Annotated in this window: 98 protein-coding genes, 1 tRNA gene and 6 pseudogenes; 19 read left to right on the forward strand and 86 right to left on the reverse strand. The window is 47.1% G+C overall.

Annotated features, from left to right (window positions below; translation table 11 throughout):
- Positions 1–171 precede the first annotated feature (171 nt).
- The 5 genes and pseudogenes from H8S54_RS10940 to H8S54_RS10960 form a co-directional block, all read right to left on the reverse strand.
- Entirely contained in the window at positions 172–339 is a 168-nt protein-coding gene (locus H8S54_RS10940) for a hypothetical protein (RefSeq protein WP_015524526.1), read from the reverse strand.
- Entirely contained in the window at positions 336–713 is a 378-nt protein-coding gene (locus H8S54_RS10945; protein ID WP_118688422.1) for a hypothetical protein, read from the reverse strand. The genes H8S54_RS10940 and H8S54_RS10945 overlap by 4 nt, the downstream gene beginning before the upstream one ends.
- Positions 714–726: 13 nt before the next feature.
- A pseudogene (locus H8S54_RS10950) lies at positions 727–1,284 on the reverse strand (major tail protein); the annotation flags it as partial.
- Between the two features lie 22 nt (positions 1,285–1,306).
- Positions 1,307–2,194: pseudogene (locus H8S54_RS10955) on the reverse strand (terminase large subunit domain-containing protein); the annotation flags it as partial.
- A gap of 34 nt (positions 2,195–2,228) precedes the next feature.
- Positions 2,229–2,708 (reverse strand): phage terminase small subunit P27 family, encoded by a 480-nt coding sequence (locus H8S54_RS10960; protein ID WP_186901489.1) that lies wholly within the window; start codon positions 2,706–2,708, stop codon positions 2,229–2,231.
- 352 nt (positions 2,709–3,060) lie between these two features.
- Here H8S54_RS10960 and H8S54_RS10965 point away from each other — a divergent pair, with 352 nt between their 5' ends.
- Positions 3,061–3,543 carry a PBECR4 domain-containing protein gene (locus tag H8S54_RS10965; RefSeq protein ID WP_186901490.1) on the forward strand — a complete coding sequence of 161 codons (483 nt, stop codon included), beginning with the start codon at positions 3,061–3,063 and terminating at the stop codon, positions 3,541–3,543.
- A 473-nt stretch (positions 3,544–4,016) separates the two neighbouring features.
- On the opposite strand, the gene H8S54_RS10970 is transcribed toward H8S54_RS10965, so the two are convergent.
- The 8 genes from H8S54_RS10970 to purF form a co-directional block, all read right to left on the reverse strand.
- Positions 4,017–4,166 (reverse strand): hypothetical protein, encoded by a 150-nt coding sequence (locus H8S54_RS10970; RefSeq protein WP_173766262.1) that lies wholly within the window; start codon positions 4,164–4,166, stop codon positions 4,017–4,019.
- 115 nt (positions 4,167–4,281) lie between these two features.
- Complete coding sequence (locus H8S54_RS10975; protein ID WP_186901491.1) at positions 4,282–4,464, reverse strand: hypothetical protein; 183 nt, start codon at positions 4,462–4,464, stop codon at positions 4,282–4,284.
- A gap of 48 nt (positions 4,465–4,512) precedes the next feature.
- Complete coding sequence (locus tag H8S54_RS10980) at positions 4,513–5,997, reverse strand: glutamate synthase subunit beta (RefSeq protein WP_117853856.1); 1,485 nt, start codon at positions 5,995–5,997, stop codon at positions 4,513–4,515.
- A gap of 14 nt (positions 5,998–6,011) precedes the next feature.
- Positions 6,012–10,568: a glutamate synthase large subunit gene (gene gltB, locus H8S54_RS10985; RefSeq protein ID WP_186901492.1), complete on the reverse strand. Its 4,557-nt coding sequence runs from the start codon at positions 10,566–10,568 to the stop codon at positions 6,012–6,014.
- Positions 10,569–10,573: 5 nt separating this feature from the next.
- Entirely contained in the window at positions 10,574–12,205 is a 1,632-nt protein-coding gene (locus H8S54_RS10990) for a CTP synthase (RefSeq protein WP_186901493.1), read from the reverse strand.
- A 181-nt stretch (positions 12,206–12,386) separates the two neighbouring features.
- Positions 12,387–13,697: a Na+/H+ antiporter NhaC family protein gene (locus H8S54_RS10995; RefSeq protein WP_186901494.1), complete on the reverse strand. Its 1,311-nt coding sequence runs from the start codon at positions 13,695–13,697 to the stop codon at positions 12,387–12,389.
- A 262-nt stretch (positions 13,698–13,959) separates the two neighbouring features.
- Positions 13,960–14,187: an HPr family phosphocarrier protein gene (locus H8S54_RS11000; RefSeq protein ID WP_186901519.1), complete on the reverse strand. Its 228-nt coding sequence runs from the start codon at positions 14,185–14,187 to the stop codon at positions 13,960–13,962.
- 225 nt (positions 14,188–14,412) lie between these two features.
- Entirely contained in the window at positions 14,413–15,837 is a 1,425-nt protein-coding gene (gene purF / locus H8S54_RS11005) for an amidophosphoribosyltransferase (protein WP_117853863.1), read from the reverse strand.
- A gap of 476 nt (positions 15,838–16,313) precedes the next feature.
- Here purF and H8S54_RS11010 point away from each other — a divergent pair, with 476 nt between their 5' ends.
- Together H8S54_RS11010 and H8S54_RS11015 are read left to right on the forward strand one after the other, a co-directional pair.
- On the forward strand, positions 16,314–18,413 hold the full coding sequence (locus H8S54_RS11010; RefSeq protein ID WP_186901495.1) for a glutamine synthetase III family protein: 2,100 nt from the start codon (positions 16,314–16,316) through the stop codon (positions 18,411–18,413).
- A 432-nt stretch (positions 18,414–18,845) separates the two neighbouring features.
- The gene (locus tag H8S54_RS11015) at positions 18,846–20,576 is read left to right on the forward strand and encodes an ammonium transporter (RefSeq protein WP_186901496.1); all 1,731 of its coding nucleotides are present in this window, start codon (positions 18,846–18,848) and stop codon (positions 20,574–20,576) included.
- Between the two features lie 80 nt (positions 20,577–20,656).
- Here the strand turns inward: H8S54_RS11015 and H8S54_RS11020 are convergent, their stop codons facing one another.
- From H8S54_RS11020 to H8S54_RS11045, 6 genes are all read right to left on the reverse strand, one after another.
- The gene (locus H8S54_RS11020) at positions 20,657–22,411 is read right to left on the reverse strand and encodes an ABC-F family ATP-binding cassette domain-containing protein (protein WP_186901497.1); all 1,755 of its coding nucleotides are present in this window, start codon (positions 22,409–22,411) and stop codon (positions 20,657–20,659) included.
- Positions 22,412–22,438: 27 nt separating this feature from the next.
- On the reverse strand, positions 22,439–23,077 hold the full coding sequence (locus tag H8S54_RS11025; RefSeq protein WP_021925844.1) for a trimeric intracellular cation channel family protein: 639 nt from the start codon (positions 23,075–23,077) through the stop codon (positions 22,439–22,441).
- A gap of 254 nt (positions 23,078–23,331) precedes the next feature.
- Positions 23,332–24,198, reverse strand: a complete 867-nt coding sequence (locus H8S54_RS11030) for a carbohydrate ABC transporter permease (protein WP_186901498.1) — start codon at positions 24,196–24,198, stop codon at positions 23,332–23,334.
- On the reverse strand, positions 24,195–25,175 hold the full coding sequence (locus tag H8S54_RS11035; RefSeq protein WP_117853873.1) for a carbohydrate ABC transporter permease: 981 nt from the start codon (positions 25,173–25,175) through the stop codon (positions 24,195–24,197). The genes H8S54_RS11030 and H8S54_RS11035 overlap by 4 nt, the downstream gene beginning before the upstream one ends.
- Positions 25,176–25,401: 226 nt before the next feature.
- Positions 25,402–26,751 (reverse strand): hypothetical protein, encoded by a 1,350-nt coding sequence (locus H8S54_RS11040; protein ID WP_186901499.1) that lies wholly within the window; start codon positions 26,749–26,751, stop codon positions 25,402–25,404.
- Positions 26,752–26,794: 43 nt separating this feature from the next.
- A complete protein-coding gene (locus H8S54_RS11045) occupies positions 26,795–27,823 on the reverse strand; it encodes a LacI family DNA-binding transcriptional regulator (RefSeq protein ID WP_173766281.1) in 1,029 nt (342 codons plus the stop codon).
- A gap of 496 nt (positions 27,824–28,319) precedes the next feature.
- On the opposite strand from H8S54_RS11045, the gene H8S54_RS11050 reads away from it, so the two are divergent.
- Positions 28,320–30,755: a GH36-type glycosyl hydrolase domain-containing protein gene (locus tag H8S54_RS11050; RefSeq protein WP_117853877.1), complete on the forward strand. Its 2,436-nt coding sequence runs from the start codon at positions 28,320–28,322 to the stop codon at positions 30,753–30,755.
- 96 nt (positions 30,756–30,851) lie between these two features.
- Here the strand turns inward: H8S54_RS11050 and H8S54_RS11055 are convergent, their stop codons facing one another.
- Both H8S54_RS11055 and H8S54_RS19005 read right to left on the reverse strand, forming a co-directional pair.
- Entirely contained in the window at positions 30,852–32,198 is a 1,347-nt protein-coding gene (locus tag H8S54_RS11055; RefSeq protein WP_021926709.1) for an MATE family efflux transporter, read from the reverse strand.
- Between the two features lie 49 nt (positions 32,199–32,247).
- A complete protein-coding gene (locus H8S54_RS19005) occupies positions 32,248–32,388 on the reverse strand; it encodes a DUF6783 domain-containing protein (RefSeq protein ID WP_317259470.1) in 141 nt (46 codons plus the stop codon).
- Here H8S54_RS19005 and H8S54_RS19010 point away from each other — a divergent pair.
- A pseudogene (locus H8S54_RS19010) lies at positions 32,347–32,457 on the forward strand (DUF6783 domain-containing protein); the annotation flags it as partial. The gene H8S54_RS19005 and the pseudogene H8S54_RS19010 overlap by 42 nt on opposite strands.
- A gap of 146 nt (positions 32,458–32,603) precedes the next feature.
- On the forward strand, positions 32,604–33,251 hold the full coding sequence (locus H8S54_RS11060) for an L-rhamnose mutarotase (protein WP_186901500.1): 648 nt from the start codon (positions 32,604–32,606) through the stop codon (positions 33,249–33,251).
- Positions 33,252–33,496: 245 nt separating this feature from the next.
- On the opposite strand, the gene selA is transcribed toward H8S54_RS11060, so the two are convergent.
- From selA to H8S54_RS11075, 3 genes are all read right to left on the reverse strand, one after another.
- Positions 33,497–35,176, reverse strand: a complete 1,680-nt coding sequence (selA, locus tag H8S54_RS11065; protein ID WP_173766285.1) for an L-seryl-tRNA(Sec) selenium transferase — start codon at positions 35,174–35,176, stop codon at positions 33,497–33,499.
- On the reverse strand, positions 35,169–37,019 hold the full coding sequence (locus H8S54_RS11070; RefSeq protein ID WP_021926705.1) for an ABC-F family ATP-binding cassette domain-containing protein: 1,851 nt from the start codon (positions 37,017–37,019) through the stop codon (positions 35,169–35,171). The genes selA and H8S54_RS11070 overlap by 8 nt, the downstream gene beginning before the upstream one ends.
- Before the next feature lie 87 nt (positions 37,020–37,106).
- Positions 37,107–38,468 carry an MATE family efflux transporter gene (locus H8S54_RS11075; RefSeq protein WP_021926704.1) on the reverse strand — a complete coding sequence of 454 codons (1,362 nt, stop codon included), beginning with the start codon at positions 38,466–38,468 and terminating at the stop codon, positions 37,107–37,109.
- Between the two features lie 130 nt (positions 38,469–38,598).
- On the opposite strand from H8S54_RS11075, the gene H8S54_RS11080 reads away from it, so the two are divergent.
- Complete coding sequence (locus H8S54_RS11080; RefSeq protein ID WP_021926703.1) at positions 38,599–40,527, forward strand: glycoside hydrolase family 2 protein; 1,929 nt, start codon at positions 38,599–38,601, stop codon at positions 40,525–40,527.
- On the opposite strand, the pseudogene H8S54_RS19015 reads toward H8S54_RS11080, so the two are convergent.
- Positions 40,449–40,673, reverse strand: a pseudogene (locus H8S54_RS19015) (DUF6783 domain-containing protein); the annotation flags it as partial. The gene H8S54_RS11080 and the pseudogene H8S54_RS19015 overlap by 79 nt on opposite strands.
- On the opposite strand from H8S54_RS19015, the gene H8S54_RS19020 reads away from it, so the two are divergent.
- The gene (locus H8S54_RS19020; RefSeq protein ID WP_317259468.1) at positions 40,611–40,754 is read left to right on the forward strand and encodes a DUF6783 domain-containing protein; all 144 of its coding nucleotides are present in this window, start codon (positions 40,611–40,613) and stop codon (positions 40,752–40,754) included. The pseudogene H8S54_RS19015 and the gene H8S54_RS19020 sit on opposite strands and share 63 nt — an antisense overlap.
- Positions 40,755–41,033: 279 nt before the next feature.
- Here the strand turns inward: H8S54_RS19020 and H8S54_RS11085 are convergent, their stop codons facing one another.
- Positions 41,034–41,675 carry a hypothetical protein gene (locus tag H8S54_RS11085; RefSeq protein ID WP_021926702.1) on the reverse strand — a complete coding sequence of 214 codons (642 nt, stop codon included), beginning with the start codon at positions 41,673–41,675 and terminating at the stop codon, positions 41,034–41,036.
- Between the two features lie 181 nt (positions 41,676–41,856).
- Here H8S54_RS11085 and H8S54_RS11090 point away from each other — a divergent pair, with 181 nt between their 5' ends.
- On the forward strand, positions 41,857–42,561 hold the full coding sequence (locus H8S54_RS11090) for a LytR/AlgR family response regulator transcription factor (protein ID WP_021926701.1): 705 nt from the start codon (positions 41,857–41,859) through the stop codon (positions 42,559–42,561).
- On the opposite strand, the gene H8S54_RS18615 is transcribed toward H8S54_RS11090, so the two are convergent.
- The 7 genes from H8S54_RS18615 to pta form a co-directional block, all read right to left on the reverse strand.
- The gene (locus tag H8S54_RS18615) at positions 42,556–44,484 is read right to left on the reverse strand and encodes a sensor histidine kinase (RefSeq protein ID WP_173766287.1); all 1,929 of its coding nucleotides are present in this window, start codon (positions 44,482–44,484) and stop codon (positions 42,556–42,558) included. The two genes, H8S54_RS11090 and H8S54_RS18615, sit on opposite strands and share 6 nt — an antisense overlap.
- A complete protein-coding gene (locus H8S54_RS11100; RefSeq protein ID WP_186901501.1) occupies positions 44,462–46,549 on the reverse strand; it encodes an Ig-like domain-containing protein in 2,088 nt (695 codons plus the stop codon). Before H8S54_RS11100 ends, H8S54_RS18615 begins: the two co-directional genes overlap by 23 nt.
- Before the next feature lie 105 nt (positions 46,550–46,654).
- Positions 46,655–47,542 (reverse strand): alpha/beta hydrolase, encoded by an 888-nt coding sequence (locus H8S54_RS11105; protein ID WP_021926697.1) that lies wholly within the window; start codon positions 47,540–47,542, stop codon positions 46,655–46,657.
- 342 nt (positions 47,543–47,884) lie between these two features.
- Positions 47,885–48,067 (reverse strand): 50S ribosomal protein L32, encoded by a 183-nt coding sequence (gene rpmF / locus H8S54_RS11110; RefSeq protein WP_077610953.1) that lies wholly within the window; start codon positions 48,065–48,067, stop codon positions 47,885–47,887.
- A 5-nt stretch (positions 48,068–48,072) separates the two neighbouring features.
- Positions 48,073–48,600, reverse strand: a complete 528-nt coding sequence (locus H8S54_RS11115; protein ID WP_117853894.1) for a YceD family protein — start codon at positions 48,598–48,600, stop codon at positions 48,073–48,075.
- A 286-nt stretch (positions 48,601–48,886) separates the two neighbouring features.
- Positions 48,887–50,077: an acetate/propionate family kinase gene (locus tag H8S54_RS11120; RefSeq protein WP_117853896.1), complete on the reverse strand. Its 1,191-nt coding sequence runs from the start codon at positions 50,075–50,077 to the stop codon at positions 48,887–48,889.
- A gap of 85 nt (positions 50,078–50,162) precedes the next feature.
- Positions 50,163–51,167, reverse strand: coding sequence for a phosphate acetyltransferase (gene pta, locus H8S54_RS11125; protein WP_117853900.1), 1,005 nt, complete (start codon positions 51,165–51,167; stop codon positions 50,163–50,165).
- A gap of 176 nt (positions 51,168–51,343) precedes the next feature.
- On the opposite strand from pta, the gene H8S54_RS11130 reads away from it, so the two are divergent.
- Positions 51,344–52,648 (forward strand): tRNA(Met) cytidine acetate ligase, encoded by a 1,305-nt coding sequence (locus tag H8S54_RS11130; protein WP_021924267.1) that lies wholly within the window; start codon positions 51,344–51,346, stop codon positions 52,646–52,648.
- A 75-nt stretch (positions 52,649–52,723) separates the two neighbouring features.
- On the opposite strand, the gene H8S54_RS11135 is transcribed toward H8S54_RS11130, so the two are convergent.
- The 10 genes from H8S54_RS11135 to H8S54_RS11175 all read right to left on the reverse strand — a co-directional run bounded on the left by H8S54_RS11135 (position 52,724) and on the right by H8S54_RS11175 (position 61,111).
- Positions 52,724–53,518: an ABC transporter ATP-binding protein gene (locus H8S54_RS11135; protein ID WP_021924266.1), complete on the reverse strand. Its 795-nt coding sequence runs from the start codon at positions 53,516–53,518 to the stop codon at positions 52,724–52,726.
- Between the two features lie 3 nt (positions 53,519–53,521).
- Positions 53,522–54,448 carry an ABC transporter permease gene (locus H8S54_RS11140; RefSeq protein ID WP_117853908.1) on the reverse strand — a complete coding sequence of 309 codons (927 nt, stop codon included), beginning with the start codon at positions 54,446–54,448 and terminating at the stop codon, positions 53,522–53,524.
- A gap of 15 nt (positions 54,449–54,463) precedes the next feature.
- Positions 54,464–55,489, reverse strand: a complete 1,026-nt coding sequence (locus H8S54_RS11145; RefSeq protein WP_117853910.1) for an ABC transporter substrate-binding protein — start codon at positions 55,487–55,489, stop codon at positions 54,464–54,466.
- 611 nt (positions 55,490–56,100) lie between these two features.
- A complete protein-coding gene (locus tag H8S54_RS11150; RefSeq protein ID WP_021925035.1) occupies positions 56,101–56,847 on the reverse strand; it encodes an amino acid ABC transporter ATP-binding protein in 747 nt (248 codons plus the stop codon).
- Between the two features lie 6 nt (positions 56,848–56,853).
- On the reverse strand, positions 56,854–57,351 hold the full coding sequence (locus tag H8S54_RS11155; RefSeq protein ID WP_021925036.1) for a carboxymuconolactone decarboxylase family protein: 498 nt from the start codon (positions 57,349–57,351) through the stop codon (positions 56,854–56,856).
- Between the two features lie 4 nt (positions 57,352–57,355).
- A complete protein-coding gene (locus tag H8S54_RS11160; RefSeq protein WP_021925037.1) occupies positions 57,356–58,036 on the reverse strand; it encodes an amino acid ABC transporter permease in 681 nt (226 codons plus the stop codon).
- Positions 58,033–58,839: a transporter substrate-binding domain-containing protein gene (locus H8S54_RS11165; RefSeq protein WP_117853912.1), complete on the reverse strand. Its 807-nt coding sequence runs from the start codon at positions 58,837–58,839 to the stop codon at positions 58,033–58,035. Before H8S54_RS11165 ends, H8S54_RS11160 begins: the two co-directional genes overlap by 4 nt.
- A 310-nt stretch (positions 58,840–59,149) precedes the next feature.
- Positions 59,150–59,269: a DUF6783 domain-containing protein gene (locus H8S54_RS19375; RefSeq protein WP_408610275.1), complete on the reverse strand. Its 120-nt coding sequence runs from the start codon at positions 59,267–59,269 to the stop codon at positions 59,150–59,152.
- 119 nt (positions 59,270–59,388) lie between these two features.
- Positions 59,389–60,753 carry a PFL family protein gene (locus tag H8S54_RS11170; RefSeq protein WP_021925039.1) on the reverse strand — a complete coding sequence of 455 codons (1,365 nt, stop codon included), beginning with the start codon at positions 60,751–60,753 and terminating at the stop codon, positions 59,389–59,391.
- Between the two features lie 85 nt (positions 60,754–60,838).
- Positions 60,839–61,111 carry an ACT domain-containing protein gene (locus tag H8S54_RS11175; protein ID WP_021925040.1) on the reverse strand — a complete coding sequence of 91 codons (273 nt, stop codon included), beginning with the start codon at positions 61,109–61,111 and terminating at the stop codon, positions 60,839–60,841.
- Positions 61,112–61,253: 142 nt separating this feature from the next.
- On the opposite strand from H8S54_RS11175, the gene H8S54_RS19380 reads away from it, so the two are divergent.
- Positions 61,254–61,376, forward strand: coding sequence for a DUF6783 domain-containing protein (locus H8S54_RS19380; protein ID WP_408610278.1), 123 nt, complete (start codon positions 61,254–61,256; stop codon positions 61,374–61,376).
- On the opposite strand, the gene H8S54_RS11180 is transcribed toward H8S54_RS19380, so the two are convergent.
- The 5 genes from H8S54_RS11180 to ftsH all read right to left on the reverse strand — a co-directional run bounded on the left by H8S54_RS11180 (position 61,366) and on the right by ftsH (position 67,926).
- Positions 61,366–62,163 carry an MBL fold metallo-hydrolase gene (locus H8S54_RS11180; RefSeq protein WP_021925041.1) on the reverse strand — a complete coding sequence of 266 codons (798 nt, stop codon included), beginning with the start codon at positions 62,161–62,163 and terminating at the stop codon, positions 61,366–61,368. The two genes, H8S54_RS19380 and H8S54_RS11180, sit on opposite strands and share 11 nt — an antisense overlap.
- Positions 62,150–62,749 carry a dephospho-CoA kinase gene (gene coaE / locus H8S54_RS11185; protein WP_021925042.1) on the reverse strand — a complete coding sequence of 200 codons (600 nt, stop codon included), beginning with the start codon at positions 62,747–62,749 and terminating at the stop codon, positions 62,150–62,152. Before coaE ends, H8S54_RS11180 begins: the two co-directional genes overlap by 14 nt.
- Before the next feature lie 24 nt (positions 62,750–62,773).
- Positions 62,774–65,413: a DNA polymerase I gene (gene polA / locus H8S54_RS11190; RefSeq protein ID WP_021925043.1), complete on the reverse strand. Its 2,640-nt coding sequence runs from the start codon at positions 65,411–65,413 to the stop codon at positions 62,774–62,776.
- Positions 65,414–65,548: 135 nt separating this feature from the next.
- Complete coding sequence (locus H8S54_RS11195) at positions 65,549–65,968, reverse strand: anti-sigma factor family protein (RefSeq protein ID WP_243000290.1); 420 nt, start codon at positions 65,966–65,968, stop codon at positions 65,549–65,551.
- Positions 65,969–66,069: 101 nt separating this feature from the next.
- On the reverse strand, positions 66,070–67,926 hold the full coding sequence (gene ftsH / locus H8S54_RS11200; RefSeq protein ID WP_021925045.1) for an ATP-dependent zinc metalloprotease FtsH: 1,857 nt from the start codon (positions 67,924–67,926) through the stop codon (positions 66,070–66,072).
- A gap of 215 nt (positions 67,927–68,141) precedes the next feature.
- On the opposite strand from ftsH, the gene H8S54_RS11205 reads away from it, so the two are divergent.
- Positions 68,142–68,224 (forward strand) — tRNA-Leu (locus tag H8S54_RS11205).
- A gap of 213 nt (positions 68,225–68,437) precedes the next feature.
- Here H8S54_RS11205 and H8S54_RS11210 read toward each other — a convergent pair.
- The 4 genes from H8S54_RS11210 to H8S54_RS11225 form a co-directional block, all read right to left on the reverse strand.
- On the reverse strand, positions 68,438–69,724 hold the full coding sequence (locus tag H8S54_RS11210; RefSeq protein WP_021925046.1) for a diaminopimelate decarboxylase: 1,287 nt from the start codon (positions 69,722–69,724) through the stop codon (positions 68,438–68,440).
- 38 nt (positions 69,725–69,762) lie between these two features.
- Entirely contained in the window at positions 69,763–71,196 is a 1,434-nt protein-coding gene (gene pyk, locus H8S54_RS11215) for a pyruvate kinase (protein WP_117853915.1), read from the reverse strand.
- 138 nt (positions 71,197–71,334) lie between these two features.
- Positions 71,335–72,192, reverse strand: coding sequence for a hypothetical protein (locus H8S54_RS11220; RefSeq protein ID WP_117853917.1), 858 nt, complete (start codon positions 72,190–72,192; stop codon positions 71,335–71,337).
- Positions 72,193–72,214: 22 nt separating this feature from the next.
- Positions 72,215–73,156, reverse strand: coding sequence for a magnesium transporter CorA family protein (locus H8S54_RS11225; RefSeq protein ID WP_117853992.1), 942 nt, complete (start codon positions 73,154–73,156; stop codon positions 72,215–72,217).
- Between the two features lie 173 nt (positions 73,157–73,329).
- Here H8S54_RS11225 and aroC point away from each other — a divergent pair, with 173 nt between their 5' ends.
- Together aroC and H8S54_RS19025 are read left to right on the forward strand one after the other, a co-directional pair.
- Positions 73,330–74,421 carry a chorismate synthase gene (gene aroC / locus H8S54_RS11230; RefSeq protein WP_117853919.1) on the forward strand — a complete coding sequence of 364 codons (1,092 nt, stop codon included), beginning with the start codon at positions 73,330–73,332 and terminating at the stop codon, positions 74,419–74,421.
- 45 nt (positions 74,422–74,466) lie between these two features.
- Positions 74,467–74,724 (forward strand): annotated as a pseudogene (locus H8S54_RS19025) (DUF6783 domain-containing protein).
- A gap of 19 nt (positions 74,725–74,743) precedes the next feature.
- Here the strand turns inward: H8S54_RS19025 and H8S54_RS11235 are convergent.
- The 13 genes and pseudogenes from H8S54_RS11235 to H8S54_RS11285 all read right to left on the reverse strand — a co-directional run bounded on the left by H8S54_RS11235 (position 74,744) and on the right by H8S54_RS11285 (position 87,087).
- On the reverse strand, positions 74,744–75,829 hold the full coding sequence (locus H8S54_RS11235) for a lactonase family protein (RefSeq protein WP_021926041.1): 1,086 nt from the start codon (positions 75,827–75,829) through the stop codon (positions 74,744–74,746).
- A 157-nt stretch (positions 75,830–75,986) separates the two neighbouring features.
- Complete coding sequence (hemL, locus tag H8S54_RS11240; RefSeq protein ID WP_186901502.1) at positions 75,987–77,258, reverse strand: glutamate-1-semialdehyde 2,1-aminomutase; 1,272 nt, start codon at positions 77,256–77,258, stop codon at positions 75,987–75,989.
- Positions 77,258–78,241 carry a porphobilinogen synthase gene (hemB, locus tag H8S54_RS11245; protein ID WP_021926039.1) on the reverse strand — a complete coding sequence of 328 codons (984 nt, stop codon included), beginning with the start codon at positions 78,239–78,241 and terminating at the stop codon, positions 77,258–77,260. The genes hemL and hemB overlap by 1 nt, the downstream gene beginning before the upstream one ends.
- Positions 78,232–79,743 (reverse strand): uroporphyrinogen-III C-methyltransferase, encoded by a 1,512-nt coding sequence (cobA, locus tag H8S54_RS19030; protein ID WP_243176796.1) that lies wholly within the window; start codon positions 79,741–79,743, stop codon positions 78,232–78,234. Before cobA ends, hemB begins: the two co-directional genes overlap by 10 nt.
- A gap of 57 nt (positions 79,744–79,800) precedes the next feature.
- Positions 79,801–80,664: pseudogene (gene hemC, locus H8S54_RS19035) on the reverse strand (hydroxymethylbilane synthase); the annotation flags it as partial.
- A complete protein-coding gene (locus H8S54_RS11255) occupies positions 80,657–81,142 on the reverse strand; it encodes a precorrin-2 dehydrogenase/sirohydrochlorin ferrochelatase family protein (protein ID WP_021926037.1) in 486 nt (161 codons plus the stop codon). The gene H8S54_RS11255 and the pseudogene hemC, both read right to left, overlap by 8 nt.
- Positions 81,132–82,361 carry a glutamyl-tRNA reductase gene (gene hemA / locus H8S54_RS11260; RefSeq protein ID WP_186901504.1) on the reverse strand — a complete coding sequence of 410 codons (1,230 nt, stop codon included), beginning with the start codon at positions 82,359–82,361 and terminating at the stop codon, positions 81,132–81,134. The genes H8S54_RS11255 and hemA overlap by 11 nt, the downstream gene beginning before the upstream one ends.
- A 340-nt stretch (positions 82,362–82,701) precedes the next feature.
- Complete coding sequence (locus H8S54_RS18625; protein ID WP_330600172.1) at positions 82,702–82,896, reverse strand: hypothetical protein; 195 nt, start codon at positions 82,894–82,896, stop codon at positions 82,702–82,704.
- A gap of 12 nt (positions 82,897–82,908) precedes the next feature.
- On the reverse strand, positions 82,909–83,088 hold the full coding sequence (locus tag H8S54_RS19040; protein ID WP_334298059.1) for a DUF1016 N-terminal domain-containing protein: 180 nt from the start codon (positions 83,086–83,088) through the stop codon (positions 82,909–82,911).
- Between the two features lie 98 nt (positions 83,089–83,186).
- On the reverse strand, positions 83,187–84,182 hold the full coding sequence (locus H8S54_RS11270; RefSeq protein WP_186901505.1) for a Fic family protein: 996 nt from the start codon (positions 84,180–84,182) through the stop codon (positions 83,187–83,189).
- Between the two features lie 327 nt (positions 84,183–84,509).
- Positions 84,510–84,752, reverse strand: coding sequence for a hypothetical protein (locus tag H8S54_RS18280; RefSeq protein ID WP_021926033.1), 243 nt, complete (start codon positions 84,750–84,752; stop codon positions 84,510–84,512).
- Between the two features lie 142 nt (positions 84,753–84,894).
- Positions 84,895–85,854: a hypothetical protein gene (locus H8S54_RS11280; protein ID WP_186901506.1), complete on the reverse strand. Its 960-nt coding sequence runs from the start codon at positions 85,852–85,854 to the stop codon at positions 84,895–84,897.
- A gap of 444 nt (positions 85,855–86,298) precedes the next feature.
- Positions 86,299–87,087 (reverse strand): sirohydrochlorin cobaltochelatase, encoded by a 789-nt coding sequence (locus H8S54_RS11285; RefSeq protein ID WP_186901520.1) that lies wholly within the window; start codon positions 87,085–87,087, stop codon positions 86,299–86,301.
- A gap of 216 nt (positions 87,088–87,303) precedes the next feature.
- Here H8S54_RS11285 and H8S54_RS11290 point away from each other — a divergent pair, with 216 nt between their 5' ends.
- Positions 87,304–88,095: an inositol monophosphatase family protein gene (locus H8S54_RS11290; RefSeq protein WP_330600175.1), complete on the forward strand. Its 792-nt coding sequence runs from the start codon at positions 87,304–87,306 to the stop codon at positions 88,093–88,095.
- 253 nt (positions 88,096–88,348) lie between these two features.
- On the opposite strand, the gene H8S54_RS11295 is transcribed toward H8S54_RS11290, so the two are convergent.
- Positions 88,349–88,990: a TIGR04100 family radical SAM protein gene (locus tag H8S54_RS11295; RefSeq protein ID WP_021926028.1), complete on the reverse strand. Its 642-nt coding sequence runs from the start codon at positions 88,988–88,990 to the stop codon at positions 88,349–88,351.
- 15 nt (positions 88,991–89,005) lie between these two features.
- The gene (locus tag H8S54_RS11300) at positions 89,006–89,905 is read right to left on the reverse strand and encodes a pyridoxamine kinase (protein WP_243176790.1); all 900 of its coding nucleotides are present in this window, start codon (positions 89,903–89,905) and stop codon (positions 89,006–89,008) included.
- Between the two features lie 153 nt (positions 89,906–90,058).
- Here H8S54_RS11300 and pdxR point away from each other — a divergent pair, with 153 nt between their 5' ends.
- Positions 90,059–91,387, forward strand: a complete 1,329-nt coding sequence (gene pdxR, locus H8S54_RS11305; protein ID WP_021926026.1) for a MocR-like pyridoxine biosynthesis transcription factor PdxR — start codon at positions 90,059–90,061, stop codon at positions 91,385–91,387.
- 68 nt (positions 91,388–91,455) lie between these two features.
- Here the strand turns inward: pdxR and H8S54_RS11310 are convergent, their stop codons facing one another.
- The 12 genes from H8S54_RS11310 to H8S54_RS11365 form a co-directional block, all read right to left on the reverse strand.
- Entirely contained in the window at positions 91,456–92,097 is a 642-nt protein-coding gene (locus H8S54_RS11310) for a precorrin-8X methylmutase (RefSeq protein ID WP_021926025.1), read from the reverse strand.
- 2 nt (positions 92,098–92,099) lie between these two features.
- Positions 92,100–93,608: a cobyric acid synthase gene (locus tag H8S54_RS11315; RefSeq protein ID WP_186901509.1), complete on the reverse strand. Its 1,509-nt coding sequence runs from the start codon at positions 93,606–93,608 to the stop codon at positions 92,100–92,102.
- Between the two features lie 57 nt (positions 93,609–93,665).
- Positions 93,666–94,706, reverse strand: coding sequence for a pyridoxal phosphate-dependent aminotransferase (locus tag H8S54_RS11320; RefSeq protein WP_021926023.1), 1,041 nt, complete (start codon positions 94,704–94,706; stop codon positions 93,666–93,668).
- Between the two features lie 66 nt (positions 94,707–94,772).
- Positions 94,773–95,744 (reverse strand): adenosylcobinamide-phosphate synthase CbiB, encoded by a 972-nt coding sequence (cbiB, locus tag H8S54_RS11325; protein WP_186901510.1) that lies wholly within the window; start codon positions 95,742–95,744, stop codon positions 94,773–94,775.
- Positions 95,745–95,858: 114 nt separating this feature from the next.
- Positions 95,859–97,484 (reverse strand): cobyrinate a,c-diamide synthase, encoded by a 1,626-nt coding sequence (locus H8S54_RS11330; protein WP_408610277.1) that lies wholly within the window; start codon positions 97,482–97,484, stop codon positions 95,859–95,861.
- Between the two features lie 8 nt (positions 97,485–97,492).
- Positions 97,493–99,475 carry a precorrin-6A reductase gene (gene cobK, locus H8S54_RS11335; protein WP_186901511.1) on the reverse strand — a complete coding sequence of 661 codons (1,983 nt, stop codon included), beginning with the start codon at positions 99,473–99,475 and terminating at the stop codon, positions 97,493–97,495.
- Positions 99,468–100,208, reverse strand: a complete 741-nt coding sequence (gene cobJ, locus H8S54_RS11340; RefSeq protein WP_021926019.1) for a precorrin-3B C(17)-methyltransferase — start codon at positions 100,206–100,208, stop codon at positions 99,468–99,470. The genes cobK and cobJ overlap by 8 nt, the downstream gene beginning before the upstream one ends.
- Positions 100,201–101,391, reverse strand: coding sequence for a cobalt-precorrin 5A hydrolase (locus H8S54_RS11345; protein ID WP_186901512.1), 1,191 nt, complete (start codon positions 101,389–101,391; stop codon positions 100,201–100,203). Before H8S54_RS11345 ends, cobJ begins: the two co-directional genes overlap by 8 nt.
- A 10-nt stretch (positions 101,392–101,401) precedes the next feature.
- A complete protein-coding gene (cobM, locus tag H8S54_RS11350; protein WP_021926017.1) occupies positions 101,402–102,160 on the reverse strand; it encodes a precorrin-4 C(11)-methyltransferase in 759 nt (252 codons plus the stop codon).
- On the reverse strand, positions 102,157–102,849 hold the full coding sequence (gene cobI, locus H8S54_RS11355) for a precorrin-2 C(20)-methyltransferase (protein WP_021926016.1): 693 nt from the start codon (positions 102,847–102,849) through the stop codon (positions 102,157–102,159). The genes cobM and cobI overlap by 4 nt, the downstream gene beginning before the upstream one ends.
- A 71-nt stretch (positions 102,850–102,920) precedes the next feature.
- Positions 102,921–104,093, reverse strand: coding sequence for a cobalt-precorrin-5B (C(1))-methyltransferase CbiD (gene cbiD, locus H8S54_RS11360; RefSeq protein WP_186901513.1), 1,173 nt, complete (start codon positions 104,091–104,093; stop codon positions 102,921–102,923).
- Between the two features lie 340 nt (positions 104,094–104,433).
- Complete coding sequence (locus H8S54_RS11365; protein WP_186901514.1) at positions 104,434–105,777, reverse strand: MATE family efflux transporter; 1,344 nt, start codon at positions 105,775–105,777, stop codon at positions 104,434–104,436.
- Positions 105,778–106,103: 326 nt separating this feature from the next.
- On the opposite strand from H8S54_RS11365, the gene H8S54_RS11370 reads away from it, so the two are divergent.
- Positions 106,104–107,045 (forward strand): RluA family pseudouridine synthase, encoded by a 942-nt coding sequence (locus H8S54_RS11370; RefSeq protein WP_243176793.1) that lies wholly within the window; start codon positions 106,104–106,106, stop codon positions 107,043–107,045.
- 153 nt (positions 107,046–107,198) lie between these two features.
- On the opposite strand, the gene H8S54_RS11375 is transcribed toward H8S54_RS11370, so the two are convergent.
- From H8S54_RS11375 to coaBC, 3 genes are all read right to left on the reverse strand, one after another.
- Positions 107,199–107,963 (reverse strand): type III pantothenate kinase, encoded by a 765-nt coding sequence (locus tag H8S54_RS11375; protein WP_021926012.1) that lies wholly within the window; start codon positions 107,961–107,963, stop codon positions 107,199–107,201.
- 89 nt (positions 107,964–108,052) lie between these two features.
- On the reverse strand, positions 108,053–108,703 hold the full coding sequence (locus H8S54_RS11380) for an ECF transporter S component (protein WP_021926011.1): 651 nt from the start codon (positions 108,701–108,703) through the stop codon (positions 108,053–108,055).
- Between the two features lie 70 nt (positions 108,704–108,773).
- Complete coding sequence (coaBC, locus tag H8S54_RS11385; protein WP_186901515.1) at positions 108,774–109,976, reverse strand: bifunctional phosphopantothenoylcysteine decarboxylase/phosphopantothenate--cysteine ligase CoaBC; 1,203 nt, start codon at positions 109,974–109,976, stop codon at positions 108,774–108,776.
- 255 nt (positions 109,977–110,231) lie between these two features.
- On the opposite strand from coaBC, the gene H8S54_RS11390 reads away from it, so the two are divergent.
- Positions 110,232–110,795: a class I SAM-dependent methyltransferase gene (locus H8S54_RS11390; protein ID WP_173766353.1), complete on the forward strand. Its 564-nt coding sequence runs from the start codon at positions 110,232–110,234 to the stop codon at positions 110,793–110,795.
- A 120-nt stretch (positions 110,796–110,915) separates the two neighbouring features.
- Here the strand turns inward: H8S54_RS11390 and H8S54_RS11395 are convergent, their stop codons facing one another.
- The 4 genes from H8S54_RS11395 to H8S54_RS11410 form a co-directional block, all read right to left on the reverse strand.
- Positions 110,916–111,668 carry a peptidylprolyl isomerase gene (locus H8S54_RS11395; protein ID WP_173766335.1) on the reverse strand — a complete coding sequence of 251 codons (753 nt, stop codon included), beginning with the start codon at positions 111,666–111,668 and terminating at the stop codon, positions 110,916–110,918.
- Positions 111,669–111,784: 116 nt separating this feature from the next.
- Positions 111,785–112,126, reverse strand: a complete 342-nt coding sequence (locus H8S54_RS11400) for a nitrous oxide-stimulated promoter family protein (protein WP_021926007.1) — start codon at positions 112,124–112,126, stop codon at positions 111,785–111,787.
- Positions 112,116–113,378 carry a cytosine permease gene (gene codB / locus H8S54_RS11405; RefSeq protein ID WP_021926006.1) on the reverse strand — a complete coding sequence of 421 codons (1,263 nt, stop codon included), beginning with the start codon at positions 113,376–113,378 and terminating at the stop codon, positions 112,116–112,118. Before codB ends, H8S54_RS11400 begins: the two co-directional genes overlap by 11 nt.
- Positions 113,379–113,402: 24 nt before the next feature.
- Positions 113,403–114,491 (reverse strand): hypothetical protein, encoded by a 1,089-nt coding sequence (locus H8S54_RS11410; RefSeq protein WP_186901516.1) that lies wholly within the window; start codon positions 114,489–114,491, stop codon positions 113,403–113,405.
- A gap of 244 nt (positions 114,492–114,735) precedes the next feature.
- On the opposite strand from H8S54_RS11410, the gene H8S54_RS11415 reads away from it, so the two are divergent.
- The gene (locus tag H8S54_RS11415; RefSeq protein ID WP_021926004.1) at positions 114,736–115,215 is read left to right on the forward strand and encodes an S-ribosylhomocysteine lyase; all 480 of its coding nucleotides are present in this window, start codon (positions 114,736–114,738) and stop codon (positions 115,213–115,215) included.
- Positions 115,216–115,343 lie beyond the last annotated feature (128 nt).

Below are 115,343 nucleotides of genomic sequence, written 5' to 3' on the forward strand. Positions count from 1 at the left end.
TTGACGCGCTTTGTTCAACCAGAAAAAATCGAAATTGATGCAAACGAAAGGGCAGTTAATGAAAAGTCTCCATACTGCTTTTTCGTTTGCACCACCTTCGATTCTTTCCTTAACGATTTAATGAAACCATTATACCCTTTCTGAATCATCCTGTCACCACATTTCATCAGATCAGAACCTGTCGAAATCCTCCTGTGTGGCAACCTGTCTCCATCCCTTATACTCATCGTTCCGACTCTCCACAAACATATCATTCACCATCCCGATAGTCAGCAGATCCAGATCCCGGATGGAAATCCCCAGCTGCACACACCGGAGAAGAAACAGGGGAGTTGTCATTTCACGGTCTGTTGCATGAAGTTTTTTTTAGCCTCCACATCCGTCCTGATGTTCATTCCCCACAGCTCGATCAGCTTCGGCAAAACCTGGTAAATACTGAATGTATTAAACTCATCCAGCCATTCCTCCGGATTATCCGGAATCGACGGATTCGCATGCTTCGCCATCACATACGCAATGTTCTCGAACATCTCAAGGGAAAACAGATCCAGGGAAGACTTTTCCGGATCCCCATCCCCGATACTCTTTTCCAGCACAGATAAATCCTTGTAGATATCCCTCTGAAATTTAATCCTGTAAATACGCGGAATGGCGGCAGATGCCTTAAAAGCAACCGCCTTCCCGTCAATCTCAATCTTCTTCATCATACTCATATCTGAATCCCCCTCAGCTCAGTGCTTTTCCATTTCCAGCAGCATCCACAACAGACTTCCCACTATCAGATGCCTGCAAAGAAGCCGGATCCGCAGCCGGCAGATACACCGACTTGTACCAGTCTGCATAAACAGTTGCATCCGTAGTATTCCCAGTCTTCGCCTTCACCTTTCCATCCGACAATGGTGTAGCCTTGATAGTCAGTGTTTCTGTCTGCACTTCCTTTTTCTCCTCGTTGGTCTTGCCCTCGATCTTCGGACGGGAAGCTGAACAGTTATACATCACGTGGCGGATATGGCGCACATCCCCGTCGAACTCAAAAAGCAGGGCAAACAGTGCCAGTTCTGCATCCGAGTTTTCAATCAGAACGCCCTTGGCATCCAGCTTTTCTCTCAGCACATCCGTCCTGAAACTCTCCGGAATCAGTGCAAGCTCCAGATCCCCGTCATAGCCCATATTGTTGTTGATCACATAATACGCAATACCATCCGCATAAAAATTCTCCGGCTCCCCGTTGGCATCCAGGGACAGTGATACGGATCCAGGAAGCGGCACCGGTGCTGCATAGGTTCATACGAAGCCACTTAAAAGTAATCTCATCAGCCGGATTTTGTTTTGCTTCCCGATAAGCATCACGAAGTCTCTCAATATCCACCGTATATCCCAGGGAAGGATTTACCCTGTACCAGTTTGCTTCATCTTCCCAGTCCTCATCATCCTTTAATCCATAAACTACAGGATAAAAGGTCGGATCCACACGCCGTCCCTCCAGAATATCTACTGCTTTGGTATGCAGTTCAAAAGCAAGCGAATGCCTGTCATTCCCAGCAGTCGTAATAATAAAGTGCAGTGGATTCTGCCGAGCATCTGAACTGTATTTTGTGAGTACGTCATATAGCTGTCGATTCGGCTGTGTATGAATCTCATCGAACACAAGTCCCGAAATCGAAAAACCATGCTTGCTTCCAACCTCTGCGGATAACACCTGGTAGAATCCAGCATTTCCGTAATTGACAATTCGCTTGGTAGCTGACATCAGCTTACTTCTCTTCATCAGTGCTGGTGACATCTCAACCATCTGTCTTGCAACATCAAAAACAATGGATGCCTGCTGCCGGTCCGCCGCCGCACCATAAACCTCCGCAGATGGTTCATTATCTGCATAAAGTAAATAAAGAGCGATGGCTGCTGCCAATTCACTCTTTCCAACCTTTTTACAGATTTCTACAAAAGCTGTACGGAATTGTCTGTTCCCATCAGGCTTGACAATCCCGAATATATCTCTTATTAACTGCTCCTGCCAGGGTAACAGCCAGAATCTCTTGCCCGCCCACTTACCTTTGGTATGACATAAATTCTCAATAAAAGCAACTGCCCTGTCTGCCTTTGTCTTATCGTAATGAGAAGTAGGAAGCATAAACCTTGTCGGCTGATAATTTTTCAGCTTTGGATAGTCTTTTGGTCTTGTTTCACGCGCCATCGCCCATCACACCTCCTTGATTTTTGCCGACTGTTTATCCAAACACACCACTATCCCCAAGTAATGCCTCCATCTCATCCTCTGTTTCTTTCGCTTTACCATTACCGGCAACAATCCTGCTCCGCGAAGATGGCGTAAGCCCAAACTCTGATGCCGCCTGCAGCATCAACTTCTGATTCGTATTTGCAATTCCAACCCAAGGTGTCTGCTGCTGATATCCTTTATCCGTTTCAAATGTCGAGCCGCCAGAAGTAATATGCTCCTGAGCTTCCCTCCATCTTGCATATGACTGACAATATGCAGCAAACGCCGCCATATCAACTTCAGTAAGAACACCCATCTGATTCATCAACTTCGCCAAGCGTTCCCATTTCTTCTTTGCTTCCGGCATTAACCAATCAGGACAAGCAGGCATTCCTTTTGCTGGGACTAGCTCTTTCGTATTCAATTTTCTCTTACCTGGATTACCTTCCAGCTTCTTCACAGCTGTAGGCTTTGGCTTTCTTCCCGCCATCGGAATTCCTCCTTTCTCAAGTTCCAATATTTTTTATTGTCAAAACCATTATTTCTACATATAATAATTAAGAACACGAAGCAAATATGAAGCAAATAGTGTTCCTCAAAAACTCGTTTTCTGTTGACTACGAGTATTTTTGTGATATAATGAAGTTAGAGGATAGCGGCGTTGACCAGCTATCGTGGTGTTGAAGCAATTGACTGTGTCGGCATGCAGCCGGTTGTAGAGCCTGACCTTGGGTTATGCGATAACCTCAAACCGAATAGGTTCTTCGGAACTGAATGAAAACGCTTTTTAAGGGCCTTGCATTGGCAGGGTCCTTTATTTTTTGCAAAGGACAAGGTATAATATGGATCTATTACAACAGTCTGCACAAGCCTGGAAAGAAATAACTGAATATAGATATTTGTTTACATATGGCTATAAGAAACAGCTGTATCCAATTAATCTTACCTTTTCTCTGGAAGATTATCCGCATTTAGCTGGCTTCCAGTATATGAAAGATATCTCACTTCCAAATTATTCTTCTGCCAAAATTGCTGATAGAATTCTTGAGGGTAAAATACTATTTGAAAAAGTTCAAAAAGCAGCCCAGTACGAGGAGATGATAAAACCTCGACTTGAAGCTTTAGTTCACTTGAAAGAATCCCTTGATAACAAATTTAATTTATATTCATACATGCCACGCATGTATCCTTTCATCACAGGCATTAAAGCAGATTATTTAATATCCAGCCATTTTAGTGTTGATAATTTCATCTTTATCATCAAGGCAAATGCGCAAGGTGAATTAAAATGTGATTTTCTTTGTTGCTCCATTTTTGAAATATGAAACGGGATCTTTCCGAGTAGCGACATATAGCGGTGTATTCGCATTTCGCTTCCAGAAAACAGAAAAATCCGGTGACGTATGGATACAATTCCACACATCACCGGACGATTTTTATCCTCATAAATTTTCTCATGAGCAATCTCCAATGTGTACTTTTCTACATAAATAATATCATGTACAAGGCTTCCCATTTGATAATTTTTGTCTCATTTTTTACACATTTCAAATGGTCTAAACCTGGTCTAAACTCAACTTTTCCCCTTTATCAAACAGCCGAAAAATCCAGTAAAATCAAGCGTTTCAAGCACTTCATCAAATCATTGCCAGTATATTGCCGTGTAGGTATATCTCCTTTAGGTGGATTGGTTGATAGTTTCTCGACAACTCTATTTTACCATAAACCTTGAGGAGATATTTTATTTTTAACAAGAAAAAATGCCGTATTTATGCGGCTTTTGGCGTTTCGCAAACGCCTACCCTGCATAGACTGCAAGGAGCTCAGCTGCATCCTGTACCTCTTCCTGGGAAAGACCTTCCAGATCTACCCCGCAGTCTGCAAAGGCCTCTGTATAATAGAGTTCCCCGTCTTCCACTTCTGCTACCTGATACAGGGTCATTTCCACATCTGGTTCCGAAAGCTACAGGAAAACTTTTTCTTTTTCCTTTTTCTGATTCCTGCTGCCAGAAGACCAATCACCAGGATAAGCACAAGGACTGCTGCCCCTGCATATGAAAGGGTCAGGTCTTTTGCCTCTTCTTTTCCCGTGTTTTTACGGAAATGGTTTCCGGGTTCTCCGGCTCATAAGCAGTTCTTTCACCCCGCACCAGAAGCCTGTGGGAATCCCGGTGTGCCTGGACAACACGCAGTGGGTGGATCTGCCGCCTGGGGATTTCCTGCTTCGATTTGTGTTTTTGAGACAAAAAAATCTCCAGATATGCGCATCTGGAGATTTTTGGTATCTATGTTTTTTACAGATAAGAGTAACCCATTAAGGATTCGTCCACTGCCTTAGCAGCTTCTCTTCCTTCGCGGATGGCCCATACGACAAGAGACTGGCCTCTGTGCATGTCGCCGGCTGTGAAAACTCTCGGAACGCTGGTTTCGTAAGCTTCCAGCTTTGTCTCCACGTTGGTGCGAGGGGTTGTGGCTACCTTGAAGGCATCGGTGACGTATTTCTGACTTCCAAGGAATCCGGCTGCGATCAGTACCAGGTCAGCCGGGATCACTTCTTCAGTGCCCTCTACGGGAACCATCATCATACGACCGGATTTCGGATCCTTCTCGCCTTTTAACTTCACGATCTTGGCCTGGCACACGTTTCCGTTTTTATCCTTGATAAACTCGGTGACTGTGGTCTGGTAAACGCGGGGATCGTGTCCGAATACGGCGATAGCCTCCTCCTGGCCGTAATCGGTTTTCAGAACCTTCGGCCACTCCGGCCACGGGTTGGAGGCTGCACGCTCTACTGGAGGCATTGGCATCATTTCCAGCTGGGTTACAGATTTGGCACCCAGACGGACGGAGGTTCCCACACAGTCGTTTCCGGTATCACCGCCGCCGATCACCAGCACATGCTTGCCCTTTGCATCCTCGTAAGGTGCTTTGGTAAAGTCGCTGTCCAGTAAGGTTTTGGTTACTTTTTTCAGGAAGTCTACTGCGAAATAGATTCCCTTGGCATCTCTTCCCGGTACCTTGATGTCACGGGGATTGGAGGCTCCGCAGCAAAGAATCACGCGGTCAAATTTTTTCAGAAGCTCTTCTGCCGTGATGTCAACGCCTACATTTGTATTGGTCACAAATTTCACGCCCTCTTCTTCCATCAGCTTCAGTCTTCTGTCGATGACAGATTTCTCCAGCTTCATGTTGGGGATGCCGTAGCGAAGCAGGCCGCCGATGCGGTCGCTTCTCTCAAATACGGTGACGCTGTGGCCTCTTCGGTTCAGCTGCTGTGCGGCTGCAAGTCCGGATGGGCCGCTTCCTACTACTGCAATGGTCTTGCCTGTGCGGACAGCCGGAGGCTGTGGTTTTACCCATCCTTCTGCATAGGCAGTCTCAATGATGGCTCGCTCGTTTTCCTTGGTGGAAACCGGGTCTCCGTTTAAGTTGCAGGTACATGCTGCCTCGCAAAGGGCAGGGCAGACACGGGAGGTAAATTCCGGGAAGCTGTGTGTTTTGTTCAGGCGAAGGAATGCCTGCTTCCAGTTTCCGGTAAATACTAGGTCGTTTGTCTCCGGTACCAGGTTGTGAAGAGGACAGCCGGAAGCCATGCCTCCGATCATCATTCCTGCCTGGCAGAAGGGAACGCCGCATGCCATGCAGCGTGCTCCCTGAAGCTTCTGTTTTTCTTTATTTAAAGGGGTACGGAACTCCTTGAAATTGGCAATTCGCACCTTAGGCGGCAGAACCTTTGCCACCTCTCTGTTATATTCTAAAAATCCAGTCGGTTTTCCCACGATCCTTCGCCTCCTTAATGCTTAACTCCTATGCTTTCGTAGAATGCTTCCATCTGTGCCTGTTCACTGTTCAGACCCTTTTCCTCAAGCTTTGCGCTTAAGGTGATCATCTTCTTGTACTCATTTGGAATGAGCTTTTTGAAGTGAGGCAGGTACTCGTCGAACTGATCCAGAACTTTCTTTCCAAGGGCTGAGCCTGTTGCGGCTACATGAGCTTCAATCAGATCCCGAAGCTCTTTTTCGTCATATTTATTATCCACCTTTTCAATAGAAATCATGGATTTATTCAGATTTCTGTAAAGAACATTCTCCACATCCAGAACGTAAGCAATACCGCCGCTCATACCTGCTGCAAAGTTTTTGCCCGTTCTTCCAAGAACAACCACACGGCCGCCTGTCATATACTCACAGCCATGCTCGCCGACACCTTCTACAACTGCATTTGCACCGGAGTTACGTACTGCAAAGCGCTCGCCTGCCATACCATTGATAAAGGCAGTTCCGCTGGTGGCTCCATAAAGGGCAACATTTCCTACAATAATGTTATCTTCTGCTTTGTAGCCTGCATTTTCCGGAGTTTTCAGAATCAGCTTACCGCCGGAAAGACCTTTTCCAAAATAATCATTGCAGTCACCGGTAAGCTTCAGGGTAAGTCCCTTGGGGATAAATGCACCAAAGCTCTGTCCGCCTGCTCCTGTGCAGTGGATTTCTACAGTGTCTTCCGGAAGTCCCTTTTTGTGGTTTCTGGTGATCTCGGCACCAAGGATGGTTCCAAATGCACGGTCTGTATTCTTAACAGCCACAGAAAACTGTGTTTTCTCACCGTTCTGGATGGCGCGGCTGCATTTCTTGATCAGGATCTTCTCATCTAATGTTTTTTCCAGCTCGAAGTTGTACTGTGCTTCCGGGTCAAAGGTTACCTTGCTGCCTTCTCCTGCATATGGATTGTTCAGGATGGCGCTCAGGTCAACTTTTCCCTTGTGAGGCTCGTCTACCGCATCAGTTGCAACAAGAAGATCGGTACGTCCTACCATTTCCTTCAGGCTGCGAACCCCAAGCTTTGACATGTACTCGCGGAGCTCCTGTGCAATAAAGCGCATGAAGTTTTCTACGTATTCCGGTTTGCCCTTGAAGCGTTTTCTAAGCTCCGGGTTCTGGGTGGCAACACCAACCGGGCAGGTATCCAGGTTGCACACTCTCATCATCACGCAGCCCATAGTTACAAGGGGAGCGGTTGCAAAGCCAAATTCCTCTGCACCAAGAAGTGCGGCAATGGCAACATCACGGCCGCTCATCAGCTTGCCGTCTGTCTCAATGCGGACACGGTTTCGAAGTCCGTTCATAAGAAGGGTCTGATGTGTTTCCGCAAGTCCAAGCTCCCAGGGAAGTCCTGCATTGTGGATGGAGCTTCTTGGAGCAGCTCCTGTACCTCCGTCATAGCCGGAAATCAGGATAACCTGTGCGCCGGCCTTTGCAACACCTGCTGCTACAGTGCCCACACCAGCCTCAGAAACCAGTTTTACGGAAATATCTGCATATTTGTTTGCATTTTTCAGGTCATAGATCAGCTCTGCCAGATCCTCAATGGAATAAATGTCATGATGTGGCGGCGGGGAGATCAGGCTGACACCAGGAGTTGAATGACGGGTTTTTGCAACCCACGGGTAAACCTTCTTTGCCGGAAGGTGTCCGCCTTCACCTGGCTTTGCTCCCTGTGCCATTTTGATCTGGATTTCTTTTGCAGATACCAGATAGCGGCTGGTAACGCCAAAACGTCCGCTGGCTACCTGCTTGATGGCTGAGCATCTGTCATCCGTGCTTCCTGCTGAATCCAGTCTTTCCTCACTTTCACCGCCTTCTCCTGTGTTTGATTTTCCGTGAAGATGATTCATGGCAATGGCAAGAGTTTCATGAGCCTCCTGGGAAATAGAGCCATAGGACATAGCACCGGTCTTAAAGTGCTTTACAATCTCATCTACACTTTCCACTTCTTCGATTGGCACCGGATTCTTTGCATATTTAAAGTCCATCAGAGCACGAAGGTTGCCGTGATTTTCCTTATCGACAAGATCGGTGTACTGCTTGAACATCTCATAGCTTCCGGTTCTTGTGGACTGCTGAAGAAGATGGATGGTCGCCGGGTTGTAACGGTGCTCCTCACCCTGGCTTCTCATTTTGTGAGCCCCTACGCTGTCTAAGGTCAAGTCTGTGGTAAGTCCAAGAGGATCAAATGCCTCAGAATGAAGCTTTTCTACATTATCCTCAATATCCTCCAGTGTAATACCGCCTACGCGGCTTACCGTTCCGGTGAAGTATTTGTCAATTACGTCTTGGGATACACCGATTGCCTCAAAAATCTGGGAGCCCTGGTAAGACTGAATCGTGGAAATACCCATCTTGGAGGCAATTTTTACAATACCGCTGATCACAGCGTGATTGTAGTCTTCCACTGCAGCATAGTAATCCTTGTCCAGCATATGTGTGTCAATAAGCTCATGGATAGTCTCAAGTGCCAGATAAGGGTTCACTGCACTTGCGCCATAGCCAAGAAGTGTTGCGAAGTGATGAACCTCTCTTGGCTCACCGGATTCCAGAATAATAGCAAGGGAAGTACTCTTTTTGTTTTTTACAAGGTGCTGATGTACTGCGGAAACAGCAAGGAGTGACGGGATTGGCATGTGGTTTTCGTCCACTCCTCTGTCAGAAAGCACCAGAATGTTAGCACCGTCTCTGTAGGCTTTATCAACCTCCACAAACAGGCGGTCAATGGCACGCTCCAGCTTTGTGCTCTTATAATATAAGGTAGAAACTACTGCAACCTTAAAGCCCTCGTGATCCATTTCCTTAATCTTGAGCATATCCGTATTGGTAAGAATCGGGTTATTGATCTTCAGTACCTTGCAGTTCTCCGGAATCTGCTCCAGAAGGTTTCCGTCTTTTCCAACGTAAACGCTGGTGCTGGTTACGATTTCCTCACGGATGGCATCGATTGGCGGGTTGGTTACCTGTGCAAAAAGCTGTTTAAAGTAGTCAAAAAGTGGTCTGTTCTGTTTGGAAAATACAGCCAATGGAGTATCCACGCCCATTGCACCAATGCTTTCTGCTCCGTTTAATGCCATATTGCGGATGGAGGTGCGGTACTGCTCGTAGGTATAGCCGAAGGCTTTCTGCAGGCGGGAGCGCTGCTCCTCGGTGTACTCTTCCATTCTTTCGTTTGGAATTTTGATATCCTTTAAATGTACCAGATTGCTGTCCAGCCATTCGCCGTATGGCTGTTTCTTTGCGTACATTTCCTTTAATTCGTTGTCGTCAATAATTTTTCCCTGAAGGGTATCTACCAGAAGCATTTTGCCTGGGTGAAGACGCTCTTTGAGAATGATTTTCTCTTCCGGTACCGGCAGAACGCCTACCTCAGAGGAAAGGATCATGCAGCCATCTGAGGTTACATAGTATCTGGATGGACGAAGACCGTTTCGGTCAAGAACTGCACCCATCACATCTCCATCTGAAAAGAGAATAGATGCCGGTCCGTCCCATGGCTCCATCATGGTTGCATAGTACTGATAGAAGTCACGCTTTTCCTGGGAAATAGTATCGTTATTTGCCCATGGCTCCGGGATGGTGATCATCACTGCAAGGGGAAGCTCCATGCCGCTCATGGTAAGGAATTCCAGGGTGTTGTCAAGCATTGCAGAGTCGGAACCGTTTCGGTTAACAACCGGAAGGATCTTCTGCATTTCGCCCTCCAGGTACGGGGACTCCATATTTTCCTCTCTTGCCAGCATTTTGTCTGCGTTTCCGCGGATGGTGTTGATCTCACCGTTGTGAACAATGAGACGGTTAGGATGTGCTCTCTCCCAGCTTGGGTTTGTGTTGGTGCTGAAACGGGAATGCACAAGGGCAATGGCGGATTCATAATCCGGGCTCTGAAGATCAGAGAAAAATGTGCGAAGCTGGCCTACCAGGAACATTCCTTTGTAGACGATGGTTCGGCTGCTCATGGAACATACGTAGGTATTGTCGTTGCTCTGCTCGAACTCCCGGCGGGCAATGTACAGCTTGCGGTCAAATGCAAGACCTTTTTCCAGATCATCTGGCTTTTTGATAAATGCCTGCATGATGCATGGCATGCACTCTCTTGCCTTATGTCCAAGAACCTCCGGGACTACCGGGACTTCTCTCCAGCCAAGGAATTCCAGACCTTCCTTTTCCACGATGATCTCGAACATTTTTTTCGCCTGGGCACGTTTGATCTCGTGCTGCGGGAAAAAGAACTGGCCAATACCGTATTCCCTTTCCTGACCGATCTCAATTCCTTCTTTTTTGCAGGCTTTTTTGAAAAATCTGTGTGAGATCTGAAGAAGGATACCTACACCGTCACCGGTTTTGCCTTCGGCATCCTTTCCGGCACGGTGCTCCAGATTCTCTACAATACGAAGAGCATTTGCCACTGTATCATGAGATTTTTTACCTTTGATGTTTACAACTGCACCGATACCGCAGTTGTCATGCTCAAATTCCTGGCGGTAAAGTCCCTGCCTTTCCTTTATCACTTCTCTCATTTTCCTCATCCTTTCTATTGTTGATTCAGAGTTTCCTCTTTTTGCTGTTTTTTATCTGCTGCCGCTTTGATGAAGCCGCGGAACAGCGGGTGTGCATGGTTTGGTCTTGACTTGAATTCCGGATGGCCCTGGGTTCCTACAAAGAACGGGTTGGCCGGGATCTCGATCATTTCCACAATGTGGCCATCCGGAGAGGTTCCGGCAATGGTCATGCCTTTGGCTGCAAGCTCCTCGCGGTATGCGTTGTTGACTTCGTACCGGTGTCTGTGGCGCTCCTGGATTTCTTTCTTTCCAAAGAGTTCTAATGATAAAGAGCCGTCCTGAAGGACACATGGGTAACTGCCAAGACGGAGGGTTCCGCCAAGGTCTTCTACTTTCTCCTGGTCTGGCATCAGGGCGATGACCGGATGTGTAGTTTCCGGGGCAAGCTCGATGCTGTTTGCATCTTCATAGCCAAGGACGTGGCGGGCAAATTCTACGATTGCCATCTGCATTCCCAGGCAGATTCCAAGGTATGGGATCTTGTGGACACGGGCGTACTGTGCGGCCAGGATCATGCCTTCGGTTCCTCTTCCGCCGAAGCCGCCTGGTACCAGGATTCCGTCTACGCTGTAAAGTCTCTGGTCCAGGTTTTTCTCATTGAGTTCTTCGGAATCAATCCAGGTGATCTCTACTTTTGCCTTGCATGCGATTCCGCCGTGCTTCAGGGCTTCTACGACGCTTAAGTAGGCATCGTGGAGCTGAGTGTATTTTCCTACCATTGCAATGTTTACGGTTTTGTCCGGGTGGCGGAGATTTTCTACCATTTCTTCCCAGTCGGTAAGGTCTGGTTTGCGCTTCTCAAGTCCAAGGGACTGCATGACCACGTCTGCCAGTTTTTCACGTTCCATGGCAAGTGGTGCTTCATATAAATATTCTACGTCCAGGTTCTGGAGTACGTGGGATACGGGTACGTTGCAGAACAGGGCGATTTTGGCACGAAGGTCGTCGGTGAGGGGATATTCGCTTCTGCATACCAGCACATCCGGCTGGATTCCCATTCCCTGAAGCTCTTTTACACTGGCCTGGGTGGGCTTGGTTTTCATTTCACCGGAAGCCTTCAGGTATGGAATCAGGGTTACATGAATAAGGATGGCATTTTCGTGTCCTACGTCATGCTGGAACTGTCTGATGGATTCCAGGAACGGCTGGCTTTCAATGTCTCCTACTGTTCCGCCTACCTCAATGATGGCAATTCGGTCTTCATCCGGGGATTTGGCACGGTAGAAACGGCCTTTGATCTCATTTGTGATGTGGGGAATGACCTGTACGGTTCCTCCCCCGAAGTCTCCGTGGCGTTCCTTCTGAAGAACGGACCAGTAAATTTTTCCGGTGGTCACGTTGGAATTTTTATCCAGGCTTTCATCAATAAAGCGCTCATAGTGACCAAGATCCAGGTCGGTCTCGGTTCCGTCGTCGGTTACGAAGACTTCGCCGTGCTGGATGGGGTTCATGGTTCCGGGGTCGATGTTGATGTAGGGGTCAAATTTCTGCATGGTTACCTGGAAGCCTCTGGCTTTTAGAAGCCTTCCTAATGATGCTGCTGTGATTCCTTTTCCCAGTCCTGACACAACACCGCCAGTGACAAATACGTATTTTACTGCCATCTTTCGATTTCCTCCTCCTGATTTCCGGGCTTCCTTATGGATGGCCCGAATACACAAAAAGGCACCAAAGAGGGATTTCAGGGGGCACTTGACCTGTTTATCCTCTTTGACGCCTTTGTCAAAACAAATTCTTATTCAAAAATATGCTATATAATATATCATATTTGGGGATTTGTCAATGTTATTTTTCACAATCTGAGCTTCTCATAATTGTGATCAGTGAACTAAGCAGAAGCAGCATGGGGTAAAACAGCTTCGGCATAATCTGAAATGCAGAAATCTCACCGCCCAGTTCATTTACTGCCGAGACTGCAACCAGCATCTGTGCACCATAGGGAATCACTCCCTGGAAAACACAGGAAAAGGTATCCAGAATGGAAGCTGTCTTTTTCGGCGTAATTCCGTATTCCTCTGCCATCTCCTTTGCAATAGGATTTGCCATCACGATTGCCACGGTATTATTGGCAGTTGCAATATCCATAGTTCCCACCAGAAGTCCGATTCCAAGCTGACCGCCTTTTTTCTCACGGAAAATTTTATGTATCCAGCTAAGAAGTGCATCAAATCCGCCATATTCACGAATCAATGCGCACATGGCAGCCACCAGGATCGCTACCATACAGGTCTCGAACATTCCCGAGACACCGGAGCCCATGTTTTTCAGAATCTCTACAGGTGTGGTATTTCCTCCGATCAGCATGATAACTGCACCGGATGCAATTCCTGTCAGCAATACTACAAACACATTGATTCCAACAATTCCTCCGATCAGAACCAGTAGATAAGGTATTATCTGCATCAAATGATAGGGCTGGCTCACATGTCCCTGAATTTTTGTCTGGAATGACAAAAACAGGATCAGGACCAATGTAGCTATTGCTGCCGGAAAAGCAATCCAGAAATTCTCCCGGAATTTATCCTTCATCTCGCAGCCTTGTCCGTTACAGGCAGCAATGGTGGTGTCTGAAATAAAAGAAAGATTATCTCCAAACATAGCTCCGCCCATAACAGATGCCACGCAAAATGCCAGATTAAATCCGGATGCATTGGAAACCGCTGCTGCGATTGGAATCAGAAGGGTAATCGTTCCTACGGAAGTCCCCATTGCCACAGATACAAAGCAGGCAACGACAAACAAAACAGCCACAGAAAACCTGGCCGGTATGAGACTTAGCATACAATATGCAACACTCTCTGCGCTGCTTCTTCCCACAACTCCTACAAAGGAGCCGGCTGCAAGAAAGATCAGAAGCATGGTGATAATATTTTTGTCTCCCACGCCCTGTGCCATGATCTCCAGTTTCCTGTCGAAATTCAATGCCCTGTTTTGCAGACAGGCGACCAAGATCGCTGCAAGAAATGCGATTACAATGGGTACATTATAAAATCCCATGGGGATTTCCATCACATACTCAAACAAGATGCCAAGTCCAAGGTATAATACGAGAAATACACCGATTGGAAGCAAGGCAATTCCTTTTTCTTTTCTCATCTTTTCCTCTTTCCACCATACCAGAGCGTGTGTGAAAAAGGCTCTGATCTGGTTATATAATCACCTTGTTATTCTATCATACACTTGGTTTCTCTACCATAGATAATTCAGCATTTCCTGTGAAAAATAAAAAAAACAGACACCGCCGATTCCATGCTGTCTCGTATTTCAAGTCAATTCGGCAATATCTGTTTTTTGCAATTTTAGTGGGGCACCAAACAGGTGCCGGTCTGACGGCTGCTGTAAAGCCAAGAAAACAGGCTCAGGCAACTGCAAACTTCTGTAATATACGGTTAAATTCCTTGCTCTCTCCGTGGCACTGCACAGTAAGCACCCGTGTCAGGTCCATACTCAGAACTCCCAGAATGGATTTTGCATCAATGATAATTCTGTTATAGAATACATCTATGTCAAAATCGCATTTCCCTGCTGCCTTGACGAACTCCCGAACCTCTTCCGTCGCATTCAGCTTAATTTGCTTCTGACACATCATTATTCACCCTTTCTGTTTTACAGGAATGTTTTTTCCTTGATTGAGCCAGATTATGCACCTATTTTCGATTTTTGTCAAGTTCTTTCTCGTGCATTGTTTTTTCCACATCTCGGAGATATTTTATTTATATTTCACAATTTTATGTGCAGTTTTTTGGCTATTATGCACTATTTCATTGTTGTACTCATTCTATAGCCAATACTGCAAAAGCTATTTTTCATCTTAAATTTTATGAATTTCAAAATCATTTTGTAAATTATTCTCATTGGGAATTTCCATGGGATAATTGCCATCAAAGCATGCCTTGCAAATAGGAAGTCCTCCTGCCATGCCCTCCAGATACTCTATTTCCATATAGCCAAGAGAGTCTGCGCCGATCATTTTGCAGATTTCCTCTGTGGAGTGTTGTGCCGCAATCAGCTGGTCATTGCTTGGCACATCTGTTCCGAAATAGCAGGGGTGCAAAAATGGCGGAGAACTGATTCTTACATGAACTTCAAGGGCGCCTGCCTCTTTAAGCATACGGATCAGGTTGGCAATGGTGGTTCCCCGGACAATAGAATCATCTACAAGGACAATTCGTTTGCCTTTTACTGCTGCTTCCAGAACACTTAGCTTCAGATGAACGCTGGATTCTCTTTCTTTTTGGGTAGGCTTGATAAAGGTTCTTCCAATATAGGAATTCTTATAGAATGCAAATCCGAAAGGTATTCCGGATTCCTCTGAAAATCCCTTTGCGGCAGGAATTCCGGATTCCGGTACTCCGGTGACAAGATCTGCCTCTACAGGGTAAGATTTGGCAAGGGATTTTCCTCCTCGGATACGGGCATCATAAACGCTGACCTTATCAAGAGTACTATCCAGTCTTGCAAAATAGATATATTCAAATACGCAGTGGGCGCGGGTTTTCACCAAATTGGCCAGTGTCAGATCAGACTTGATCCCCTCATGGCTGATGGTAATCATTTCCCCCGGCAAAATGTCGCGGATAAACTCAGCACCAACGGAAGTCAGGGCACAGCTTTCAGATGCCAGGACATAAGCATTATCTCTTTTTCCAAGGCAAAGAGGTTTCAGGCCATAGGGGTCACGGACGCCGATCAGCTTGCGGGGACTCATGATCACCAGACCGTATGCACCCTGAAGCTTTTTGGCTGTATTTAGTACAGCATCCTCTACGCAGCTGGTATGCACACGTTCCCTTGCAACATGGAATGCGATGACCTCTGAATCTGTTGTTGTATGAAAAACTGCTCCGCTCTGAATCAGTTCCCATTTCAGAGCCTTGGTGTTCACAAGATTGCCATTATGCGCAAGTGCCAGACTGCCTTTTACATAAGACAAAACAAGAGGCTGGGCATTTTCAGCAACAGACGCTCCGGTTGTAGAATAGCGCACATGTCCGATTCCAATGTCCCCACTCATTTTATGAAGAGTTTCCTCGCGAAGTACTTCACTGACCAGACCCAGATCCTTGTGAAATTTTACATTTCCAATAGGACCTTTGGTATCGGATACTGCAAGTCCGCAGGCCTCCTGTCCACGATGCTGCAAAGATGTAAGACCATAATAAATAGATGCTGTCACATCATTTCCATCCAGATCGTAGATTCCAAAGACGCCGCATTCTTCTTTAATTTCTGCCATTTGTCTTCCTCCTTGGTGCTGATTTATGTTATAGAAACAAAAAAAATTATAATTAAAGAAGCTCATTTGTCAAGTGCGCTTTTTTCATTTTTATCAAGAATTTTTTTCAGGCTTTTGCAAAAATATTTTGGAATTTTTTTCAAAAAATATATTGACAAGTCCGTTTTTTTGAGTATACTACATGACATAAAGCAAAGGCGCTTTGGATTTTACAGAAATGTAAATCTAAGGCGCCTTTTTTGTTATAAAAGTCCCGGACAGCGGCTATGCCGAAATGCAAGCTGGCTTGGATTTCGGCATAGACATTGGACGGGCTAACCCACATGAGCATGCAGACCGGCAGGTCGGAATGCGAATGCGGGTGGGAATTGCGAGAGCGCCAGGGCGCGGAGCAATTCACTTTTATAATAATGTCTGCATCAGCAGACATTTCCTTATGAAGAAAGAAAATGAAGAGTGAAAGGAGCGTATCTGTTATGACACAGAATATTCCCGAAATTTATGGAAGTCTTGTTTTCAACGACAGGATCATGCGCAGTAAATTACCAAAGGACATGTACAAGGCACTGAAAAAAACCATTGAAAATGGTACTCACTTAGAGCTTGATGTTGCAAACTCTGTAGCAGTTGCCATGAAAGAATGGGCCATCGAAAACGGTGCTACTCATTATACACATTGGTTCCAGCCTATGACAAACGTGACTGCTGAGAAACATGACAGCTTCATTTCCCCAACAGGTGATGGACTGGTCATCATGGATTTCTCCGGTAAAGAGCTTGTAAAGGGTGAGCCGGATGCTTCCAGCTTCCCGTCCGGTGGTCTTCGTGCTACCTTCGAGGCAAGAGGCTATACAGCATGGGATCCTACTTCCCCGGCATTTATTAAGGATGGAACTCTTTACATTCCAACAGCGTTCTGCTCTTACAGCGGTGAGGCACTTGACAAAAAGACTCCTCTCCTTCGCTCTATGGATACCTTAAATAAAGCAGCTGTGAATATGCTTCACATCCTCGGAAATAAAGGAATCAAGCATGTTTCCACAACTGTAGGACCTGAGCAGGAATACTTCCTGGTTCCAAAGGAGCTTTATAAAGAAAGAAAAGACCTGGTGTTCTGCGGACGTACCTTACTTGGTGCTCCGGCTCCGAAAGGACAGGAAATGGAGGATCATTACTTCGGAACCCTGAAGCCGAAGGTTGCAGCTTATATGCATGATCTTGATGTTGAGCTGTGGAAGCTTGGTATTCCGGCAAAAACAAAACACAACGAGGTTGCTCCTGCACAGCATGAGCTTGCTCCTGTATTCGATACCACAAATGTTGCAGTTGACCACAATCAGCTAACCATGGAGGTTATGAAAAAGGTTGCTGACAAGCATGATCTTGTTTGCCTCCTTCATGAGAAGCCATTTGAGGGAATCAACGGAAGCGGTAAGCACAACAACTGGTCCATGATCACAGATGACGGCGTAAACCTTCTGGATCCGGGAAAAACTCCTGCAGAGAATATCCAGTTCCTTGTTTTCCTGATGGCGGTTATCAAAGCGGTTGATGAATATGCGGATCTGCTTCGTATTTCCGTTGCAAGCGCAGGAAACGACCACAGACTTGGAGCAAACGAGGCTCCGCCTGCAGTTGTATCTATTTTCCTTGGAGATGAGCTGACAGAGGTTCTCAAATCCATTGAAAACGATACCTACTTTACTTCCCACGGTGCTGTTCAGATGGATATCGGTGCAACGGTTCTGCCTCATTTCGTAAAAGACAACACAGACCGTAACCGTACTTCACCATTTGCATTTACCGGAAACAAATTCGAATTCCGTATGCTGGGTTCCGCAGCTTCTGTTGCAAACCCGAATATCGTATTAAATACTGCAGTTGCAGAGGCACTGGATCAGTTTGCAAAGGAGCTTGCAGATGTAGCTCCGGAGGATATGGAGCATGCAGTTCATGAGCTGATCAAGAGAGCCATCAAAAAGCATAAACGTGTCATCTTCAACGGCAACGGCTATACAGATGAGTGGATTGAAGAGGCAGCAAAACGTGGCCTTTACAACCTGAAATCAACTCCGGATGCTATGCCTATGTGGATTGCCGATAAAAACATCGAACTGTTTACCAAGCACAGCATTTTCACAAGCGAGGAGATTCATTCCCGTTATGATATCTGGCTTGAGAACTATTCCAAGACCATCAACATTGAGTCCAACACAATGGTTGAGATGGTGCAGAAGGATCTCCTTCCGTCTGTTCTGTCTTATGTGGAGGAAATTGCAAGCACAGCAAGCCTGAAGGCTTCTGTTGTTCCTGGTATTTCCTGCAAAAGCGAGACAACTCTTATTACCAAGCTGTCCCAGCTTTCCGATGCTATGACAAAGGGACTTGAAAAACTGAAAGCAGATACTGCCAGGGCAAAAGCTGCTGAGGATGTGCTCGAGAATGCCAAGCTGTATCAGACTGAGGTTCTTGAGGATATGGAGGAGCTTAGAAGGTCTGCCGATGAGGCTGAGACTCTTATTCCGGATGATCTGCTTCCATATCCTACTTATGGAAAACTGTTATTCTATATCTAATGGAAATGTCGCTTTACAGCGACATCTTCATGAACGAAAGTCAGCTGTTCCGCGCTTACAGCGCTCCCACAGCTGTCGAAGGTATTCGTAATCCGGGCTATCGCCCTTCTTACTCATACCTTCTTGCCCGTCTAATATCTGTGAACTCGCTCATGCAAGCATGGCTCATTCACAGCTGCTATCCGGGACTTTCTAGGGTAGAACCAGGGGATATCTATTATGAAACTCTACTTCATAATTCATTATCGATTTCCTCATCCATTAATCACACGATACAGATATCCCCTGTTTTACATACATACAAAAAAATATAAAAGGATCGTAAAGGCGCGAAAGTAAAACAAATGTTTTCTCTTTTGCGCCTTTTTGATATTAAATATGTATCTGCTCCTGCTTATCCGGTGCAGGTACAAGATGAGGGAGGAAATTATTATGGATTATTCAGCAGTAAACACAATCTGGGTGCTTGTTGGCGCCGCGCTTGTCTTCTTCATGCAGGCAGGCTTCGCAATGGTGGAAACCGGTTTCACCAGAGCAAAAAACGCAGGTAACATTATCATGAAAAACCTGATGGACTTCTGTATCGGTACTCCGGCATTCTGGCTGGTTGGTTTCGGTATTATGTTTGGAGCAGGAAACGGCTTCTTCGGAAGAATCGGCGGAATTGCCACCGAGGCAAATTACGGAAGCACAATGCTTCCTGACGGTGTTCCGTTCTGGGCATTTTTGATTTTCCAGACTGTCTTCTGTGCAACCTCTGCTACTATCGTTTCCGGTGCCATGGCTGAGCGTACAAAATTCTCTTCTTACTGTGTATACAGTCTTATGATCAGCCTTGTGGTTTACCCGATCTCCGGTCACTGGATCTGGGGCGGCGGCTTCATCAGCCAGATGGGCTTCCACGATTTCGCCGGTTCCTGTGCAGTTCATATGGTAGGCGGTGTTGCCGCATTTATCGGTGCAGTTATCCTTGGACCTCGTATCGGTAAATATTCAAAGGATGGAAAATCAAAAGCTATTCCGGGCCATAACCTGACAGTTGGTGCACTTGGCGTATTTATCCTCTGGTTCTGCTGGTTCGGCTTTAACGGTGCCTCCACAGTTTCCATGGAGGGAGATGCAATTGTCAGTGCAGGTAAAATCTTTGTAACTACGAACCTTGCTGCTGCAGTTGCCACTGTAACCGTTATGCTAATCACATGGATCCGCTACAAAAAGCCAGATGTTTCCATGTCCCTGAACGGTTCTCTTGCAGGTCTTGTTGCAATCACCGCAGGCTGCGACACCGTATCTCCTACATCTGCAGCAATCATCGGTATTGCAGCTGGTTTCGTTGTTGTATTTGGTATTGAATTTATTGACAAGGTTCTCAAGGTTGATGATCCTGTTGGTGCAGTTGGCGTTCATGGTTTAAACGGTGCTTTTGGTACACTTGCAGTTGGTCTTTTCTCAGACGGAGCCGGTACAGAATGGAAAGGTCTTTTGGTTGGCGGCGGTTTCCACGGCTTTGGCGTACAGCTTGCAGGCATGCTGATCACAATCGCATGGGTTGCAGTAACTATGACCATTATTTTCCAGGTAATCAAGCATACTATGGGACTTCGTGTATCTGCTGAAGAAGAGATTCAGGGTCTTGATGTAAAAGAGCATGGTCTTGCAAGTGCTTACGATGGATTCGCAATCCGGGATGCAGTTGGTTCCGTTCCGACTCCTATGGGAACTTCCAGAGAATTTACTACGGTTGCCAGACCTTCTGCTCCTGCTGAGTTCGTTCCGGAGCTTCCAAAGGACGGTGTTCACAAACTGACAAAGGTTGTGATCATTACCCGTCAGAACAAGCTTGAGGAGTTTATGCAGGCCATGAATGAAATCGGTGTTACCGGTATTACCATCACAAACGTTCTCGGATGCGGCGTACAGAAAGGTGCTCCTGCTTTCTACCGTGGCGTTGAGATGGATATGAACCTTCTTCCAAAGGTTAAGATTGAAATCGTAGTCAGCCTTGTTCCGGTACAGAAAGTCATCGAGACAGCCAAGAGAGTTCTTCATACCGGTCAGATCGGTGATGGAAAAGTCTTCGTCTATGACATTGAAAACGTTGTCAAGATCAGAACCGGCGAGGAAGGATACCTGGCACTGCAGGATACTGACGCAGAAGCCTGAGCCATCAAAAAAAGAACTTTCGGAAATCAAAATCCGAAGGTTCTTTTTTATTGACTTATTGCGTTTGACAAAAGCCTGCTTTATTTATTTTTTCCACCGTTGTCCAAAAGAAGCTGCTCCAGATTATCGCAAAGCTTCTTGGCATCCTCGTACTTGCCGGCCTGGAGGGCAAAGGCAATGCGGTTTTCCAGGTCTTTTTTCTTCTGCTCGTATTCCAGGTAATCCTTGTCGAAGTGGTCGGCATAGATCATCTTGCGGAATTTGCGCATGCTAACCTTGCGAAGGCCTTTGTCTTCTGTGAGAAGAACGTAATCCATGCAGTTGGCTACGGTGTAGAAATCGTGGGAAACCATGAGGACGGTTCCATTGTATTTCTCTATGGCATCCTCAAGGGCAAGCTGGGAATAGGTGTCCAGATGGCTGGTTGGCTCATCCAGAAGGAGAAGGTTGGCATCTGTTCTGGAAATCTTCGCAAGCTGGAGGAGATTTTTCTCGCCGCCGGACAGGTTTCCTACCGGGCTGTAGATCAGTTCTTCCTCAAAGCCGTAGGTTTTCAGGTAGCCGATGACCTGGGCGTCAGTGTCAAAGCCTGCATCCTCGAAGTTCTTTAGGACGGTGGCTTTCTCATCGAAAACTTCGCCGTGCATCTGGGAAAGATAGGCTGTTTTTACATTCTCGCCTAAATGGATGGCAGGATTTTCCCCGCGGATGATATCACGAAGAAGGGTGGTTTTTCCGGTGCCGTTGGGGCCTACAATAGCTACCTTCTCTCCTGCCTGAATGGAGAAGGATACATGCTCCATAATCTGGCGGTCAAAGGCTACGCTGTAGTCTTCTGCATGCAGCACGGTCTGGTCTTCCAGCGGACCTTCGGTGTGAAGCTGGATGTCCGGCTGTTTGATGTCCACAAAGGGGGACTTGGTTTTGCGCGCTTCCAAACGCTCCAGAAGGGAAACCCTGGCGTGAAGGCTTCTTCCGCGGGTGGCGCTGTCAATGGCTGTGGCGCTGTTTCTGAGGCGTTCCACGATCCTGCGGTTTCGCTCGATTTCTTCTAAGTCGGAGGCGGCAAGTTCCTGCTGCTCGATCTTCATCTGGAGAAGGGCAAAATTGTAATCCACGTAATTGCCGTCAAATTCCTGGATCTCCGTGTTTTCCAGATGGAGGATCTTGTTGAAGCAGTGGTTGAGCAGGTAGCGGTTGTGAGTGATCACAAGGAGGGTGCCCTTGTGGGAATTGATCAGGTTCCGAAGGGCGTTCAGGTGCTGGAAATCCAGGAACACGTCGGGTTCGTCCATGATGATGAATTTAGGGCTGATCATCATTTCGCGGATGGCCTGCACCAGCTTGAATTCACCGCCGGAAAGACTGGAGAGAAGCTGGTCCTCATAGCCTGCAAGCCCGGCAACCTTCAGCTGCTTGCGGATGTTGCTTTCATAGAAATCGCCGTCGATGGCGTTAAATTCATCCAGGGTGGTCTGATACTCTTCCATTAGCTCTTCTAAGCGGTCTGTAGTGCCCATGTCCTCACAGATCTGGTTGATCTTATTTTGCAGGCGGACAAACTCTTCACTGAGGTAGTCGAATACGGTTACTTCTTTTTCTTCGTCTATGGCGTAGAACTGGCTCACATACCCGATCCGCCCCGGAACATCGATGATCAGCTTGCCATCATATAAGTAATCTTCCGGGTGAAGGATCATATTCACCAGCGTACTTTTCCCAGTCCCGTTGGTCCCAATAAACGCACAATGCACATCATCCTCCAGGGTGAAGGATATCTTGTTATATAACTCTTTATGCGGAAAAGAGTAGGATAAATTCTCTGCTCGTATCATAAAAACTCCTTTTTGTTCAGTTGACAGTTATTTCAGCTTCGGTAAATTCCATCTGTAGTGGGCGGCCAGGTAGCGCATGAGGATTACGGCGGCGGAGCCAAAGATCAGGGAGGCGACTACGCCGAAAAGGCGGTAGGTGTAGACGCACACGATGGCTCCCACGATGGAGGCGCAGGCATAAATATGCTTCACGAAAATGTAGGGCGGGACTTCTGCCATCATGTCGCGGAGCAGGCCGCCGCCTACGCCGGTGATGGTTCCCACAAACACCAGAAGGAAGGTGTTGTCTGCAAAGCCCTGACGGATTCCGGTGTTGACGCCCACTACGGTAAAAATACCAAGTCCCACAGAGTCCATCACCAGCATCACCTTGTCATAGGTTACATTCCCCTCCAGCAGCTCCCTCTTGAAATAAAGAAGGAAAAACACCAGCACAGATGTGAGCACTGCCACAGCCGCATAGACCGGCTTCTGGAACACACCTGGCGGGATGATTCCAAGGGTTACGTCACGGATCATTCCTCCGCCAACAGCGGTAATCACTCCCAGCACCGTCACCCCGAAAATGTCCATCTTCTGCTCTGATCCCACCAACGCCCCTGACGCGGCAAAGGCAACAGTGCCGATCATTTCCAGAATAAATGTAATTGTTTCCTGATACCCCATAAAATAATACCTCTTCCATTTTTTTACCAGCGCTTTCTTCCCTCTTTTCCTCTTCGTCTATGCGCTGGCTCACTGTCCCCTATTGTACCATAAAACTCCCCATTTGCCACCTGGAAAATTCACGAAACCACAACAAATTTCAGATTGGCTAAATTTTCTTGTTAAAAAATGACCGGAAGATCGCTCTCCCGGCCATAACTTTCATTTCTTCTCTTCACTTGTAAAGCTTGCCCGAATCCCGGTAAATTTTTCCATCATCCCTTCACGCCTCCAAGTGCCACACCAGCCACAATATACTTGGAAAGCACCAGGTAAACCACAACCAGCGGGATAATGGTAACAAAAAGTCCCACATAAACCACACCGTAATCCGTACGGAACTGGTTAGAGCTTAACAGCTGCACGAACATAGGAAGCGTCTTCTTGGAATCTGTAGTTAACAGGATGGTCGGTGTAAACAGGTTGTTCCACTGTGCAATAAACTGGAAGATCGCCTGTGTAGCAACCGCCGGCTTCATAATCGGCAGAATGATCCGGTTAAAAGTATGCCACTCCTTGGAGCCGTCAATTCTCGCCGCCTCGATCATTTCCAGGGACAATGTGCTCTCCATATACTGCTTCATAAAGAACACAACCGTAGGCGCCGCAATGGTGGGAATAATCAGCGGAATGTAGGTATCGATCAGCTTCAGATCCAGCATAAACCGGTAAAAACCGATAATGGAAATCTGGCTTGGCACCATCATAACCGCCATAATAAACGCCCATGCAAATTTCTTAAACTTAAAATCATAAACATGAATGCCATACGCCGTCAGCGCGGAAAAATAAACCGCCAGGAAAGTACCCGGAATGGTAATGGTTGCAGAGTTCAAAATCGCCTTCTGCAGGGTAATCTGCATACCATTCTGCTTGATCATCAGGTTTTTCCAGTTCTCGATCAGATGGGTGGACGGAATCAGGGAAACACCCGCCTTAATGGATTCCGAATCCCTTGTAGCATTCATCACCAGAAGTACAAAGGGCAAAAGTGCGATCAGACAGAAGAAAATGCAGATCACCATACGAAAGATTCTCTGATGCAGCAGACTTTTGCTGTAGCTGTCCTTTACTTTACTCATAATCTTCCACCTGCCTTTCTGCGCTGCCGCTGCTCTCTCTTCATCCGCCTGTCTTCACTGTCTCCCATAGTGGCAAACAGAATCAGGCTGACGATCAACGTGATCACAAACAGTACAACGGAAACGGCTGCTGCCTTTCCAACATCGCTGTTATACAGACGCATAATATACATGGCCATAGTAGTGGTCTTGTCATCCGGCAGACCCACAAGTCCGGTCTCCGGAACATTGAACAGCGCCGGAATATCATACATCTGCAGACCGCCAATCGCGGAAGTCACCAGAGTATACAGCATGATCGGCTTCAAAAGAGGCAGGGTAATGTAGCGGAACTTTTTCCATCCTGTTGCCCCGTCAATATCTGCCGCCTCGAAAAGTCCCGGGTCAATGCCAAGAACACCAGAAATCAAAAGCAATGTGGTATTTCCAAACCACATCCACCACAAAATGCCGGAAATCAGCCCGCGGCTTCCAGCCACACTGGACATGAAATCGAAATTGCTGCTGAGGATTCCCCAGTCTTTCAAGGTCTGGGTAATGGGTCCATACTGGGAAAACAGGGATTTAAACAGTACGGAAACAGATGCTGCGGTGATAACGCTTGGAAGATACACAATGACCTTCATGGCTCCCGTTCCCTTTACCTTCACCTTCTCATCGGTAAGCCACACAGCCAGAAGAAGGGAAACCAGGATCTGTGGAACAAAGTTAAAGCCCCACATGATCAGGGTATTTTTCAGATAACTGAGCACGTACCCTCTCTCACCAGCTGTCATGCCAAGGATATTGAGAAAATTCTTGATTCCCGCAAAGTCCACGAACTCACGTCCATTCCGCTTGTAATACGTCAGCGTGCTGTAATAAAATGTATTGATCAGCGGCCATAACTGGAAAACCAGATAGGTAATAAAAAACGGTGCGATAAAAAAGTAGCCATACCTTCCATAACTGATTTTTTTCTTCTTTTTCTTATTCATAACAGCCTCCTGTCTGAACCTGATGCGCCCTGGCAGGGCAGAACGCCTGACACTAAGGGGAACCCACTTTTTGGCTTCCCTGTCACTGGCAGTCATTCTGCTTCTGAAACCAAAGCAGCCACCGGCAACTCATACAGATAGAAGAATGTGCTGCTCCTTCTTTTTGGGAAGAAGCAGCACACTCACTACTACTTATTTTTTACTTTTACAAGCCCTTACGTTTGATTTATTCTGCGCTCAGGTAAGAGAATGTATCGTGGATAGAAGCGGTCAAATCTGCGATTGCAGTGTCAAGGTCTTTCTCTCCTGTTGCGTAAGCCTTGGTCTGGGTATCCATAAGGGAAAGAATCTGCTGATCTTCTGCTGTTACCATGGAAGCGTCAAGTCCATCTGCTAATGGAAGGAAGAACTCCATGAAGTTCTGTCCAGCATCCGGATACAGATATCCATTGCCGTCTGCGGATGTGCCAGCGTCGATGATCTTGCTGACTGCTTCTGTATTGTTTACATAGTCAGAGTTCAGAGTGTTGATTGCAACCATGCCGTCCTCATCGCAGGTAAAGAATTTCATAATCTTCGCTGCAAGCTCGGTATCTGCACAATCTGTTGTAGCTGCAAGGCCTGTGCCGCCCCAGTAGCATTTTGTCTGGGTAGGAACAAGGATGGTGTTGTCTTTCCATGAATCGGTCAGACTCCAGTATACGAACCACGGGCATCCCATATAAGCAACTGCTGCATTGGATTCTTCGCCGTCACCGCTCATATTTGCACTCCAGTCAGCGCTCCACTGATCGGTATTGAAGGTAAGGTCTTCGTCATAAAGAGTCTTGGCTGTTTCCATGTAGGTCTTAATATTGTCATCAATTGTGATCTTATCGTTCTCATCATAGAAGCCCTGGGTTCTGGAACCGGTCAGGCTTCGTTTGATCTCATCATAACCGGAAAACAGTTTGCACTTGCCGCCGGAAGCCTCGTTTACTTCTCTTGCGGTCTCAACGATGGTATCCAGGTCTTTGAACTTCTCAGCAAGCTCTGCAGGATCGGTTGTTCCAAGATATTTCTCAGCCAGATCTGCACGGATCGCATAGCATCCAGGAGTTGCCTGCCAGAACAGTGCTCTTACATTGCCGTCCATATCAGAGCCAAGATCCAGGTTGTACTGATAGCTGTTTGCATAATCGTCAGCGGTAATGCCAAGGTCTGCTACATTCTGAACCCAGTCACTGTTTACATATTTCTGAACGTAGTCAACTTCCAGGCCCATCATATCCGGATATAATTCATTGGAAGGATCATCCAGTACAGGATCCAGCTTGCCCTGATAGTAATCAGATCCGCCTGTGTTTACGAATACGATTCTTTCGTAATCATCTGGATAGGCTTCTTTAAATGGTCCGTCAAGAATCTTCTTGATATCGTCATTCCAGCCCCATACAACAAAGGAATCATCTGCGGAAGCGTCTCCGGTAACTTCGTTCTCCGGCGCTGCATCTTCTGCCATAACCGGAACTGCAAACATTGTCATTCCTGCCAGCATAGAAGCTGTTAATAATACGCTCACCATTTTTTTCTTCATGTTACTTCCTCCTTTAATATGATATCTTTTCCTTTTTTGATTGCTACTTGAATCCCCTGGGCGGATACACTGTTTTTACAGATGCTCCTTTGAAAAGCGTTCCGTCTACTGTGTACTTCTCAATTACGGTGGTCTTGGGGTGCTCGATCAGCTCAATCAGCCGTTCTGCTGCAATCCTGCCGATTGCTGCAGTGTCCTGGCAAAGGGTGGTAAGCCTTGGCTCAAGAACCTGGGCAATATTGATTCCGTCATAGCCGGCTACCGAAATGTCCTCCGGTATCCGAAGCCCTCTCTCCCGTATCTCGTTTATCCCTCCTAATGCTGCATAATCATCAGGATAGAGAATACAGGTGGGCGGATCCTTCAGATCCAGTAATTCGCCAGTTCTCTCTCCTGCCAGGTCCGCATCTCTGTAAAAAGATGGCTTTACATATTCATCCGGTTCTTCGATTCCCAGTCTCTGCAACGTCCTGTAAAAGCTTCCAAGCCGGTTCTTGGTAACCGATGTGTCATCTCCATGGATGTAAGCGATCTTGCGGTGTCCCTTCTTATATATATAAGTAACAAGATCTTCCATTCCCTGGATGTTGTTGGATACTACCGAAATCCTTCCATCACAGATATGATCAATGGTCACAGCCGGAATGTCTGAAAGCAGAAGCTCCTGAACCTCATCTGCGGTAAAATCCACGCATGCCATCACCACGCCGTCCACGCTGCGGTATCTGCAGTGCTCTAAGTAAGTCATCCTTCTGCCGGAAACATTTCCGCTGGTAAACGTGATGTCATAGCCTTTTGCCTCCGCAGTACTCTTGAAGCTCTCCAGAACATGGTTGAAATAGTCATGGGTGAGTCCGCTTCTGGCTTCGTCCACAAACAGGACTCCCAGGTTAAAGGTCCGCTTCGTCTTCAGGGCTCTTGCCGATGAGTTGGGGAGGTACCCCATCTCCGAAGCCGTTTTCAATATGTAGTTTCTTGTTTCTTCTCCGATGTCGGAGTAACCATTTAATGCTTTACTGACAGTGGCGACTGAGACATTGCACTTCTTCGCGATTTCTTTCATGGAAACCATAAGCCTGCCTCACTCTCTGGTCTGTTACTGCTTCTCGCATTCACAGCAACCCTTTTTCTTTCCTGTCATCTCTAAATCGTTTTCGTGGCTTTATAGTATCCCCTTATGCACAAAAAATCAAGTGCTTTTTCTCATTTTTTGTGCGTTTTAACTGCATTCTACCTATTGCACAATTTCATCTCTTGTATTTTTTACAATTTTATCTGCAGCCATGAAAGTTTCCGAAAAATTTTCGCGAAAATTTTCGTGCTTTAAATCTCTGATTTGTCATATATAATAGATTTAATTTTTACTGTAATTTTTCAGTTGCTTTTCGTCAGTCTATCTATTATACTTAGGGCAAATGTAGACCATTATTCTTTACTATTACTTCTTTTTGCCAGAACTTATTCGTTTTCGTATGTTAATTATCTCACAATTTCAGTCAGCACTCTACAACCGATAAAATACGATACGGTCGAATAAATAAGAATAGAACTTTTAAGGAGGATTTTCCATGAATTTCGGACATTTCGATGATGCGAATAAAGAATATGTGATCACCACACCGGATACCCCGCTGCCCTGGATCAATTACCTGGGCTCCCAGGATTTCTTTTCCCTGATTTCCAATACCTGCGGCGGCTACAGCTTCTACAAGGATGCCAAGCTGCTGCGCATTACCCGCTACCGCTACAACAACATTCCGGTAGATTCCAACGGAAAATATTACTACATTAAGGACGGCGATTCCATCTGGAACCCGGGGGCAATGCCTACCCGCACGTCTCTGGATGCCTATGAGTGCCGCCACGGTCTTGGCTACAGCCGCTTCCACGGGGAAAAGAACGGGCTGGCAGCGGACCTTCTGGCTTTTGTTCCAGTTGACACTCCATGCGAGATCAACAAGCTGACTTTGAAAAACAACTCTGATGCTGCGAAAGAGATTTCCCTTTTTTCCTATGTGGAGTTCTGTCTGTGGAATGCAGTGGATGATATGACCAACTACCAGCGAAACTTAAGCACTGGTGAGGTGGAGATCATCGGCAGCACCATTTACCATAAGACCGAGTACAGAGAGCGCCGCAACCACTACAGCTTTTTCACAGTAAATGCCCCGGTGGATGGCTTTGATACCAGCCGTGATGATTTCCTGGGACTTGGCCGCGGAAACAATAATCCGATTGCTGTGGAGGAAGGAAAGAGCCGCAACTCCGTTGCCAGCGGATGGTACCCAATTGCCAGCCAGCAGATCAACGTTACCCTGGCACCGGGCGAGGAGAAAGAATTTGTGTTCCTTCTTGGCTACTGCGAGAATCCCAAAGATGACAAATGGGAAGCACCAAATGTGATCAAGAAGGATCCGGCTAAGAAGATTATGGAGAAATTCGCCGCTTCCCAGCAGGTGGATGCCGCCTTTGCCCAGCTGAATGCATACTGGGATGAGCTTCTCTCCCGCTATCACGTAGAGAGCCAGGATCCTCATGTAAACCGTATGGCAAATATCTGGAACCAGTACCAGTGTATGGTTACCTTTAACATGTCCCGCTCCGCTTCCTACTACGAATCCGGAACCGGACGCGGCATGGGATTCCGTGATTCCTGCCAGGATCTTCTTGGCTTCGTCCATCTGATCCCGGAGCGCGCAAGGGAAAGAATCCTGGACATCGCTGCCACCCAGTTTGAGGACGGAAGCGCTTACCATCAGTACCAGCCTCTTACCAAGCAGGGCAACCTGGATATTGGAAGCGGATTTAACGATGACCCGCTGTGGCTGATCGCAGCGGTGGCAGCTTACTTAAAGGAGACTGGAGACTACGCGATCTTAGACGAGATGGTTGCCTTTGACTGTCATATGGAAAAAGCAGCAACCCTGTTTGAGCATCTGCGCCGTTCCTTCGAGTACAGCCGCACCCATCTTGGACCGCACAAGCTTCCGCTGATCGGACGGGCAGACTGGAACGACTGCCTGAACTTGAACTGCTTCTCCAATGAGCCTGGAGAGTCTTTCCAGACTACCGGGCCTTCCGAGGGACCAGTTGCAGAGTCTGTGTTTATTGCAGGTATGTACGTGAAATATGGAAATGAGTTTGCGGAAATCTGCAGACGTGTTGGGAAGGAAAAAGAGGCAGAAATCGCGCAGAAGGCTGTGGATGAAATGTACCAGGCCGTTCTGGACGCTGGCTGGGACGGAGAATGGTTCCTTCGTGCTTATGATGCTGCCTCCCAGAAGGTTGGCTCCCATGAATGCGAAGAGGGACAGATTTTCATTGAGCCTCAGGGCTTCTGCATTATTGCCGGAATCGGCGTGAAGGAAGGCCTTGCCAAGAAAGCACTGGATTCTGTGAAAGAGCGTCTGGATACCAAGTACGGCATTATGCTTCACCAGCCTGCTTATACCAGATATTACCTGAACCTTGGGGAGATTTCCTCCTACCCGCCGGGATACAAGGAAAACGCAGGTATCTTCTGTCACAACAATCCATGGATCTCCATTGCGGAAACTGTGATCGGCAGAGGAAACCGTGCTTTTGAAATTTACAAAAAGACCTGTCCATCCTATATTGAAAACATCAGTGAGATCCACCGTACTGAGCCTTACGTTTATTCCCAGATGATCGCCGGACGGGATGCGGCCCGCCACGGTGAGGCGAAAAACAGCTGGCTTACCGGAACGGCTGCCTGGACCTTTGTCAACCTTTCCCAGGCGATCCTGGGCGTGCAGCCGACCTATGACGGACTTTCCATTGATCCGTGCATTCCGGAAGGATTCGGTGACTTCACCCTCACCCGCCGCTTCCGCGGTGCCACTTACTACTTCGATGTGAAGAACCCGAACAATGTGGTAAAAGGCGTTGCTTATCTGGAAGTAGATGGAAAACAGGTGAAAGGAAATGTGGTTCCTGTTGAGGATGGTAAAAAAGAATATCATGTGACGGTGCATATGGCATAGTGATTTATTTATATACGACACATATACCAGAATACCAGGAAAGCCTCCAGAGTAAAATCGCTCTGGAGGCTTTCTTGTATTTTGTCACAATTCCAATTATTTCCCTGCATTCTCATAAAGAGGATGAATCTCTTTCTTAAATGTATAGCGGATGAAAATAAAGCAAACCGCCCCGGAGAATACCTCCGCGATAGGGAATGCCCACCAGCAGGCTCCAAGTCCTCCCACTTTTGCAAGGATAAAGGCTGCAGGAAGCAGTACGATCAGCTGTCTGAGCACAGACACGGCAAGGCTGAGGAATCCATGTCCCAGTGCCTGGAATACAGAAGATGCCACCACAGAAAATCCTGCGATCAAAAAGCTTATGCTGATGATCCGAAGTGCCGGGATTCCAATTGCCAGCATGTCATCCGATGCACTGAAGATTCCCAGAAGCGCTCCCGGGAAAAGCTGGAATACCACAAATCCAGCCAGCATAATGCACACACCATAAGTGATGCTCAGCTTGATGGCCTTGGTAATACGTTCAGGCTTTCTCGCACCGTAATTGTATGCTGCAATGGGCACCAGACCGTTGTTCAGTCCGAATACCGGCATAAAGATAAAGCTCTGCAGCTTGAAGTATACGCCGAATACCGCAGTTGCTGTGGAAGTAAATCCCATCAGGATCTTGTTCATTCCAAAGGTCATAACCGAACCAACGGAAGCCATGATGATAGACGGGAATCCAACGCTGTAAATGTGACGGATCACTTCCCCGTTCAGTTTATATTTCACAAGGGAAATATGCAGTTCCTTGTTCAGCTTGATGTTCATGATCACACCGATCACAGCTGCAATGATCTGTCCGGTTACAGTAGCAAGCGCCGCACCGGTTACTTCCATTCTCGGGAATCCAAAGAGACCAAAGATCATAATCGGGTCTAAAATGATATTGATCACAGCACCAATCAGCTGGGTTGCCATAGAATATATGGTTTTTCCCGTGGACTGCAGAAGCTTCTCCGCACACAGCTGGATAAACAGACCGAAAGACATGATTCCGATCACCCGCACATAATCCACGCCGTATGCCAGGATCTGGGGATCATCGGTCTGCACGCTGAAAAATGCCGGAGCGAAAAATCCGCACACAATGGCAAATCCGATGAAGCTGAAAATAGCAAGGTAAATACCGTTGTTTACCGCGCTGTTGGCATATTCATTTTTCTTTTCCCCAAGGGCACGGGAAACCAGGGCATTGATACCTACACCTGTACCGGTTCCCACCGCGATCATCAGGTTCTGTACCGGGAAAGCAAGGGAAACTGCTGTCAGTGCATTTTCGCTGAGTTTCGCAACAAACATACTGTCCACAATGTTATAAAGCGCCTGGACCAGCATGGAAATCATCATAGGCACGGACATGGTAAGCAGAAGCTTTGCCACAGGCATCACGCCCATTTTGTTTTCCTGGATATTTTTTTCTTTTTCCAAAAATTACTCTCTCCTTTCAAATCAAAAACTGGTTTGCCAAAAGGCCAGAGCGTGTTTGAAAAAGGCTTTCTGCAAGATGTACGCCACAATTTGTGGGAGATTTTGTTCGGATGAGGGCGCCGTAGCGGGCTACGGCAACCGAATTCGAGCAAAATATACCGCAAAGTGGGGCGTGCAGATTGCGGGAATGATTTTTCAAACACGCTCTAATTCTCTTATTGTATAGAAGTCTTCGGCAGATGTCAATATAGGGGGTGGATTATTGTCGAAAATTGTGCTATTGTAGTTACAGCGTATTTCAGTGCAAAACGCGTAACTGTAAAGAGATTCGGCAGTTATGTTACAAAATATGAAATTGGAGGGATTTTTCTTATGGAAAGACATAGCTTTGCAATGGAATTAAAAGAAGGTAAAAAGAACGACTACCGCAGAAAACTTGGCGAGATCTGGCCGGAGCTTACCGCATTTCTGGATCAGGAGAAGGTACATAACTTCAGTATCTGGAACTGTGATTCCCTGATTTTCGGATATTACGAAACCGACGAAAATCACGAATTTTCGGAAGAGAAAAAAAACCAGATCCAGGCACTTACCGCAAAAATTGAAGACACCTTCACCTGGATCTCCACTCCCGGAGAAAACATGCGCCTGATGTACCACAACTTCGGCGTTGTCCGCGAAAACAAAGAGCTGATCCGCCACAGAATGTTCATGACCAAACTGAAACCTGGCTGCGAGGAAGAATACAAGGCAAGACATGACGGTCTGGTCGCCGCAAGAGAAGGCAAGATTGATCCCGGCCCGGACAGCAACTTCAGCATCTGGAACGCAGGCGGCTATATTTTTGGCTACGACGAGATCGACACCACCATGGAAACCGAAGAGACCCCGGAAGCTCACGAAGCTACCGTTGCCTGGGAAACCCGCCAGCTGGGCATTATGGACTGGATCACCAACGACTGCGACTGGCTCACTGGAGAAATCCACTCTGCAAGCGTGAGACTGGCTTGGCATAACTAAAAAATCTGGCGTGACTTCGGTCACGCCTTGCTTTTTCCAATCTTGAGTTGTCACCTATTTTTACTTTTGCCACATCTATGATCGTACAGTTATAATTTGCAAAGAAGTTTTTGCAGGATTTTCCTGCACCTGCGCTGCTCCTCCATAATTGTTTCATCCGCAATGTAAGCCAGCTGCAGATCTCTTCTTTTTTTCATATCCATGACTTTATTCTCCTCTGCCGCAAAATATATTTCATTATTTCTCTACAGATCTTTTAATTCTTTTTTCAAAATTTCCAAATCTCCAGGCAGGAGGGTTCGCATTTCCAGATAGACGCAGTCATCCTGGATGTGACCGATTACTGGGGTGGAAAGGGTTCTTAGGCGATGGCTGATTTCTTCGGCGCATATGCTGCTGTCACGGGGTTTTATTCCCAGGGCAAATCCAGGCAGAGTTTTCCCCGGCGTGGTGCCGCCGCCTGTGACGTTGGTTGTGGGAACAATTTCGAATAGGAATCTGCTGTTCGCGTCTTGATTGAACCCTCGTTTTTGCGGCTGACCAGGCAGTGGCTTTTCCCAGGAGTTCAACCACGAATTAGTTTCAGATATATGCTCACCAGAAAAGCTGGCAATTTCCGTGACCAGTTCCTGTACCATAGTTTTCAACTGTGCAGCGCTTCGGCTCATCATCTCGTACACTGGGATTTCCTGACGGATATCCTCTTTCAGATACAGACTTATAGTTCTGTCCAGGGAAGCCGCTGTAAATTTATCAATGCGAAGGGCGCGCATAAGGGGATGCTTCGCAATCTTTTCGATCAGATCCCTGCGGCCTGCCAGAATCCCTGCCTGTGGGCCGCCAAGCAGCTTGTCGCCGCTGAAGGATACAAGGTCTGCTCCTTTTGCCAGAAGCTCCTGAACCTGTTTTTCAGTGCCAAGGCCATAGGATGCCAGATCCACAAGACAGCCGCTTCCAAGATCCACCAGAAGGGGGATTTCGTGGCTGTGAGCTGCCTTTGCAAGCTCTTCCACGGTTGGTTCATGGGTGAAGCCTGTGATCTGATAGTTGCTGGTGTGAACCTTGAGGAACGCGGCGGTATTTTCTGTCACCGCATTCTGGTAATCTTCCAGATAAGTGCGGTTGGTGGTTCCCACTTCCACAAGGGTGGTTCCGCTCTGGCTGCATACGTCCGGGATCCGGAATTTGCCGCCGATTTCCACAAGCTCTCCTCTGGACACAACGGTCTCCCCACCAGATGCCAGCGCTGTCAGCATTACAAGGACAGCTGCCGCATTATTATTGACTGCAAGGCATGCTTCTGCTCCTGTGAGCCTGCACAGATTTTCGGAAAAATGGTCGTACCTGCTGCCCCGCTTTCCATCTTCCAGGTTCATTTCCAGGTTGGTGTATCCGGTCATAAGGGGCACAAGCTCAAACACCAGCTTTTCTCCCAGAGGTGCACGTCCAAGATTGGTATGCAGGATCACGCCCGTTGCATTGATCACCCGCTGCATCCGCCGCTGATCCTGCCGAGATAAAATCTCCTGCATTTTTACAAGAAGATACTGCTCAAACGTACTGGAACTCTGAATATTTTGTTCCTTATTTTTTTCATCATATAAACATTCTGATTCGTCTGCATTCCTCTTCGGAACATCAGCAGGACTTTCTTGTCTGCCAGTTTCCAGGCAGCTTTCTTCCGATCCGATGCAGCTGCCCGTCCGCAGCACTTCCCGCAGCTGCTCCTGGGCTTTTCTCGCAGCTTCCAGCACAATCTGGTATCCATACAGCTCACACTGCGCCTTTACTGATTCCATCTCCATGAGCCTGTCAATTTTCGGGATTTTCCGAAGCAGTTCATTTCTGTTTTTCCTAAAGCCTTCCGGAACTTCTCTGCTCTTCTGGCCTTCCGGAACCTCCGATGCCTGATCACGGTCACCCATTATTTTTCTGTGCCTCAATCTTCTCCGCCAAGTCATTGAGATAAACCCAGCGGTCCATCTTCTCTTCCAGCTGCTGCTCTGCGGCTTCCTTGTCCGCCATGATTTCCCGAAGCTTCACGGAATTAGTGGCGTTTGCCATCATGTCGTTTTCCAGCTTGGCAATTTTCTCTTCCAATTTCGCGATATCATCATCAATGGTCGCGTACTCCCGCTCTTCCTTATAAGAGAATTTCAGCTTCTCCTGGCGGTTCTGTCCCTGCTTCCAGTCCTTTTTGGTGGCTTTCTTCGGTTCCTCACCGTTGCCATCCGCCCCGGAACCAGACTTATCAGCTGCCCCGGCAGAGCTGCCATCTCCGCCAAATCTCCGAGCTTTCGCCTCCACATAATCGGTGTAGCCGCCCTCATACTGAGTCAGCTTTCCATTTCCCTCAAATGCAAAAATACGGTCCACCACATCATCCAGGAAATAGCGATCATGTGACACGGTAATCACAATTCCGGAAAAAGAGGACAGATAATCCTCCAGAATGGTCAGAGTCGGAATATCAAGGTCATTGCTTGGCTCATCCAGAAGAAGCACGTTAGGCGCCTCCATCAGCACTTTCAGAAGATAGAGACGTCTCTTCTCCCCGCCGGAAAGCTTGGCAACCGGCGTGTACTGCATAGCAGAATCAAACAAAAACCTCTCCAGCATCATAGACGCACTGATCCGTCCGTCTCTTGTAGGAATAAATTCCGCCACATCACGGATATAGTCGATCACCCTCTGGTTCCCATCCATATCCGGCACTTCCTGGGCAAAATAACCGATCTTAATGGTTTCCCCAAGCTCCACCTCACCGCTGTCTGGCTGCACCATTCCGTCAATGATGCGGATCAGGGTAGATTTGCCGCAGCCGTTGGGCCCGATAATGCCAAGTCGCTGGTTTCTCAGCACAATATAATCAAAATCATCCAGGATCACCTTATCCCCATAATGTTTGGAAACATGGTGAAGCTCCACAGTTTTCTTTCCCATGCGGGTCTCCACGGAATCCATCTGCACATCCAGATCCTGGGTAGGTGCCTTGCCGTTTTTTAACGCTTCCAGACGCTCCAGGCGGGCACGCTGCTTGGTGCTTCTGGCGCGGCAGCCACGCTTGGCCCACTCCAGCTCCATGCGAAGAACACTCTGTCTCTTCCGCTCGGACGCCAGCTCCATTTCTTCCCTCTGCGCCTTCAGTTCCAGGAACCCGGAATAGTTGGCATCATAGGAATAAATTTTCCCATGGCTGATCTCCAGGATCTTGTTGGTTACCTTATCAAGAAAATAACGGTCATGAGTAACCATGATCACAACGCCCTTAAACCGGTTGAGGTAATCCTCCAGCCAGGTCACCATCTCATTGTCCAGATGGTTGGTAGGCTCGTCCAGGATCAGCACATCGGAAGGATTCACAAGGGTGCGGGCAAGGGCAACCTTTTTCTTCTGGCCGCCGGAAAGCTGCTCCACCAGGGCGTCATGCTCAGTGATGCCAAGCTTGTTCAGAATATTCCTTGCCTCACTTTGGGTACTCCAGTCCTTCTGCCATTTACCGTCCGCCACATAATCCTGCACAATGGCTCCCTTTGGAAAATCCGGCATCTGGGGCAGATAGGTGATCCGAAGCCCGTTCTGCGTAATTACCTGTCCCTCATCGGTCTCTTCTTCCCCTGCAATGATCTTAAGCAAAGTACTTTTTCCTGTTCCATTGATTCCGATAATACCAATCTTATCACCATCATGGATTCCATAAGAAATATCATCAAATATTTTTTTATCTCCGAAAATTTTGCTTACATGTTCTATATTCAGTACGTTCATCTGATCTAATTACTCCTTCTGCTATAACCTGCTGCCAGCTCAAAAGTCCTGCAACACTTTCCAGTGCTGACTCCGCGATTGCTGTTCTTATCCTCTTTTTTTCTCAAATCCGTGGATCCAGTCTGATTTCAGATAGAAGATCAGAAACAGAATGGAGCTTAAGGTCCAGGTCAGCGGATAAGCCCAGAACACGGTCTGGATCACCGGATGTATTTTTACCGCTACAGTAATGTAAGTCACACGGATCACACACCAGCAGGCAAGCATGACAAACATAGGCACAGTAGCCCTGCCTGCCCCTCGCATCAGGCCTGCAATACAGTGGGAAAAGGCAAGCAAAAAGTAAAATAAAGTAATGACATGTGCCTCTCTCACGCCATATTCCACCACTCCCGGATCATTGTTAAAGGCAGCAATCAGAACCGGACTTGCAAAATACACAATAATTCCAACCACTTCTGCCATGGAAATGCTGCACAGGATTCCAATGCGCGCGCCCTTTTTCGCGCGGTCGTATTTCTTGGCTCCAAGGTTCTGGCTGATAAAAGTAGTCAGTGCCATGGAAAAACAGGTGATCGGCAGGAATCCGAAGCCCTCCACCTTGGAATAAGCTCCGCAGCCTGCCACTGCCAGCTTGCCGAAGCTGTTGATATTGGACTGGACCACAACGTTGGCAATGGCAATTACAGAGTTCTGCACGCCAGCCGGAAGACCGTTGGACACGATCTGCTTCACCATATAGGGATCCAGATTTATTTTTCTAAGAGAAACCGTATATTCCTCCGGGCTCTTCTTCATGAGACGATACAGGCACAAAAGTGCGCTTGCAAACTGGGCAATGATGGTTGCAAGTGCAGCCCCTTCCACGCCCATTCCCATTGCTCCAACGAAAACCATGTCCAGGGTCACATTGAGCAGGGATGAAAAAATCAGGTAATACAGCGGATGGCGGCTGTCTCCTACCGCCTGCATAATGCCTACAAAGTTATTGTAAAGAACCAGTCCCAGTGAACCCATGGCATATACCTGGAAATACAGGGTAGATTTGGGCAAAATATCTGCCGGGGTTTTCATCAGGACCAGGATCTTCGGCGCCAGCACAACACCGGATATGGTCAGAAGGATTCCGCATAAAATACCAAAGGCTACCGTAGTGTGGATGGCTTTTTGCAGCTCCTTTTGCTGTCTTGCGCCAAAATACCTGGCTATAATAACGCCGGCTCCCATTGCCATTCCCTGGAAAAATCCTACCAGCAAAAAGGTAAGGCTGCCGGATGAGCTGACTGCTGCCAGCGCATCACTTCCCAGAAAATTTCCTACGATCAAAGAATCTGCAGTATTGTACAGCTGCTGAAACAGGTTTCCCAGAAAAAGCGGGAATGCGAAGCCCATCAGTTTTTTCCAGATGGACCCTTCTGTCAGCAGGTTCTTGTTTTGTGAATTATTCATTTTCTCCCCTCCATCAATCCTTTCTATCCTAACATAATATACCCTCTTTTTCAATTGCAAAAGCGCGCAATTCGTGTATAATGAAAGATAGTATAAAATATTATCAGTAAACTTGAAGGAGGACTTATTTTTGAAAAATCTGGATACAGTCTGGACCAGCCAGGCGGCAGACGGACAGACATTAAAGGAATATCCACGTCCCGGCATGGTACGCGGGCGCTGGATCAACCTGAACGGAATGTGGGATTATCTGATCACGGACAGCCGCATCCTGCCCTGGCAGTTTTATGAAAACGAATATTTTCCATTTGACGGACAGATCCTGGTTCCCTTTTCCCCGGAAGCACCTTTGTCCCAGGTAAACAGACAGCTGCTTCCCGATGAAACCCTGTGGTATTCCCGGGTGATTCAGCTTCCAGAGGGCAGCTTTGATCCAACGTGTCAGCGGCTCCTTCTTCATTTCGGAGCGGTAGACCAGATCTGCAGCGTTTATATTAACGGTAAGTTCGTCACCTACCACAAGGGCGGCTACCTTCCATTCTCCGCGGATATTACGGATTTTGTAGGGGAGAACCTGGTTATTTCCATTCTGATCAGCGTCCGCGACTTCAGCGACACCTCCTACCACGCAAGAGGCAAACAGCAGCTGGAAAGAGGCGGCATGTTCTATACCGCACAGAGCGGAATCTGGCAGACTGTGTGGATGGAGATTGTGCCAGAGGATTACATAAGAGATCTGCGGATCACCCCGGATTTTGACAATGGGCATGTGAAGATCCGGATGCGCACAGAATGCCCGGACAATCGTTACGGCACAGGCAATGCCTCTTATGATGTACAGCCAGATAGTGATAAGACTTCTTCTGACTCCTGCGAAGACGCTAAAGGATCGGTCCACGCTTCCGCTCTCTGCCGGATTTATCCGCCGGTCTATCTGGATGCGGACGGCGTGACGGATGAGCTTTGCCAGCAGCCCATCACCGAAGCCTTCCTGAAACCGGGGAAAGAAATTTCCATTCCTGTTCCTGCCAAATACCAGAAACACTGGTCCCCGGAGAAGCCCTGGCTGTATCCCGTTTCCATTGAATATGGGGAAGACCGGGTTCTTACCTATTTTGCCCTTAGGAAATGCGACGTTCAGATGGCAGAGGACAGATATCCCCGCTTTTTCTTGAATCATGAGCCTTATTTCCAGAGCGGGGTTCTGGACCAGGGCTACTGGCCGGACGGACTTTACACAGCCCCCAGCGATGAGGCATTGATCTATGACATCCGTGCCATGAAGGATCTTGGCTTTAACATGCTGCGCAAGCACGGCAAGATTGAGGCAGACCGCTGGTATTTCCACTGCGACCGCATGGGCATGCTGGTCTGGCAGGACATGCCAAACGGCGGTTCCTCCTACCATCACTGGTTTGTCACCTACCTTGCTACCTTACTGAACTGGATGCGCATTCCAGTGAAGGACATTCATGCGAAGCTTCTCTCCCGCACAGATGAGGACGGACGGCAGGAATATGTGGATGATATCCGGGGCATGATCCGGGCGCTGTACAATCATCCTTCCATTGTTACATGGATTCCATTTAATGAGGGGTGGGGACAGTTTTCTACGAAACAGGTCACAGACATGATTCACAAGCTGGATTCTTCCCGTCTGGTGGATTCCGCCAGCGGCTGGTTTGACCAGGGCTGCGGTGACATTAACAGCCTCCACTATTATTTCCTGGGTCTTCCGATTCCCAGGTCTAAGCGTGTACTGGCACTCTCGGAATTTGGAGGTTATTCCCTTCGTATCCCGGAACACAGCGCCTGCAAAAATACCTATGGCTATAAGAAATTCGCCACCTCCGACGGGCTTACCAGCGGATTCGCCCGCTTGATGGAGGATACCATTGTTCCCTCTGTGAAAAAGGGTTACTCCGCTGCTATTTATACGCAGCTCTCTGATATTGAGGAGGAAGTAAACGGACTGATTACCTATGACCGTAAGAAAGTAAAAATGAATCCGCTGATTGTACAGAAGTGGAATGCACGGATTAAGAAAGCGCTGAAGTAATTTACTATGAAAGTCCCAGACGACATCCAGGAATGATTTTTCAAACACGCTCTAGAGCGTGTTTGAAAAAGGCTTTCTGCAAGATGTGCGTCACAATTTGTGGGAGATTTTGTCCGGATGAGGGCGCCGTAGCGGGCTACGGCAACCGAATTCGGGCAAAATATACCGCAAAGTGGGGCGTGCAGATTGCGGGAATGATTTTTCAAACACGCTCTAGGCTTGCATGAGCGAATTCTTGGATATGGTCTGGGCAATAGCCTGGATTACAAATGCAGTCATCCGCTGTGGGAGCGCCCATAGGCGCCAGGTAGCCGACTTTCATATCATCACAAAAGAAAGACCCTGGATTCCTTTTTATAATCCACAGGTCCTTCTTTTTCAGGCTATTTTATAACAGCCCTTTTTTCTTATTTCACGGTCATTTGCAGCTTATACATGGTTCCCTCTCGTATCACTCAAAGCCGCGGCATTGCATTTTACTTTACTCTGCTATGCCTTCTTTTTTCTTAGTTTGCAGCTTCCTCGTCTGCTGCTTCGTCAGCTGTCTCATCTGCTGCCTGTGCATCATCCTTGTAGGTATTCTCTTCGCTCTTGATCAGGGAGATGAACAGAGTCTCTGCGGTCGGCTGAAGCTCCTCGCTCTTCGGTCCGATCTGAACGTTGTACATGATTCCTGTGTCATCCAGGAATCCGATTCCATAAGTAGACTCTGTCTCAAAGGACACTGCAAAGATTCCGTTGATGGAAACCTTCTCAACATCAATATAGCCTGCCTCATCAAGCTCCTGAGCCATGGAATCCAGATCATACTCTGTTCCTACCTCTGTTGCTGTTACTGCCAGATTGACGCCATCCTCAGACTCCGGATCCAGTGCCTGGAACATAACCCCGTCCGCCTGGTCTTCCTCGGAAACTTCCAGAACATTCCAGTTACTTGGTACATAGAGGTCGAAGCCTGGTTCAAAGGTCAACCAGGTTCCTTCGTATGCTGCTTCCTCCAGCATATCGATGGTCAGCTCAGTGATTTCAGTTGCTTCAGCTGCCTCTGTCTCTTCTGCTGCATCAGCTTCTGCCCATACAGGTGCGCTGAATCCTGTGATCATTGCTGCAGTACATAACATCGCCATAACTTTTTTCCAGTTTTTCATATTTTCTACCTCACTTTTTTGAATTTTGTGGTATGATATGTAGGTCTCTAAGTACCTCACCACCTTGAGACCACTATATCTGATTTTTTTCCAAAAAACAATACACATGGGACGAGATGACACTTTCGGTGATATTTGGAATCCGAAAGCGCATTTCTTTTCATATGGAGGATACATAACATTGAACATTGCAATTATCGATGACGTACAGCAGGACCTTGACACCCTTGGCAGGGCTGCACAGAACTATTATGAAGACCGGCAGATCATGGTGCAGATCCAAAGCTTTTCTTCCCCTGCTGCCTTCTGGAAGGCCTACACTCCCGGCAAATATGACCTGATTTTCCTTGATATCTACATGGACCAGGATAACGGCATGGACGTGGCAGTGCGCATCCGTGAGGCAGGCGACTCCTGCTCCTTAATCTTTGTCACCAGCAGCGACGCTTTCGCAGTGGCCAGCTATGACGTGCAGGCGGCATACTACCTTCTGAAACCCCTTGACACCGCCAAGCTTATGAAGGTGCTTGACACCATCCAGATCAAAAACGCACAGGACGTGCGGTACATCGAAGTGATCTGTGACCGTACGCCTGTGCGTGTTCCTGTAAAAACCATATTATATGCAGATACCTTCCACAATGCCGTCCAGCTTCACACGGATGCCGGGGTTCTGCGCACTTATCTTACCTTTCAGAAATTTGAGGAGCTGATCCAGGATCTTCCCTGCTTTCTTTCCTGCTACCGGGGCTGTCTTGTGAACATGGACCGCATCCACAAGACCCTTGAGGACAGCTTTCTTCTGGACAACCAGGAGGTGGTGCAGATCCGCAAGCGCGGTGCCAACGCCATCAAGAAAGAATACCTGAACTATCTGTTCTCATGATCCGCTGTTTTCCAGAGGGATAAATACATTGGCCCGAAAAACGCCCTCTGATGCTTCGAAATCTGCATAGCCTCCGTATTTCTCAGCCGTTTTGCTGACGGAGGCTGTCCCGATTCCCTGGCCGCTGTGGCTTGTGGAATAAAAAACATCCCCATTTCTTCGTACTTCCCCTGAATAGCTGTTTTCAATATCAATGAGAAGCTTTCCCATACGAACCCTGCAGATGCAGTTTACATAGGGCTCCTCTGTTTCTTTGTCCGCTTTCACCGCTCGCACCGCATTTTCCAGAAGATTTCCGAAAATCCTGCAGATATCAAGGTCTGTAATCTTCATCTTTTGGGGAACTTCAATTGAATGGTGAAAGCTTACTCCTGCATCTTCCAGCTGGCCTGCATAATAGTGCAGGATGGCATCCACGGACATGTTTTTGCAGTAGCACATAGGCGCCTGCATTTTCTCACTGCTCTCCTTTGCAAACTGATGGAAATACTCCCGAAGCTGTTCATAATGCTCCTCTTCCAGCAGCATGGAAGCGGTACGGATGTACTGGCGCATATCGTGCCTTGTCCGGCTTGCTTCCTCCAACGCACCAGTCAATTTCTCGTAGTGCTCCTTTTGCATCATCAGGCGCAGCTCCATCTGTCTGGACTGCTCCTCGTAGATCAGCCGCATCCGGTAGCCGTCTGTAAGCTCCCGCCACAAAATTACCCCAAACACGCCAGCCAGAATGGTACCGCCCCATTCCGGGAACCATCCGCCGATAATGGGATCATATAAGGGCCAGATCCGGTCTGCTGCCAGAGAAGAGGCATAGAGCACTGTCCCTGCAAGCAGCGGAAGCCCGCGGGTTCCTTCCGTGTAAAAAAAGGCGATCACCACCAGGCATATGGCAGTAAACCATTTCAAAACCTCTGTAACAGCCGACACCCCGTAGGACAATGCTGCCGTTTCCATTCCTCCTGCAAAAATCCCGGCAACTGTGGCACCAATGCCAGCCGCAGCAGTAAAGCCAACCAGCCACCACACCCATTTGTATTTCCTGCCTGTGATCTCATGCTCCAGAAGCAGCATGGCCGGAAATGTGAGATAATAAAACAGCATTTCCAGACTGAACCAGGGCTGTACCCGCAAAGCCAGATAGGTATGCAAAAGGGGATAGCAGGTGTATCCAAGGACACAGACGCACACTCCTGCAAACAGTGCATTTGCCCGGCTTCTGGTTCTGAAAAACGCCCATACGGAGAAGAGCAGCACCAGAAGAACCAGGGTAAAAACAGAGGAATTGAGAAATACCGGGATTCCCCTTACGGTATTGACCTTCAGAGGATTGCCAAAGGCTGGAACATACTGGATTCCCGGAGACGCGGAATCTTTATCCGTCACTGCGATCATGATCTCTACAGAGGTATGCCCTTTGAAGGTAAACATTCTGTGCTGGATCCGCTCTTCATAGTGATCCGGGTCCGGATTGCCCACCTGCTCGATCAGCTTGCCGTCCACATACAGATTATATGCAGAAAATATCTCTGGCAGATACAGGCCATAAGTATGCTCTTCTGAGGGAAGCATGATCCGAAGCCGGTAGGTTCCGCTTCCATAGGGTTTTCCATTTCTGTCATCTAACTCCATTCCGCCGTATTCCCCGATGGAAAGATACCGGAAATAGTACTTTTCCAGGTCATCCCCTGGGGTAAGCAGCACATCCGGATAGTATTCCCATTCCCTGGAAAGATAGTAGACCGGAAGGCTGTCGTAGGAACCGTCTGCGTAGAGAATTCCGTGTATGGCCTTTTCTTCTCTTGTCATGTATTTGTTGTTCGCGTTATACAATACATAAAAAACCATAAGGGAAAGGATCATACTTATGATGATGGTTCCCCACAGCAGCTTTCTGTCTTTCTTACCTGTCCTCTTCTCCTTCACCCCGGTCCCCCTTTCGGAGCCTTCTGTTTTTTCTCATAGGCAAAAGCAATAACAATATTAACAAAACTACAATTCCCGCAACCAAGGCGGTTGTTTTTATATGCTGTTTTCTCAAATCATCCTGACTGCTGTCCCCGGTTGTTTTCTGGGCAGCTTCCACATCTTCTCCTGCGATTTCAGCTGTCTCATAAGAATCATCGGCAGTTTCTTCCTCTGTATCTGTCTCTTCATCCAATGCTTTCTCGATTTCTTCCCCGTTTTCGGAAGCATCCTGGGACTGCTCTTCTTTGATGGAATATTCCCCGGTTTTATCCACAGGGATCACAGCTACATTCTGGGTCTCATTGACCATTCCCGTGTAGGAATTTCCCTCTTCATCTGTCAGCACAGTTCTGGTGCCAGACCCAGAGCTCTTTGGAATCTCCACGGTAGCACCTGGAATATCTGTGATCTCCTCGCCGTTTTTGGAAATGCTTACGGATAATTCCCCATCTTCCCTGGAAATATCCACCTTCACCTCATCCTCCGGTCCTACTTCCCAGTCCTTCACCACTTTCGTAGGGACACGAACCAGCACGCCTCCGCTTTCAAAAGGAATCTTCTCTACCTGTGCGCTCATAAGGGCGGCCAGACGGTTTCCCACGATCACGGTGGACACATCGGTGACCGTCTCTTTGCCTGTGTCAATGTCCGGAAGGTCCTTGCCGTCACGGTCCGCGTAATTTCTCTCATACCAGTGGTCATTTGTAATGAAATTTTCATCAAAATGGAAGGTGTAGGTACCAGTGCTTCCGCCGGGATATGCTACCTGCAGGCTGTAATCATGGTTTAGCTGCAGGTTAGTCTTTTTCAGATACAGGCCTTCCCGGGTCATGTACCAGCTGTCCTGATTCAGGCTGATCTTCTGATCCTTGCACTTTAACTCCGGCTGAAAATCCTTTAGCTGATCGTCTGTAAAGGCATCCAGAATCATGGGGAAAAACAGGTGGGAAGAACCAGCCATGGCACAGGTCTGCACCTGCGGCTGATCCGGGCGCTGGACGGCAACATAGACAGATGCTGTCGGAAGCTTGGCATCCGGATCCAGCGTATATCCCTCTGGTGCCTGGAAGCTTCCTGTTACCTTATAAACACCTGGAACATTGGTATTTACCCCGCCAAAATCCCACACAGAAGGCATTACAACCGAAGGGTGGGACGCGCTGTCCTCGTATTCCGTCTGGGTGCTGCCAAGGATATGCAAGCTCTTTTCCAGCTGTTTTTTCAGTCCATAGGTACTCTGGCCTTTGCGAAGGGCATAGGCCCCCAAACGCTCCAGGCTTCCCTCTTCTATGGGTTCACAGGAACGGATGGTGGTGTCCTTCACGCCGCTGCTTCCCAAAAGCCAGGGCTGGTAGCTGATGATATCCAGAGTTCCATCTGATGCATAGCAGTACTTCAGATTCCTTGTTTTCCCATTGGGATAAACCACAGTCAGGGTGTAGGTATTTCCTTTCACCATGCTCTGGCAGGAAAGGTACATGCCGTCTGTATCACACATTCCATACCCTTCCTCGCTGATGTTGATCCAGTCCTCGCCTTCCGGCTGCATCCAGATTTCCATAGCATCCGGGTCCTGATCTGTGATCCAGGGAAAATAATAGAGTCCCGCGGAAATCATTCTGGAATACACCTGGATCTCCAGCTCCTCAAAATTCTGAACAGAGATTCCCACAGTCCAGCTGGGAACAGTTATACCGCTGGTATAGCCTTCCGGAAGCTTCAGGGTTCCTGTGATCTGGTATGCCCCCACCTTCTGCACATTCACTTTGGAGTAATCCCAGATTACATTTAGTTCCAGCTCCTGGCCGTCTTCTGTGTAGGCCATGCAGCTCATAGAGTCATAGGTCTCTTTTAGCTCCTCCAGGCTTCCCCCTCTTAACACAGCTCCTGCAGGTATATAAAAAATTCTGGAAAAATCTGTGATCACGCTGTTCCCGGCCCACACCTTCTGCGCGCCTGTCAGAGGACACAGCATCAGCAGGAAACAAAGGGCAAAAATCCAGAAAGTCATTTTTCTTTTCATGTATTTCCTCATTTGAATTTGTTCTGGTTTTAGCATATAGGATTCCTCCAAATAAAACAAGAAACCTGTGGCGAACCGCAGGTTTCCGTGAAAAGCAGCACAAAATCAGAAGCAGAATTCCCGGAAGAAGTCGCATTCTGCGTCATTGCACTGTGCAGCGTCAATTGTCTTGATGTCACAGTGGAAAACATGGCCAAGCTTGTTGACCTTGTCTCCAAATACACGATAAACAAATGGCACATTGTTCTCCATCAGCTTCTGTACCAGAGCAGGGGCCTGTCCTTTCTGGAAATCCGCAACTGCTGTCATGCAAAATACAGGTGGATAAACGTCTGTAATGGTGTCAAGAACGCTGATCTGTGCCAGTTCTTCTTCGGTGCCGCCCTGTGGAAGAAGCTCTTTCATGATCTGCATGGTCAGGTCTTCTACGTTCTCCCCAGAAACCTGGTAAACGCCGCAGTTCAGGGCAATGGCTGTGAGGGCAAAGCCTTCCGGCACTGTGAAATCATATTTGGCAGCGTATGCCGGGTTGGTGCAGATACCTGCGTAAAGGCCCAGAATGTGGGCACCAGCGGAATCTCCCACTGCAAAAATACGCTCTGTGTCAAAGTGGAAGCGTCCTGCACGCTTCATCACCCATTTGCACACCAAATTCAGGTCTTCTAACATTGCCGGGAACTTGTTCTCCGGGGCGAGGCGGTATGTAAAGTTTATTACTGCGAAGCCGCGCTGTGCAAGGCTCATGCAGTAGTACTGGTATCTCTCCTTGTCGCCGTACATCCAGCCGCCGCCATGTACGCTGATGATGACCGGAAGGTCCTCTCCCTGGGCCTGCTTCGGTCTGTACACATCCAGCTTCTGTATTTCCCTGTCGTCGTGTCCATATACAATATTATCCCAGCGGTCTACGTCCTCCGGGGTATTCATAAGCGCATCGCGCTCGTCATCTGATTTCTTAAACTCTGATCTGATCTTATCACTTAATTCAGACATGATAGTTCCTCCAAGGTTGTAATATTTTGAGATATCAAGGTCAAAAGGTCAAAAAGCTGTTCGTACTTGCACGATAAAGCTTTTGAACTTAGGGCCTGCAGGACATGAGGAAGTAGCGATTTACGTAGTAAATCTCCGGATTCCGAATGTCCTGGAATTGCGGGAGCTGCAAAGCAGCGGAGCAATTCGTAGATATCAAAGTCAGGGGGGGCAAAATACATTTTAGCTCTAATCTCCTTGTAATATTATATAAAAAACCTGCGTAAAAAACAAGAATTCTTCTGTTTTTTTGCATAAAAAAAGAACACCCGATCAGCTCAGATGTCCTTTCATGGTTCGTTATTAGTCTTCAACTTTAACGATTTCTTTTTTGTTATAGCTTCCGCAAGCCTTGCAAACTCTGTGTGGCATCATAAGTGCGCCGCATTTGCTGCATTTTACAAGGTTTGGAGCGCTCATTTTCCAGTTTGCTCTTCTCTTATCGCGTCTTGCTTTGGAAGATTTATTCTTTGGGCAGATGGACATTTCGGTTACACCTCCTTAAATTTACTGAATATATCACTGATAGCTGCCATACGGGGATCCTTGGGCTCCTCGGTACATCCGCAGGGACCATTGTTCAGGTTCTTCCCGCATCTGCTACATATCCCTTTGCAGTCCTCTTTGCATAAGACCTTCAAAGGCCAGCTCATCAGTACCTCAAGATAGACCAAACGGTCCACATCCAGGTCATAGCCGGTGAGATAGCTGCTCTCATCCAGATCATTCACACGTTCTTCATCAGTCAGCTTCATGTCAAGCTTCCTCTTAAACTCAAAAGGAATCTCAGTCGCTACCTGATCCAGGCATCTGTCACACGGGATTCCAACAGTCACAAGACCGCTTCCCTCAAGCTCCAGAACTCTGTCTCCGGTATTGGTAATGGTAAGCTCTACAGGCTTCTTCTCCAGAACTGGAAAAGTTCCCTGCTGGAAGGTGATGTCCTCCATCTCAAAAGCTGCACTGTAGTGTACGCTCTTCCCTTCACTGGATGAAATGTCTGATAAATGTATCTGCATAATCGTCTCCTATTCACACTCAATCAATTATACATACCCTGTCATTATTTGTCAACTCGAATTTTTCCGTATCTGCCATAAATTTTCAAAAAAATTGTAAAATTTAAGCAGAACCCGGGAAAATCCATTGCAGCCGGCAAAATAAAAGGCAGTGAATTTCTCTCTTTCACACAAAATCCTGCCGGAGATCTATTGCCCCGGCAGGATCCTAATGTTCCGAAAAGGATTTCTGCGGTTATCAGAAGCCTGTTGCTTCAGAACCGCAGCAGTGATCTGTGCACTGGAATTATTTTACAAGTGCCACTGTATCACGGCAGATTGCAAGCTCCTCGTTAGTCGGGATCACTGCAACCTTAACCTTGGAATCAGCACCGGAAATTACAACTTCCTCGCCCATAGCCTCGTTCGCCTTAGCGTCGATTGTAACACCAAGGTATCCAAGATAGGAGCAAACTTTCTCACGGATCATGCCAACGTTCTCACCGATACCAGCGGTAAATACGATTGCGTCAACACCGTTCATAGCTGCTACATAGCCGCCAACGTATTTTGCAATGCCGTAGCAGAGAACTTCGATTGCGTTTTTAGCGTCCTCGTTTCCTTCTGCAGCTGCTGCACGAAGGTCACGCATATCGCTGGAAACGCCGGACATTCCCTGAAGACCGGATTTCTTATTGAGAACGTTCATAACACCTGCAAGGTCAAGGTTCTCTTTCTTTGCAATGTACTCAACGATAGCCGGATCAATGCTTCCGGAACGGGTTCCCATTACAACACCTTCAAGAGGAGTAAGACCCATTGTGGTATCTACGCATTTGCCGTTCTGTACTGCACTGATGGAAGAACCGTTTCCAAGGTGGCAAACGATAACCTTGGAGTTGTCTTTGTCAAGGCTAAGGAACTCAACAGCACGTTTGGATACGAAGCTGTGGGAGGTTCCGTGGAAGCCGTATCTTCTTACTTTGTAGTTCTTGTAGTACTCGATCGGAAGTCCGTACAGATATGCTTTTGCAGGCATTGTCTGATGGAAAGCGGTATCGAATACACCAACCTGCGGTACATTCGGCATAAGCTCAGCACATACGCGGATACCGATCAGGTTTGCAGGGTTGTGAAGAGGAGCAAGGTCGTTGCACTCTTCTACAGTCTTGATCATCTCATCTGTGATGATAGCGGAGGAAGCGAATTTCTCACCGCCGTGTACGATACGGTGACCGATTGCGTTAACCTCATCAAGGCTCTTGATTGCGCCTGTCTTGTCATTTGTAAGAGCTTCCAGAACCATCTGGATTGCTTCTTTATGAGTCGGCATGGAAGCCTCTGTGATCTCTTTGTCGTTTCCGGCCTTCTGGTATACCAGTCTTCCGTCGATACCGATTCTCTCGCAAAGTCCTTTTGCAAGAACTGCTTCTGTCTCAGAATCGATCAGCTGGTATTTTAAAGAAGAACTACCGCAGTTAATTACCAATACATTCATTTTTCTACTCTCCTGTTTACATGATTATGTAAGATAACGGGGAAAGCGAACTCCCTTCCCCGACACCTTATGTATGAATATTTAATTAGTCCTGAGCCTGGCACTGTACGGATGTGATTGCAACAACACCAACGATATCGTCAGCGGAGCATCCGCGGGACAGGTCGTTTACAGGTTTTGCGATACCCTGTGTGATAGGTCCGTAAGCTTCTGCCTTAGCAAGACGCTGAGCCAGTTTGTATCCGATGTTTCCTGCATCAAGGTCTGGGAAGATCAGGACATTGGCCTTACCTGCAACCGGGCTTCCCGGAGCTTTGGATGCGCCTACGCTTGGAACGATAGCTGCATCAAGCTGGAACTCTCCGTCAAGTGCAAGGTCTGGGTTCTGCTCTTTGGCAATCTTGGTAGCCTCAACAACTTTATCAACATCTGCGTGCTTAGCACTTCCCTTAGTAGAATGGGAAAGCATAGCTACTACAGGCTCTTCCTGTACAAGAAGCTTGAAGGACTCTGCGGAAGAAGCTGCGATTGCTGCAAGTTCTTCCGGATTCGGGTTCTGGTTCAGACCGGAATCACCAAATACGAATGCACCGTTAGCGCCGTACTCGCAGTCCGGAACGATGATCAGGAAGAATGCGGAAACAAGCTTGGTACCCGGTTTGGTCTTCAGGATCTGAAGGCAAGGTCTTAAAGTATCAGCTGTGGAATGGCATGCTCCAGATACCATACCGTCTGCATCGCCCATCTTAACCATCATAACACCGTAGTACAGATACTGGTTCAGAAGGATCTCCTTAGCCTGCTCTGGTGTCATGCCTTTTTTCTGTCTTAATTCTACTAATTTGTCAATATATCCCTGAGTCTTCTCAGATGTTGCAGGATCTACGATCTGTGCACCGGAAATGTCGAAGCCGCCTTCAGCTGCGCTCTTCTTAACTGCTTCCTCATTACCTACAAGTACAAGCTTAGCAATTCCTTCTTTTAAAATTTTGTCTGCTGCTTCAAGAGTTCTCATGTCCTCTGTCTCTGGCAGTACGATTGTCTTAATGCTGGATTTTGCTCTTTCTTTGATTACATCAATAAATCCCATGATTAAATGGCTCCTTTCATTCGTTACAGTAGTCCTCCGGGTGATCCTCCCAAAACCTTTCGAGCAGGAATCAGCCCTCTGGTAACTAACTCCCATTATACGCCACCCGGCCTTGTATTTCAAGCTTTTCAATGTTAGAATATGGCAGAACAACGTATTTTTTGAGGTGCAATTTCATGAAAACAGCTGGAATCATTGCGGAATACAACCCTTTTCACACAGGGCATAAATATCAGATTGATCATGTGAAGGGTACGCTTGGCGCAGACTATGTGGTCATTGCTATGAGCGGAGATTTTGTGCAGAGGGGTACGCCAGCCCTTCTTTCCAAATATGTGCGGGCCGAGATGGCCTTACGTGCCGGAGCAGACCTGGTGCTGGAGCTTCCTGTTTCCTGTGCCACAGCCAGCGCGGAGCTTTTTGCAAGGAGCGGCGTGCAGCTTCTTGATGGACTTGGGGTGGTGGACACCCTCTGCTTTGGAAGCGAATGCGGGGACACGGAGATTCTTATGAAGCTGGCCGGGATTCTTGTGGAAGAGCCAGAAGAATTCAAAAGTGCTCTTCGACGGAATCTGAAAGAAGGAATGACGTTTCCCAAAGCCAGGAGCTTGGTTCTTGGGGAAGTTTTGCCGGGAAATGAGTCTGAAAAATACCAGCAGGTGCTTTCCTCTCCCAACAATATTCTGGGGATTGAATACTGCAAGGCCATCCTGCGGGAAAACAGCTCCATTGTGCCGACTGCTATAAAGCGTGAAGGAAATGATTATCATGAAAATTCCTTGTTCACAGACAGCTTCCCATCGGCTTCTGCCATCCGAAATGCGGTGATCCAGTCGGCAGCTTCCAATACTGCTTCACTTGCAGATCTCGCCCGTAATTTTCTTCCTGCATCCTGCCAGGAATTGTTTTACGATGCCATTTGTAAGAATGCCTTTCTTCTGGAAAATGACCTGGACAGCCTGTACCGTTACTGCCTCCTTCAGGAAAATGAAACGAGCCTGTGCACATACCTGGACATGTCCCACTCTCTTGCCAGAAGAATTCTCGCCTGCCAGGATCAGTACGAGACCTTTTCCCAGTTTGCAGACCTTCTGAAAACCAGGGATATCACCCGCACCAGGATCCAGAGGGCGCTTCTTCACATGCTTCTTCATATTCAGAAGGCCCCGGAGCAGATTCCCTACGCCCGGGTTCTGGGCTTTCGAAAAAGCAGTTCGGCCCTTCTTGGAGAAATCAAAAAGCGTGGGCACATCCCTTTGCTTACGAAACTTGCCAATGCGAAGGAGATCCTTGCAGCTGCCAGTGATGAGCCTGCTCTGGCGGATCGCGAACCTGTTCGTATAAGGCTCTCTCAGTCTTCCTCCGCTCTTCCATTATTGGACGAAACCACCTTCGCCTCCAACCTCTACGAGAGCATGCTGGCACAAAAAAACGGCACTTCTTACGTGCATGAATACAAACAGCAAATTATAATTTTATAAAAACTTCTATCCATACAAAAAACATCCTGGCTGCTTCAAAATTCCCTGCAGTCAGGATGTTTGTATCTTATATCTTTATTTCTCATTAGAAAGAAGAATCCGGTCATTGTCCAGTTTCTTTCCGACGCCAACCTTAAACTTATCAAGAAGTCCCTCTACCGTAAGTCCTTTCTTCTCTTCTCCCTTGATATCCAGAACAATATTTCCGGAATCCATCATCAGAATGCGGTTGCCAAGCTCTAAGGCAGACTGCATGTTGTGGGTGATCATCAGACAGGTCAGATGATGTTCCTCCACAATCCTTTTGGTCAGGTTCAGCACCTTCTCGGCTGTGCCCGGGTCAAGTGCTGCTGTATGCTCATCCAGAAGCAGAAGCTTGGGCGGATTCATAGTTGCCATCAGAAGGGTAAGTGCCTGTCTCTGGCCTCCGGAAAGCAGTCCCACCGGATGGTTCATGCGGTTCTCCAGTCCGATATCCAGAAGCGCCAGCTGCTCACGGAACCGTTCCTTATCACTTTTGGAAATACGGGAAAGCCAGCCGCCTTTTCCTGCCGCAAGGGCAAGATTCTCTTCAATGGTCATGCCCGGCGCTGTTCCTCTCATAGGATCCTGGTAAAGGCGCCCAATGTTCTTGGCTCTGACATGCTGGGGCATAAACGTAATGTCCTGTCCATCCAGCACGATAGAACCGGAATCTGTGAGAAAATCCCCGCAGATGGCATTAAACATGGTAGACTTGCCGGCTCCGTTGGAACCGATGATGGTTGCAAAATCACCTTTTTCAAGATGAAGGGACAGATCCTGGATTGCCACCTTCTCATTCACGGTACCCGGATTAAAGGTTTTGGAAATATGTGAAAGCTTCAGCATGGCTTAAAATCCTCCCTTCTTGTGTGTCATTCTTCGTTTCAGCTGCGGCCACTGCCGTTTCAGGTACGGACCGGAAATAGCCAGAATGACGATCACAGAGGATACCAGCTTCAGCATAAATGCCGGCATGTTAAATCTCAGTGCAACGGTATACACCAGACGGAAAATAAAGGAACCAAGAACCATTCCCACCGCTCTTACAAAGATCCCGCCTTTTCCCAGGATGGTACCGCCGATGAGAAGGGAAGCCAGTGCGATGGTAACCATTCCCTGACCGATGTTGATATCCACAGATTTCTGTGACTGGGAAAGCAGGCATCCGGACAGTGCGGTAAAGGAGTTGGCGATACAAAGTCCCACGATTGTTGTAAATACGGGATTGATGGAGGACGACTTCACCATATCCGCGTTGTTTCCAGTGGCACGGATTGCAAGACCAAGCCGTGTCTTCAGGAAAACTACCAGGAACGCGATCACTGCTGCTACTGCGATCAGCGCAACAAGAATGTCTGCTCTTCCTTTCAATGGAGTATCTGCCAGAACATCCTTCATCATGGAAAATACCGTGTCTGTACGGTTCATATTGATCAGGGAAGAGCCTCCCATCACCGCAATGTTAATGGAATACAGTCCTGTATTCACAATAATTCCCGCAAGCAGACTGTCCACGCCCATCTTCGTCTGAAAGAATCCGGTTACAAAACCGGAGCAGATTCCAGCAAGCATTGCCGCTATAATGGATAAAAAAGGATGTCCGCTGACTGCCACGGCGGCTCCTACAGCGGCGCCTAAGGTAAAGCAGCCGTCTGTAGAAAGGTCGCAGACATTCAGCATGGAATAACTTAAAAATAATGCAAGGACAGTCAGGGAACAGATCAGTCCCAGTTTCAGGGCAGTTTCTCCTAAGGAGAGTGCAGTAGCCAGTGTCACAGTTTTTTCCTCCGGTTAGTTTTCTTCCAGTTCATCAAAGCTCTCTGCTGTGGTGATCTCATTTACCTGTGTGCAAAGAGGTTCCATAGCTGCTTTGACAGTCTCAAAATCAAGGCCAAGTGCCTCGCAGGTTTCTGTATTTACAGTTGCAGTACCGTTGTCAAAGGTCTCTACAGGAGTGGTAGCCGGGTCTGCACCGTTTAAAAGAATGTCAGCGATCATATCAGCTGTTTTTGCGCCAAGGTTTGCATAGTCAACGCCGTATCCTGCGAAAGCTCCGTTTAATGCGAAGGAATCAGCTCCTGTGTAGTGCGGGATTCCTGCATCAATGAATTTCTCATAGATGGAAAGTTCTGCTGTCATGATGGTGTTGTCCGTTGGGGTAAATACGGCATCTACACCGTCTGCAACAAGCGCATCTGCTGCAAGCTGTACCTCATCTGTGGTGGTTCCGGTACGCTCTACATACTCGATTCCGTTCTCATCCATGTAAGCCTTTGCTGCTTCGATGGCTGCTGTGGAGGAATCCTGTCCGATATCATATAAAAGTCCGATCTTTTTGGTGTCTGGATTTACTGCTTCGATCAGCTTCATAATGGAAGCGGTATCCAGATAATCGCTTGTTCCGGTAAGGTTTGCACCAGGTGCGTCAAGAGACTCTACCAGTCCTGCTCCAACCGGGTCAGATACTGCGGAAAATACAACCGGAGTGTCGGTTCCTTCTGTGCTTGCCTGCATACGCATAGCTACCGGAGTTGCAACGCCTACCATCAGATCTACGCCGTCAGCCTGGAAATCAGAGATGATCTGCTCCATTACGTTGGCATCCGCGTTGCAGTTGTCATAGGAGATCTCGAAGTTTACACCCTTTTCTTCCCCAATTTCTGCAAGACGGCTCTCTAAGTTGTCTACGATCTGGTTCAGGGATGCATCATCTACGTAGTTGCAGATACCGATCTTATAGTCATCTGCAAGAACAGGTGTTGCCATCATCATAGTTGCCATTGTTGCTGCTGCGATTGCGATCATTCTTTTTTTCATAGTTGTTTTCCTCTCTCTCTTAAAATTGGCTGGGGAATTACTGAGCCGATTCCCCGCATCTTGTCTGCGAGAAAGAATGAGTGGGATAAATAAAAATCCGCCTCAAGAACAACGCTTTCGTTGTTCTTTGAGACGGTAATAAGTTCTTATTATCGCGGTGCCACTCAAATTGACAAATCGTCCACTTTCTCATGTACAAACATACACTCCTGATTGGTAACGGGTTCGGTTCCCGTCGGTGCCTACTCTTGGTTCAAAATTTCGGGCCGCCCTCGAAAGTCCATTCCGCCAGCCGCTTCATACGAAGATCACACCATCCTCCGCTCTCTGTCAGGTCATCACTCATTCCATTCACAATGACCAAATGTCACATCTGGTTTACTACTCTTTCTCATCGGTTTAACTGGTTTATACTTTAGCACAGTACTGTAAGAATGTCAAGTGCAATTTTAAAGATATCGAGAATTGCGGCGCGAAATCATGCAAAGCATGATTTCTGTGCATCGCGAAGCGTGTTACTGGGCACGGAGTGAACAGTAACAGCTGCTTTGCAGCGGAGCAATTCGTGGATATCAAGTTAGGGTCAAAATGCTTTTTGCCCCTAACTTCCTTTAAATGGAATAGTCTGAATCTGTCATGTGTAGAAATGCCATGGTCTTCGGGTTCTTCGGGCAGGCGAAAAATTCTTTGGAAGGAGCTTCTTCTACAATTACGCCATCTTCCATATACACCACCCAGTTCGCCACTTTCCGGGCAAATTCCATTTCGTGAGTAACTACTACCATGGTGGTTCCCTCGTCTGCCAGTTTCCGCATAACATCCAGAACTTCTCCGGTGAGTCTTGGATCCAGGGCAGATGTGGGCTCATCAAACAGCACCACTTCCGGGTTATAGGCAATGGCTCTTGCAATGGCCACGCGCTGCTGCTGACCGCCGGAGAGCTGATCCGGGTAGAAATTGGCACGATTCTCCATGCCTACTTTTCCCAGCATTTCCATAGCTCTTTTTTGGGCTGCTTTGACAGAGATTTTTCGGGCTGCTGTAAGGCCTTCCAGCACATTCTGAAGGGCTGTTTTGTTGCGAAAAAGATTATAGCCCTGGAAAACAAAGCCCATTTTCATCCGCAATTCTTTAATTTCCTTCCTGGTAACTGCGGTAATGTCCTTCTGGAAGTCATCAAAGGTAATCTCTCCCTGATCTGCCTGCTCAAGGAAACTGATACAGCGCAAAAGGGTGGTTTTTCCTGAGCCGCTGTTTCCCAGAACTGCGATCACAGAACCCTTCTCCACTTTAAAGTCCACACCTTTCAGGACCTCATTTGAACCAAATTTTTTATGAATATTTTTTACTTCCAGCATAGGTTTTCACGCTTCTACTTTCAGAATATCATTAAAATAGTTATTGGCGATCATCATCACGCCCATTGCGGTGATCACTACAATTTCTTCCTCTGTGAACTGCTCTTTTAACTGGGCATAAATTTCCTCCGGAACATTTTTCGGGTCTCTGGCAAGGGCGCGTCCGAATGAAATCAGGAGATTTTCTTTGTCCGTAAATTCAAAGGTATCGAAATCGATTCCGTTCTCTTTCAGAAGCTTTCTGAAATACGTGCTGCATACCAGGCAGTCGTTTTCCTCCGAGATGGCATACTCGAAAAAGTCGCCTGCCCGCTTGCCGATCAGTCTCTGAAGCTCCCGGTCCAGAGCATAAGAACTGGCCTCAATGGCATTGAACGCCTCTGCATTGTGAAGCAGGGTAAGCTTCTCGTTGGTAAGCTTATAGCCCTGTGCAAGGTGCTCCTCGATTACTTTCTTTTCTTTTTCTCCGGCGGTTTCCGGATTTATTTTTGAAATATAAGACATATTATCATCCTTTCACTGGCGCAGGTGTATTCCAGACCAGTTTTTTCTCAAAATAGTTTTGGATCCAGGTTAAAACCGTGCAGATCATTAGATAGATGACTGCTGCTTCGCAGTACAGGGCAAATGGTTCATAGGTTCTGGCCGCGATCTGCTGTGCGGTGGTAAAAAGTTCCACTACTGTAATGCTGGAAGCAAGGGAGGTATCCTTGGTTAATCCGATCAGGGAATTGAATAATGGCGGGAATGCAATCCGAAATGCCTGGGGCATTACAACACGTAACATGGTCTGTGGATAATTCAAACCTATCATGTACGCGGCTTCTGTCTGTCCCTGGGGTACAGCCTGGATGGCAGAACGGAAAATTTCGGCATTGTATGCGCCAAGGTTCAGTGCAAAAGCAATCACAGCAGACGGAAAAGCATCCAGCACAATTCCCACAGAGGGCAGACCGAAGAAAATGATAAACAGCTGTACAATCAGCGGCGTTCCTCTGAATACCCAAATGTAGAATCTGGAAAATTGCTTCAGTCCTTTGATATTTGCAGTCTGTACCACTGCCAGAAACAGTGCAATGGTACAGCCAAGTACAAAAGAAATTAAGGTAAGGGGAATGGTAACTTTAATTCCGGGGATAAGGATTCTGGTAAAAGAAGAAATCAGAATCTGTGCTAATCTTTCACTCATGATTCGCTGTCCGGTGCCTCAGTGAAATCGGCGTCAAAATAATTTTCTGAAAGCTTGGATAAAGTACCGTCCGCTTTTAATTCGTCAATCGCTGTCTGGATGGCATCCAGAAGTTCTGTTTCCCCTTTTTTCACAGGAACTGCATATTCATCAACAGAGTCTGGGACGGAAAAAGCGGCTTCCAGCTCTGCATCCGGGTGTTCTTTCAGATAACTGCTGAACACATTTGCGTTAAAGCTGCAAAAATCAGCTCTGCCTGAGAGAACCAAAGATGCAGCCTCATCCGAGGTGGAAATTGCAACTACTTCGGCACCGGCGGCTTTGTAAATGTCAGCGGTAGTGGAGGTAATATTGGTAGCAACCTTTTTTCCCTTCAGGTCATCCCAGGATTTAATCTCATCGTTGCCCTTTTTGATCACAACCTGCTGCTCGATATAAAAATAGGGGCCTGCGAAATCATATTTTTCTTTTCGTTCGTCTGTAACACTTACAGCATTGATTACAGTATCAATACGGCCGCTGTCAATTCCTGCAAGAAGAGAATCCCAGTCAGCTTCGGTAAAGTCCACCTCTACTCCCAGCTTCTCTGCAATTGCCTTTGCTACATCCACATCAAAGCCAGTGAGATTTCCATCTTCATCGTGGTATGTATATGGCTGATAAGTTCCCTCCACACCTACTTTGATCACACCTGCATTCTGAATATCCTCCAGTTCATTTGCAAATACAAGCTGTGTGCCGCCAAAAAGAAGAGTTCCTGTTAAAACAGCTGTAAAAAGTCTATGTAATGTTTTCGTTTTCATAATAATTCTCCTCGTTCAATTTATAAAATATTGTCTGTTCGTTGTGATTTGCTGCAATGGAATCATTCACGGATTTCCCAAAGCTGAAAGATTCACAACATTTTCTGCCGAATGTTTGGATGATGCAATATAGTAACAAGTCTTAAAGCTGCAGTGGTCATTCTCATTTTCATTTCCATTTCCCCCTGTTTTATATTTCCTATTTTTTCAATAGGTTTAATGTGATTAAGATGATAACATAGGACAACCAGATTGTCTACTATAGAATTTTAATAGCTGGTTATAGGATATATTTATAGCGGAAGTGTGTTCATAGAGGATTTCGGCTAGAGCGTGTTTGAAAAAGGCTTTCTGCAAGATGTGCGTCACAATTTGCGGGAGATTTTACCCCCAAAAACAACAAAGTGCAGTTCCGGTATGCACGAAGCATATCCGGGCTGCACTTTGTTTTTAAAATGAAAATTATGATACTTGTTTTTATATCGTATGACCGATAAAAATCCGAACTTTCCTGTGCGTTGCACAAGAAGCAGCGTTTGCTGCGTAAGCTTAATTCTTAAAACTATGGATCGGAGCCGGGATGCGTCCGCCTCTTGCTACAAAAGCTTCGCAGGAGAAATTATTGACCGGCATGATCGGGGCATATCCAAGAAGGCCGCCAAATTCAACCGTCTCTCCCACTCCTTTTCCGATTACCGGGATCAGACGGACTGCTGTGGTCTTCTGGTTCACCATTCCAATGGCTGCCTCATCTGCGATAATACCGGAAATAGTGGATGCCTTGGTGTCTCCCGGAACTGCGATCATATCCAGTCCAACGGAGCATACGCAGGTCATGGCTTCCAGCTTCTCAATGGTAAGGGCGCCTGCTGTCACAGCGTCGATCATTCCCTGATCCTCACTGACTGGAATAAACGCGCCGCTTAATCCGCCCACTGCTGTGGATGCCATGACACCGCCTTTTTTCACCTGGTCGTTCAGAAGGGCAAGGGCTGCAGTGGTTCCCGGTGCGCCGGCTCTCTCAAGGCCGATCTCCTCCAGAATCTCAGCCACACTGTCGCCGATTGCAGGAGTTGGCGCAAGGGAAAGATCCACAATACCAAATGGAACGCCAAGCATCTTGGATGCCTCACGGGCAACCAGCTGTCCCACACGGGTAACCTTAAATGCGGTACGTTTGATCATCTCGCAGAGAGTCTCGAAATCCTCTCCTCTTACTTTCTCAAGAGCGGTTTTTACAACGCCAGGTCCGCTGACGCCGACATTGATAATACTGTCTGCCTCTGTAACACCGTGGAAAGCACCTGCCATAAACGGGTTGTCATCCGGCGCGTTGCAAAATACCACCAGCTTGGCACAGCCAAGGGAATCCTGCTCTTTGGTAGCCTCTGCTGTCTCAAGGACGATTTCTCCCATCAGCTTCACGGCGTCCATGTTGATTCCGGTCTTTGTGGAACCAACGTTTACAGAGCTGCACACCCGCTCAGTGCTTGCAAGTGCCTGGGGAATGGAACGGATCAAAAGCTCTTCTGCGGGGGTCATTCCTTTGCTTACAAGAGCAGTGTATCCGCCGATAAAGTTTACTCCAACCTGTTTTGCAGCTTTGTCAAGAGTCTTGGCGATGGTCACAAAGTCCTCTGTGGTCTTGCAGGCAGCTCCGCCTATCAGACCAATCGGGGTTACGGAAATTCGTTTATTTACAATGGGAATTCCGTACTGGGCAGAAATCTTCTCTCCGGTTGCTACCAGATCCTTAGCATAAGTGGTAATTTTGTTATAAATTTTTTCATTTAATTTATCAAGATCACTGTCAATGCAATCCAGCAGGCTGATTCCAAGGGTGATGGTACGAACATCCAGGTTCTCCTGCTCGATCATTTTATTGGTCTCGTTTACCTCAAACATATTAATCATAGCGTATGTGTTCCTTTCAAGTATAATGAAACTGTCGTCTTCTGACGACATTTTTAATGAAAGTCAGCTGTCCGGGACTTTCCTTTCAGATTCTATGCATTACGTTGAAAATATCCTCGTGCTGACAGTGGATCACTACGCCGATCTCATCCCCGAGAGCAGCCAGTTCCTTGGAAAGAGTTGCAATTTCCTTGTCTGAAGCGCTGGTGTCTGCGACCATCATCATGTTAAAATATCCCTGTACAATCGTCTGGGAAATGTCCAGAATGTTGACCTGGTTCTGGGCAAGATAGGTACATACCTTTGCAATGATACCAACGGTGTCGTTTCCTACTACTGTGATGATTGTTTTTTTCATGATACTCCTCCTGTGTTTGGGCATGCGGCCCATATTTGACTGTTGCTGCAAGCAGCAGCTATGGCTGTCTCAGGGAAACTCATTGCTGTACTCTAAAGCAAATTTGAAAAAAGCTCCAGATGAACAGTCCAAGATCTCCCCCATGACCTGTATACAAAAACGGACAGAATGTTTTCCGAAACCGCCGCCATCTGCGGCAGCAAAAAAGCCAGCTTGGGGCGTGCAGATTGCGGGAATGCTTTTTCAACCTCACTCTAGAGCATGACCACATCTGAAATACTGTCACGTTTCGCAACCTGTATCTTGAAATCTTTGGATTTATATGGATTATCTCCAAGGGTCACCTCTGAGCACACGGTCTCATAGGCAAGAGCCTCGTAGTTGTTTTCCTTGCTTAAATGTCCCAGGAATATGGCTTTCATATCGTCATGCAAAAGCCGACAAAGCAGCCTTCCTGCATTTTCATTGGAAAGATGCCCTCTGTCTCCCAGGATACGCTGTTTCAGATAATAGGGATAGCTTCCCACCTGAAGCATGCGGATATCGTGGTTCGCTTCCAGCAAAAGGGCGTCCAGATTCTGTAAATTATCTACTATGTATTTGTTATATTTGCCAAGGTCTGTGGCAATCCCCACTGCCTTGTCCTGACATTCCAGACGATATCCTACAGGCTGTGCCGCATCGTGTGGAATGGAAAACGGATGGATGGTCAGATCCTTAATATGAAAGTCCTGATCCTCCTCAATCTCATGGAAGGTATCCTCGGGAAGCTTCTGCATGTTCTTCATACGGCTGATGGCATCTGCCGTGCCGCCTGTTGTATACACGGGAATGTGGTATCTGCGCGCCATCACCCCAAGCCCGCTTACATGATCGGAATGCTCGTGGGTGACCAGGATAGCATCAATGTCATTGCCTGTCAGCTCCAGCTGGTTCAGGCCCTGCTCAATTCTTTTCCCGCTGATTCCTGCATCTACCAGGACATGGGTTTCTTCTGATCCCACATAAATACAGTTTCCGCTGCTGCCGCTGGCAATGCTACAAAATCTCATTTCTTCTTACTCCTTCTTCGATCTGCTTCCATGTTTCTTCCAGATCGCCGTTATTTTCTACCGTATAGTCTGTGTGGGCACGGAAATATTCCACTGAAGCCTGATTGCGGATGATACCAAGAGATTTTTCCCTTGTATAGCCCCGGTTCTCCATCAGTCTCTGAATCCGGATTTCTTCGTCTGTGTGGACATACCACACTTCATCGCAGAATTCTTCGTAATGCTCTTCTAAGAAAAGAGCCGCCTCTACAATGCAAAGCTTGCAGCCCTGTTGTTCCTTCTCTTTCAGACTTCGTAAAATATACCGTTTCACAGCCGGATGAATGATGCCGTTTAACTGCTCCAGCATATCCGGTTGTCCAAATACTACATCCGAAACCCTCTTCCGGTCAATAGTTTTATCGTTTTTTATCACATCTTTTCCAAACAGGCGGATCACGGGCTCATAACATTCTTCCCCAGGTTCCATCACAAGATGGCCAACTTCGTCTGCCTGAATTACGTATGCATCGTATTTTTTCTCAAGGAAAGCAAGCACCGTGCTTTTCCCGGCGCCTACCCCTCCTGTAATTCCTATGGTTCTCATTTGTTTTGCCTCATATGCATGGATTTATTTCGCTTCGTACCAGTTATCTCCCTGGTGCATGTCCACTTCCAGCTCTACTGCCAGATGAGCAGCCCCCTTCATCTCCTCTTCCAGAATTCTGGAAACCTGTGGAATTTCATCCTTCCAGGTTTCAATGAGAAGCTCATCGTGTACCTGAAGCACAAGCCTGGATCTTAATTTCTCATCCAGAAGGCGCTTATACACACGGTTCATGGCAATTTTAATAATATCTGCGGCAGTTCCCTGAATTGGGGAGTTCATTGCCACTCGCTCTCCAAAGGAACGCTGCATGAAATTACTGGATTTCAGTTCCGGCACCGGACGTCTTCTGCCAAACATGGTGGAAACGTAGCCCTTTTCTTTTCCCTGCTCCACCAGACCATCCAGAAAGCCCTTAATACTTGGGTATGTCTCAAAATACTTCTGGATATAGGCAGCTGCTTCTTTCCTGGTAATGCTAAGATCCTGACTCAGTCCAAAGGAGCTGATACCGTACACAATGCCGAAGTTTACTGCCTTGGCGTTTCGTCTCTGCAGCGGGGTGACTTCTTCAAGGGGGATGTGGAATACCTGGGATGCAGTCAGTCTGTGGATATCCTCTGCCTCCCGGTATGCCTGGATCAGCTTCTCATCCCCGGACATATGGGCCAGCACGCGAAGCTCAATCTGAGAATAATCCGCATCCAGAAATACAAAGCCAGGCTCCGGCACAAAAACCTTGCGGATCAGTCTTCCCAGCTCCATGCGCACTGGAATGTTCTGAAGATTCGGCTCTGTACTGCTGATTCTGCCTGTTGCGGTAATAGTCTGGTTAAAGGTGGAATGGATTCTTCCATCTGCTTCAATTACAGCGCCAAGACCGTCTGCATAGGTGGATTTCAGCTTGGCAAGCTGCCTGTATTCCAAAATATCGTTTACAATGGGATGATCCGGTGCCAGCTTCTCCAGAATGTCTGCGGAAGTGGAATAGCCGGTTTTGGTCTTTTTCCCGCCGGGAATTCCCATTTTTTCAAAAAGGATAACTCCAAGCTGCTTGGGGGAATTAATATTGAATTCCTCTCCTGCCTGCTGCCAGATCAGCTTCTCCAGCTCCTGGATGCGGACCGTCAGCTGATCTCCGTAATTTTTCAGTTCTTCCCCTTTCACTTCGATTCCCCATTTTTCCATGGAATCCAGGGTAAATACAAGGGGAAGCTCAATTTCTGTGTAAACTTTCCACATGCTGGTTTCCTTCAGCTTCTCTTCCAGCGGCCCTCTGACACAAAATGCGGTGTAGGCCATGTAGCATGCCAGCTGCTCCAGCTCTGGCATGTCCTGCTCCCAGGCTTTTTTCAGGGAGATTTTGCCAAGAAGCTCTTCTTTTGCAGGAATGGCTTTGCCATCCAGATAATCCCGGGCAAGCTCTTCATAGGTATAAGTGCTCTTTAATGGATTCAGAAGGTAGGCTGCAATACCGCAGTCAAAGACCTTTGCTTCCGGGCGCAGTTCGATATGCTTTAACATGGCTTTTACATCCATGGAGCAAAGCATGGTATTCTGGCTGAGACTTTCAAGTTTCTCACTAAGATAGCCTGGTGTAGTCATTCCCTGTACTGGAATGTAATAAATTTCATCCTCATTTAATGCCAGTCCCAGACCGTATGTGCCCTCTTTGTCTCCAAGAAGACTGACTCCAACCGCTTCTGCCTGCGCCGCTTTCTCAAAAAGAGCCTCGCAGCCCTCGAAATCACTGCAGGTAAAAAAGTCCTGTTCCATAGAGTCCTCGTTCACCTGTGCAGGATCAAAGCGGTTCAAAAAGCTTCTGAAATCCAGCTTTCGGCACAGCTCATAGGCTTCCTTTGTGTAAAGATCCCCGACTTTGGCATCCTCACAGGAAAATTCCACCGGGCTGTCCGTACAAATTGCAGCAAGTTCCCGGCTTAACTGTGCCAGTTCGTAATGTTCCAGAAGGGATTCCCGCGCACGTTTCTGGGGAATCTCTTCCGCGTGGGCGTAAGCATTCTCCACAGTGCCGTATTCTTTAATCAAGCGGGTGGCATTTTTCTCTCCCACTCCCGGGATTCCCGAAATATTGTCTGCGGAATCTCCCATAAGGGCTTTCAGTTCGATAATCTGGGAGGGAGTGACCTGATAATGCTCCAGCACCTCATCCTCATGATAGCTCTCTATAAGGGTCTGTCCCTTGGCTGTTTTTGGAATACGAATCAGGGTTTTCTTTGATGCCAGCTGCAGCAGATCCCGGTCACCGGAAAGAACTGTCACATCCATACCTTTCTCTTCGCTTCTTTTCGCCAGGGTTCCAAGGAGATCGTCTGCCTCATAGCCGGCCAGGGAAATGGTGGTTATCCCCATGGCAGCCAGCATTTCCTGAAGCAGGGGAAGCTGCTCTTTTAGTTCTTCCGGCATTGGTTTGCGGGTACCTTTATATTCTGGATATTTCTGATGACGGAAGGTAGGCTCGCTTCTGTCAAAAGCTACTGCCAGGTATTCCGGCTTTTCTTCTTCCAGTACTCTAAACAGAATATTCAGAAAACCGTAAACAGCGCCCGTGTGCAGTCCCTCCGGACTGGTGAGATCCGGCAGCCCGTAAAATGCTCTGTTCAAAATACTGTGACCATCTATCAATAAAATTTTCTCACACATGTGTGCCTCCTGTACAGCAGTTTTTTTCAAACACGCTCTAATATAACGAAAATCAAATATCAGCTCTATTGCCACAGCATATAAAAAATCAGACAAGTCAACATAGCGGTTACTTAATATTCGCTGTAATGCAGATTACAAGGTCTGCATAATAATATAAATTAAAAATCCTCCAAGCCCAGCAATTAAGGTACAAAAACCTACGCCGCTTAAGGCTCTTCGGAATTTCATTTTCAATATATAGTGCTTGGATCTGCGGATGTCATCCTCAAGAAGCTCCCGAAGGTCCAGCGAAGAATCCCCGCTTTCCTCATCCAGCTGGCGCATGGCGGCATGAACAATGAAATACGTCTCCAGTTCATCGTAACAGGATGGACAATTCTCCACATGATCCAGAAAATCCTCCAGCTCATTTACGGACAGATCATGTTCAATATATCGGTTTACCATACTCTCAGCAGTCTGACAATTCATGGATTTTCCCCCTGTCTTTTTGGTACTGTAGTTCTTCGCCGCTGTTTTCCACTGCAGGTTCTCCTGCAGTATTTTCTGCAAGCCTACGGCCCATATCGGTTATTATATCCGAATCCTCAAAAAAACACAAGGGAGTGGAAAAAAACATGGCATCGTTCTTTTGCACTCCCTTTTGCGGTTTCTTATTCTTCTGCTGTAAGCACCCTTGGCGGGTCATTCAAAATCTTCATAAATTCCTCGCCTGTAATGGTTTCATGCTCATACAGGTATTTGGCAAGCTCGTGGAGCTTCTCAATGTTGTCCTCCAGGATCTTGTAAGCTTTCTCATGCTGTCTGCGCACCAGTTCCACAACCTTCTTGTCCAGAAGAGTCTGTGTCTCAAAGGAACAGCTCAGGCTTGCATCTCCGCCCAGATACTGGTTGTTCATGCTCTCCATTGCTACCATGTCAAATTCGTCACTCATTCCATAGCGGGAAATCATGCCCCGGGCAATTTTAGTCGCCTGCTCAATATCATTGGATGCACCTGTTGTGATGCTGTGGAAAATCAGTTCCTCTGCAGCACGCCCTCCTGTGAAGGTGGCGATCTTGTTCTCCAGTTCCTCCTTGGACATCAGGAAATGTTCCTGTTCATCCACCTGCATGGTGTATCCAAGTGCACCAGAGGTACGGGGGATAATGGTAATCTTATGAACCGGAGCCGAATCCGTCTGCTTGGCAGCTACAAGTGCGTGTCCCACCTCGTGATAAGAAACGATCAGCTTCTCCTTATTGGAAAGTACGCGGTTCTTCTTCTGATATCCAGCAATTACAACCTCAATGCTCTCTTCAAAATCTGCCTGTGTAGCAAATTTTCTGCCGTCACGTACTGCACGCAGGGCAGCCTCATTTACAACATTGGCAAGCTCTGCGCCGGAAGCTCCGGCTGCTGCCTTGGCAATATCCTCAAAGCGTACGCTATCCGCAATCTTGATCTTCTTGGCGTGAACCTTAAGAATTTCCTCACGACCCTTCAAATCGGGAAGTTCTACCGGAATACGTCTGTCAAATCGTCCCGGACGAAGCAATGCCGGATCAAGAGAATCCGGACGATTGGTTGCTGCCAGAATCACAACACCCTTAGAACCGTCAAAGCCATCCATCTCTGTAAGAAGCTGATTCAGGGTCTGCTCACGCTCATCATTCCCGCCGGTGAAGCTTCCGCTGTCACGCTTCTTTCCGATAGTATCAATTTCGTCAATAAATACGATACAGGGTGCTTTCTCATTAGCCTGCTTAAACAGATCCCGAACCTTGGCAGCTCCCATACCAACAAACATTTCTACAAATTCAGAGCCTGAGATAGAGAAGAAAGGAACCTCCGCTTCACCTGCAACTGCCTTGGCAAGCAGGGTTTTACCTGTACCTGGAGGGCCTACAAGAAGGGCACCTTTGGGCATGGAAGCTCCGATTTCCGTATATTTCTGCGGATTGTGAAGATAATCTACGATTTCCGTAAGAAGCTCCTTGGCCTCATCCTCGCCTGCTACGTCTGTAAACTTAATACCTGTGGAAGATTTCACATATACCTTGGCATTGCTTTTGCCAAAGGACATGGCTCCGCCAGGACCTCCGCCCATGGAGCTCATCATCTTCCTGCTCAGCCATCTACCAAGTAAAACAAAGATGCCAATGGGAATCACATAACCTATGATCAGACTGAGAAGAATGGACTGCTTCTGGGGCTCTACTGCCTCCATGCTGGTGCCGGCGTCGTAAAGGCGGCTTACCAGATCCGGATCATCCATGCGCACGGTCTTGCAGACAACGTCTTCTCCGTTCTTTCTTACCACATAATAGATGTAATCATCCTGTACTTCTGCCTTGGACACATTTCCACGCTCTACATTGCTGAGGAATGTGCTGTAATCTGTCTTCTCCACAGAGCGCTCCTGCATGGCAGGGATTGCGAACACGTTCAGGAGAAGAATCACCACTACCGCCACCAGCACGAAAATGTATAAGGGACGGTTCTCTGGTTTTTTATGGTCAATATTCATTGGCATTTCCTCCATATTCTGTCAACTGTTAAATACTTTAGCATTTCTAATTGGGAATATCAATATTCTGCCCGGAAAATTTATAAACTTTTCATTCTTTTCATCATTCCTTTATTTCCTCATTGTGTGTATTTTTTACACAATTTCATAAATTAATTTCGGAAATCCACTTGCATAACATGACAATTTATGCTATCATATATCTTGTTTCAACCGCCGGCATGTCGGAATGGCAGACGAGGCAGACTCAAAATCTGTTGTAGGCAACTACGTGTGGGTTCAAGTCCCACTGCCGGCAATTTCATACGTTTCTATGAATCCCGTCAGAGCCTTGTCCTGCGGGATTTTTTCTTACCTAAGGGAGTAAACATGAAGCCAAAAGTATTTATAGCCGCCCATCTTGTTGCTTGGATTTAATTGCACAAAAAGCGATACCACTCAACTTCCGGAGTTGAACGATATCGCTTTTTATATTGTGCTTAATTGCCTAATTACAATTCATCCCCGGCAATCACGCCTTCTCCTCATCTTCCAGCAGCTTCTCAAAAATCGGGAAGCAGTCGAAGGTTGCGAAGTAGTCTCTTGGGGTCTCGGCGCGGCGGATCATGTCGAAGGTTCCGTCCTCGTGAAGAAGGATCTCCGCAGATTTCAGCTTGCCGTTGTAGTTGTAGCCCATGGAAAAGCCGTGGGCACCGGCATCATGGATCACCAGATAATCTCCCATGTCAATCTTCGGAAGATAACGGTCAATGGCAAATTTATCATTGTTCTCACAAAGAGATCCTGTAATGTCATACAGATGATCGCAAGGCTGATCCTCCTTGCCAAGAACGGTAATATGATGATAAGCACCGTACATAGCCGGACGCATCAGGTTTACTGCACAGGAATCCACGCCGATATATTCCTTGTGGGTATGTTTCTCATGGATTGCCTTGGTTACCAGGCAGCCATACGGTCCCATCATGAAACGTCCCAGCTCAGTGTAGATTGCCACATCTCCCATTCCTTCCGGAACAAGAACTTCCTCGTAAACCTTGCGCACACCCTCTCCGATCACACGGATATCATTAGGTGTCTGTTCCGGACGATACGGAATACCGATACCACCGGAAAGATTGATAAACTTAATGTGCGCTCCTGTCTCCTTCTGAAGCTTAACAGCAAGCTCAAACATTACCTTTGCAAGCATTGGGTAATATTCGTTCGTTACAGTATTGCTGGCAAGAAATGAATGGATACCAAACTCCTTTGCACCCTTGCTTTTAAGAATACGGAAAGCATCAAAAATCTGTTCCGTTGTCATACCGTATTTGGCATCTCCCGGATTGTCCATAATATCATTGCTGATCTTGAATACTCCGCCTGGATTATAGCGGCAGCTGATAATTTCCGGAATCCTGCCTACAGCCTTTTCCACACTCTCAATGTGAGTGATATCATCCAGATTAATAATTCCACCAATTTCATCTGCATACTTAAACTCTTCGTTCGGAGTATCATTGGAGGAAAACATAATGTCTCCCTTTCCGCAGCCGATTGCCTTGGAAAGCATAAGCTCTGTCATGGAAGAGCAGTCACAGCCGCAGCCATATTCCTGCAGAATCTTAATGAGAAATGGATTAGGTGTTGCTTTTACGGCAAAAAATTCCTTAAATCCCTTATTCCATGCAAATGCTTCCTTTAAAGCCTGTGCATTCTCACGGATTCCCCTCTCATCATAGAGATGGAACGGTGTAGGATACTTCTTTGCAATTTCCTGAACCTTCTCCAATGTTACAAAAGGTGTTTTTTTCATAATAGTTTCTCCTCGTTTATAAAATGTACAGCTATTTGTTACTTAGCCTCAATCACATGAAGCATGTTTGTAACAGCACCCTCCCTGGTCATATTCGTAGCCGGATCTCCTACAGTAAACACGATCAGATCGCCCTTCTTTGCAAGACGCTTTCTGCGGACAACGCTCATGGCCTGGGAAATAATATGCTCTGTGGAATCCTTCTCATATCCCTTCAACGGAGTCACACCCCAAACCAGCTGCAGTCTGTGAAGAACCGTATCACTGGGCGTAACTGCATAGATGGGAACAGCCGGGCGGAAATTGGAGATCAGTCTGGCCGTTCTTCCGCTAAAGGTAGGCGTTACAATAGCTTTTACCTTCAAATCTCTTGCTGTTTGTACTGCTGCAAGCCCCACAGCACTGGAAACACGGCTCTCTCCGCACATATTACGGCCATGGGTGTAGGACTCGTAATTCAGATGAGGCTCTGTATTCTGTGCGATTTCTACCATCATTTTCAGTGCCTCCAGCGGGTATTTACCTGCCGCAGTCTCACCTGACAGCATAATTGCATCTGTACCGTCATAAATAGCATTTGCAACATCTGCAACCTCTGCTCTTGTTGGACGCGGATTGCGGATCATGGAATCCAGCATCTGTGTAGCTGTGATAACCGGAACGTAATTTTCGTTGCATTTGCGGATGATCATCTTCTGAATGTAGGGAACCTCACTCGGAGGAATCTCCACTCCAAGATCACCTCTGGCAACCATAATTCCATCTGCTGCCTTAATGATCTCGTCGATATTCTCAACGCCCTCTGCATTCTCAATCTTGGCAATGATACCAATATCCTGACCGCCGTTTTCATCCAGAAGCTGTCTGATTTCCCGGATTGCCTTTGCATCCCGGACAAAGGAAGCTGCAATATAGTCAAATTCCTGCTGAATTCCAAATAAAATATCAGCTTTATCCTGCTCTGTAATTCCCGGAAGTTTCACTTTCACATAAGGGACATTGATTCCTTTACGCTCGCCAAGCTCACCGCCATTTAAAACACGGCAGACAATGTCACAGTTCTTTATATTCTCGATTTCCAGCTCGATCAGACCATCATCGATCAGGATTTTGCCGCCTTTTTTAACATCCTTATGCAGATTCTCATACGTAATGGCAACACGGGTTTCATCTCCCTCTATGTCACCTGTGGTAAGTGTAAATTCACTTCCTGTTTCCAGCATAACCTTCTTATGATCCTTCAGAAGCTTGGTACGGATCTCAGGTCCCTTGGTATCAAGAAGCATAGCAACAGGAATATTCAGCTCTTCCCTCAGGTTCTTGATCATGTCCACGCGCCCTCTGTGTTCTTCATGAGAGCCATGGGAAAAATTAAAACGGGCAATATCCATTCCGGCACGCATCATAGCTTTCAATACAGTTTTCTTACTGGAGGCCGGTCCCAGAGTACAGATGATTTTTGTTCTTTTCATAGCAGTTTATCCCTCTGTTTGTAATAGTTTACAGAACCTCACATCTATAGTGAGTTCCCGGAATCCCAAGGAAGCAAAACCATCTGCTTCACCCCCGGATTCTGTTTAAAGTATGTGCCAAAGCATATTGAAAAGGCTCTACTTCACATGTGTATGAGTAAAAAGATGGTCCTGGCAGTACTCATAATTTCCGTTACATCTGGAGCAAAAGCGAAATTCCAGATTGGGATCATCAAGCTCGGTGCGCCCGCAAATTGCACATTTATGCTTGGTCAGTGCACCACCGCCTGACCCGGTACGTCCTCTTGGCTCCATCGCCCTGCGAAATTCATTCCTTCTGTGGACCTCCTTCGGATTATACCGACTGAAATCCTTACTTCCAAAGTAAAAAATAATGAAGTTCAACAGTGAAGCCACAATAGGGATCACCAGATACCATGCACCTGCCATAATGTACTGAATCATTTCATATGCAACAATCACTACATAGAAAACCGCCATCCACTTCATCTTCACCGGAATGATAAACATAAGAAGAACCGACATATCCGGATAGCACATTGCATATGCAAGGAATGTGGACAAGCTGATATAATAGGTGGAGAATACGCTTCCTACCAGAACATTCCCTCCAAGAAGGAAGTATAAAATAAAAGCGCCTATAATTGTAAACAGGATTCCCGAAAAAATATACAAAGTATATTTAAAGGTACCAATCGTACGCTCCAGTGACGTTCCGATCGGATAATAAAAGAATAAAACCGCAATTGCAAACCAGAGTACACCTGCAGTACTTGGCGGATACAAAACCCATGTCACCAGTCTCCATATCTGTCCACGCAAAATATACGCCGGTTCCAGACTCAGCCAGTTCAGAAGGCTTGGATTTATGATCGTAAGCGCATAGCCAATCACGTAACAAACAATAATGTAAACTGTCAGATTGGGAATTCCGAATCTTCCATATTTGCGTTCCCACTTGTCAATAAATTTCATGTAATCCTCCATTCTCTGATGATCAGAAAAATTTCTTCTTGGATAGAATCACTGCCGCCACAATACTTACCAGAACGGACAACACGATTACCACTAAAAATCCCCATTTATCTGCTGAAAAAGGCATTCCTGCAGGACTTAGGTTCATGCCGTAGGCACTGAACACAATGGTGGGAATACTCATAACAATGGTAATGACAGATAAAACCTTCATAACCACGTTCAAGTTATTGGAAATAACAGATGCAAAGGTTCCCATCATACTGCTCAGGATACCGCTGTAAATGTTCGCCATCTCAATTGCCTGCTTATTCTCTATGATAACATCCTCCAGAAGATCTGTGTCCTCCGGATACTGCTTGATACTCTCTACTTTCAGAAGCTTCTCCAGCACTACCTCATTGGAACGAAGAGAGGTTGTAAAATAGACCAGTGATTTCTCCAGTTCCAAAAGCTCTAATAATTCCTGATTCCTAGTAGACATATGAAGCTTCTCTTCTACCTGCTCGCTCTTCTTATCTATAATTCGCAGATAATGCAGGTACATGGTCGCATTGCGATACAGAATCTGCAGAATAAATCTGGTCTTCATATAGGTAAAAAAGTTCCGCACCCTTCCTTCCATAAAACGGGTAAGTACCTGCGTATCCTCCAGACATACGGTAATGATCATTTTCCTGGTAACTATAATGCCCAGAGGGATGGTGCCGTACCAATCCTTTTCATTACGTTCCTCAATGATCGGAACATCTACAAGTATCAGGGTATAATTGTCTTCCACTTCGATACGGGAACGCTCTTCTTCATCAAGAGGTGCCCGAAGATCATCCACTTCAATTCCAAATCGCTCGGATATCTCAAATATCTCAGTTGCAGTAGGATTGGTCATCGCAATCCAGCAATCCTCCTGTGGCTCCTGGATTTCATGAATTGCCCCTTCTATTGTCTTGAAAACCCTTACCACAATCTGCACTCCTTCCATCACAAAAATACAGTTTCCATTATAATTTGTACAAGAAATTTTGTCAATTCTAATAGATTCGGTTTACAAATTTTTAGCATTTCGCTATAATGTCTTTAACAACACATTCGTACTTTAATACGATATAGTCAAAAAACAGAAAGGATTTTACGCCTATGAGTCAGTCAACATTCGGAAAAAAATTCACAGTAACTACCTGGGGAGAATCTCACGGCAAGGCACTTGGGGCAGTTGTGGACGGAGTACCTGCAGGACTTTTCCTTACAGAGGCCGACATTCAGGTTTATCTGGATCGCAGAAAGCCTGGACAGAGCCGCTACACTACATCCCGCAGTGAGGGTGATCAGGTAGAAATTCTCTCCGGCGTATTCGAGGGCAGAACTACAGGAACTCCCATCTCCCTGATCGTGTATAATAAGGATCAGCGTTCCCAGGATTATGGAAATATTGCCCAGACTTACCGTCCCGGACATGCGGATTTTGGCTTTGACAGCAAATACGGTTTTCGGGATTACAGAGGCGGAGGACGTTCCTCCGGACGGGAGACCATCGGCCGGGTAGCAGCCGGTGCCATTGCAGCTAAGATTCTTAAAGAGCTTGGCATTACCCTGCAGACATATACAAGCTCTATCGGACCTGTCTCCTGCCAGGGCTTTCATCCTGAGGTGATTTCGGAGAATTCTTTTTATATGCCGGATATGGTTGCCGCAAAAAAAGCAGTCCAGTATCTGGAGCAGTGCATGAGAAAAAATGACAGTGCAGGCGGCGTGATCGAATGCCGTATTAATGGTGTTCCTGCAGGTATCGGAGACCCTGTTTTTGGCAAGCTTGATGCAGCATTTGCGCAGGCACTGATGTCTATTGGCGCAGTCAAGGCTGTAGAAGTCGGTGACGGTGTAAAGGTTTCTTCCATGAAAGGCTCCACGGATAATGACGGTTTCCACATGGAAGACGGCAAGATCACAAAAACCACCAATCACGCCGGAGGTATCCTTGGCGGCATCAGTGACGGCGGACAGATTCTTCTTCGCGCCCATGTAAAGCCTACTCCGTCCATCTCTCAGGCACAGCAGACCGTCACCAGGACCGGAGAAAATATTTCCATCGAGATCAAAGGCCGCCACGACCCGGTGATCGTGCCAAGAGCCGTTGTAGTTGTAGAATCTATGGCTGCCATCACCCTGGTAGATGCCATGTTCTCCAACATGAGCGCCCGCATGGATTATGTGAAGGATTTTTATCTGTAAGAAATGTCTTTTCCTAGAGCGTGTTTGAAAAAGGCTTTCTGCAAGATGTGCGTCACAATTTGTGGGAGATTTTGTCCGCATGAAGGCGCCGTAGCGGGCTACGGCAACTGAATTCGGGCAAAATCTCCCGCAAAGTGGGGCGTACAGATTGCGGGAATGATTTTTCAAACACGCTCTAAAGCTCCCTCCCGGATTCGGAGGGAGTTTTCTTTTACAAACTACTTAGTTCTAAATTTCTGCACTTGCAAAAACAAGGACAGCTATCTGCTTTTACTTTCAGATAACTGTCCTTGTTTTTTATAATCGCTTTTTCACGAAAACATCAGGCCTCCAAATCCTCAATGTCCTCTCCATCCGGAACCGGCCAGATGTTGATGCAGTTCGGAGTCTCGATCTTACGGGGCTTGCCTTTCATCATAATGATGTTCTTCTCGTAGTCTACCTTGAAGGTGGTTACGCTGTTGCTGGAATGGTTGGCAACGGCAATGTGCTGGTTATCCGGGAAGATTACCAGGTCCTTCGGGTAATCACCGCTAACCGGAAGCACAAATTTGCGCTCCAGAAGTCCGGTCTCCCCATCTACCTCAAACATGGCAACGGTATTCTCACCTGCTGTTGTGCAGAACAGGTGCTTGCCGTCCGGTGCAAGCGCAAGTCCGGAAGCTGCATTGTGGGAAACACCAGTCTCCTTCTTCGCCAGAGTGGATACGCTCTGAAGCAGTTCAAACTCCGGAGCATCTCCGCTTCCGTCATAGCTGTACACCTTGATCTCATTGCTCAGCTCAAAAAGAATGTATGCAAAACGTCCGTCTGCGCTGAAGCGGATAATACGCGGGCCGCTCTCTCTCGGGCAGCGGACAATATCTACAAGCTCAAGCTTGTCTGTGCGCTTATTGATGCGATACACCTTTACCTGGTCGATTCCATTGTCTACTGCACAGAGATACTTATTGTCCGGTGTGGGACGCACGCAGTTTACATGAGGGCGGAAGTTGCGCTCTGCCACGCTTCCAAGTCCTGTATGGAACACGCCGTCCATAACGCTTCCAAGACGTCCATCCTTATGTGTATGCACAACTGTCACCTTGCCATCATGATAGCCTGCAACGTAAAGATATTTGCCGTCTACGTCTGTTGCCAGGAAGCATCCGCGCATGCCGTCGATATCAACGCTGTTGATACGGGACAGATCACCGTTGTGATCACGCTTGAAAACCGCAACTCCTTCGTCCTCGATGGAATACAGATACTTGCCATTCTTGGACACTGCGGTATAAGATGCATTGCTTACTTCCACTTCGCTTCTCTCTGTGAGAGTACCTTCTTCCAGGTTCACGTCATAAACCTGGATTCCTTTGCTGGTTCCGTGAGTATAGGTACCTACATAAGCCACATATTTCTTCCCCATTTGTCTAGCCTCCTACAGTCTCATTTCTGGAAACCATTTGCTTTCGCTGCTTTTCCGTTCTCAATCTGCAGCGGTCCTGGTTACTGTTCAGTACATTCCCAGTAACTGATTTGGTTTCTTTTATGTAATTTGTAACTGAATTATACCACACCCGGTTTCAAAGAACAAGCTTTACTGCATCCAGAGTTTCCATAATAATTTCATCTGTGTGGGCAGCAGATAAGAACATTGCCTCAAACTGGGAAGGTGCCATGTGGATTCCCATTTTCAGCATTTTCTTAAAATACTCTGCAAAGGCCTTGGTATCAGAGGTTTTGGCGGAAACATAGTCCACTACAGGCTGCCCGGTAAAGAACAGACTTCCCAGGGAGCTGATGTGGTTCATCTGTACCTTCAGGCCCTTTTCCCGGGCAATTTTTTCCATGCCGCCGTAAAGCATCTGGCCCTTGGCTTCCAGTTCTTTATAAATTTCCTGATGATCGTATAAATATTTCAGCTGGGTCAGACCTGCTGCCATGGCAACCGGGTTTCCGCTTAAGGTTCCTGCCTGGTAAACCTTTCCTGCCGGGGAAACCAGCTCCATCACGTCTCTTCTTCCGCCGTAAGCGCCCACAGGCATTCCTGCGCCGATGATCTTACCGTAGGTCACAAGGTCCGGAGTTACGCCAAAATACTGGGCTGCGCCCCCAAATGCCAGACGAAATCCTGTGATAACCTCATCGAAAATAAGAAGTGCATGATACTGATCACAAAGAGCCCGAAGCCCCTCAAGGAAGCCCTCGCATGGAGGAACCACACCCATGTTGGCTCCAACTGCCTCCACGATCACAGCTGCCACCTGGCCGTCTGCCTGTTCAAAAAGAGCCTTCACGCTGCCAATGTCATTGTAAACTGCCAGCATGGTATCCTCTGTGCATCCCTTTGGCACGCCTGCGCTGTCCGGCACGCCGCTTGTCATGACACCGGAGCCAGCACTTACCAGCATGGCATCGCTGTGTCCGTGATAGCAGCCTGCGAATTTGATGATCTTATTTTTCCCGGTAAAGCCTCTGGCAACACGGATAGCACTCATAACGGCCTCTGTTCCGGAATTGACCATACGGATCATGTCCACATGAGGGATCCTCTCGCAGATAAACTCTGCCATCTCCACCTCAATCTCAGTGGCACAGCCAAAGCTTAAGCCGTTCTCACATGCCTTTAACACACTTTCCCGGATGGCCGGGAAATTATGGCCAAGGATCATCGGTCCCCAGGAATCAATGTAGTCAATATAGCGGTTGCCGTCCACATCGTAAATGTAGCAGCCGTCTGCCCTGTCAATAAATCTTGGTGCCTCTCCGATGGATCCGTAGGCACGCACCGGGCTGTTTACGCCTCCTGGAATCCTTTTTACTGCTCTTTCAAAAAGCTTCTCAGACTTTGTCATCAGCCGATTCTCCCTTCGTCCATCATTTTTGCGATTTCCTCTGCAAAATAGGTGATATAGATCTGGGCACCGGCACGGTATGCGCCAACTGCCATTTCCCCGATAATGCGCTCTTCATCGATCCAGCCCATTTTGGCTGCTGCTTTTACCATGGCGTACTCGCCGCTTACGCTGTATGCAGCTACCGGAACATTCACAGCCTTGGAAATCTCAGATACCATATCCAGATAGGACATTGCCGGCTTCACCATAATAATGTCTGCGCCCTCCTCAATATCCATAAGAGCCTCTTTCATCCCCTCTCTTCTGTTGTGGAAATCCATCTGGTAGCTCTTGCGATCGCCAAAGGCCGGGGCACTTCCTGCCGCATCACGGAACGGGCCGTAGAAAGCAGAAGCATATTTCACCGCATAGGACATGATCGGGATATTGGAAAATCCGCCCTGATCCAGTTCCTTACGGATTGCTGCCACACGGCCGTCCATCATATCAGAAGGCGCGATCATATCGGATCCTGCCTGTGCGTGGGACAGGGCTGTTTTTGCAAGAAGCTCAAGGGTCTTGTCATTGTCCACATCATGACCGCAAAGCACGCCGCAGTGTCCGTGAGAAGTATACTCGCACATGCAGACATCTGTTACATAATACATTTCCGGAAATCTTTCCTTGGCAGAACGAAGGGCTTTCTGCACAATGCCGTCCTGGGCATAGGCACCGCTTCCGATCTCATCCTTATGATCCGGAATTCCAAAAAGCATGATGCTGCTTACTCCTGCTTTTTCCAGCTGCTCTAACTTATAAGGCAGACGGTCCAGGCTGTAGCGGTACTGGCCTTCCATGGACGGGATTTCTTCCTGGATCCCGGTTCCTTCCATAACAAATAAAGGATAGATCAGGGAGGATTTGTCCATTCTGGTTTCCCTTACCATTTTTCGCAGGGTCTCCCCGCCTCTTAATCTTCTTGGTCTTTTGATCAGTTCCATTTTTCTTCACTCCTCTTTAATGTTTCAACCAGCTCGATCAGGCTGTCGATGGTGGCTTTCTCTGACATATAGGTCTGCATTCCGTAAGCATCTGCTGCGGCTTTGGTCTGTTTGCCAATGCAGGCAGCACGCACCCTAGAATAGTCCAGTCCGTTTGTACTCTTCACAAAGCCTTTCACAGTGGAAGCGCTTGTGAATACGACCATATCAATGCTGCCCTCTTCGAATTCCTTTTTCTCGTCGATCAGCGGGCAGTTCTGGTAATCGGTTTCATAGGTAGGCACATCTTCAACTGAAGCGCCTGTTTTTTCCAGTTCTTCTACCAGAGTCTTGTTTCCAAGCATAGCTCTTGGAATCAGGATCTTTTCTTTTCCTGTCAAAAGGCTGGCAAGCTCTTTGCCCAGGGTGTCGCCGTCATAAACAGATGGCACGAAATCTGCGTAGATGCTTCTTTCCAGAAGCTTCTTTTTGGTGCCCTCGCCGATGGCTGCGATTTTGACGCTGCCAAGGCAGCGGATGTCCACTTTCTTTTTGCCCAGTTCCCGCCAGAATACTTCCACGCCTGCGGGACTTGTAAATACCAGCCAGTCATAGGTGTTAAGCTTTGCAAACGCTTCCTGAAGCCTGCTCTGATCCTCAAGGGGGCTGATGCTGATGGACGGAAGCTCCAGTACCTCAGCGCCTTTTTCCCGAAGCTTTGCCGCTGTTCTGGAAATATTTTCCCTCGGTCTTGTGACAAGAATCTTCCATCCCGCCAACGGCAGCTTCTCATACCATGCAAAATCTTCAGAAAGGGTACAGACTTTGCCTACCACAATAATGGCCGGAGTCTTGATCTTCTGTCTGTCGGATTCTTTTTTCAAAGTGGAAATGGTGGCGATCACTCTTCTCTGTCCTGCTGTGGTTCCCTTGGATAATACAGCTGCCGGCATATCCGGATCCATTCCAGCCTCCATCAGGCCTTTGCAGATGTCTTCCATGGCCGTTAAGCCCATGAGGAAAACAAGGGTTCCTTTTGTGTGAACCAGCGCTTTGAAATCAATGTCATATTCCATTCCCTGGCGCTTGTGTCCGGTAATGATGTGCACAGAGGAACAAAAATCCCTGTGGGTTACCGGAATTCCGTTGTAGGCAGGCACGGAAATAGGGGAGGTCACTCCCGGTACCACTTCATAGGGAACCCCTTCTTTCGTAAGAAGCTCCAGTTCCTCGCCGCCTCTTCCAAATAAGAAAGGATCGCCGCCTTTGAGGCGCACTACCCGGTTTCCTTTTTTCGCCTCGTCTGCAAGCACCTGATTGATCATATTCTGGGGCATCATGTGATGTCCGGCACGTTTTCCAACGTTGATCAGTCTTGCATCCGGCGGGATCCTGGTGAGGATTCCCTGGCCTACAAGGCTGTCGTATACCACTACGTCTGCTTTTTCCAGCACGTCTGCGCCTTTTAAGGTGAAAAGACCTGCATCTCCAGGGCCTGCACCAACCAGCCAGACTTTTCCCATCTCTTTTCTTTCTTCCTGTTTTGCCACTTTATATTCCTTCCGGCAGCGCTCCTTCAGCTCCTTTGCAAGGGCGATTCCAAGCGCTTCGGCCTCTGATACGGCTCCTGTTTTGCTTCCTTTGAGATAATGTCCGGTCTCTTCTTCATAGTAAAGGCCGCACAGCTTTAACTGTCCCTCCTGAATCTGGCCGTAAGCTGCCACAGGGGAGGTACACCCGCCGTTTAAATATCTTACAAATGCACGTTCCGCAAGGGCAACACTATGTGCCTCCGGGTCATCGTAGCCCTTCAGATACTCATAGTCCAGTCCTTTTTTGCCCTGTACCGCAAGGATTCCCTGGCCTGCTGCCGGGAGGATCTCCTCTGTGTCAAAATAACGGCTGATTCTTTTTTCCAGGCCAAGGCGCTTCAGTCCGGCTGCTGCAAGAACAAGGGCAGAATACTCTCCGGAGTCTAATTTTTCCAGTCTTGTCTGAAGGTTTCCGCGGATGCTTTTTACTTTTACATCCGGGAAAATCTCCTGCAGCTGCAGCTTTCTTCGCAGGCTGGAGCAGCCGATTGGTTTTGAGGCATCCAGTTCTTCACAGCCTTTTGGAAACACCAGCACGTCTCTTACATCCTCTCTCTTGGAAAATGCCAGGATGGGAAGCTCTTCGGATTCTTCCATAGGCATGTCCTTCAGGCTATGTACAGACAGCTGGCTTCTTCCCTCCAGAAGGGCGCGGTCCAGTTCTTTTACAAAAAGGCCTTTGCCCCCGATTTTGTCCAGGGTGCGGTCCAGAATCTTGTCCCCGGTGGTTTTCATGGTAAGGATATCCACTTCCATGTCCGGATGATTCTGTACAATGAAGTCCTGTACCATCTGGCTTTGAAGTACAGCAAGCTTGCTTTCCCTGCTGCCGATCACAATTTTATTACTCATAACTCTCCTCGTCTTTTGCAATTTCTTCCAGAAGGGCCTGCACTTTTTCGCGCACGGCTCTGGCTTTTTTGTGGTTCATGCCGCTGGCAGTGATTCCCACCACCACATCATCCTTCAGGCAGATTCCGGGAAAATAGAAGTCGCACAGGTCTTTGTCGCTGGCTACATTTACGTAAATTCCCTCTTCCTTGCAGGCATGATAGATTTCTTCATTTAATTCCCTGTTGTTGGTTACCGCCAGCACCATATACGCCATGGAAAAATCGGATTTTTTCACAGGGCGGGGCTGGATCTGGATCTTGCCAAGCTTGCCAAGCTCCCACAGATCTGCCGTCATTTTCGGCGCGATCACGGTGATGTTCCTTGTAAAAAGCAGCAGTGCCTTTACTCTTCTGGTTGCAATGGTTCCCCCACCCACAACAACCACGTTCTTGTCTGACAGATCCACATACAGTGGAAAATAACGCTTATTTTTCATATGTTTTCTCCAGTCCGGCTACACATTCCAGAAATGCCTTCTCATTCATGCTGTCTCTTAGGCCAAACAGCATTTTGTTTACTACCTTCTCCATTGCTTTGTCTACTGCGCTCATCAGCTTCTCTTTGTCCTCTTCTTCCAGAGGGCTGTTTTTCAGAGGCTTCATAATGCGCAGGTTAAAATCGTTGACTGCATTTTCTTTGATTTCCTGGATTCTCGGGATCAGTTCCTTTCCATCCAGCCATTTGAAAAATTCGTCCATCTGCTCTCTGACGATCTTTCCTGCGGCTTCTAAGTTTTCCTGAAGCTCTGCGGGAGTTTCGTCCATGCGGAAGCTGTCCATGTCAAATAGAGTGACGCCTTCGAATCTGCCTACTTCCGGCTCAATGTCTCTTGGCACGGCAAGGTCGATGAGAATGATGTTTTTCTCAAGTTCCAGATTCTCAAACAGTTCTTCCCGGAGGGTGAAGTTGGGGCTTGCGGTTGCGCTTACCACCAGGTCGCACTTTGGCAGATATTCCATTCTTTCCCCGTAGTTGATTCGCTTGCATCCAAATGGGATGTTTACCACGCCGCTTCGGTACTGTCTTACGGTGACGGTTACGTCTGCGCCAGCCTCCTCTAATGCCTGAGCGGCTACTTTTCCCATTTCCCCGTTTCCAATTACCATACAGACTTTACCGGCAACAGAGTAGCCCTGTTTTTCCAGCATCTGGATGGCCTGGTGGATGACGGAAGGGTTGCCGTGGGAAAAAGGAACCTCTGTCTTGATCTTCTTGCCTGCGGTCACGGCCATGCGGAAAAGAACTTCCAGGGCGCCGTCTGTGGTAAAGTGTTCTCTTGCAATTCCAAGGGCATCTTTTACCTGGGTGAGGATCTGGTCTTCTCCCAAAATCTGGGATTTCAGGCCGGATGCAAGGTAGAAAAGATGTTCTACGGCATCGTGCCCTTCTCGTTTGGTGAAATATTTCCTGTATTCGTCGTTGTGGACATTTTTCAGTCGGCACAATTCCTCATACAGGGAAATTTCCGCTTCCTCGTCTACGCTTGCCCAGACTTCCAGGCGGTTGCAGGTGGACAATATGATACAGCCGTAGATTCCCGGCTGTTCCTTTATTTTTTCCATGGCCTCCCCTGCATTTTTCTTTGTAAATGCAAATAAGGCTCGTATATCTACGGGAGCCATACTATGGTCGATTCCAATCATGGAAATACTCATCTTATGTAATTTCTCCTTCTGAAAAACTTGCGGTTGCTTCGTCAGAGCAGAATGAATAAAAACGGGCCTGCGCTGACGTCCATTGCCTATTTTACTAATTCAGCCCGATATTGTCAAATAAAACCGGGAAAAAGAGTTCCCGGTTTTGTGGCTTTCTGACCGCTCCCTCGACTATAAATATTTTATAGTCTTTATCTGCCATTAAATGCACCTGCCTTATACATTTTCTGAAGATTATGCGCCTGTCGCAATTCCTTCTCTGTTAATTGGGAAATAGCTTTAATGCTGTTATTTTCAAGCTCTTTTTTCAAAATGCCATCCACGGCTGACAGATAGAAGTTTAGCTGACCGGCGTATTCTGGCTTAAAGTCACCAATGCCTGCTCAATATCCCGTTCGAGCATGTCTTCCCGAAAAGGAATGAAATCAAATACATACGGGTCTTTCATGGTCTGCACCGCAAGTTCACTCTGCGGAGATGGCAGACGATGTTCAAAATTTGTGACCTTATTCGCCAGTACCTGTCGCTGATACAACCTGATTTCAATTTAATGGACAAGAACATTTCGAGACCAGCCGTTCTGTACGGTTGCATTCGCATACCAGATATGCTCTTCCGCAGTTTTAACCTTATCCATCAACGCAACATTATGATACCATGTAATTTGTGCAAGCACCTCTTGCACAATTTTTCTGTCAGAAAAACGGGCGGCAAATCCAAAGCACATTATTGTGCAGCAGTAATTTCACGCTTGATATTTTCAACAATGGAGAGATACTCCTGTGTATTCATTAGCACGCTCATCACCTCACTTTCATATAATTCTCATCCTATCCTTACATATCTCTGGTTTCTGCTGTTAGGCTTATCTGGTAAGGTCATTTGAATTAAATTCATCTCAATTGCCGGATGAAGGTAATTTCTTCGGAATCCTTCTTTCGCTTTTAGACCCATCTTCTCCATCAAATCATTGCTCGTGTAGGGAACGTCGTATTCCATAACTTCAAGCAGCTTTTGAACAGATTCTGGAAGATATTCATTTTTCTCATTGATTTGAACAGAAATGTCATCCAGGATTTTATCAATTTGTAATAACATAAATTCAATAAAAATGGTTGATTCTCCAGCGACATGACACCTGGAAATAGCCTCATAATATTCGTCTTGGAACTTTTCAATCTGGCTTTCAATAGGAATATATTCAAACACTGTTTTCCATTTGGAAAGAATAGCCGTATGCCACAATCTAGCCATTCTGCCATTTCCGTCAGAAAAAGGATGAATAAATACAAATTCATAGTGAAAAACACTGCTCAAAATCAATGGATGAACATCATTTCTGGCTCTTTTCATCCAGGTAAATAATTCATTCATAAGCTGCGGCACAAATTGTGCTGGCGGTGCCATAAAGATGCACTGATCACCATTAAAGACACCTTCTTCTCCCGAACGAAACTCACCAGATTCTGTTACAAGATACTTTGTCATAATTCCGTGAAATTGTTTTAAATGTTCAATATTATAAGGATCAATTTCCCCCAAATGTTCATAGGCCACATAGGCATTCTTTACTTCCTGAATTTCTTTTTGTGCGCCTAACACAGCCTTACCATTAATAACATCTCGAACCTGTCCCAAAGTCAGTGAGTTCGCTTCAATTTTCAGCGAGGAATGAATGGATCTGATTTTATTGTTTCTTCTCAAATGCGGTTTTGCTTCCAGATTTCCGGTTGCAGTTATCCGCCCTATTTTTTCTGAAATCGACGATACATACGATAATATTTTATTCGTTATAGTAAAAGGCGGTTTGTATTCTCCCATGTAAACACCTCCATCATCTTGCGTATTATCTTACGTATTATCTTCCTCTATTATACGGATTTTATAAAAAAATTCAATCTGCTTAACAAATGAAATTCATAATTTTTCAAATTTAATACACCAGTTTACAACTTTATAAGTGATAGACTTGCTGACTAATCAACTGTTTTAAAGCCTTTGCCATAGCATTTGATTTTTTACGCACATCTAATTAGATTTCGTGTGTAAAATTATTGTGTTTAAACCTATATACTAAAAATATTTTCGATGTATATAACCATATTATCCACTGATATAAGTTACAGAATATCCTCAACGTCACAGGTTCTATCCGAATACTCTTTTTAACAATTCCACAACATCCTCATTTTTCAGCATATATCTTTTCAAAGAATTCTGATCAAATGGTTCTTGCTCCAATAAGTTAATCAAACTATGTATATCAGTATTTACCGCTATTGGCAACTCTTCCACTTTTTCAAGCATAAGTTCTGAAGCAATGCGCAAAACATCTTTTTTATGCTTCTTAATATCACTGGAATCAACTTTTTCACCTAAATCTTTTCGCATTTTCAAATCAAGATACGCTTTTGCTTTAAAAAGAATTATATATTCTGCTCTTAGGACAGAAAGTCCATTAGAATATCGCAGGCAGCGCCGCCTATTAAAACATACTGTTCTTCATAATCTGCAAAGTACTTCCGAAATGTGTCTAATCCTTTGACCATACATATTCCTCCAACATCTTATTAATAGAAAGATCAACCCGTTCCTCTTCTTGTTCCTCTCCCGTCTGTGACAATGCTACACTCAAAGGATCCTGCAATCCTTTTCCCCAAAAATCAATAAAATATCCCAATTCCAAAACGACACAGCCAATTTCTTCCAGTTTACCTGCTTGTCTTTCCATTTTCACTCCACTGGCTTTCAGTTCTTTCTTCGTTACTGCATAGGTAGGATAAACATTATCGGACAAAAGAGAATACTCACACAAAGCAGAAATACCTGCTTTCTTTTCAAGTTTCATATCTTCTCTCAGAATAAATCTTCGAATGACTGGATCTCTTAATATATGTTCAATCTGCAGCCATAATTCTTTTCGGTCATCTGGAATCTCGATGACTCTTGATTTACTTTTCATACCTAACACGCCAACATTTAAATATTCCAACTCATCAAAACATCGGCTTGCAGATTTTGTTGACACTCCCAATCTTTTCGCTACATCAGATACTTTCACTCCATTCCAGCGTTCATAAATAGCTGTCAGAAGCATTTTTTGCGTCAGAAATGATATCAAATGAACTGGTGCCAGCTCTCTTTCATTTGCCTTACTCAACAAATATCCAATAAACGGGAGAAATACCTGCTTCCCATCTATTACAAACGGAATTCCTTCTTCCATCAGCTTTTCTTTTATATAGAATGTCGTTCGGTCAAGAAATATTGCACAGTTTAACCCTGTGATTTTTTCTACACTAGCTCTGTCTCTTCGCAGCAGGACAAGTCCAACGTCATCTTTTGGATGAAGAGCCATCCACAATACACCATTCGTCTCTACTTTAAAAATATCATATCTTCCACGATATACTAATGGGAGCTTTTTATATAACTCTTTATTCTCCATCATTATTACATTTTGCCGTAATGATTCTTCCAGAAATTTTTTCATATCAATCACCTTTTATAAATGTGACTATTTTTACGTCACATTTATAATTTATCATATATTGTTCTATTTTTCAAGAAACAAACGGTCTCGTTAAAGGTAATTTCTTCAGAATCCTTCTTTCGCTTTTACTCCCAACCGTTCCATCATCTTGCGTATTATCTTACGTATTATCTTCCTCTACTATACCGCTTTTATTTCAATTCAATTTTGATGTAATTTGTGCAACAACCTACTGCGCAAATTCTTGATTCGAATTATCGGCAATAAATATACATATTTCAATTATTTTATTTTTGCCGATACGATTAACTTCTGCCAAAAAGACTGGATACCGCATCTTATGGAGCAGCATCCAGTCTCATTTATTTTCTTCTTATTGCAGAAAATAGCATAGCCCGCACTACACTATCTTCTGCGTCTGCTTATCCCTGAAGGATTTTAGAATTATTTCGCAGCTTTTGCGTGCTCCACGAAAATATGGCGGATGCTTTCGTATTCGCCCAGGCCTTTGAGGACGGTTTGTACTTCATAACCTTTCTGGCTGATGATGGTTTTCCAGGAATCTGGCTCATCGCCGGCCATGTCGTTCTTGGCATGGTCTCCTGCAACAATCATAAGAGGGGCGATTACCACTTTTTGGGGTCCGCATTTTTCTAACTGCTTTAATACCTGGGAAATTTCCGGGTAGCCTTCTACAGTTCCCACGATCACATTTTCATGTCCCATGTCCTTAAATCTGTAGTCAAGGGCTGCATAAACTGCGTTGGCGTAGTGCTCGGTTCCATGACCCATAAGCACCAGTGCAGTTTCTTTATCCTCAATTACCGGGAATGCCTCTGCAATTGCTTTCACTACAAGTTCATTGTCCTCTTCAGTAGTCAGAAGGGGGGTGCCAAAGGTCACGGACTGGAACTGACCTGCATATGTAAGGACGTCCTCTTTCATAAGGTCATTTTCCACGCCGTTCATTACGTGGGTTGGCTGAACGATCACATCTGTGATGCCGTCCTTTAACATATGTTCCATGGCTTCTTTTACATTGTCATAATGAATGCCGTCTCTTTTTTCCAGTCTGGCAAGAATCATTTTGCTGGTCCATGCCCGGTAAAGACTGCAATCCTCAAATGCTGCTTTTAAGTCTTCCTCAATGGCATCGATTGTTACTTTTCGGGTGTCGCTGTGGCTGGTTCCGAAGCTCACTGCGAGAATTGCTTTTTTGGCTGTTTCGCCCATTTTGATTTCCTCCATAATTCCTATCATTTTCATACATGATCCTGCCGCTTACAGGCACCATGCCCATTTCGTAACGATTAAATGCCTCCGCGTATTCCTGAAATTTGATATTTTCAGACAAATTTTATTATAACTTACCCTGTATGCTGAGTAAAGAAAATTTTTTATAAGCCCTGGTTGCCCGCCGGGGACATTTATGGTAAATTCTATCTGGAGGTGTACAGACTTATGACAGAAAATCAGAACAAAGTAATAGAACTTGTTAAGCAGACCAAGCCCCTGATTTTTCAGGAAATGACCCATGAGAAAGTGACGGAAAAAGGGGCTGCGGATTATGTGACAAATGTGGATGTGGCAGTGCAGAATTTCCTGAAGGACGCCCTTGCCAAAGAGTTTCCGGATATTGCATTAATTGCGGAGGAAAAAGAAAATCTTGGGCTGGATCCGGCGAAATCCTACTGGATTCTGGATCCCATTGACGGAACTACCAACCTGATACGGGACTATCATCTCAGCGCAGTGTCCCTGGGACTTTATGAAAATGGTGAGATTACCTTCGGAGTTGTTTACAATCCGTTTACAGAAGAACTTTTCTGCGGGGCAAAGGGAGAAGGGGCATTTTTAAATGGAGTGCCGATCCACGTTTCGGACCAGCCGGAATTTAAAGATGCGGTGGTTTCCTTTGGATCTTCCCCTTATGAGAAAAACCGGGCGAAGGATCTGTTCCCGGTATTTTATAACGTATTTATGAACTGCGCAGATTTCAGAAGAACCGGATCTGCCGCCCTTGACCTTTGCTATGTGGCATGCGGCAGACAGCATGCATTTCTGGAGCAGAACCTGAAGCCATGGGATTACAGCGGCGCTACAATCATTCTAAAAGAAGCAGGCGGCACCATCTCTGGCTGGAAAAATGAAAAGCTGCCTTATCTTGCCAATGCGGATATTCTGGCCTGCGTACCCCAATTCCGGGAAATACTGCTTCAGTTAATTGAGCAGAAATGTTAATCTGCAAGTTTTTTCCAAAAGCATATTAAAAAAAACATTTGGCAAAATGTGTGTTGCAATTTGCGAAAAATTTTGCCCAAATGAAGCTCCGAATTCAGACGAGATATACTGTAAAGTGGACATGCAGATTAGGAAAATGGTCTCTCAAAGATAAACGTAACTTTAACAATATTTATCCATACAACCAACTCTCCGTCATTGTAAAAAGACGGAGAATTGGTCAGAAAAACATCCTACGATATTCTGGCAGAAATTATTCCGCCGTGTACTCTCTTACCCGCAGCGGGATTCCCAGCTTTTCTGCCACTTTGCGGCTTTTCTCGATGTTCTCTTCGCCAATGCAGTCTACTACTGTAAATTTCACATTTTCCGTATACTTCTTGCAGTCTGCAGCAAATTTCAGCATTGCGTCAAAGGCTTTCTCCCCGTATGCCGGGCGGACTACTTCATTGTAGGATTTGGCATCGGGCATGTTCAGGCTGATGGAAACTACATCTACTGCGGAACAGACTTCTTTTGCAATGGAGCGCTTATTGATCAAGTCACCAAGGCCGTTTGTATTCAGGCGAAGCTTGATTCCTGCACAGGGATTCCCGTCCCGGTCAAGATGTGCCGGATATTTTCTTCGCATGTACTCGCTGACTGCAATCAGCTTGTCCAGTGCCATGGTTGGTTCTCCGTAGCCGCAGAAGACAGCTTCTTTATATCCTGAGAAATCAAATGCATCGATTGCCTTGTAAATTTCCTCCATAGTTGGCTCTTTATCAAACCATAACGTCTTTGCCTCTCCCACAGAATCCCCGTTATTTCGGATACAGAAAGTACAATTGCAGGGACATTTATTCGTCAGATTGAAATACACCTCATCATTATAACAATATACAATATCAGCCATGATATACACACCTTTCTATTTCTTTTTACACAATTCTCCAAGATATTTCTCAAAGCAAACCCCATCGTTCCGGTCGGTTCCCTCTTTTACGGTTTCTGAAATTGCTTTGGAGAGAAAATCCACTGCCAGTTTCACGCAGTCCATCATGGACATTCCCCGCACCAGGCCTGCACTTAAAATGGAAGCGAACAAATCTCCGGTTCCGGAATAGCTGCTGCCCTCTTTCCTGGCAAAATACCAGGAGAGCACACCATTTTCCACTACCAGATTTCCCATCTGGGTTTGCACTTCCTCTGTACCTGCCTTCACTGCCTGGGTTTCTTTTTCATATTCAATCCCGGTAATTACTGCTGCCTGCAGATGAAAGCGCTCCGCCAGCTCTTCCCCGATTTTCCCAATCTGCTCCAGGCGTTTCTCCCCTGCCAGGGCCATCAGGGATGCATATCTTTTTTCCATCTCTGACTTTCCGTCCAGCAAAAGCAGCGCTTCCGTAAGGTTTGGCGTGATCACCTGGGCACAGCTTACCAACTGAAGCATTTTTTCCCGAAGCCCTTCTGTGTAAATCCCATAAGCGCTGCCGTTGTCTCCCATTACCGGATCCACCAGCACCATAGTCTCTGGGCTTCGAAATCTTCTGAAAAAATCCAGGATCTTGTCTGCCTGTTTCTCATCTGCCAGAAATCCGGTATAAATCCCGTCTGGGGCAAACCCAAGCTTCTCCCATTCATCCATGACTTTTTCCATATGATCGGTATAGTCACAGGCATAGTAGGACGGGTAACCAGTCTGGTTGCTGAGAACTGCCGTGGGAAGGGGGACTGCCTGCACGCCCATTACCGAGATTACGGGAATGGCGGCTGTCAGAGAACATTTCCCAAGCCCGGACAAATCCTGAATCACTGCTATTTTCTTCAAATCTATCACTCCTGCAAAGATGTTAGCTGCTATCCCCTTGATCATGAGCAGCAGATTCTAACATCTTGTAAATTTTATGTTTATATTGTAGAATAACACTTAAGTGTATGTACAGAAATATCCAAATTAAACTTTTTTCGAGGGGACAGTTTTATGTTAGACATTGCAAAAGACCAGAATCGCACCACACATCTTTACATGGAGGTTTATGAATATTACAAAAAGCTGATTCTGGATAGGAAAATGGCTCCGGGCAGCAAAATGCCTTCTCTTCGCAAATGCTCCCAGGAGCTGAAGCTTTCCCGCACCACCATTGAGACCGCCTATCTGCAGCTTGCCGCAGACGGCTATATTATGGCAAAGGCCCAGAGCGGCTACTACGTAACGGAGATCGCATCTCACCACCATATGAGCAGTCAGCCGGACAGACGGGATGAAATCCACTACCGCTATGACCTTGCCTCCTCCGGCGTTGACCGGGAAAGCTTCCGCTTCGATCTGTGGAGCCGTTATATGAAAAGCGCCCTTCGCCAGGATGAGCGCATGCTCACTTACGGAGAGCCCCAGGGGGAGACGGATTTCCGGGAAGCGCTGGCTGCTTATATCCGGGAGCGCCGGAACATTCTGTGTTCCCCGGATGACATTGTGGTAGGTGCCAGCTTCCAGAGTCTTCTGCAGATTCTGTGCCCGCTGATCCGGGAAGTATATCCGAATTTCGAACAGGTATCCTTTCCCACACCTTCTTTTGTCCATGGAAGTACTGTTTTTGCGGATTACGGCTATGAAATCCACTATCGGAATAAAGACTGCGATGTGGTTTATGTTTCCCCGGCGCATATGACCAAGTGGGGCGAGATCATGCCGGTAAAACGCCGTCTGGAGCTTTTGAAATATGCAGATGAGCGGCATCATCTTGTAATTGAGGATGATTTTGAAAATGAGTTCGTGTATTTTCAGAAGCCTACTCCTTCCCTGTTCGGACTTTCCGGAGGGCAAGGCGTGGTTTATATTGGCTCTTTTTCCAGGCTTCTGCTGCCCTCCATCCGAATCAGCTTTATGATTTTGCCGCCAGAGCTTCTTGCCGCCTACCGAAAAAAAGCCTCCTTTTATAATCAGACCGCTTCCAAGGCAGAGCAGATCGCTTTGTGCCAGTTTATCCGGGACGGCCATCTTGCAGCCCAGACCAGAAGGCTGAAACGGCTTTACGCTTCCAAATTAAAGCAGCTTCGAAGCGCGATCCGGCAGGTGTTCGGCTCAGTCTGTCAGATCCAGGTGGGCTCTGCCGGAACCAGTCTTGCTCTTACCCTGCCCTGCGAAAAAAACGGGGAAGAATTAAAAAAGCAGGCCCGTTTGAAAGGCCTGCGTCTGCAGATTCTAAAAGAAACCGAATCAGAGGTAACGGTTCTGATGTCCTGCTCTTCTATGGCAGTACAGGATTTCGTTCCCGCATGTGAATTACTGAAATCGATTGTCACTGCCTGAAATTCACTTTATATAAACAGCGTATGATCTGACAGGCTGTCCTTAACAAATCATACGCTCTAAGCCAATTACCCCCGATTATTATCGATCATATACAGCAGCGCATTACAAATACATGCCGCAATGTTGGATCCACCCTTGCGTCCTCTTGCTACAATATAAGGCACATCCGTATGCATGATCAGCTCCTTGGACTGTACTACATTCACAAAGCCTACCGGCACGCCAATGATCAGCTCCGGATTCAGCTTTCCGTCCTCAATCAGCTCATAAAGCCGAACCAGTGCAGTAGGCGCATTTCCGATGGCAAAGATCAGTTTCTTATCCAACCCTGCTGCCTTATCCATGCTGGCTGTGGCACGGGTGGAACCATTTTCCTTTGCGATTTTTGCCACATCTTCATCGGACATAAAGCAGTACACCTCGCCGCCGTATCTTGCAAGAGCACGCTTATTGATTCCCGCTTTTGCCATCTGGGTATCCGTTACAATGCAGGCGCCGTCCTTGATTGCCTGGATTGCTTTCTCCACTGCATTTTCAGAAAAGCAGAGGTTCTTCGCATAATCAAAATCCGCGCTTGTGTGGATACAGCGCTTTACCACCAGCTCCGTTCCCGGAATTAGGGGGGTATCTCCAAGCTCCTCTGTGATAATTTCAAAGCTTCTTTTCTCTATGTCCATTGGCTTTACATTTTCAAGTTCTACCTTCATTTTTATACCCCCTCTTCCAAAATCTGATAAATTTTCTTCATATCCAAATGCTTCCGAAGCTCTGCCGCCAGAATATCATACTGGGTTTCCTTAAACGCTTGGAAATCCATTCCGGTCATTCCGGATACATCCAGTCCTTTCTTTTCCCCGATGATGTGAACGATTGCCTCTGCCACAGCTTCCTTGTCAAAAACACCGTGGACGTAGGTTCCGCACACATTGTCAAGATGGGCTCCGTCGGCTTTTTGCTCCCCTGTCACGCTGTCACAGATGGCAGTGGATGGCTTCGCCGCTCCTTTCAGAACGGTCTCGCCCATGTGGATCTCATAGCCCTCCAGCGCAGTACCGCTAAGCTTTGCAAAAGCTCCATCCAATTCTCCGAAGGTACCCTCCACCCGGGTCCTTGTTTTCTTTTCAGCAAAAACAGTGTCCATTGGAAGAAGTCCCATTCCTTTTATGGTACCGCCGGCTTCCACCCCATGAGGATCGCTTAAGCTCTCTCCCATCATCTGATAGCCGCCGCAGATTCCGAAAATCAGCTTGCCTCTTGCGGCTTCTTTCAGGATCAGCGCTTCCAGCCCGTTTTCCCGCATCCACAGAAGGTCTTCCATAGTGTTTTTGGTTCCGGGCAAAATGATCATGTCCGGATTGCCAAGCTCAGAAGGATTTTTCACATAGCGAAGGGAAACGCCCGGAATGCTCTCCAGAGGATTGAAATCCGTGAAGTTGGAAATTCTTGGCACACGAATTACCGCAATGTCAATCAGATCCACAGAGCGTTTGGTCTCAAAACGCTCTGTCAGGCTGTCCTCATCCTCCACCTGAATGTTCAGATAAGGTGCCACCCCAACCACCGGAATGCCGCTTCTTTCCTCCAGCATATCCACGCCGGGATCCAGAATGGTTTTGTCTCCGCGGAATTTGTTGATGATCAGGCCTTTTACCATCTTTTTCTCATCTTCTTCCAGCAGCATAACTGTTCCGATCAGCTGGGCAAAAACACCGCCTCTGTCAATGTCGCCTACCAGCAGCACTGGAGCCTTGGCCATTTTCGCCATTCCCATGTTTACGATATCATCACTTTTCAGGTTGATTTCCGCAGGGCTTCCTGCTCCTTCTATAACAATAATATCATTTTCTGTTGCAAGGGCATTGTACGCCTTCATAATGTCTGGCACCAGTTTCTTTTTGTATTTGAAATAGTCTCTGGCGCTCATGTTTCCCAGGACCTCGCCGTTTACGATCACCTGGGAACCCACATCGTTGGTGGGCTTCAAAAGAATGGGATTCATCAGAACGGATGGGGCAATTCCTGCGGCTTCCGCCTGCATCACCTGGGCCCGTCCCATTTCCAGCCCTTCTTTTGTGATAAAGGAATTCAGTGCCATGTTCTGGGATTTAAAGGGTGCCACCCGATATCCATCCTGCTTGAAAATTCTGCAAAGCCCTGCTGCCAGAAGGCTTTTTCCTGCATTGGACATGGTACCCTGCACCATAATTGCTTTTGCCAAAATGTGTTCCTCCCCCTGAGTATGTAAGTTATACTTCATCTAAATCATGTAAAAAAATCATTTCTGTAATTCTCTCAACGCCCGGATCAGCTGCTGGTTGTCCTGGTGATTCTTCACTGCCACCCGGTAATACCCTTTGGAAAGTCCGGTGTAGTTGCTGCAGTCCCGAATGAGGATCTTCTTCTGTTCCAGCTGGTCATAGAGATTTTCCGGGCCTTCAAAGAAAACGTAGTTCGCCTGTGATGGATAAACCGGATAGCCAAGCTCCGTCAGCTCCTTTTTCAGGTAGGCAAGCTCCTCAAAGATGATCCGTCTTCCTTCTTCCACATATTCTTTTTCCTTCAAAGCTGCCAGGCCGGCTGCCTGTGCTATAGAAGAGACATTCCATGGCTGGCTCATGCTTTCCATTTTTTCCAGAAGGGCACGGTTCCCGCAAAGCCCGTAGCCAAGTCTTACTCCCGCCATGGCGTAGCGCTTGGTAAAAGCCTTGAAAAGGAACAGGTTCTGATGGCTTTCCAGATGTTCCTTCAGAGTATATGCCTCCGGTGCTTCCACAAAATCCAGGAAGCACTCATCCACTGCCATAAAAATTCCAAGCTGCTGGCAGCGGTCCAGGATTTTTTCCAGAAGAGGCTTTTCTACCAGAAGGCCTGTGGGATTGTTGGGATTGCACAGGAAAATAATGTCCACATCCGGGGTCAGCGCCTGGAGAAAGCTTTCATCCAGGGCAAACTGTTTTGCCTTTTCCAGAGGAAAATATTCCACCTCACAGTCCACGCTGTACAGCGCCTGCTGATACTCTGCAAAGGTGGGAGCCGGCACCAGGGCTTTCTTTGGATTTACCGCCCGGCAAAGGGAAAAGATCACCTCTGCTGCGCCGTTTCCGCAGATTACCTGCTCCGGTTTGGTGTGTTCGTATTCTGCAATGGCTTCTTTGAGGGGAGCGCAGCCAACCTGGGGATAGTCACCGATGTGATCCAGGCTTTCTATAATGGCTTTTTTGATTCCCTCCGGGGTGCCAAGGGGATTGCAGTTTGCTGAGAAGTCGATGCACCCCTGGTGATGGTAGACATCACCGCCATGTATGTGTTTTTCCATTTTTGTTTCTCCGTTAGACAGCAGACTTGTTGCTTGTCTGCATATTTATATATTGATATCCTTGCTTTATATTCCAGCATACAGCCATACCAGCATGCGCACGCCCCAGAACAGGATTGCGCCTGCAATACAGGTTGCGTAAAGCAGTCGGTTCGAGCGGGGAATATCCTCGATTTCCACTGGACGGATAGGGTCTCCTATGGTTGGTTTTTCATATAATTTGCCGAAATAATAGGCGTTTCCCGCAAGCTGCACATCCAGGGCCCCTGCCATAGCAGCCTCTGTCTGGGCAGAGTTGGGGCTGGCGTGATTCTGGCGATCCCTTCTATAGATTTTCACTGCATTTTTGGTGTCCATTCCCACAAAAACAGTGGACAGGGCCATAAGCCAGCCGGAAGTCCTGGCCGGAATATAGTTGGCCACATCGTCCAGCTTTGCGGCGCATCTTCCAAAATACAGGTATTTGTCGTTTTTGTAACCCAGCATGGAATCCATAGTGTTGATTCCCTTGTAAAGAAACATAAGAGGGATTCCACCGATCGCCATATAAAGCATGGGGGCAATGATTCCATCGGAAGAGTTTTCCGCAACGGTCTCCACTGCGGCTTTTGTCACGCCCTCTTCGGTAAGCGACTGGGTGTCACGGCCTACGATCATGGAAACTGCGTATCGCGCTTCCTCGATGGTTCCGTTTTTCAGCCGGTCGTACACTTTCATGCTCTCATCCTTTAAGGATTTGGTTGCCAGAAGCTGTCCGCACCAGAAGGTTTCCAGCACAAAGCCGACCCAGAAGTTCCATTTATAAAGCAGATGGATGATGCCAAAAGGAACCAGAAATGTGATCAGGCACACAAGGATGACTTCCAGGACACCGCCTGCCAGCTCTCCTTTTTCTGATTTTGGAAAAACCTTCCGGATTCCTTTTTCCAGTACGCTGATCAGTTTTCCGATGAGGCATACCGGGTGGTACAGCCATCTTGGATCGCCCATAAGCAGATCCAGAAGAAACCCTGCCGGGAGGGTGAATAATCGTATCATGTTTGTTGCTCCTTCATTCCACCTGTGTTCCAGGCAATATTTTCTGCAAAGTAAGTCCTGCAATTGTTCAAACATTTATGCACGAACTTTCCCTGTTTTCATCTGCTGCATTCTTCAATCATTGGATCTGCCAGACAAACGATACTCTAAGCATTTCTTTAGGAATGCCTGTGGGATTTTTGGGTTTGCGTAGTAATAAAGATGAGGAAAACCTGCCAGCAGGCGGTCTGATCCGTGTATGCAGTCCCAGCCTCTTTTGCTGTGAGGCTTTGATGCGTGAAAGGCGGTGCCGCAGTTTTCCGAATCAAAATAGTGGAATTCGTGCGCCGGGCTGATTCCCAGTTCTGCTTCACCCAGGACCTGGATTTTTTTCTTTTGATCAAATCCCAGCAATTCCTGACAATTTGCTGTTTTGGGCAAATTGTCCCCGGCCTGTTCGCTGCTGCATACCGTTTCTTCATTTTGAGTTAAAGTAATATAGCCAAATCTTGTAAGCTTTGGCGTGCGCCAGACTTTGCCGGGAATCACACCTGTCATCTGGTAAAATTTTCCGTCCATGCCTTCCATCTGGTCGTGAAGATACATAAATCCGCCGCACTCTGCAAGACAAGGCATTCCGCCTTTTATGGCTTCAGCGATTTCCTCACGCATAAACTTATTTTCTTCTAACGCCTGTGTATTCAGCTCCGGATAGCCGCCATAGAGAAGCAGTCCATCCAGATTTTCCGGCAGATGAGCATCATGTATCGGGGAAAACGGCACCAACTCTGCCCCCATCGCACGAAGCAAATCTAAGTTGTCCTCATAGAAAAAACAGAATGCTTCGTCTTTAGCAAGACCAATTCGAAGCTTTTTCGAACTTTTCCATTTTAATACCTCTTTTACAGAAGAGAGGGACGACTGCTTCGTGTTCTCCGCTGCCGATAGAGCAACAGAATTCTGTGTACATTTTTCTGGCTCTGATGCCATAATCGATGCCCTTGTCTTCTCTTCCTCTAACGGCTCATAAGAAAGCTCCGGTGCCTCTTTGGCCAGCTGTATAATCGCCTCTATATCCAGACTTTTCTCCAGTACGTCTGCCAGCTTCAGAAGACGCTGCTTCAACTCTGGAATTTCCTCCGGCAGCACCAGGCCAAGATGGCGGCTTTCGATCACACAATCCTCTACTTTTGGCACATAGCCAAGAGCTTTGATTCCCAGTTCCTCTTCCACCAGCTTTTTCATTCTGGGGTAAAGCATAGGGGACATCTGATTGAAGATCACACCCTTTATGCGGCTGTCTTTTTTGTATTCCATAAAACCCTTTATGTAGGCAGCGAGGGAAACACTCATTCCCTTGCTGTTTACGATCAGAATTACCGGAGTATCCGTAACCCGCGCCAGATCATAGGCGCTTGCCTGTGTGGTGGTTCCGGCAACTCCATCGTAAAATCCCATGACCCCTTCCATCACCGCCATTTCACAGTCTGCACTGTTTTTGGCAAGAAGAGATCTGGTGATCTCTTCCCCCGTGAAAAAGGTATCCAGATTCCGGGATTTGGTTCCAATGACCTGGGTGTGGAACATAGGGTCAATATAATCCGGTCCGCATTTAAAAGAGACTGTTTTGATTCTCCGGTTTACAAGCACCTGCAGAAGTCCGCAGGTCAGAAGGGTTTTCCCGCTCCCGCTGGCTCCTGCCGCAAGCATAATCCTTGGTATTGTTTTTAGCACGTCATTGCCCTCCTGCTTACTTCTCATATAAAAAATTACTTTCGCATTTTCGGATTCTGACAGGTAATAATATAAATCGGGTTCTCTCCCATCATCAGATGGTAGCGGCTGATTTCTTTGGATCTGGAAGCGGCAAGCTGCACTACCTCGCGCTGCTGGAAATCGTATTCTTTGAGCACATCCAAAGCTTCGCTGATAGTTTCCAGGGTAATACAGTTGATTACAATCCGCACCTGTGGATTTTTTCCAAGAAGCAGTGCTACGATCTCCTTCAGATTACCGGAAGAGCCTCCGATAAATGCATGGGTAGGCGCAGGCAGATTCTCAAGTGCCTGAGGTGCCTCTCCCTTTATAATTTCCAGATTGTCCACTGCAAATTTCTGTTTGTTCTCTTCCAGAAGAGCGGCTGCCTCCTCTTTTTTCTCGATGGCAAACACCTGTCCCTGGTCTGCCCGAAGAGCCATTTCCACAGACACAGAACCAGTTCCCGCGCCAACATCGTAGCAGATGGAATCCTCTGTAAGGCGAAGCTTGGAAAGAGAAACGCTTCGCACTTCTTCCTTTGTCATAGGGGCTTTTCCGCGGATAAATTCCTCGTCAGGGATTCCATGAGTAGAAAGGGCCGGCTCCGGGTTTTCATGAAAAGCACAGACAACGCTAAGAGGCTGTCCCTCATAGTTTGTCAGCTCTTCTGCTTTTTTTACAAAAATCTTCTCATCGGGATAGGAAAGATTCTCGCCTACATAGAGAAGAACCTCGCCCATATGATACTTCACAAGCTTCCCTGCCAGCTCTGCCACTGCAGTGCCGGTTCCAAGAATGGAAAATACCTTCTGGTTATGGCGGATCATGGAAATCAGATTGCAATGTTTACCGTGGGCGCTGGTGATCTTCGCGTCATCCCAGGAAAGCCCGATCTCGGACATGAAGTATACTACAGAAGAAATTCCGCAAATTACCTCCACGTTAGATTCCCTACCGCCAAGTGCCGTCAGCAGCTTCCTGGCTCCGCTGTAAAATCCCACATCACCGGAAAGAGCGATCACAACCTTCTCATATTCCGGATGATTCCGTATATAATCCGCGATCACATCGCTGCGGTATTCATATACCACTGCCTGTCCCGGCTCCCGAACGGCATCTGCCATCCGCTTTGCGCCAATAATCAGATCCGCGCTTTTCGCCGCTTTTTTTCCCTGAACAGTAAGAGTTTCCTGGCTTCCCATGCCGATTCCAAGCAAAGTAATATGAGGCTTCACGGTAAATCCGAAATACTCTGCCAGCATATGCCTGCACTCTGCCACAGAAAGTCCCTCTTCCTTCAGAGGACGTCCAATAATTACCGGAACAGTTCCGCAGGAAAGGGCCGCATCAATTTTCTCCTGAAAGCCTCCTGCTTTTCCGGTATCCTTTGTAACCAGATATTTGCAGTCAAACTGGCGCAGCATGGCAGCATTTAATTCCATGGAAAAAGGACCCTGCATGCCGATGAGATGCTTTCCCTCAAAGCCGTAGCCTTTGCAGGTTTCCATCACAGAGGGCAGGGAAAGGACACGGGCATAAATGCGCTCTCCAGCATCAGAAAGTGCGGTGTATTTTCCCAGCTCCTTGCTTCCGGTTGTAAGAAGGATATTGCCCTCTGTCCCCTCCAAAAATTCAATGGCAGCCTGGGTATCCGGCACATAAACGGCCTGGTCCTGATAGGCTCCAGCCTCCCGCAGCACACGCCTGTACTCCAAACCTGTGTTCTGGCAGGCTGTGCGGATATTTTCCGTAACCTCTGCAGCGTAAGGATGGGTTGCGTCCAGAACCATTTCCGGCTTTTTCTCATTTAGAAGTGCTTCCATTTCCGGCTCTGTCAGGCGCCCGGCGTGGATTTTCAGATATTCGTTCTCTTTTAATGATTTGCTGCCGTAGTCGGTAGCCACGCATGCAAGCACATGGATCTGATGTTCTGCCAGAAAATTACTGATATCACATCCCTCTGTTGTGCCTGCAAATACAATGATTTCAGACATCCCTGTATCCTCTTGGAGTAACCATTTTGCCTTTGATGTTGCGAGTCTGGGAATTGCCGATGAATACGGTAGTGAACATGTCTACCTGAGTATCCTTCAGTTCGTCCAGGGTCATGATCTGGGAAGATTCCCCTTCTCTTCCAATATTTTTCACAATGCCGCATACAGTATCCGGGGACTTGTGCTGCAGCATCAGCTCGCATGCTTTTTTCAGATAGTCGTGTCTCTTATGGCTGGACGGGTTGTAAAGGCAGATCACAAAATCCGCCTCCGATGCCAGAAGAAGGCGTTTTTCAATTTTTTCCCATGGGGTAAGAAGGTCGCTTAAGCTTATCAGGCAGAAATCGTGGATCAAAGGTGCGCCAAGGACTGCTGCGCCGCCTGTAGCTGCAGTAACGCCTGCTACTACCTCGATATCAACATCCGGATAATTGGCTCCTACCTCGTACATCAGGCCAGCCATTCCGTATACGCCTGCATCTCCGCTGCAGATCATGGAAACGGTCTGTCCATTCATTGCCTCGTCAAAGGCCATGACACAGCGGTCTACCTCTTTTCTCATAGGAGTGGTAAGGAAGGATTTGCCCGCAAAATGATCCTTTACCAGATCAATATATACGGTGTAGCCCACGATCACATCACTTTTTTCAAGGGCTGCCACTGCTGCTCCTGTCATTCCCTCATAGGAGCCGGGGCCAATGCCCACTACGTAAATTTTCTTCTCTTTATTCAAAATGTATCCTCCAATCTGCAAGGACAAGGGCGGCTGTCACGCCGTCTGCTGCCTGTTTTCTCTGGATCAGGCGGCAATGTTCCCCACCTCGCCTGGTACCTGGTTTTGTCTGGTTTCGTTCTGGAATCCTACCGGTATTCAAACAGATTCTATCCTGCGCCGCCTTTATTGCGCTTCTCTCGCACACGTTGTCAACGCCTACCGTCCTGCTCACAAAGGAAGAGGCTGTAAATTCCCCCTTCACAGCAAGAAGCTCTTCACTGGAAAAAGTCTCAAATGGGATTCCCATTTTTTCTGCCAGGGCCAGAAGTCCTGGTTCTTCTTTTTTGATATCAATACTGGCAAGACAGGCCACGGCCTGGGGATAAATCTGATTTTCCTCAAGGCAGGTAAACGCGGCCTTTTCCACTGCCTGCGCTTCTTTATTTTTGCGGCAGCCCATTCCCAGAGCCACGGCCTGGGGTACTACATGAGTAGTGGAAAGAAATGGAGTACAGTTTTTATGTATGGTGACGGCAATTCCTACCTTAGGAAACAGATCAGATGCCGATTTTATCTGGTTATCATTCTGGACATTGGTTCCGGGTTCATTTTCTGAAATCCAGTTTTCATCCCTAAGTCCGCAGCAATTCACCAGCCCATCCGGCAATTCGCCTTCCCAGGGAAATTCACTGTAAAATCCTACTTTCTCCCCTGCAAGCAAAGCTGCTGACACTTCTTTGGCTTCTTTCATACGGAAAATATGGCAGTTGTTTTTCTTTGCAAAAACATCTACGGCAAATTTCCCTTCCAGATCCGTGGCAGTGGTCACAATAGGAACTGCATGCAAAGCCTCTGCCGCCTGCAATGCCAGCTCATTAGCACCTCCAAGATGTCCGGATAACAGGGAAATCACAAATTTCCCGCATTCGTCTGTCACCAGGACCGCCGGGTCCGTTTTTTTGCTGGCTACATAGGGGGCAATACTGCGCACTGCAATTCCTGTGGCTCCAATGAAAATAATTCCATCCGCACTCTCAAACTGCTTTCCTGCCCATTGCTTTGTACTCTCTTTTATGGACTCCGGAATGTATTTGCTCTTCGTATACAGGGAAACTGCATGCTCCTGTTCTTCCAGTGCTTTTTTCAGTTTTTCTCCGGTCTGCTGCCCGGTCAGGGTGAAACATATTATGGAAATCTTCATCTTATTTCAATTACTTTGTTGCTTCACGGAACTCTGTTGTAAATCCCGGGTCATAGAGCTTAGAACGGTCATAGTGTGCTGCATTTACGCAGTCACCGATGATCATAAGGGCTGTCTTTGTAATGTTGTTTTCTTTGGCAGTCTGAGCCAGAGTGCCTACTGTGCACACAAATTTTTTCTCATCCTCCCAGGTTGCCTTGTAAACAATGGCTGCCGGAGTGTCTGCTGTGTAGCCGCCCTCGATCAGTCTTCTGCTCAGTTCCTCCAGCATTCCTGTGCTGAGAAAAACAACCATAGTTGCCTGATGAGCGGCAAAGGACTGGATACTCTCCTTGGGCGGAACCGGAGTTCTGCCTTCCATACGGGTGATGATTACGCTCTGGGAAATGTCCGGCAAAGTATATTCCAGATTCAGTGCGCTTGCTGCGCCGCAGAATGCACTGACGCCAGGACAGTAATCATAAGCGATTCCCTTTTCATCCAGAACATCCATCTGTTCCCGGATAGCACCGTAAATACAAGGATCTCCTGTGTGAAGTCTTACTGTTGTCTTGCCTGCAGCCTCTGCTTTTTCCATTACGGAAAGTACTTCTTCCAGGGTCATTTTGGCACTGTTGTAAATAGTGCAGATGTCCTTGGTGCACTCAAGAAGCTTGGGATTTACCAGGGATCCGGCATAGATTACCACATCTGCTTCCTCTAAGTATTTTTTTCCTCTTACTGTGATCAGGTCCGGGGCACCGGAACCTGCTCCTACGAAATGAATCATGGCTTTTTCTCCTCTTTTACAATAATTAATGAATAGTATCCTGCATCTTCCGGGATTTCATCTACGGTTCTGTATATTTGCTCATCCGGCATACCGCAGTTCTGGATCATCATGGCTTCGCTGCCGGATGCTTTGATCTGCTCTTTCACTGTTTTCATCTGTTTTCCGGTTTTCATCAGCACCTTGGTGCCGGGAAGCTTCAGTGCCTCTTCAATCTGGTAAGAAGCCGGGATCACGTGAAGCTGCTGGGCTTTTTCTACCAGGCCCTGGTTAAATCTGGCACTTACCGCGCAAAATGAAGTGATGCCGCTTACGATTTCTGTGTCGTATCCCATCTGTGCCACACGTTTGTGCACATAAAGGTAGGTGGAATAGACGGTGGGATCTCCAAGGGTCAAAAATACCACATTTTTGCCCTGATCCAGCTGGTCTGCGATGATTCTGGTGCCTTCGTCATGAACCTGCTTCAACTGTTCTTTGTCCTTGGTCATGGGCATGGGAAGGGATATCATCTGCTTGGTATCGATTTCCGGGTATGCGCCCTTCATGATCTTGTAGGCTACGGATTCCCTGGGATTTTCCCCTGGGAACGCCAGTATGTCTGCTTCTTTTGTAAGTCGTAAGGCTTTGAGTGTAACAAGTTCCGGATCTCCCGGACCTACACCTACGCCGTATAATTTTCCTGTCATTTACTTCTCTTTCCCGTAACTGCAAAATTCCTGATTGCCAGTTACGTTTCTTTTATTTTCTGCTTCCTGCATTATTTTTTCTGCAGCTCTATGTCCTGTTTCTTGATTTCTTCGATCAACTCTTTTGCATCTTTCGTCTTGCCAAGATAGCCGTATACATTGTTAAATACCACTGCCCCAAGCTTGATCTGTTCATAGGAACGGTGGTCCAGATAAAACTGGATTTTTTTCATGATTTCTTCCATTGTGGGCTGCAAAAGCTGCTTCTCATGAAGAACGTCCAGGGCTTCATCTGTTGTATTGCAGTTTAAAACCGCTCTTGCGGTGTCGCCGTCAGCTCCTGCACGAAGGGCATTGGAAGCCAGTACTTCCATACGGGCATCTGCACTATGGGAATGGGTGTTCATGATCCCGGCTGCCACTTTTACAAATTTGCCGATATGAGCCACAAAAAGGATGCCTTTTACCCCCATGTCTACTGCCATATCAATGGTCTCGCCTACGTAGTTGCTGCACTTGATATTCCGCTCAAAGGGCAATGTCATATGCTCTCTTAAATAGTCTGCGCCATAGTTGCCCGGAGTGGCAAGAATGTACTGCTCGCCCTGGGCGAAATGCTGCTTCATTTCTACGTGGATGCTCTCCACCAGCGCTTTTTCACTCATGGGCTCCACAATTCCGGAGGTTCCCAAAATGGAAATTCCGCCTGTAATTCCAAGCCTCGGATTAAAAGTTTTCTTGCCGATTTCCACGCCCTCGGGCACAGAGATCACCACTTTCAGCCCGCCCTCATAGTCGTAAGACACAGCAGCTTCCTCTGCTTCACGAAGAATCATGGCCCGGGGAACTGGGTTGATTGCCGCCTCTCCTACCTGCTGGGAAAGTCCCGGTCTTGTCACGCGGCCAACACCGATTCCGCCGTCTATCTGGATTCCTGGTTCTTTTGTCTTTGATACGGTGGCGTATACCAGGATCCCATTGGTGGTGTCCGGGTCATCCCCTGCGTCTTTTTTGACAGCGCAGGTGACCTGGTTTTCTTCGATCTGAATGTGGTGGAGTTCCAGATCCAGGAGAATTCCTTTTGGCGTCATAAGAGGAACGCTGTCCAGCTTCTTTTTCCCAAGGAGCATCAGCGCTGCGCCTTTGCAGGCAGCTGCCGCGCAGGAGCCTGTGGTGTAGCCGAAGCGCATTTTCTTCTGTCCGCGGATCACGTAGTACTCTTCCAGACCGGTTTTGTGTGCCATATCCTTTGCCTCCGTAGGTATAAAAGTAAATTTTTCAGCTATTGGCTGGGATTTTTAATGGAAACCATTTTCCGCAGCCAGGCTTACACAAAAAAAGCTCTGTCGTAACGTGACAACAAAGCTTCTTTTCCCAGAATGATCCCGGTTGCCGCAGGAAATCCTGTTCCTGAAAAAGCATCCAGTATCTGACTGTACAGTAACGGACTTGTGCAGGAGTTCCACCTGCTTCCTGAAAATACTTTTCCCTGTTTTTATCCGTTACATTATATAATTTTGTCCTGTAAAAGTCAACAGCCAAGCCGCTCCTGACCCATCCCGGCCGCAAAACTGCTGCTTTTGTTCACACAACTCTGTGTTCCATCCATTTCTCGCTTTTAAAGCGAAGACTGAATACAATTCCTCTTACGGTCCAGTCGGTGAACATTCCGATCCAGACGGCCATGGGGCCCATGCCGCAGACGCGGATCAGGTAGACGCAGAGACAGAAACGGAATACCCACATGGTGGTGCAGGAGGTGATCATGGAAAATTTCACATCTCCGGCTGCGCGCATGCCATAAGCCGGAATAAAGGCCGGCATCCATACCAGAGGCTTTACAATGGTGATCCAGAATATCATGTCCAGGCACATTTTGGCGCTTTCCGGCTCCATGCCGCCAATCATGGTGATCGGTTTCGCCAGTGCATACACAATCGCACAGCAGGCAATCAGAAAGACCTCTGAAAAGATCATCAGCTTTTTCATATAATATACAGCCTCATCCTTGCGTCCTGCGCCAAGGCTCTGGCCTACTACGGTCATCAGTCCGATTCCCACGCCGATTACAGCCGTTCCGTTCAGCATCTCCATAATATTGGTCATAGCCTGAGCTGCAATGGCTGTGGTTCCAAGGGTAGACACAGTGGACTGGATTGCCAGCTTTCCAAGCTGAAACATACTGTTCTCCACACCAGAGGGCACTCCAAGTGCCAGGATCCGCTTTATCATATTTCCATCCGGGCGGATATTCAGATAATCCCTCACCGCAATGGGCTGTCTGTCTTTTCGCAGCTGATACAGAACTACCACTGCACAGAAGATTCGTGATACCAAGGTGGAAATCGCTGCTCCCGCAACTCCCATGTGAAATACCCAGATCAAAACTGCATTTCCCCCAATGTTCATCACATTGGAAATAATGGAAATCACCATTGGTCCTCTTGTATTTTCCTGGGCACGGAAAATGGAAGCTCCGGCATCATAGAGGGCGATAAATGGATAAGACAGTACGGTGTAAAAGAAATAGACCATTGAATTATCCATAACATCCGCATCTACTTTTCCGAAAATAAAGCTCAGCAGTGGTGCACGGAAAATCAGTCCCAATGTGACAATGCAGACGGAAATGGCAGTTATGATAAAAAGAGCCTGTCTGGCAGATTTGTTTGCCATCTCGTGATTTTTCTGACCAAGATACTGGGTACAGATGATGGTTCCACCTGCTGCCAGTGCGGAAAACGCCTGAATGATCAGAACGTTGATGGAGTCCACAAGGGAGACTGCGGAAATCGCCGCGGAGCCTACATTGCTGACCATCATAGTATCCACAGTTCCCATCAGTGCGTTTAAAAGCTGCTCCATAATAATAGGCACCAGAAGAGCCCGGAGCATTTTGTTGGTAAAAAGGTGCTGCTGTTGTTCCATATGTTTTCTATTTTCCCCCTAAACGGATGATTACTGGTCACGTGCTTGGCAGTACATTTCGTCATATGTTATTGTCCACTCTGTGTCCAGCAACATACTTCACGATGCACAGAAATCAGCCGTAAAAATCGATTGTATACTTCCATACACATTTTATCTGTGTTATTATACACCTTAAGCAAAAAAATTGCAGTACGAAATTCTAAATATAATGTCAGACTATTTCACAAAACGGACCTGTCGTCTACCGACGATATCATCATATATGAAAGTCAGATGTTCTGTAACACCCTTTGCCAATAAAAACAACACAGGAGGAACTTACTTTGGACCGGATTCTTACTTACACTGTACAGCCAGACGAGGAAAACATGCTGCTTCTTGATTTCCTTCGAAGCAAGGGATTTTCCCGGGGAATTCTCTCTTCTATGAAGCCGTATAAGGGCGCAATTTTGCTAAATGGGGAAAGAGGATTCGGCAAGTCGGTTCTTCATGCCGGGAATTTTCTTCGCATTCATATCCCGGAAACGGAAAGCAGCGAGAATATTCTGCCTGTGAAAATGGACCTTTCCATACTCTATGAGGACGAGGATCTCCTGGTCATAAATAAGCCGGCAGACATGCCTGTGCATCCTTCCATCGGCAATTACGACAACACCCTTGCCAACGGAGCGGCCTGGTATTTTAAGGAAAAGGGACAAACCTTCGTCTACCGCTGCATCAACCGCCTGGACCGGGATACCACAGGTGCTCTTATTCTGGCGAAAAATCCTTACAGCGCCGCAGTTCTCTCCACCCAGATGAAGCAGCGGCAGATCCGCCGGACTTATCTGGCAATCGTTCAGGGGATCACGCCGTCCCACGGTACCATAGATGTGCCTATCGGACGGACAGACGGCTCCACTATTGAACGGCAGATTGACCCTGTAAATGGGGAGCGTGCAGTCACACATTATGAAAGGCTGGCTGCTTACGCGCTTCACGCTGGAACATTCTCTCCTGTTTCGGACGCACAGAAGACAGATTTTCTCCAGGCATATTCTTTAATCGAGCTTCACCTGGAAACCGGTCGTACCCACCAGATTCGGGTGCACATGAAGCACATCGGGCACCCTCTTCCAGGGGATTTTCTCTACAATCCGGATTACAGCATCATAAAGCGCCAGCCCCTGCACTCCTACCAGCTGGAATTCACCCATCCAGTTACAAAAGAAGTCATGTGCATCACCGCCCCGGTACCAGAAGATTTCGCTAATGCGTTTCACTAATGTATGTTAAAAAAGGCAGACCAGCGCCGCACATCCTGTGCTTCCTCTGATCTGCCTTTTATGTTTTCATGTTAATACAGCCGTCATATTGACGTTTCTGCTTTTCCTATACCGCAGCTACTTCTGGCTTCGCGGCCGTCGCCCTATCTTCTCTTACCGATTCTTCTCATAAATAATCAGCAGCCCCTTCAGCAGAAGATCCTCATCCAGCAGGATCTCCCTGCGGCAGTGAGGAACGATCTTGCGGGCAAGACCGCCAGTGGCAACTACTGTAATCTTCTGGCCCAGTTCTTCTTCGATCCGGTCCACAATACCGTCAAGCGCAGCCGCATTGCTGTAGATCACGCCGCTTTTCATACACTCGATGGTATTTTTACCAATGATACGTTTGGGAGCCTCAATGCTGATACCACTCAGCTGAGAAGCACGGGCTGTGAGGGCATCCAGGGACACTCCCATTCCGGGAAAAATCATACCGCCCACATAATGTTTCTTTTCATCAACCACGCTCACCGTGCTTGCAGTTCCCATATCAATAATCGCCAGCGGAAGGGGATACTCATGGATTCCCGCAACCGCATTTGCCACCAGGTCAGCGCCAAGCTGTCCCGGATTATCCATCATAATATTCAGACCGGTCTTCACTCCAGGTCCCAGAACCATGGGCTCCTTGTGGAGCACCTTCTCAGCAGCAAGCTTCACGGCATTGGTGATCTGGGGAACTACAGAGGAAATGATGCAGCCTTCAATATCTGTACGTTTAATGTGGTAAATGTCAACAACCGTTTTTAAATCAACTGCATATTCCAGCTCTGTTTTTGTGCGGACCGTGGAAAGTCTCTCAATAAAATAAGTCTTCTCCCGGTCAATGCACCCAACCACAATGTTTGTATTTCCGATATCAATTGCTAAGATCATAGTTTCCCTCCATAGTTTCTTATCAGCCGTCTGGCCTTTTTCCCGTCCGCAGTCAAAGTCTGCCCGGACATAAATCATCTATCTGTATTTTAAACCTCTGCTGCCTTTACCGCCTTGTCAGCCTTTTTCTCTGCGCCAGGAAGCAGTCTTGCCTTATAAAGGGCAGCTCCCACAGCACCCGTGATCACAGTGGCGGAAATCATCTCGCATACTGCGTTGATTCCTACAAATGTGCAGATAAACAGAATTACATTTTTTCCGCCCATAAGGCCCTGCACATACTCTGTATTTCCGAAAAGTCCTACCAGCAGTGCCATAAAGAACAAAGTGTTCAGAAATGCGGAGCAAAAGCCTGTCACTGCACAGGAAACATAAATATTTTTTGATTTTTTGCGAACGCCCTGGAAAATATATCCAAGCAGAAGTCCGTCAACCAGTCTTGGGATAAATCTCTGTACAAATGCCAGAAATGGATTGATTCCGAATAAGGTAGCACCCATAATGCTGGTACCGCCAATGCCGATACACTGTCCGAAGCTGGTCAGTCCGAATACGGCTCCGGCAATGGCTCCGCCTACAGGTCCCATTGTAATTGCGCTGATGGCAACCGGAATAATGTTAAAAGTAATGGCAAGAGGTCCGATATTCAGGTAGCCAAGAGGTGTGTAAGCCATCAGAAGCAGGATTGCTATCATCAGGCCAAGCAGTGTGATTTGAGATGTTGTAAATTTTTTGTTCATAATGATCCTCCTTGTTATCGTTCCCGTAAAAGGGATACAATACGGTATGGACTGACGGGCATGTGTTCTTTTATTTACCCGTCACTCTTAAAAAAAGTATTCTATCCAGGATTTTACTGGCTGCATCCTCCTTGCTCATAAGCGGGAGTGACACTTCCTCATCCTGTGTAATCAGAGTCAGAACATTGGTGTCCCCCTGGAATCCGGCGCCAGCCATTTTTACATTGTTGGCAGCTACCATATCCAGATTTTTCTTTGTAAGCTTGACTCTGGAATTACCGATCATATTCTGTGTTTCCATGGAAAATCCGCACAGAAACTGTCCATCCGGTTTGTGCTCCCCGAGATACTTCAGAATGTCATCTGTTCTCTCAAGGGTAATGGACATATCGTCGTCTTTCTTCTTGATCTTCTCATCGCTGACCTTCGCGGGACGGTAATCCGCAACTGCTGCAGCCTTGATGATAATATCCTGTTCCTTACTCACCGCTGTGACAGCCTCATACATATCCTTCGCTGTCACCACCGGAACCACCTTCACAAAGGGCGGCGGCGCAATGGCAGTACGTCCACTTACCAGTGTGACATCTGCACCTCGCAGCATTGCCATCTTCGCAATGGCATAGCCCATCTTGCCGGAAGAATGGTTGGTAATATAGCGGACCGGATCGATGGCCTCCTGGGTAGGTCCAGCTGTCACAAGCAGCTTCAGCCCCTTCATATCCTTCTCACAGGCACACTCTCTCATAATGTAGGACAAAAGAGTCTCCGGCTCCGGCATTTTGCCAGCTCCGGTGTCCCCACAGGCAAGATAGCCCACAGCAGGATCGATCACTTCATATCCATAATGTTCCAGGGTCTTCAGATTGTCCTGGACAATGGGATTCTCAAACATATTGGTATTCATAGCCGGGGAAATAAATTTCTTACATCTGCATGCCATGATGGTGGTAGTCAGCATATCATCTGCGATTCCATGTGCCAGCTTGCCGATTACATTGGCACTTGCAGGGGCGATCATCACCACATCTGCCTTCTTAGCAATGGATACATGCTCTACCTGGAACTGGAAATTCCGGTCAAAGGTATCCACCAGGCATTTATTCCCGGTAAGGGTCTCAAAGGTAATGGGATTGATAAAGTTCGTGGCATTCCTGGTCATCAGCACATGAACGTCCGCGTGCTGCTTCTTCAGCGCACTTGCAAGATATGCGATCTTATATGCGGCAATACTGCCTGTCACTCCCAGAAGAATGGTCTTTCCCTCTAGCATTCGTTTTCCTCTTTTCTCTTTAAACTCATGGGGACATTTTTCTGTCCGTACCGCTTATTATAAAACAAATATAGCTCTGATTGCAATGTATTTTTTCCATGTATAGCTTTTCGTACATGCTGCGCTGCCGCGGTCAGCCTTTTTATTGCCCGCATCCGGCAGATTTTTTTGCCATTTTTCCATGAATATAAAAGGAAAATCTGCTATAATGAAATGGCATTTTAGATATCATCGAATCCAAGCGTAAAGGACTTTATCATGAATTATCAGATCACACAGTGGTGCGCCCACTTTATCACAGAGCATGTAAAGGAAGGAGACCTGTGCATTGACGCTACCATGGGAAACGGAAACGACACCCTGCTCCTTAGCCGTCTTTGCGGGGAAAAAGGCCATGTACTTGCCTTTGACATCCAGGAACTGGCCCTTGCCCACACCAGGGAGCGCCTGGAAAAAGAAAATGCAGCTCACAACTATGAGCTGATCCTGGATTCCCATGCAAATATGGGAAACTACGCTGCGCCCATGAGTGTAAGCTGCATTGTGTTTAACTTCGGCTATCTGCCGGGAGGGGATCACAGTCTGGCCACCAGGCCTGATTCCAGCATTCTGGCCCTTCAGGCTTCCCTTGGCCTTCTGAAAAAAGGCGGAATCCTGATGCTGTGCATTTACAGCGGCGGCGATTCCGGATTTGAGGAGCGGGATGCCCTTCTTAGCTGGCTGAAAAAACTGGACTCCAGAAAATATCTGGTAATCAAAACCGAATACTACAACCGTCCCAACAATCCGCCTATGCCTGTGCTTGTAGTAAAACAATAACCTCTGCATCTGCATTATATCTCATAAAAAATTTTGTCCAGCCAAAGCCGCACAGCACAAACTGCGCAGGCCGAAGCTGGACAAAACATCGATTGCAGATGTAAATTGCAGACTCCGAAATCAGTCTGTAATAATCACGCTCGTCATCACCGGCTGCTGGTCTGCGGAAATAGTTCCGTTATTATCCGTAGGCTTGGCATCCTTGCAGATCTGGTCCACAATGTCCATGCCCTCTGTCACATGGCCGAAAGCTGCATACTGTCCGTCCAGATAAGTGCTGTCTGACTGCACAATAAAGAACTGGGAGCTTGCGCTGTCCGGATCTGAGGATCTTGCCATGGAGATTACGCCTCTTTCATGGGAAATGTTATTCTCCACGCCGTTTTCAGAGAATTCTCCTTTGATGGTCTCATCAGAGCCGCCTCTTCCGGTTCCCTCCGGATCGCCGCCCTGGATCATGAAGCCGTCAATAATACGGTGGAAAGTCAGCCCGTCATAGAAATGCTCCTGTGCCAGCTTCACAAAGTTGGTAACGCTGATAGGCGCTGTATCCGCATCCAGTTCCACCTTGATGGTGCCGTAATCCTTCACTTCAATTTCCGCATGGTGGATGCCGGTAAGGGGCTGTGAAGTATCCAGTACTGCCTCATCTGTCACAGTTCCTTTCTCATCCGTACCGTCTGAAAAACCGGAAACTTCCTCGTCAGTTCCCTGCTCTTCACTTGTATCGGAAGAGTTCTCTTCTGTGGCCTCATCTGTCTTTTCTTCTGTATTTTGGGTTTCTTCTTTCGCATTGTCTGTGCCGCAGCCTGCCAGCAGTCCCACTGACAGGGTTGCAGTCATCAACATTGCCAGAATTTTTCTTTTCTTCATAATTCGCCTCCAGATTACGTTCTTAAGTATGTGTATTTGGATAAAAAACGGCGCCAGGCTTTTCCTGACGCCATCTTTTCTCATTATAACGAAATTGTCGCAAAATACAATTGATTTCACAAATTGTTCAATTTCTTTTTCTCTTTCTTGGATTCCACCACATGGCGGATCGCTGCTATGGGATGATGAAACAGCATCCTTGGACCGGAGAAACGCATGACTTCACGGATCTTTTCCCGCATTTCCGGCTTATAGCAGTGCACCTTGCAGTTGGAACAGAAGGTCTTGGTCTCCATAAACGGGCATTTCTCGCTGCGCATTCTGGCATAGGCATCCAGCGCGGCACATTCCGGGCAAAGCCCGTCTTTGCTATGGTGCTGCTTTTTGCAGTAAAGCTGGATCATCTGGGAAACCATTTTCTTTTCCCGTTCCCGCTTTTTCTCTATTTTAGTGCTCATTGACAACTCCTCTGGTACCTGGCATCAGCTGTCCGATCATGTAGCACACAGCTGCCACAGCCATACCGTTGATGGAAGCCACACCCCAGTTCAGCACATTTGCTACAATGGTTCCAAGCACAACACCTGCAACGGAAAACCAGTTTACCGTTTTCAGTGCCGGATTCTCTTTCTCATACTCTTTCCGGTTCATGAAATAGTCCATTACCAGAATGATTCCAACTGGCGGAAGGGTACAGTTAAGAATGTTCAGCCAGTCACAGAAATTGTAGTACAGCCATACAGAAGCCACCGTTCCGATGATTCCGGAAATCAGTACCATTGGTTTCTTTTTCTGATGGAAAATGTTGGCAAGACCAAGACCTGCTGTATAAAGGGCATTGTCGTTGGTGGTCCAGATGTTAAGGCCCAACACCAAAACAGCCAGATAAAACAGGTTCAAGCGGATCATAACCTCAAAAATATCGTTTCCTCCTACAAAAATAGAAGAAACAGCACCGAAGAAGAACATCAGGGAGTTGCCGATAAAGAACGCAACCACTGTGGTGATCGCGCCGACCTTGCCGTTCTTTGCGAAACGGGCAAAGTTCGGGGTTGCGGTTCCGCCGGATACAAAAGAACCTACCACCAGTCCTGCGCCGCCTACAATGGTCAGGCTTCCGCTGGATTTGGCGAACTGGTCAATGATGGTGCCATCTCCCTGCTGTACCGCCATCACCATTGCAACAGTACCAAGAACCGCTACCAGCGGCACTGCAATATAGCTGACAATGGTAAGGGAATCGATTCCAAAATAAGCGGAAGCAGTCATGCATACACCAGCCAGGATCACAAGTCCCCACATGGCAGCATCGCTTCCCCCAAGAAGCTCCTTGGATACCGGAATGGCAAACATGGCAAGTCCCACGCCGAACCAGCCGATCTGGGTGAAACTGATCATGGCTGATGGAAGGTAGGAGCCTTTTTCCCCGAATGCTCTTCTGGAGAGAAGGTCAAGGGATAATCCAGTCTTGGCACCTACGTATCCAAGCAGTCCGGTGTAAGCCCCAAGGATCACGCCGCCAAGAATCAGGGATTTCACAAAGCCCCAGAAATCAAGTCCTTCTGCCAGCTGCTGGCCAACCCACATGCTTGCGGAAAAGAAGGTAAATCCCAGCATGATCATGAACATAGTAACCAGGCCTTTGCGGCTGTCTGCCGGAACTGCCTTTGACGCAAAGTCAACGTCTTTTGTTTTTTTGTTTTTACTCATTTTCTTTCTCCTGTAGTTGCATCATCATAAAATGTATTTGCGCAGCGCAGTTGTGAATTCTTCGATTCTCTGCTGGGCAATCTCTTTCAAGGTTACCTGTTTCAGACAGTCTGCGAAGCGCATTTCCATCTCATACAGCCATTTGGTCTGGGCGGACTCAATCTCCTGGAAGTGGTTGCAGGCCAGCCAGTCCTCGTAACTGATCGGCAGTGCATAGCCTAATTTTTCCTCGATCAGGGCGTTCATGTCGATCACATCGCAGCGCTCTAACATGCCCTTCCAGAAGTCCAGAACCTCCTCCACATGCTCATGGATCTCATATCTTCTGGCGCCGCCATCGTAGATAATGCATTTCTCAAACAGAGGATCCCGCATGGAAAGGGTTTCTCTTCGAAACTCCGGTGCGATGATGCCGTCTTTCCAGTAGAAATCCACGTCCGGAAGATTGATCCCGGATACGCCCTTGTCCTGATAGGTGCTGAAGATTCCCTCATAGTAAACGGTGATAAATCCCTCGAAGTCCGGCCAGTACTCGCGGATCTCGCTGGTAAGCTTCTCCAGGATCTCGATTCCCTTGGTGCCGCCGATGGTGAAGATGATGATGTTCCGAAGCTTGGCTCCATGTGCCCGGTAGAAATCGGTTACATAGCGCAGGCAGTGGATCAGAGTTTCGCCGGAGGCAATGATATCGCCGATCATAAGGGTGCTGTCCGGCACCATGGTAAGCTTGCTGTACTTGATCTCCAGTCCTGCGATCTCGTCCTCCTGGAACACACGCTCGCTGGACAAAAAGCTGATGTCGTGTACGCGGATGTGCTCGCGATAGCAGCTCTCCTCAAGAGGATAGTTCAGGGCACCGCGAAGAATAGACAGGATGTTGGCTGTTGTCACCTTCTTCTGTTCCTTGAAATAGTAAAGCATCTGTGAGGTAGCAGGGATCAGGCAGTGGTAAACCTCATAGCCTACAACCTCTGGTGTGTTCATCAGTTTTCTTGTCTCTGCCTCTGATACCACATAGTATTCGTTCACATAGTCTCCGCCTGCCAACTTGTAGCAGTCCACACCCTGATCAGAAAATTCTCTGACCAGTCTTACGTTTTCCCAGTTTTTCATCTGTCGTTTTCCAAACCCTTTCTCGCTTTTTCCGTAAAAAAGGCCCTCTTTTGCGTCGATCACATATTGGTTCCAGCAAAAGACAGCCTGTTTTTTTAACAAAGATGATATGATGAATAGGCTTTATTGTCAAGTGAAAATCCAGGAAATTTTTCTTTCCAGGATTCCTGTCTTGCCACTTTTTCCAGAGTCTGCTAAAATCAAGGGAGAATTTTATACTTTACAGAAAGCGAGGACCTTTTTTATGGAAAAGATTACCAGTTTTACAATAGACCACATCAAGCTTCAGCCGGGAGTGTATGTTTCCCGCAAGGATCCGGTTGGAAACAGCGTGATCACCACTTTTGACATCCGCATGACTTCCCCCAATGAGGAGCCTGTGATGAATACTGCAGAACTTCACACCATTGAGCATCTTGCAGCTACTTTTCTTCGCAACCACAGGGAATTCGGCCCTAAGATGATCTACTGGGGACCTATGGGCTGCCGTACCGGAAATTATCTTCTGCTGAACGGGGATTATGAATCTAAGGACATTGTGCCGCTTATGATCGAAACTTTTGAGTTTATCCGGGATTTCGAGGGCGAGGTGCCGGGCGCGTCTGCAAAGGACTGTGGAAACTACCTGGACATGAACCTTGGCATGGCAAAATATCTTGCAAAGAAGTTTCTGGATGAAGTGCTTTACGATATTAAACCGGACAGACTGGTTTATCCAGAGTAAACCAGTTTCCGAAAATCAGTTTCTTCGCATCTTCGGAAACTACAGAACATATTTGCATTCAGGTCATGAATCTGCATATTCATGCAGTTGAATCAGAAGCAAATTCAAAACTTTCATGAAAAATGCCA

The sequence above is a fragment of the Blautia segnis genome (assembly GCF_014287535.1).
Classification (GTDB): Bacteria; Bacillota; Clostridia; order Lachnospirales; family Lachnospiraceae; genus Blautia_A; species Blautia_A acetigignens.

Coding starts and splice junctions, on each gene's coding strand:
- H8S54_RS10960 (WP_186901489.1), bottom strand. CDS start 2,708: ATGGCGGGAAGAAAGCCAAAGCCTACAGCTGTGAAGAAGCTGGAAGGT.
- H8S54_RS11235 (WP_021926041.1), bottom strand. CDS start 75,829: ATGGGGAAGAAATATGTGGCTTATGTAGGTACCTATACTCACGGAACC.
- H8S54_RS11295 (WP_021926028.1), bottom strand. CDS start 88,990: ATGGCTGATATTGTATATTGTTATAATGATGAGGTGTATTTCAATCTG.
- ftsH (WP_021925045.1), bottom strand. CDS start 67,926: ATGAATATTGACCATAAAAAACCAGAGAACCGTCCCTTATACATTTTC.
- rpmF (WP_077610953.1), bottom strand. CDS start 48,067: ATGTCCATCTGCCCAAAGAATAAATCTTCCAAAGCAAGACGCGATAAG.
- H8S54_RS11075 (WP_021926704.1), bottom strand. CDS start 38,468: ATGAATAATTCACAAAACAAGAACCTGCTGACAGAAGGGTCCATCTGG.
- H8S54_RS11220 (WP_117853917.1), bottom strand. CDS start 72,192: ATGAAATTTATTGACAAGTGGGAACGCAAATATGGAAGATTCGGAATT.
- H8S54_RS19040 (WP_334298059.1), bottom strand. CDS start 83,088: ATGTGCTTTGGATTTGCCGCCCGTTTTTCTGACAGAAAAATTGTGCAA.
- H8S54_RS11180 (WP_021925041.1), bottom strand. CDS start 62,163: ATGAGATTTTGTAGCATTGCCAGCGGCAGCAGCGGAAACTGTATTTAT.
- H8S54_RS11375 (WP_021926012.1), bottom strand. CDS start 107,963: ATGATCTTAGCAATTGATATCGGAAATACAAACATTGTGGTTGGGTGC.
- H8S54_RS11155 (WP_021925036.1), bottom strand. CDS start 57,351: ATGTCTTATATTTCAAAAATAAATCCGGAAACCGCCGGAGAAAAAGAA.
- hemA (WP_186901504.1), bottom strand. CDS start 82,361: ATGAGTATTTCCATGATTGGAATCGACCATAGTATGGCTCCCGTAGAT.
- selA (WP_173766285.1), bottom strand. CDS start 35,176: ATGGGTGACCGTGATCAGGCATCGGAGGTTCCGGAAGGCCAGAAGAGC.
- hemL (WP_186901502.1), bottom strand. CDS start 77,258: ATGACAAAGTCTGAGAAGCTTTTTGAAAGAGCAGTAAAAAGGATTCCA.
- H8S54_RS11280 (WP_186901506.1), bottom strand. CDS start 85,854: ATGAAAAAATTTCTGGAAGAATCATTACGGCAAAATGTAATAATGATG.
- H8S54_RS11365 (WP_186901514.1), bottom strand. CDS start 105,777: ATGGAACAACAGCAGCACCTTTTTACCAACAAAATGCTCCGGGCTCTT.
- H8S54_RS11085 (WP_021926702.1), bottom strand. CDS start 41,675: ATGAAAAACTGGAAAAAAGTTATGGCGATGTTATGTACTGCAGCAATG.
- H8S54_RS19375 (WP_408610275.1), bottom strand. CDS start 59,269: ATGCTTCGTGCATACCGGAACTGCACTTTGTTGTTTTTGGGGGTAAAA.
- H8S54_RS11410 (WP_186901516.1), bottom strand. CDS start 114,491: ATGAAAAACTGGGAAAACGTAAGACTGGTCAGAGAATTTTCTGATCAG.
- H8S54_RS11165 (WP_117853912.1), bottom strand. CDS start 58,839: ATGAAAACGAAAACATTACATAGACTTTTTACAGCTGTTTTAACAGGA.
- coaBC (WP_186901515.1), bottom strand. CDS start 109,976: ATGCTAGAGGGAAAGACCATTCTTCTGGGAGTGACAGGCAGTATTGCC.
- H8S54_RS11120 (WP_117853896.1), bottom strand. CDS start 50,077: ATGAATGTATTGGTAATTAACTGCGGTAGTTCTTCTTTAAAATACCAG.
- H8S54_RS10940 (WP_015524526.1), bottom strand. CDS start 339: ATGACAACTCCCCTGTTTCTTCTCCGGTGTGTGCAGCTGGGGATTTCC.
- H8S54_RS11100 (WP_186901501.1), bottom strand. CDS start 46,549: ATGAAAAGAAAAATGACTTTCTGGATTTTTGCCCTTTGTTTCCTGCTG.
- H8S54_RS11015 (WP_186901496.1), top strand. CDS start 18,846: ATGGATTATTCAGCAGTAAACACAATCTGGGTGCTTGTTGGCGCCGCG.
- H8S54_RS11210 (WP_021925046.1), bottom strand. CDS start 69,724: ATGAAAAAAACACCTTTTGTAACATTGGAGAAGGTTCAGGAAATTGCA.
- cbiD (WP_186901513.1), bottom strand. CDS start 104,093: ATGGCACACAAAACCGGTCTGGAAGAGTACTACGTGATCCGCGGACAG.
- H8S54_RS19380 (WP_408610278.1), top strand. CDS start 61,254: ATGACCTGTATACAAAAACGGACAGAATGTTTTCCGAAACCGCCGCCA.
- gltB (WP_186901492.1), bottom strand. CDS start 10,568: ATGAGGAAAATGAGAGAAGTGATAAAGGAAAGGCAGGGACTTTACCGC.
- H8S54_RS11150 (WP_021925035.1), bottom strand. CDS start 56,847: ATGCTGGAAGTAAAAAATATTCATAAAAAATTTGGTTCAAATGAGGTC.
- H8S54_RS11400 (WP_021926007.1), bottom strand. CDS start 112,126: ATGAGCACTAAAATAGAGAAAAAGCGGGAACGGGAAAAGAAAATGGTT.
- H8S54_RS11010 (WP_186901495.1), top strand. CDS start 16,314: ATGACACAGAATATTCCCGAAATTTATGGAAGTCTTGTTTTCAACGAC.
- H8S54_RS11320 (WP_021926023.1), bottom strand. CDS start 94,706: ATGGAAAAACACATACATGGCGGTGATGTCTACCATCACCAGGGGTGC.
- H8S54_RS11160 (WP_021925037.1), bottom strand. CDS start 58,036: ATGAGTGAAAGATTAGCACAGATTCTGATTTCTTCTTTTACCAGAATC.
- H8S54_RS11030 (WP_186901498.1), bottom strand. CDS start 24,198: ATGAGTAAAGTAAAGGACAGCTACAGCAAAAGTCTGCTGCATCAGAGA.
- H8S54_RS11130 (WP_021924267.1), top strand. CDS start 51,344: ATGAAAACAGCTGGAATCATTGCGGAATACAACCCTTTTCACACAGGG.
- pyk (WP_117853915.1), bottom strand. CDS start 71,196: ATGAAAAGAACAAAAATCATCTGTACTCTGGGACCGGCCTCCAGTAAG.
- H8S54_RS10945 (WP_118688422.1), bottom strand. CDS start 713: ATGAGTATGATGAAGAAGATTGAGATTGACGGGAAGGCGGTTGCTTTT.
- H8S54_RS11170 (WP_021925039.1), bottom strand. CDS start 60,753: ATGATTAATATGTTTGAGGTAAACGAGACCAATAAAATGATCGAGCAG.
- aroC (WP_117853919.1), top strand. CDS start 73,330: ATGAGTCAGTCAACATTCGGAAAAAAATTCACAGTAACTACCTGGGGA.
- H8S54_RS11145 (WP_117853910.1), bottom strand. CDS start 55,489: ATGAAAAAAAGAATGATCGCAATCGCAGCAGCAACAATGGCAACTATG.
- H8S54_RS11105 (WP_021926697.1), bottom strand. CDS start 47,542: ATGTCTGAATTAAGTGATAAGATCAGATCAGAGTTTAAGAAATCAGAT.
- H8S54_RS11045 (WP_173766281.1), bottom strand. CDS start 27,823: ATGGTTTCCATGAAAGAAATCGCGAAGAAGTGCAATGTCTCAGTCGCC.
- hemB (WP_021926039.1), bottom strand. CDS start 78,241: ATGGAACTGATCAAAAGACCAAGAAGATTAAGAGGCGGGGAGACCCTG.
- coaE (WP_021925042.1), bottom strand. CDS start 62,749: ATGAGAACCATAGGAATTACAGGAGGGGTAGGCGCCGGGAAAAGCACG.
- cbiB (WP_186901510.1), bottom strand. CDS start 95,744: ATGATACGATTATTCACCCTCCCGGCAGGGTTTCTTCTGGATCTGCTT.
- H8S54_RS11135 (WP_021924266.1), bottom strand. CDS start 53,518: ATGCTGAAGCTTTCACATATTTCCAAAACCTTTAATCCGGGTACCGTG.
- H8S54_RS11175 (WP_021925040.1), bottom strand. CDS start 61,111: ATGAAAAAAACAATCATCACAGTAGTAGGAAACGACACCGTTGGTATC.
- H8S54_RS11000 (WP_186901519.1), bottom strand. CDS start 14,187: ATGTGTCAGAAGCAAATTAAGCTGAATGCGACGGAAGAGGTTCGGGAG.
- H8S54_RS10990 (WP_186901493.1), bottom strand. CDS start 12,205: ATGGCAGTAAAATACGTATTTGTCACTGGCGGTGTTGTGTCAGGACTG.
- pta (WP_117853900.1), bottom strand. CDS start 51,167: ATGGGATTTATTGATGTAATCAAAGAAAGAGCAAAATCCAGCATTAAG.
- cobA (WP_243176796.1), bottom strand. CDS start 79,743: ATGGGAAAAGTCTGGCTGGTTGGTGCAGGCCCTGGAGATGCAGGTCTT.
- H8S54_RS11040 (WP_186901499.1), bottom strand. CDS start 26,751: ATGAAGAAAAAAATGGTGAGCGTATTATTAACAGCTTCTATGCTGGCA.
- polA (WP_021925043.1), bottom strand. CDS start 65,413: ATGTGTGAGAAAATTTTATTGATAGATGGTCACAGTATTTTGAACAGA.
- H8S54_RS11020 (WP_186901497.1), bottom strand. CDS start 22,411: ATGATACGAGCAGAGAATTTATCCTACTCTTTTCCGCATAAAGAGTTA.
- H8S54_RS11255 (WP_021926037.1), bottom strand. CDS start 81,142: ATGAAAAATAAGCGTTATTTTCCACTGTATGTGGATCTGTCAGACAAG.
- H8S54_RS11050 (WP_117853877.1), top strand. CDS start 28,320: ATGAATTTCGGACATTTCGATGATGCGAATAAAGAATATGTGATCACC.
- H8S54_RS11070 (WP_021926705.1), bottom strand. CDS start 37,019: ATGAACGTACTGAATATAGAACATGTAAGCAAAATTTTCGGAGATAAA.
- H8S54_RS11285 (WP_186901520.1), bottom strand. CDS start 87,087: ATGGGCGAAACAGCCAAAAAAGCAATTCTCGCAGTGAGCTTCGGAACC.
- H8S54_RS11345 (WP_186901512.1), bottom strand. CDS start 101,391: ATGAAGATTTCCATAATATGTTTCACCCTGACCGGGCAGCAGACCGGA.
- H8S54_RS11415 (WP_021926004.1), top strand. CDS start 114,736: ATGGAAAAGATTACCAGTTTTACAATAGACCACATCAAGCTTCAGCCG.
- H8S54_RS11270 (WP_186901505.1), bottom strand. CDS start 84,182: ATGGGAGAATACAAACCGCCTTTTACTATAACGAATAAAATATTATCG.
- H8S54_RS19020 (WP_317259468.1), top strand. CDS start 40,611: ATGTGCGTCACAATTTGTGGGAGATTTTGTCCGGATGAGGGCGCCGTA.
- purF (WP_117853863.1), bottom strand. CDS start 15,837: ATGGCAGAAATTAAAGAAGAATGCGGCGTCTTTGGAATCTACGATCTG.
- H8S54_RS11310 (WP_021926025.1), bottom strand. CDS start 92,097: ATGAAGGTAGAACTTGAAAATGTAAAGCCAATGGACATAGAGAAAAGA.
- cobI (WP_021926016.1), bottom strand. CDS start 102,849: ATGACAGGAAAATTATACGGCGTAGGTGTAGGTCCGGGAGATCCGGAA.
- H8S54_RS11115 (WP_117853894.1), bottom strand. CDS start 48,600: ATGCAGATACATTTATCAGACATTTCATCCAGTGAAGGGAAGAGCGTA.
- cobM (WP_021926017.1), bottom strand. CDS start 102,160: ATGATTCATTTCGTAGGAGCAGGTTCCGGTGCCCCGGACCTGATCACA.
- H8S54_RS10995 (WP_186901494.1), bottom strand. CDS start 13,697: ATGAGAAAAGAAAAAGGAATTGCCTTGCTTCCAATCGGTGTATTTCTC.
- H8S54_RS10965 (WP_186901490.1), top strand. CDS start 3,061: ATGGATCTATTACAACAGTCTGCACAAGCCTGGAAAGAAATAACTGAA.
- pdxR (WP_021926026.1), top strand. CDS start 90,059: ATGTTAGACATTGCAAAAGACCAGAATCGCACCACACATCTTTACATG.
- H8S54_RS18280 (WP_021926033.1), bottom strand. CDS start 84,752: ATGCGAAAAGATTTAGGTGAAAAAGTTGATTCCAGTGATATTAAGAAG.
- codB (WP_021926006.1), bottom strand. CDS start 113,378: ATGAGTAAAAACAAAAAAACAAAAGACGTTGACTTTGCGTCAAAGGCA.
- H8S54_RS11330 (WP_408610277.1), bottom strand. CDS start 97,484: ATGAGAAGTAAGCAGGAGGGCAATGACGTGCTAAAAACAATACCAAGG.
- cobK (WP_186901511.1), bottom strand. CDS start 99,475: ATGTCTGAAATCATTGTATTTGCAGGCACAACAGAGGGATGTGATATC.
- H8S54_RS11395 (WP_173766335.1), bottom strand. CDS start 111,668: ATGAAGAAAAGAAAAATTCTGGCAATGTTGATGACTGCAACCCTGTCA.
- H8S54_RS11055 (WP_021926709.1), bottom strand. CDS start 32,198: ATGGGCGTGATGCCTGTGGCAAAGCTTCTGCTTACCATGTCCGTGCCT.
- H8S54_RS11380 (WP_021926011.1), bottom strand. CDS start 108,703: ATGAACAAAAAATTTACAACATCTCAAATCACACTGCTTGGCCTGATG.
- H8S54_RS11025 (WP_021925844.1), bottom strand. CDS start 23,077: ATGGGGTATCAGGAAACAATTACATTTATTCTGGAAATGATCGGCACT.
- H8S54_RS11060 (WP_186901500.1), top strand. CDS start 32,604: ATGGAAAGACATAGCTTTGCAATGGAATTAAAAGAAGGTAAAAAGAAC.
- H8S54_RS11035 (WP_117853873.1), bottom strand. CDS start 25,175: ATGAATAAGAAAAAGAAGAAAAAAATCAGTTATGGAAGGTATGGCTAC.